At 59.3% G+C, this 113,717-nt stretch carries 102 protein-coding genes, 3 rRNA genes and 1 pseudogene (1 of these 106 running past the window's edge); 52 read left to right on the forward strand and 54 right to left on the reverse strand.

Annotated elements, in window-relative coordinates; translation table 11 throughout:
- Positions 1-97 precede the first annotated feature (97 nt).
- Positions 98-2,866 (reverse strand): DNA polymerase I, encoded by a 2,769-nt coding sequence (gene polA / locus PMA3_RS00005; protein ID WP_064675245.1) that lies wholly within the window; start codon positions 2,864-2,866, stop codon positions 98-100.
- A 74-nt stretch (positions 2,867-2,940) separates the two neighbouring features.
- Between polA and PMA3_RS00010 the strand changes: the two genes are divergently transcribed.
- Both PMA3_RS00010 and PMA3_RS00015 read left to right on the forward strand, forming a co-directional pair.
- The gene (locus tag PMA3_RS00010) at positions 2,941-3,228 is read left to right on the forward strand and encodes a DUF2782 domain-containing protein (RefSeq protein ID WP_064675246.1); all 288 of its coding nucleotides are present in this window, start codon (positions 2,941-2,943) and stop codon (positions 3,226-3,228) included.
- A gap of 59 nt (positions 3,229-3,287) precedes the next feature.
- Positions 3,288-4,238, forward strand: a complete 951-nt coding sequence (locus PMA3_RS00015; RefSeq protein WP_064675247.1) for a homoserine kinase — start codon at positions 3,288-3,290, stop codon at positions 4,236-4,238.
- Between the two features lie 116 nt (positions 4,239-4,354).
- Here PMA3_RS00015 and PMA3_RS00020 read toward each other — a convergent pair whose 3' ends face one another.
- A complete protein-coding gene (locus tag PMA3_RS00020; RefSeq protein WP_064680585.1) occupies positions 4,355-5,275 on the reverse strand; it encodes a zinc ABC transporter substrate-binding protein ZnuA in 921 nt (306 codons plus the stop codon).
- Between the two features lie 66 nt (positions 5,276-5,341).
- Here PMA3_RS00020 and PMA3_RS00025 point away from each other — a divergent pair, with 66 nt between their 5' ends.
- From PMA3_RS00025 to PMA3_RS00040, 4 genes are read left to right on the forward strand one after another with little or no spacing between them, the layout of a single operon-like run.
- Entirely contained in the window at positions 5,342-5,824 is a 483-nt protein-coding gene (locus PMA3_RS00025) for a Fur family transcriptional regulator (protein WP_064675248.1), read from the forward strand.
- Positions 5,824-6,609 carry a zinc ABC transporter ATP-binding protein ZnuC gene (znuC, locus tag PMA3_RS00030; protein ID WP_064675249.1) on the forward strand — a complete coding sequence of 262 codons (786 nt, stop codon included), beginning with the start codon at positions 5,824-5,826 and terminating at the stop codon, positions 6,607-6,609. The genes PMA3_RS00025 and znuC overlap by 1 nt, the downstream gene beginning before the upstream one ends.
- Positions 6,602-7,390: a zinc ABC transporter permease subunit ZnuB gene (gene znuB, locus PMA3_RS00035; RefSeq protein ID WP_064675250.1), complete on the forward strand. Its 789-nt coding sequence runs from the start codon at positions 6,602-6,604 to the stop codon at positions 7,388-7,390. The genes znuC and znuB overlap by 8 nt, the downstream gene beginning before the upstream one ends.
- 37 nt (positions 7,391-7,427) lie before the next feature.
- Positions 7,428-8,144, forward strand: a complete 717-nt coding sequence (locus tag PMA3_RS00040; RefSeq protein WP_064675251.1) for a PA5502 family lipoprotein — start codon at positions 7,428-7,430, stop codon at positions 8,142-8,144.
- 120 nt (positions 8,145-8,264) lie between these two features.
- Here the strand turns inward: PMA3_RS00040 and katE are convergent, their stop codons facing one another.
- A complete protein-coding gene (katE, locus tag PMA3_RS00045) occupies positions 8,265-10,406 on the reverse strand; it encodes a catalase HPII (protein WP_064675252.1) in 2,142 nt (713 codons plus the stop codon).
- Positions 10,407-10,676: 270 nt separating this feature from the next.
- On the opposite strand from katE, the gene PMA3_RS00050 reads away from it, so the two are divergent.
- From PMA3_RS00050 to PMA3_RS00060, 3 genes are all read left to right on the forward strand, one after another.
- On the forward strand, positions 10,677-11,684 hold the full coding sequence (locus PMA3_RS00050) for a methionine ABC transporter ATP-binding protein (protein WP_064675253.1): 1,008 nt from the start codon (positions 10,677-10,679) through the stop codon (positions 11,682-11,684).
- Positions 11,684-12,358, forward strand: a complete 675-nt coding sequence (locus PMA3_RS00055) for a methionine ABC transporter permease (protein ID WP_064675254.1) — start codon at positions 11,684-11,686, stop codon at positions 12,356-12,358. Before PMA3_RS00050 ends, PMA3_RS00055 begins: the two co-directional genes overlap by 1 nt.
- A gap of 75 nt (positions 12,359-12,433) precedes the next feature.
- A complete protein-coding gene (locus tag PMA3_RS00060; protein ID WP_064675255.1) occupies positions 12,434-13,207 on the forward strand; it encodes a MetQ/NlpA family ABC transporter substrate-binding protein in 774 nt (257 codons plus the stop codon).
- 152 nt (positions 13,208-13,359) lie between these two features.
- On the opposite strand, the gene PMA3_RS00065 is transcribed toward PMA3_RS00060, so the two are convergent.
- From PMA3_RS00065 to PMA3_RS00085, 5 genes are read right to left on the reverse strand one after another with little or no spacing between them, the layout of a single operon-like run.
- On the reverse strand, positions 13,360-13,995 hold the full coding sequence (locus PMA3_RS00065; RefSeq protein WP_064675256.1) for an SCO family protein: 636 nt from the start codon (positions 13,993-13,995) through the stop codon (positions 13,360-13,362).
- Complete coding sequence (gene cyoE / locus PMA3_RS00070) at positions 13,992-14,891, reverse strand: heme o synthase (protein WP_064675257.1); 900 nt, start codon at positions 14,889-14,891, stop codon at positions 13,992-13,994. The genes PMA3_RS00065 and cyoE overlap by 4 nt, the downstream gene beginning before the upstream one ends.
- Complete coding sequence (locus PMA3_RS00075; protein ID WP_064675258.1) at positions 14,879-15,958, reverse strand: COX15/CtaA family protein; 1,080 nt, start codon at positions 15,956-15,958, stop codon at positions 14,879-14,881. The genes cyoE and PMA3_RS00075 overlap by 13 nt, the downstream gene beginning before the upstream one ends.
- Before the next feature lie 10 nt (positions 15,959-15,968).
- Positions 15,969-16,562, reverse strand: a complete 594-nt coding sequence (locus tag PMA3_RS00080; RefSeq protein ID WP_064675259.1) for a hypothetical protein — start codon at positions 16,560-16,562, stop codon at positions 15,969-15,971.
- Complete coding sequence (locus tag PMA3_RS00085; RefSeq protein WP_064675260.1) at positions 16,528-17,268, reverse strand: SURF1 family protein; 741 nt, start codon at positions 17,266-17,268, stop codon at positions 16,528-16,530. The genes PMA3_RS00080 and PMA3_RS00085 overlap by 35 nt, the downstream gene beginning before the upstream one ends.
- Before the next feature lie 70 nt (positions 17,269-17,338).
- Between PMA3_RS00085 and PMA3_RS00090 the strand changes: the two genes are divergently transcribed.
- The gene (locus PMA3_RS00090; protein ID WP_008152470.1) at positions 17,339-17,542 is read left to right on the forward strand and encodes a twin transmembrane helix small protein; all 204 of its coding nucleotides are present in this window, start codon (positions 17,339-17,341) and stop codon (positions 17,540-17,542) included.
- A 20-nt stretch (positions 17,543-17,562) separates the two neighbouring features.
- Here the strand turns inward: PMA3_RS00090 and PMA3_RS00095 are convergent, their stop codons facing one another.
- The 4 genes from PMA3_RS00095 to coxB all read right to left on the reverse strand — a co-directional run bounded on the left by PMA3_RS00095 (position 17,563) and on the right by coxB (position 21,965).
- On the reverse strand, positions 17,563-18,450 hold the full coding sequence (locus tag PMA3_RS00095) for a cytochrome c oxidase subunit 3 (protein ID WP_064675261.1): 888 nt from the start codon (positions 18,448-18,450) through the stop codon (positions 17,563-17,565).
- Between the two features lie 25 nt (positions 18,451-18,475).
- Complete coding sequence (locus PMA3_RS00100; RefSeq protein ID WP_064675262.1) at positions 18,476-19,027, reverse strand: cytochrome c oxidase assembly protein; 552 nt, start codon at positions 19,025-19,027, stop codon at positions 18,476-18,478.
- A 138-nt stretch (positions 19,028-19,165) separates the two neighbouring features.
- A complete protein-coding gene (gene ctaD / locus PMA3_RS00105) occupies positions 19,166-20,755 on the reverse strand; it encodes a cytochrome c oxidase subunit I (protein WP_064675263.1) in 1,590 nt (529 codons plus the stop codon).
- A gap of 82 nt (positions 20,756-20,837) precedes the next feature.
- The gene (gene coxB / locus PMA3_RS00110) at positions 20,838-21,965 is read right to left on the reverse strand and encodes a cytochrome c oxidase subunit II (protein ID WP_064675264.1); all 1,128 of its coding nucleotides are present in this window, start codon (positions 21,963-21,965) and stop codon (positions 20,838-20,840) included.
- A 371-nt stretch (positions 21,966-22,336) separates the two neighbouring features.
- On the opposite strand from coxB, the gene PMA3_RS00115 reads away from it, so the two are divergent.
- The gene (locus PMA3_RS00115) at positions 22,337-22,987 is read left to right on the forward strand and encodes a hypothetical protein (RefSeq protein ID WP_064675265.1); all 651 of its coding nucleotides are present in this window, start codon (positions 22,337-22,339) and stop codon (positions 22,985-22,987) included.
- Between the two features lie 142 nt (positions 22,988-23,129).
- Here the strand turns inward: PMA3_RS00115 and PMA3_RS00120 are convergent, their stop codons facing one another.
- The 3 genes from PMA3_RS00120 to PMA3_RS00130 form a co-directional block, all read right to left on the reverse strand.
- Positions 23,130-24,656, reverse strand: coding sequence for a SulP family inorganic anion transporter (locus PMA3_RS00120; RefSeq protein WP_064675266.1), 1,527 nt, complete (start codon positions 24,654-24,656; stop codon positions 23,130-23,132).
- An 84-nt stretch (positions 24,657-24,740) separates the two neighbouring features.
- Entirely contained in the window at positions 24,741-25,472 is a 732-nt protein-coding gene (locus PMA3_RS00125) for a carbonic anhydrase (RefSeq protein ID WP_064675267.1), read from the reverse strand.
- A 246-nt stretch (positions 25,473-25,718) separates the two neighbouring features.
- A complete protein-coding gene (locus tag PMA3_RS00130; RefSeq protein ID WP_064675268.1) occupies positions 25,719-26,777 on the reverse strand; it encodes a PA0069 family radical SAM protein in 1,059 nt (352 codons plus the stop codon).
- Positions 26,778-27,006: 229 nt separating this feature from the next.
- Here PMA3_RS00130 and PMA3_RS00135 point away from each other — a divergent pair, with 229 nt between their 5' ends.
- Positions 27,007-27,309 carry a hypothetical protein gene (locus tag PMA3_RS00135; RefSeq protein WP_064675269.1) on the forward strand — a complete coding sequence of 101 codons (303 nt, stop codon included), beginning with the start codon at positions 27,007-27,009 and terminating at the stop codon, positions 27,307-27,309.
- A gap of 123 nt (positions 27,310-27,432) precedes the next feature.
- Here PMA3_RS00135 and PMA3_RS00140 read toward each other — a convergent pair whose 3' ends face one another.
- The 3 genes from PMA3_RS00140 to prlC form a co-directional block, all read right to left on the reverse strand.
- Complete coding sequence (locus PMA3_RS00140; protein WP_064675270.1) at positions 27,433-29,484, reverse strand: M3 family metallopeptidase; 2,052 nt, start codon at positions 29,482-29,484, stop codon at positions 27,433-27,435.
- A 117-nt stretch (positions 29,485-29,601) separates the two neighbouring features.
- Positions 29,602-29,889 carry a YheV family putative zinc ribbon protein gene (locus tag PMA3_RS00145; RefSeq protein WP_064675271.1) on the reverse strand — a complete coding sequence of 96 codons (288 nt, stop codon included), beginning with the start codon at positions 29,887-29,889 and terminating at the stop codon, positions 29,602-29,604.
- Positions 29,886-31,964 (reverse strand): oligopeptidase A, encoded by a 2,079-nt coding sequence (prlC, locus tag PMA3_RS00150; protein ID WP_167355110.1) that lies wholly within the window; start codon positions 31,962-31,964, stop codon positions 29,886-29,888. The genes PMA3_RS00145 and prlC overlap by 4 nt, the downstream gene beginning before the upstream one ends.
- Positions 31,965-32,026: 62 nt before the next feature.
- Here prlC and PMA3_RS00155 point away from each other — a divergent pair, with 62 nt between their 5' ends.
- A complete protein-coding gene (locus tag PMA3_RS00155) occupies positions 32,027-32,572 on the forward strand; it encodes a gamma carbonic anhydrase family protein (protein ID WP_064675272.1) in 546 nt (181 codons plus the stop codon).
- Between the two features lie 44 nt (positions 32,573-32,616).
- Positions 32,617-33,267 (forward strand): HAD family hydrolase, encoded by a 651-nt coding sequence (locus tag PMA3_RS00160; RefSeq protein ID WP_064675273.1) that lies wholly within the window; start codon positions 32,617-32,619, stop codon positions 33,265-33,267.
- Between the two features lie 141 nt (positions 33,268-33,408).
- Here PMA3_RS00160 and PMA3_RS00165 read toward each other — a convergent pair whose 3' ends face one another.
- Positions 33,409-34,485, reverse strand: a complete 1,077-nt coding sequence (locus PMA3_RS00165; RefSeq protein WP_064675274.1) for an aminopeptidase — start codon at positions 34,483-34,485, stop codon at positions 33,409-33,411.
- Positions 34,486-34,544: 59 nt separating this feature from the next.
- Between PMA3_RS00165 and PMA3_RS00170 the strand changes: the two genes are divergently transcribed.
- Positions 34,545-34,967 (forward strand): PA0061/PA0062 family lipoprotein, encoded by a 423-nt coding sequence (locus PMA3_RS00170; protein ID WP_064675275.1) that lies wholly within the window; start codon positions 34,545-34,547, stop codon positions 34,965-34,967.
- A 40-nt stretch (positions 34,968-35,007) separates the two neighbouring features.
- Entirely contained in the window at positions 35,008-35,433 is a 426-nt protein-coding gene (locus PMA3_RS00175) for a PA0061/PA0062 family lipoprotein (protein WP_064675276.1), read from the forward strand.
- Positions 35,434-35,439: 6 nt separating this feature from the next.
- Here the strand turns inward: PMA3_RS00175 and PMA3_RS00180 are convergent, their stop codons facing one another.
- Both PMA3_RS00180 and PMA3_RS00185 read right to left on the reverse strand, forming a co-directional pair.
- Positions 35,440-35,673: a DUF1161 domain-containing protein gene (locus PMA3_RS00180; protein ID WP_064675277.1), complete on the reverse strand. Its 234-nt coding sequence runs from the start codon at positions 35,671-35,673 to the stop codon at positions 35,440-35,442.
- A gap of 186 nt (positions 35,674-35,859) precedes the next feature.
- A complete protein-coding gene (locus tag PMA3_RS00185; protein WP_064675278.1) occupies positions 35,860-36,291 on the reverse strand; it encodes an OsmC family protein in 432 nt (143 codons plus the stop codon).
- A gap of 241 nt (positions 36,292-36,532) precedes the next feature.
- On the opposite strand from PMA3_RS00185, the gene PMA3_RS00190 reads away from it, so the two are divergent.
- Positions 36,533-37,534 carry an LLM class flavin-dependent oxidoreductase gene (locus PMA3_RS00190; RefSeq protein ID WP_064675279.1) on the forward strand — a complete coding sequence of 334 codons (1,002 nt, stop codon included), beginning with the start codon at positions 36,533-36,535 and terminating at the stop codon, positions 37,532-37,534.
- A gap of 69 nt (positions 37,535-37,603) precedes the next feature.
- On the opposite strand, the gene PMA3_RS00195 is transcribed toward PMA3_RS00190, so the two are convergent.
- Together PMA3_RS00195 and PMA3_RS00200 are read right to left on the reverse strand one after the other, a co-directional pair.
- Entirely contained in the window at positions 37,604-37,825 is a 222-nt protein-coding gene (locus PMA3_RS00195; RefSeq protein WP_064675280.1) for a DUF1161 domain-containing protein, read from the reverse strand.
- Between the two features lie 123 nt (positions 37,826-37,948).
- Positions 37,949-38,164, reverse strand: a complete 216-nt coding sequence (locus PMA3_RS00200; RefSeq protein WP_064675281.1) for a dodecin — start codon at positions 38,162-38,164, stop codon at positions 37,949-37,951.
- A gap of 153 nt (positions 38,165-38,317) precedes the next feature.
- Here PMA3_RS00200 and PMA3_RS00205 point away from each other — a divergent pair, with 153 nt between their 5' ends.
- Entirely contained in the window at positions 38,318-38,644 is a 327-nt protein-coding gene (locus PMA3_RS00205; RefSeq protein ID WP_064675282.1) for an ElaB/YgaM/YqjD family protein, read from the forward strand.
- Here the strand turns inward: PMA3_RS00205 and PMA3_RS00210 are convergent.
- The gene (locus PMA3_RS00210; protein ID WP_064675283.1) at positions 38,617-39,534 is read right to left on the reverse strand and encodes a LysR family transcriptional regulator; all 918 of its coding nucleotides are present in this window, start codon (positions 39,532-39,534) and stop codon (positions 38,617-38,619) included. The genes PMA3_RS00205 and PMA3_RS00210 overlap by 28 nt on opposite strands.
- Positions 39,535-39,646: 112 nt before the next feature.
- Here PMA3_RS00210 and trpB point away from each other — a divergent pair, with 112 nt between their 5' ends.
- Together trpB and trpA are read left to right on the forward strand one after the other, a co-directional pair.
- Entirely contained in the window at positions 39,647-40,882 is a 1,236-nt protein-coding gene (gene trpB / locus PMA3_RS00215) for a tryptophan synthase subunit beta (RefSeq protein ID WP_064675284.1), read from the forward strand.
- Positions 40,882-41,694, forward strand: coding sequence for a tryptophan synthase subunit alpha (gene trpA / locus PMA3_RS00220; protein ID WP_064675285.1), 813 nt, complete (start codon positions 40,882-40,884; stop codon positions 41,692-41,694). The genes trpB and trpA overlap by 1 nt, the downstream gene beginning before the upstream one ends.
- A 21-nt stretch (positions 41,695-41,715) precedes the next feature.
- Here the strand turns inward: trpA and PMA3_RS00225 are convergent, their stop codons facing one another.
- The 10 genes from PMA3_RS00225 to PMA3_RS00270 form a co-directional block, all read right to left on the reverse strand.
- Positions 41,716-43,674: a DUF7844 domain-containing protein gene (locus tag PMA3_RS00225; RefSeq protein ID WP_064675286.1), complete on the reverse strand. Its 1,959-nt coding sequence runs from the start codon at positions 43,672-43,674 to the stop codon at positions 41,716-41,718.
- Positions 43,674-43,994, reverse strand: a complete 321-nt coding sequence (locus tag PMA3_RS00230; protein ID WP_064675287.1) for a DUF2388 domain-containing protein — start codon at positions 43,992-43,994, stop codon at positions 43,674-43,676. The genes PMA3_RS00225 and PMA3_RS00230 overlap by 1 nt, the downstream gene beginning before the upstream one ends.
- A 25-nt stretch (positions 43,995-44,019) precedes the next feature.
- Positions 44,020-44,337 (reverse strand): DUF2388 domain-containing protein, encoded by a 318-nt coding sequence (locus PMA3_RS00235; protein WP_064675288.1) that lies wholly within the window; start codon positions 44,335-44,337, stop codon positions 44,020-44,022.
- Between the two features lie 107 nt (positions 44,338-44,444).
- On the reverse strand, positions 44,445-44,762 hold the full coding sequence (locus PMA3_RS00240; RefSeq protein ID WP_064675289.1) for a DUF2388 domain-containing protein: 318 nt from the start codon (positions 44,760-44,762) through the stop codon (positions 44,445-44,447).
- A gap of 298 nt (positions 44,763-45,060) precedes the next feature.
- Positions 45,061-45,276 carry a DUF1127 domain-containing protein gene (locus PMA3_RS00245; RefSeq protein ID WP_064675290.1) on the reverse strand — a complete coding sequence of 72 codons (216 nt, stop codon included), beginning with the start codon at positions 45,274-45,276 and terminating at the stop codon, positions 45,061-45,063.
- Positions 45,277-45,596: 320 nt separating this feature from the next.
- A complete protein-coding gene (locus tag PMA3_RS00250) occupies positions 45,597-47,090 on the reverse strand; it encodes an acetyl-CoA hydrolase/transferase family protein (RefSeq protein WP_064675291.1) in 1,494 nt (497 codons plus the stop codon).
- Positions 47,091-47,270: 180 nt separating this feature from the next.
- Entirely contained in the window at positions 47,271-48,707 is a 1,437-nt protein-coding gene (locus PMA3_RS00255; RefSeq protein WP_064675292.1) for an NAD(P)(+) transhydrogenase (Re/Si-specific) subunit beta, read from the reverse strand.
- Positions 48,707-49,030, reverse strand: a complete 324-nt coding sequence (locus tag PMA3_RS00260) for an NAD(P) transhydrogenase subunit alpha part 2 (RefSeq protein ID WP_003187010.1) — start codon at positions 49,028-49,030, stop codon at positions 48,707-48,709. Before PMA3_RS00260 ends, PMA3_RS00255 begins: the two co-directional genes overlap by 1 nt.
- A gap of 15 nt (positions 49,031-49,045) precedes the next feature.
- Positions 49,046-50,167, reverse strand: coding sequence for a Re/Si-specific NAD(P)(+) transhydrogenase subunit alpha (locus PMA3_RS00265; RefSeq protein WP_064675293.1), 1,122 nt, complete (start codon positions 50,165-50,167; stop codon positions 49,046-49,048).
- A 435-nt stretch (positions 50,168-50,602) separates the two neighbouring features.
- Positions 50,603-51,502, reverse strand: coding sequence for a LysR family transcriptional regulator (locus PMA3_RS00270; RefSeq protein ID WP_064675294.1), 900 nt, complete (start codon positions 51,500-51,502; stop codon positions 50,603-50,605).
- A gap of 157 nt (positions 51,503-51,659) precedes the next feature.
- Between PMA3_RS00270 and PMA3_RS00275 the strand changes: the two genes are divergently transcribed.
- From PMA3_RS00275 to rrf, 5 genes are all read left to right on the forward strand, one after another.
- Positions 51,660-52,841 carry an acyl-CoA dehydrogenase gene (locus tag PMA3_RS00275; RefSeq protein WP_064675295.1) on the forward strand — a complete coding sequence of 394 codons (1,182 nt, stop codon included), beginning with the start codon at positions 51,660-51,662 and terminating at the stop codon, positions 52,839-52,841.
- Between the two features lie 11 nt (positions 52,842-52,852).
- Entirely contained in the window at positions 52,853-54,073 is a 1,221-nt protein-coding gene (locus PMA3_RS00280) for a CaiB/BaiF CoA transferase family protein (RefSeq protein WP_064675296.1), read from the forward strand.
- Between the two features lie 641 nt (positions 54,074-54,714).
- Positions 54,715-56,253: ribosomal RNA gene (locus PMA3_RS00285) — 16S ribosomal RNA — on the forward strand.
- A 314-nt stretch (positions 56,254-56,567) separates the two neighbouring features.
- Positions 56,568-59,459, forward strand: a 23S ribosomal RNA gene (locus tag PMA3_RS00290).
- Between the two features lie 152 nt (positions 59,460-59,611).
- A 5S ribosomal RNA gene (gene rrf / locus PMA3_RS00295) occupies positions 59,612-59,727 on the forward strand.
- Together the 16S, 23S and 5S rRNA genes form the textbook arrangement of a ribosomal RNA operon.
- A 124-nt stretch (positions 59,728-59,851) precedes the next feature.
- Here rrf and PMA3_RS00300 read toward each other — a convergent pair.
- From PMA3_RS00300 to PMA3_RS00325, 6 genes are all read right to left on the reverse strand, one after another.
- Positions 59,852-60,859, reverse strand: a complete 1,008-nt coding sequence (locus PMA3_RS00300; protein ID WP_064675297.1) for a FecR domain-containing protein — start codon at positions 60,857-60,859, stop codon at positions 59,852-59,854.
- Positions 60,860-61,107: 248 nt separating this feature from the next.
- Complete coding sequence (locus PMA3_RS00305; RefSeq protein ID WP_064675298.1) at positions 61,108-61,575, reverse strand: SRPBCC family protein; 468 nt, start codon at positions 61,573-61,575, stop codon at positions 61,108-61,110.
- 28 nt (positions 61,576-61,603) lie between these two features.
- Entirely contained in the window at positions 61,604-65,023 is a 3,420-nt protein-coding gene (locus tag PMA3_RS00310; protein WP_064675299.1) for an amino acid adenylation domain-containing protein, read from the reverse strand.
- 13 nt (positions 65,024-65,036) lie between these two features.
- Positions 65,037-65,966: a diiron oxygenase gene (locus PMA3_RS00315; protein ID WP_064675300.1), complete on the reverse strand. Its 930-nt coding sequence runs from the start codon at positions 65,964-65,966 to the stop codon at positions 65,037-65,039.
- Positions 65,963-66,745 (reverse strand): DUF3050 domain-containing protein, encoded by a 783-nt coding sequence (locus tag PMA3_RS00320; RefSeq protein WP_064675301.1) that lies wholly within the window; start codon positions 66,743-66,745, stop codon positions 65,963-65,965. The genes PMA3_RS00315 and PMA3_RS00320 overlap by 4 nt, the downstream gene beginning before the upstream one ends.
- A gap of 657 nt (positions 66,746-67,402) precedes the next feature.
- Positions 67,403-68,113, reverse strand: a complete 711-nt coding sequence (locus PMA3_RS00325) for a GntR family transcriptional regulator (RefSeq protein WP_064675302.1) — start codon at positions 68,111-68,113, stop codon at positions 67,403-67,405.
- Between the two features lie 141 nt (positions 68,114-68,254).
- Between PMA3_RS00325 and PMA3_RS00330 the strand changes: the two are divergent.
- Positions 68,255-68,434 (forward strand): annotated as a pseudogene (locus tag PMA3_RS00330) (hypothetical protein); the annotation flags it as partial.
- A 429-nt stretch (positions 68,435-68,863) separates the two neighbouring features.
- Positions 68,864-69,139 (forward strand): DUF6124 family protein, encoded by a 276-nt coding sequence (locus PMA3_RS00335; protein WP_064675304.1) that lies wholly within the window; start codon positions 68,864-68,866, stop codon positions 69,137-69,139.
- 116 nt (positions 69,140-69,255) lie between these two features.
- Here PMA3_RS00335 and bcsC read toward each other — a convergent pair whose 3' ends face one another.
- The 9 genes from bcsC to bcsE all read right to left on the reverse strand — a co-directional run bounded on the left by bcsC (position 69,256) and on the right by bcsE (position 83,174).
- Positions 69,256-72,756 carry a cellulose synthase complex outer membrane protein BcsC gene (gene bcsC, locus PMA3_RS00340; protein WP_420848590.1) on the reverse strand — a complete coding sequence of 1,167 codons (3,501 nt, stop codon included), beginning with the start codon at positions 72,754-72,756 and terminating at the stop codon, positions 69,256-69,258.
- Between the two features lie 62 nt (positions 72,757-72,818).
- Complete coding sequence (bcsZ, locus tag PMA3_RS00345; RefSeq protein WP_064675305.1) at positions 72,819-73,955, reverse strand: cellulose synthase complex periplasmic endoglucanase BcsZ; 1,137 nt, start codon at positions 73,953-73,955, stop codon at positions 72,819-72,821.
- Positions 73,945-76,263, reverse strand: a complete 2,319-nt coding sequence (bcsB, locus tag PMA3_RS00350; RefSeq protein ID WP_064675306.1) for a cellulose biosynthesis cyclic di-GMP-binding regulatory protein BcsB — start codon at positions 76,261-76,263, stop codon at positions 73,945-73,947. The genes bcsZ and bcsB overlap by 11 nt, the downstream gene beginning before the upstream one ends.
- Positions 76,260-78,851 (reverse strand): UDP-forming cellulose synthase catalytic subunit, encoded by a 2,592-nt coding sequence (gene bcsA, locus PMA3_RS00355; protein WP_064675307.1) that lies wholly within the window; start codon positions 78,849-78,851, stop codon positions 76,260-76,262. The genes bcsB and bcsA overlap by 4 nt, the downstream gene beginning before the upstream one ends.
- A complete protein-coding gene (gene bcsQ / locus PMA3_RS00360) occupies positions 78,848-79,567 on the reverse strand; it encodes a cellulose biosynthesis protein BcsQ (RefSeq protein WP_064675308.1) in 720 nt (239 codons plus the stop codon). Before bcsQ ends, bcsA begins: the two co-directional genes overlap by 4 nt.
- Complete coding sequence (bcsR, locus tag PMA3_RS00365; protein ID WP_064675309.1) at positions 79,564-79,827, reverse strand: cellulose biosynthesis protein BcsR; 264 nt, start codon at positions 79,825-79,827, stop codon at positions 79,564-79,566. Before bcsR ends, bcsQ begins: the two co-directional genes overlap by 4 nt.
- Complete coding sequence (bcsG, locus tag PMA3_RS00370) at positions 79,797-81,428, reverse strand: cellulose biosynthesis protein BcsG (protein WP_064675310.1); 1,632 nt, start codon at positions 81,426-81,428, stop codon at positions 79,797-79,799. The genes bcsR and bcsG overlap by 31 nt, the downstream gene beginning before the upstream one ends.
- Positions 81,415-81,633 carry a cellulose biosynthesis protein BcsF gene (bcsF, locus tag PMA3_RS00375; protein ID WP_064675311.1) on the reverse strand — a complete coding sequence of 73 codons (219 nt, stop codon included), beginning with the start codon at positions 81,631-81,633 and terminating at the stop codon, positions 81,415-81,417. The genes bcsG and bcsF overlap by 14 nt, the downstream gene beginning before the upstream one ends.
- Complete coding sequence (bcsE, locus tag PMA3_RS00380; RefSeq protein ID WP_064675312.1) at positions 81,630-83,174, reverse strand: cellulose biosynthesis protein BcsE; 1,545 nt, start codon at positions 83,172-83,174, stop codon at positions 81,630-81,632. Before bcsE ends, bcsF begins: the two co-directional genes overlap by 4 nt.
- Before the next feature lie 702 nt (positions 83,175-83,876).
- Between bcsE and PMA3_RS00385 the strand changes: the two genes are divergently transcribed.
- From PMA3_RS00385 to PMA3_RS00400, 4 genes are read left to right on the forward strand one after another with little or no spacing between them, the layout of a single operon-like run.
- Complete coding sequence (locus PMA3_RS00385; protein WP_064675313.1) at positions 83,877-84,773, forward strand: TauD/TfdA dioxygenase family protein; 897 nt, start codon at positions 83,877-83,879, stop codon at positions 84,771-84,773.
- 17 nt (positions 84,774-84,790) lie between these two features.
- Positions 84,791-85,816: an ABC transporter substrate-binding protein gene (locus PMA3_RS00390; protein ID WP_064675314.1), complete on the forward strand. Its 1,026-nt coding sequence runs from the start codon at positions 84,791-84,793 to the stop codon at positions 85,814-85,816.
- 5 nt (positions 85,817-85,821) lie between these two features.
- Positions 85,822-86,682: an ABC transporter ATP-binding protein gene (locus tag PMA3_RS00395; RefSeq protein WP_064675315.1), complete on the forward strand. Its 861-nt coding sequence runs from the start codon at positions 85,822-85,824 to the stop codon at positions 86,680-86,682.
- A 20-nt stretch (positions 86,683-86,702) separates the two neighbouring features.
- Positions 86,703-87,569 (forward strand): ABC transporter permease, encoded by an 867-nt coding sequence (locus tag PMA3_RS00400; RefSeq protein WP_064675316.1) that lies wholly within the window; start codon positions 86,703-86,705, stop codon positions 87,567-87,569.
- A gap of 24 nt (positions 87,570-87,593) precedes the next feature.
- Here the strand turns inward: PMA3_RS00400 and PMA3_RS33470 are convergent, their stop codons facing one another.
- The 3 genes from PMA3_RS33470 to PMA3_RS00410 form a co-directional block, all read right to left on the reverse strand.
- Positions 87,594-88,637 (reverse strand): RHS repeat-associated core domain-containing protein, encoded by a 1,044-nt coding sequence (locus PMA3_RS33470; protein WP_082930236.1) that lies wholly within the window; start codon positions 88,635-88,637, stop codon positions 87,594-87,596.
- Positions 88,638-88,849: 212 nt separating this feature from the next.
- Positions 88,850-89,608, reverse strand: a complete 759-nt coding sequence (locus PMA3_RS00405) for a slipin family protein (RefSeq protein WP_064675317.1) — start codon at positions 89,606-89,608, stop codon at positions 88,850-88,852.
- Between the two features lie 2 nt (positions 89,609-89,610).
- Positions 89,611-90,141, reverse strand: coding sequence for an NfeD family protein (locus tag PMA3_RS00410; protein ID WP_064675318.1), 531 nt, complete (start codon positions 90,139-90,141; stop codon positions 89,611-89,613).
- Positions 90,142-90,404: 263 nt separating this feature from the next.
- On the opposite strand from PMA3_RS00410, the gene PMA3_RS00415 reads away from it, so the two are divergent.
- The 15 genes from PMA3_RS00415 to pgaD all read left to right on the forward strand — a co-directional run bounded on the left by PMA3_RS00415 (position 90,405) and on the right by pgaD (position 106,182).
- On the forward strand, positions 90,405-90,866 hold the full coding sequence (locus PMA3_RS00415; RefSeq protein WP_064675319.1) for an aminoacyl-tRNA deacylase: 462 nt from the start codon (positions 90,405-90,407) through the stop codon (positions 90,864-90,866).
- 119 nt (positions 90,867-90,985) lie between these two features.
- The gene (locus tag PMA3_RS00420; RefSeq protein WP_064675320.1) at positions 90,986-91,231 is read left to right on the forward strand and encodes a DUF2789 domain-containing protein; all 246 of its coding nucleotides are present in this window, start codon (positions 90,986-90,988) and stop codon (positions 91,229-91,231) included.
- Positions 91,232-91,310: 79 nt separating this feature from the next.
- Positions 91,311-91,556, forward strand: a complete 246-nt coding sequence (locus PMA3_RS00425; RefSeq protein WP_064680588.1) for a type II toxin-antitoxin system Phd/YefM family antitoxin — start codon at positions 91,311-91,313, stop codon at positions 91,554-91,556.
- Positions 91,546-91,827, forward strand: coding sequence for a type II toxin-antitoxin system RelE family toxin (locus tag PMA3_RS30375; protein ID WP_082930237.1), 282 nt, complete (start codon positions 91,546-91,548; stop codon positions 91,825-91,827). Before PMA3_RS00425 ends, PMA3_RS30375 begins: the two co-directional genes overlap by 11 nt.
- A 139-nt stretch (positions 91,828-91,966) precedes the next feature.
- Positions 91,967-92,395 (forward strand): MarR family winged helix-turn-helix transcriptional regulator, encoded by a 429-nt coding sequence (locus PMA3_RS00430; protein WP_064680589.1) that lies wholly within the window; start codon positions 91,967-91,969, stop codon positions 92,393-92,395.
- Positions 92,392-94,464: an FUSC family protein gene (locus tag PMA3_RS00435; RefSeq protein ID WP_064675321.1), complete on the forward strand. Its 2,073-nt coding sequence runs from the start codon at positions 92,392-92,394 to the stop codon at positions 94,462-94,464. The genes PMA3_RS00430 and PMA3_RS00435 overlap by 4 nt, the downstream gene beginning before the upstream one ends.
- Positions 94,461-94,670, forward strand: coding sequence for a DUF1656 domain-containing protein (locus tag PMA3_RS00440; RefSeq protein WP_064675322.1), 210 nt, complete (start codon positions 94,461-94,463; stop codon positions 94,668-94,670). The genes PMA3_RS00435 and PMA3_RS00440 overlap by 4 nt, the downstream gene beginning before the upstream one ends.
- A complete protein-coding gene (locus PMA3_RS00445) occupies positions 94,667-95,554 on the forward strand; it encodes an efflux RND transporter periplasmic adaptor subunit (protein WP_064675323.1) in 888 nt (295 codons plus the stop codon). The genes PMA3_RS00440 and PMA3_RS00445 overlap by 4 nt, the downstream gene beginning before the upstream one ends.
- On the forward strand, positions 95,551-96,999 hold the full coding sequence (locus PMA3_RS00450; protein WP_064675324.1) for an efflux transporter outer membrane subunit: 1,449 nt from the start codon (positions 95,551-95,553) through the stop codon (positions 96,997-96,999). Before PMA3_RS00445 ends, PMA3_RS00450 begins: the two co-directional genes overlap by 4 nt.
- Before the next feature lie 82 nt (positions 97,000-97,081).
- Positions 97,082-97,717: a hypothetical protein gene (locus PMA3_RS00455; protein WP_064675325.1), complete on the forward strand. Its 636-nt coding sequence runs from the start codon at positions 97,082-97,084 to the stop codon at positions 97,715-97,717.
- Between the two features lie 327 nt (positions 97,718-98,044).
- Positions 98,045-99,550, forward strand: coding sequence for a YdgA family protein (locus PMA3_RS00460; protein WP_064675326.1), 1,506 nt, complete (start codon positions 98,045-98,047; stop codon positions 99,548-99,550).
- 260 nt (positions 99,551-99,810) lie between these two features.
- Positions 99,811-102,291, forward strand: a complete 2,481-nt coding sequence (gene pgaA, locus PMA3_RS00465) for a poly-beta-1,6 N-acetyl-D-glucosamine export porin PgaA (RefSeq protein ID WP_064675327.1) — start codon at positions 99,811-99,813, stop codon at positions 102,289-102,291.
- A gap of 12 nt (positions 102,292-102,303) precedes the next feature.
- Positions 102,304-104,304 carry a poly-beta-1,6-N-acetyl-D-glucosamine N-deacetylase PgaB gene (gene pgaB, locus PMA3_RS00470; protein WP_064675328.1) on the forward strand — a complete coding sequence of 667 codons (2,001 nt, stop codon included), beginning with the start codon at positions 102,304-102,306 and terminating at the stop codon, positions 104,302-104,304.
- A 1-nt stretch (position 104,305) separates the two neighbouring features.
- Positions 104,306-105,661: a poly-beta-1,6-N-acetyl-D-glucosamine synthase gene (pgaC, locus tag PMA3_RS00475; protein ID WP_064675329.1), complete on the forward strand. Its 1,356-nt coding sequence runs from the start codon at positions 104,306-104,308 to the stop codon at positions 105,659-105,661.
- Positions 105,658-106,182 carry a poly-beta-1,6-N-acetyl-D-glucosamine biosynthesis protein PgaD gene (pgaD, locus tag PMA3_RS00480; protein ID WP_064675330.1) on the forward strand — a complete coding sequence of 175 codons (525 nt, stop codon included), beginning with the start codon at positions 105,658-105,660 and terminating at the stop codon, positions 106,180-106,182. The genes pgaC and pgaD overlap by 4 nt, the downstream gene beginning before the upstream one ends.
- Positions 106,183-106,288: 106 nt before the next feature.
- Here pgaD and PMA3_RS00485 read toward each other — a convergent pair whose 3' ends face one another.
- Positions 106,289-107,818 (reverse strand): FAD-dependent oxidoreductase, encoded by a 1,530-nt coding sequence (locus PMA3_RS00485; RefSeq protein ID WP_064675331.1) that lies wholly within the window; start codon positions 107,816-107,818, stop codon positions 106,289-106,291.
- Positions 107,819-107,957: 139 nt separating this feature from the next.
- On the opposite strand from PMA3_RS00485, the gene PMA3_RS00490 reads away from it, so the two are divergent.
- The 5 genes from PMA3_RS00490 to PMA3_RS00510 all read left to right on the forward strand — a co-directional run bounded on the left by PMA3_RS00490 (position 107,958) and on the right by PMA3_RS00510 (position 111,831).
- Positions 107,958-108,518 carry a YbhB/YbcL family Raf kinase inhibitor-like protein gene (locus PMA3_RS00490; RefSeq protein WP_064675332.1) on the forward strand — a complete coding sequence of 187 codons (561 nt, stop codon included), beginning with the start codon at positions 107,958-107,960 and terminating at the stop codon, positions 108,516-108,518.
- An 88-nt stretch (positions 108,519-108,606) separates the two neighbouring features.
- Positions 108,607-110,316 carry a vWA domain-containing protein gene (locus tag PMA3_RS00495; RefSeq protein ID WP_064675333.1) on the forward strand — a complete coding sequence of 570 codons (1,710 nt, stop codon included), beginning with the start codon at positions 108,607-108,609 and terminating at the stop codon, positions 110,314-110,316.
- A gap of 17 nt (positions 110,317-110,333) precedes the next feature.
- Positions 110,334-110,915 carry an RNA polymerase sigma factor gene (locus PMA3_RS00500; RefSeq protein WP_064675334.1) on the forward strand — a complete coding sequence of 194 codons (582 nt, stop codon included), beginning with the start codon at positions 110,334-110,336 and terminating at the stop codon, positions 110,913-110,915.
- Positions 110,912-111,541, forward strand: coding sequence for a hypothetical protein (locus tag PMA3_RS00505; protein ID WP_064675335.1), 630 nt, complete (start codon positions 110,912-110,914; stop codon positions 111,539-111,541). The genes PMA3_RS00500 and PMA3_RS00505 overlap by 4 nt, the downstream gene beginning before the upstream one ends.
- A 20-nt stretch (positions 111,542-111,561) precedes the next feature.
- Positions 111,562-111,831 (forward strand): hypothetical protein, encoded by a 270-nt coding sequence (locus PMA3_RS00510; RefSeq protein WP_237140678.1) that lies wholly within the window; start codon positions 111,562-111,564, stop codon positions 111,829-111,831.
- Positions 111,832-112,116: 285 nt separating this feature from the next.
- Here the strand turns inward: PMA3_RS00510 and PMA3_RS00515 are convergent, their stop codons facing one another.
- The gene (locus tag PMA3_RS00515; RefSeq protein ID WP_064675337.1) at positions 112,117-112,410 is read right to left on the reverse strand and encodes a DUF3077 domain-containing protein; all 294 of its coding nucleotides are present in this window, start codon (positions 112,408-112,410) and stop codon (positions 112,117-112,119) included.
- Between the two features lie 665 nt (positions 112,411-113,075).
- Between PMA3_RS00515 and PMA3_RS00520 the strand changes: the two genes are divergently transcribed.
- Positions 113,076-113,717 carry the 5' portion of a response regulator gene (locus PMA3_RS00520; RefSeq protein WP_064675338.1) on the forward strand. It continues 351 nt past the right edge of the window, so 642 of the gene's 993 nt are visible here — the first part of the coding sequence; the start codon lies at positions 113,076-113,078; the stop codon falls past the right edge of the window.

Raw genomic sequence — 113,717 nt, forward strand, 5'->3', positions numbered from 1 at the left:
CGCGATGGTCGTTAACGAAAACGCATGCTTACTGGCTAAACGCGGCGCTCTTGACTCCATCGCGAGCAAGCTCGCTCCTACAGAAGAAAGCGGCGCTCTAGTGCGCCTCATCCCAGTTATTGCCTACCCCCACCTCGACCAGCAGCGGCACATCCAGTTGCGCGGCCCCGCTCATGTGCACGCGAATTTCCTCACGCACCTGGTCGACCAGGTCTTCGCGCACTTCAAGCACCAATTCATCGTGCACCTGCAGGATGACTTTGGCGTCGAGGCCTGAGGAGGTCAGCCAGTTATCCACGGCGACCATGGCTTTCTTGATGATGTCCGCCGCAGTGCCTTGCATCGGGGCGTTGATCGCCGTGCGTTCGGCACCTTTGCGCAGGGCCGGGTTTTTCGCGTTGATTTCCGGCAGGTACAGGCGACGACCGAAGATGGTTTCGACGAAGCCTTGCTCGGCGGCCTGGGCGCGGGTGCGCTCCATGTACTCCAGCACGCCGGGATAACGGGTGAAGTACCGGTCGATATAAGCCTGGGACTGCTTGCGATCGACGCCGATCTGCTTGGCCAGGCCAAAGGCGCTCATGCCGTAGATCAAACCGAAGTTGATCGCCTTGGCGCTACGCCGCTGGTCGGTGGTGACCGCCTCCAGTTCGACCCCGAAGACTTCCGCTGCCGTGGCCTTGTGCACGTCCAGGTCATTGCGGAAGGCATACAGCAAGCCTTCATCCTTGGCCAGGTGAGCCATGATCCGCAGTTCGATCTGCGAATAGTCCGCGGCCAACAGTTTGTAGCCTTTTGGCGCGACGAACGCCTGACGAATCCGCCGGCCTTCGGCGGTACGGATCGGAATGTTCTGCAGGTTCGGATCGATCGACGACAAGCGTCCGGTGGCGGCAACGGCTTGCTGATAAGACGTATGGATGCGCCCGGTGCGAGCGTTGATCTGCTCTGGCAAACGGTCGGTGTAGGTGCTTTTGAGTTTGCTCAGCGAGCGGTATTGCATCAGCACCTTGGGCAGCGGGTAGTCCTGTTCGGCCAACTCGGCCAACACCGCTTCGGCCGTCGAGGCCTGGCCCTTGGCGGTTTTGCTGAGAATAGGCAAACCGAGCTTTTCGTAAAGGATCACGCCCAGTTGTTTTGGCGAGCCGAGGTTGAATTCTTCACCGGCGATGGCAAAGGCTTCCCGCTCCAGGGCAACCAGTTTCTCGCCCAGCTCGACGCTCTGGATGCCCAGCAGGTTGGCGTCCACGAGCGCACCCTGGCGTTCGATACGGGCCAGTACCGGCATCAGTGGCATCTCTATTTCGTTCAGCACTTTGCCCAGGCTTGGCGTGGCGGCGAGTTTTTCCTGCAAGGCCAGGTGCAGGCGGAAGGTGACATCGGCGTCTTCGGCGGCATAGGGGCCCGCCAGCTCGAGGGAGATCTGGTCGAAGGTCAGCTGTTTGACGCCTTTGCCCGCAATCTCGTGAATGTCGGTCTTGCTTTGGCCCAGATACTTGAGCGCCAGGCTGTCCATGTCGTGACGGGTGGCCGTCGAGTCGAGTACGTAAGATTCGAGCATGGTGTCGTAGGCAATACCCTGAACAATAATCCCGTTGCTCTGGTCGCCACCGATGGCGCAATTGGCCAGGATGTTGGTTTCGAACTTGGCGTGCTGACCGACTTTCAGCTGGTTCGGGTTCTCCAGCAGCGGCTTCAGCGCCAGCAGCACCGTGTCGCGATCCAGTTGTTCCGGCACGCCCATGTAGGAATGGGTCAGCGGAATGTAGGCCGCTTCGTTGGCCGCGACGGAAAACGACAGGCCCACCAGTTGCGAATGTTGGGCGTCGCTGCCATTGGTCTCGGTGACGAAAGCGATCAGCGGTGCCTTGGCGAGCTTGTCCAGCCAGGCCTCGAAGCGCTTTTGATCAAGGATGGTTTCGTACTTCGCTTCGACGGTGCCCGGCTGCTCGTCGACGACCTCGACAATGTCCTGGCCCGAGCGCTTGGCGTCGCGCTGGTTCTCATCGAACCAGCTCTTGAATTCCAGCAGGGTGTAGAGTTCGGCCAGTTTGTCGTGGTCCGGCTTGCCCATTTTCAAGTCGTCCAGGCCGACATCCAGTGGCACATCGATCTTGATCGTCGCCAACCGGTAGGAGAGAAATGCCATCTCCTTGTGCTCTTCGAGCTTGGCCGGCAGGGTCTTGGCCCCGCGAATCGGCAGGGTCGGCACGATATCGAGCTGCGCGTAGAGCTCGGTCAGGCCGCCGTTCACGCCGACCAGCAGGCCGGATGCGGTTTTAGGGCCGATGCCCGGAACGCCCGGAATGTTGTCGGACGAATCGCCCATCAGCGCCAGGTAATCGATGATCTGCTCGGGAGCGACGCCGAATTTCTCCTTCACGCCCTCCACGTCCAGCGCGCTACCGGTCATGGTATTGACCAAGGTAATGTGCCCGTCGACCAGTTGCGCCATGTCCTTGTCACCGGTGGAGATCACCACCGGGCGGTTGGCGGCGGCACTGCTGCGGGCCAGGGTGCCGATCACGTCGTCCGCTTCGACGTTGTCCACGCACAGCAACGGGAAGCCCAGGGCCTTGACGCTGGCGTGCAATGGCTCGATCTGGACACGCATGTCATCGGGCATGCTCGGACGGTTGGCCTTGTATTCGGCGAACATTTCGTCGCGAAATGTCCCGCCCTTGGCGTCGAACACCACGGCAAACGGACTGTCCGGGTACTGCTTGCGCAGGCTCTTGAGCATGTTCAACACGCCTTTGACCGCACCGGTCGGCAGGCCTTTGGACGTGGTGAGCGGTGGCAGGGCGTGAAACGCGCGGTACAGGTAAGAAGAACCGTCCACCAGGACGAGGGGGGCTTGGCTCATGAGCAGGATCAACCTTTTCGGCGGGTCCGGCGCTAGAATAGCGGGACCGTTGACGACAAAGGGACAAGGTTATCATGCGCACACTAAATCGCTTGCTGTTGGCTGGCTTGTTTGCAGTCACCCCATTGACCGTCATGGCGGCGGACGACGCGCCCTCTGCAGACCCGGATGTAACAATCCGCACTGAAGGTGACAAGACCATTCAGGAATATCGGCAAAATGGCTTTTTGTATGCCATCAAGGTGACCCCGAAAGGCGGTAAACCGTATTTTCTGGTACGCGCTGATGGCTCGGACGGTAACTTCATCCGCTCGGACCAGCCGGATATGCTGATTCCGTCGTGGAAAATATTCGAGTGGTAAGCCGCTCCTAACTTAAATCGGCGCCGGCAGTCGCGGCGCCCGTACTGGCAGTTTTAACCATGTCTGTGTTTACCCCGCTGGCTCGGCCCGAGCTGGAAACCTTTCTCGCCCCATACGGGCTCGGCCGCCTGCTTGATTTTCAGGGGATTGCCGCCGGTAGCGAAAATACCAATTTCTTTATCAGCCTGGAGCAGGGCGAATTTGTCCTGACCCTGGTGGAGCGTGGTCCGGTCCAGGAGATGCCGTTCTTCATCGAGCTGCTCGACGTGCTGCACGACGCCGATCTGCCGGTGCCTTATGCACTGCGCACCACCGACGGCGTCGCGCTGCGCGAACTGGCCGGCAAACCTGCGCTGTTGCAGCCACGTCTGGCGGGCAAGCACATCAAGGACGCCAACGCGCAGCATTGTGCTCAGGTCGGGGAGCTGCTGGCTCATCTGCACCTGGCGACCCAGGCCAACATGATCAAGCGCAAGACCGATCGCGGCCTGGACTGGATGCAGGAGGAGGGCACGCAGTTGCTGTCGCATCTGAATGCCGGACAGAGCGATCTGTTGCAGCGGGCGCTGGACGAAATCAATCAGCAGAAAACGAAAATTCTGGCCCTGCCGCGCGCCAACATCCACGCCGACCTGTTCCGCGACAACGCGATGTTCGAAGGCACGCACCTGACCGGGTTGATCGACTTCTACAACGCTTGCTCGGGGCCGATGCTCTACGACGTGGCGATTGCCTTGAACGACTGGTGTTCGGACGAGAACGGGAAGATCGACGGGCCGCGGGCGCGGGCGTTGCTGGGCGCTTATGCGGCGTTACGGCCGTTCACCGCTGCAGAAGCCGAGCTGTGGCCGACCATGCTGCGGGTGGCGTGTGTGCGGTTCTGGTTGTCGCGGTTGATCGCGGCCGAGTCGTTTGCCGGGCAGGATGTGTTGATTCACGATCCGATGGAGTTTGAGCTGCGGTTGGCGCAGCGGCAGAAAGTCAGCACGCCGCTACCTTTCGCCCTATAAAAGCATCGCGGGCAAGCCCGCTCCCACAGGTTTTGTGTTGGTCACACTATTGGCGAACGACACGAACTCTGTGGGAGCGGGCTTGCCCGCGAATGGGGCCGACACGATTTTTCGGGTTACAACGACTCCAGACACCCCGCCAGATCATTCCCCAACTTCTCCAGCACCTGCTCATACCCCTGAGCGGTCGCTGGCGTGTAACCGCCCAGTGCATCCAGCTCCGCCAGTTTCACCGGCAAGCCGGCCACCAGGGTTTCCGCCAGCCGCGGACGCAGCGGCGGCTCGCTGAACACGCAAGTCTTGCCGACTTCCTGCAACCGCGTGCGCATCGCCGCGACGTGTTGGGCGCCAGGCTGTACTTCGGCGGCGACGCTGAACACGCCGGCATGCTTGAGGCCATAGGCGTCTTCGAAGTAATCGAAGGCTTCGTGGAACACGAAATAAGGTTTGCCCTCAATCCCGGCCAGACGTTTCTTCAAACGCAGATCCAGCGCATCCAGACGTTCATCGAAAGTCTTGAGGTTGCTCTGGTAGCGGGCCGCATTGGCCGGATCGACAGCACTGAGGTCGGTAGCCATTTTCGTCGCGATTACGCGAGCATTTATCGGCGATAACCACAGATGCGCATCCAGGCTGCCCGGACGGTGATCGTGATCATGCTCGTCGGCTTCTTCAGTGCGTGAGTGGTTATCTTCGGCGAAATGGCGCAGTTTCAGGCCAGGTAATTGTTGTACGGCGACACTGGGAAGCGTACGGCCATTAAGCACCCGAGGCAGGAAACCTTCCATGCTCGGCCCGATCCAGTACAGCAGATCCACCGATTGCACCTTCCGCACGTCGGATGGGCGCAAGGCATAGTTATGCGGCGAGGCACCGGGTGGCAACAGGACTTCGGGAATGGCTACGCCGTCCTGCACCGCCGCGGCGATCAGCTGCAGGGGCTTGATGCTGGTGAGGACTTTGACTTCAGCCTGGGCTGGACCGATCAGCAGAAAAGTTGCGATAAATGCGACAAAGATAGAAAAAAGTCGGGACACGATGACCACTCGAAGAGGCGAGAACGGGTAACATAATAACGTCTCTCACAAACCTCGTCGCCGCTCATGCCTAAAACACCGATCGCCAGCCGTCCCCACGACCACTCTCACTGCGTTCATAGCGCACTGTCTGAGGCCGATGCCCTGTGCACGCGTCAGGGTCTGCGCCTGACCGCCTTGCGTCGGCGGGTGCTGGAACTGGTCTGGCAAAGCCACAAGCCATTGGGCGCCTACGACATACTCGCGGTGCTCAGCGAGCAGGATGGCCGCCGCGCCGCGCCGCCGACGGTGTACCGCGCGCTGGATTTCCTGCTGGAAAACGGCCTCGTCCACCGCATTTCCTCGTTGAACTCTTTCGTCGGTTGCAACCACCCGGGACATGCTCACCAGGGTCAGTTTCTGATCTGCCGCGCATGCCATGCCGCTATCGAGCTCGAACAGACGTCCATCAGTGACGCGATCATCGGCAGCGCCAAAGAGGTCGGATTCGTCGTCGAAGGCCAGACCGTGGAAGTGGTCGGCCTCTGCTCGGGTTGCCAGGGGGCTTGATGAGCAACGCGCTGATCCGCCTCGAACAGGTTGCAGTCACCTTCGCCGGGCAAAACGTGCTGGATAACATCGAGCTGAGCGTCGAGCCGGGGCAGATCGTGACCTTGATCGGTCCCAATGGCGCGGGCAAGACCACCTTGGTGCGCGCTGTGCTTGGCCTGCTGAAACCGGACAGCGGCAGCGTCTGGCGCAAGCCGAAACTGCGGGTCGGCTACATGCCGCAAAAACTGCACGTCGATCCGACACTGCCGCTTTCCGTGCTGCGCTTCTTGCGTCTGGTGCCGGGCGTCGATCGCGCCCGAGCCCTGGCAGCGCTCAAGGAAGTCGGCGCCGAGCAGGTGATCGACAGCCCGGTGCAAAGTGTTTCCGGCGGTGAAATGCAACGCGTGCTGCTGGCCCGGGCATTGCTGCGGGAGCCGGAACTGTTAGTGCTCGATGAGCCGGTACAAGGTGTGGACGTGGCCGGTCAAGCCGAACTCTATAGCCTGATCACCCGATTGCGCGACCGTCACGGTTGCGGGGTGTTGATGGTGTCCCATGACTTGCACCTGGTGATGAGCACCACCGACCAGGTGGTCTGCCTGAATCGTCACGTCTGCTGCTCCGGGCATCCCGAGCAGGTCAGCGGCGACCCGGCTTTTGTCGAACTGTTCGGCAAGAACGCGCAAAGCCTGGCGATTTACCACCACCATCACGACCACGCCCATGACCTGCATGGTTCGGTGGTCAACGCGACCCCGGCGGCCCCTACCCACGTTCACGGAGATAGCTGCAAGCATGGCTGATTTTCTGCTCTACGCCCTGCTTGCAGGTCTGGCTCTGGCACTGGTTGCAGGTCCGTTGGGATCGTTCGTGGTCTGGCGGCGCATGGCCTATTTCGGCGACACCTTGTCCCATGCCGCACTGCTCGGCGTGGCGCTGGGCTTTTTGCTGGATGTCAGCCCGACTGTCGCGGTCACCGTAGGCTGTCTACTCTTGGCCGTGTTGTTGGTGACCTTGCAACAGCGCCAGCCGTTGGCGTCCGACACGCTGTTGGGAATTCTCGCACCCAGCACCCTCTCTCTGGGCCTGGTGGTACTAAGCTTCATGCATGAAGTGCGGATCGACCTGATGGCCTATCTGTTCGGCGACCTGCTGGCGATCAGTCCAACCGACCTGGCCTGGATACTCGGCGGCAGTGCGGGGGTGCTGGCCTTGCTGGTGACGTTGTGGCGGCCAATGTTGGCGATCACAGTCCATGAAGAGCTGGCCAAGGTGGAAGGTTTGCCGGTCGCGGCGTTGCGCCTGGTCCTGATGCTGTTGATCGCGGTAGTCATCGCAGTGGCGATGAAGATCGTCGGGGTATTGCTGATCACTTCGCTGCTGATCATTCCGGCGGCTGCGGCGCAGCGTCACGCCCGGTCACCGGAGCAGATGGCACTGGGCGCGAGCCTGCTGGGCATGCTCGCGGTCTGTGGCGGGCTGGCGTTGTCGTGGTTCAAGGACACCCCGGCGGGTCCATCGATTGTGGTGGCGGCTGCCGCACTGTTTCTGCTGAGTTTTGTCCTGCCCCGTCGAGGGGTGTAGACTTGCTCGTTTTTTGCGCAAATAGAGAGTCGCAGGAATGAAGCCGTTCGCCTCCCGTTATCTGCTCCTTGTCGCATTTTCCGTGCTGCTGGGCGCTTGCCAAAGCACGCCACCGGCGGCCACCGAGCCCGCCGATGCACGGGCAACGGCCATTGCACAGCTGGAACAAAGCCTCGCCAGTAGCGAATTGGCCACTGCGGAAGGGCAGCTGGCAGCCCTGCAGGCCGAGTCGCCCAACGATCAGTCCCTTGAGCAATATCAGCGGCAACTCGCCGAAGCCTATCTGCGCCGTAGCCAGATCGTGCTGCAAAAAGGTGATGTAAATGCTGCCGCCACTGCGCTGAGCCGCGCCCGGGCATTGATGCCCAAGGCTCCCGCGCTGACCGGCGGAGTGAACAACGCGATCGTCAATGCCCGTAAAGCCGAGCTGGACAGGGCTGAAGCGGCGCTCATGGCGGCCGAAGCCAAGCCGCAGGCCAAAGTGATCGACCCGACCGCCGAAAGCACCACGGTGGCGTTGAACCTGACGGATATGGCCAAGCTTCGCCGGCAACTGGACGCTATCGCCGCCGATGTGGTGAATTATCAGTGTGACGTGAGCATTCAGGCGCCGCGCACCCAGGATTATCCTTGGTTGGCCACCTTGCTGACCAAGCGGGTGAAGAAGCTGGATTCGGAGTTTGATTTGAACCTGGAAAAGCAGATTTTGCGCAATATTCCGGCGCAGATGGTTTTGAGTCCGCGTAAGCCTTAAAAGCTTCGCGGGCAAGCCTCGCTCCTACAAGGGCAGTGTCGTTCGCGGATCATATGAACGACACAAAATCTGTAGGAGCGAGGCTTGCCCGCGAAGGCGTCCTCCCTATCGATACAAAACCTAAGCCGGAACCCCCTTGGCCTTAGGCTCCCGATCCCACACCCGATGCTGCCCGATCGCGGCAAAAAACGGCTTGGTCAACTTGGCGGCATCCTTCTCCACGATCAACCCTGCATCAACCTCCAGCTTCAACACATCCAGCAACTGCCTGGCCTCGCCATGCAACGCAATCGCCTTCAAGTGTTTGTATGCCTCAAGCAGGTAATGCAGCGCCACGCCATCAGTGCTCAACGCCTTGATCGACGCCGCGCCTCCGGGCACGAATACCGCATCGAAGGCGATGGATGGCAAGCCTTCCATCGACGCATCCACGGGCAGTGCTTTGCCATCGGCGGTTGTTACCGGCGCCGAGGTTGGGCCGAGCAGTTTTGCGTGCGCGCCTTCAGCCTTCAACGCCGCTTTCATTGCATCAATCGCCGCACCGTCGACACCATTGGCCGCCAGAATCGCGACTTTGCGCGTCTTGATATCGCCCGGTAGCAAGTTCGCCTGGCTCAGGGCCGGTGAGCGATCCAGGGAGATTTTCGGTACATCGACCGTTCCGGCTTTCGGCGCTGGCAGGCCGAGGTTCTGCGCAACGCGCCCGGCCAGCTCCAGATCGATGTTGGCGAGGATCTCATTCACCTCCCGCGCGCGGATGTGCTCACGCTCGACCTTGCCCAGCTCAAAACTGTAAGCGGCGATGATGTGCTCTTGCTCGTGCTTGCTCATGCTGTGGAAGAACAACCGCGCCTGGGAGAAGTGGTCGCCGAACGACTCGCTGCGCTGGCGGATCTTGTTCGCATCGATGCGCTCGGGATGGGTCTCGAAGCCACCATTTTGTGCGGCGGGCGGAGTTTCTTTCGGCCAGCCGCCGTCAATGGAGTTCGGCTCGTAGGAGGCACGGCCCTTGTCGATGGTGGTGCGGTGTTGCGCGTCCCGCTGGCCATTGTGGAATGGCGCGACCGGACGGTTGATCGGAATCTCGTGAAAGTTCGGCCCACCGAGTCGGCTGATCTGCGTGTCGGTGTAGGAAAACAGTCGCCCTTGCAGCAGTGGATCGTTGGAGAAGTCGATCCCCGGCACGATATGCCCAGGGCAGAACGCGACCTGCTCGGTCTCGGCAAAGAAGTTGTCCGGGTTGCGGTTGAGCACCATCTTGCCCAGCGGGGTAATCGGCACGGTTTCTTCGGGAATGATTTTGGTCGGGTCGAGCAGGTCGAAATCGAAGCTGTGTTCGTTTTCCTCTTCGACTATCTGCACGCCCAGTTCCCATTCCGGGTAATCGCCCATCTCGATCGACTCCCACAGATCGCGACGGTGGTAGTCGGTATCTTTGCCGGCGAGCTTCTGCGCTTCATCCCAGACCAGCGAGCAGGTCCCGGCGGAAGGGCGCCAGTGGAATTTGACGAAACGGGATTTACCTTCGGCGTTGATCATGCGGAAAGTGTGCACGCCGAACCCCTGCATGCTGCGCAGGCTCTTGGGAATCGCCCGATCGGACATGGCCCACATCACCATGTGCGCCGATTCAGGTACCAGCGATACGAAGTCCCAGAAGGTGTCGTGAGCCGAACCGCCGGTGGGAATCTCGTTGTGGGGCTCGGGTTTCACCGCGTGCACGAAATCAGGGAACTTGATGGCATCCTGAATGAAGAACACCGGCATGTTATTGCCCACCAGGTCGAAGTTGCCTTCGTCGGTGAAGAACTTCACGGCGAAACCGCGTACGTCGCGCACGGTATCGCCCGACCCGCGAGGGCCCTGCACCGTGGAAAAGCGCACGAACACCGGGGTCTGTTTGGCGGGGTCTTGCAGGAAGCCGGCCTTGGTCAGCACGGAGTGGTTTTCGTATGACTGAAAGTAACCGTGGGCACCGGTCCCGCGGGCATGCACGATGCGCTCGGGAATGCGCTCATGGTCAAAATGCGTGATCTTTTCACGCATGATGAAGTCTTCCAGCAACGATGGCCCGCGATCGCCGACCTTCAACGTATTCTGGTTGTCCGAGACCTTCACGCCCTGATTGGTGCGCAGGGCCTGTTCAGTGGCATCGGAGCGGAATTTTTCCAGGCTTTCGAGCTTGGCATTGGTGTTGCCGCGGTCCAGGGTATCGGTCCCGGCCAGTGCGCTTTTGGGGGCGGCAGGCTTTTTCGTGCTCATCAGTCGTAAACTCCTCGTTTCGATTCCCGTCCGTCTTAGCCAGGACTCTTGGGCGATATCCCCAGGCACGGCACCCGGGGCGTTTTCGAGTTGCCTAATTAGTGACTGGTGACATTTTTAGCCGTTCCTTTTTTCTGACCTTTGATCGCGTTATTGCCAAATGACAGGTTGAATGCGAAATAAATGCTAAGAACCTCTATACGGACAGGCTAAAATGCGCGCCCGGCTATCCGCTGATCCTTTTCTAACGCGCCCCACAAGGTTCGCTACGTGATCGAGTTTCAAAACGTCCACAAAACCTACCGCGTCGCCGGTAAGGATATTCCCGCCCTGCACCCGACCAGTCTGACGATTGAAAACGGTCAGGTATTCGGCCTGATCGGCCATTCCGGTGCGGGAAAAAGTACCCTGCTGCGCCTGATCAATCGCCTGGAAAACGCCAGCGGCGGCAAGATCTTTGTCGATGGCGAAGAAGTCACCGCGCTTGATGCCAACAGCCTGCGGCGCTTCCGTCAGCAGGTCGGGATGATTTTCCAGCACTTCAACCTGCTCGCGTCCAAGACCGTGGCCGACAACGTCGCGCTGCCGCTGACGCTGGCCGGTGAACTGTCCCGCACCGAGATCGATCGGCGTGTGGCCGAGTTGCTGGCACGGGTCGGACTTTCCGACCATGCCAAAAAGTACCCGGCGCAATTGTCCGGTGGCCAGAAACAGCGAGTCGGTATCGCCCGTGCCTTGGCAACCAAGCCGAAAATCCTGTTGTGCGACGAGGCGACCAGCGCTCTTGATCCGCAGACCACCGCATCGGTCCTGCAATTGCTGGCCGAGATCAATCGTGAGCTAAAGCTGACCATCGTCCTGATCACTCACGAAATGGACGTGATCCGCCGTGTCTGTGACCAGGTGGCAGTCATGGACGCCGGGGTGATTGTCGAGCAAGGCTCGGTGGCCGAGGTGTTCCTGCATCCCAAGCACCCGACGACCAAACGCTTTGTGCAAGAAGACGAGCAGATCGATGAAAGTGAACAGCGCGATGACTTCGCTCACGTACCGGGTCGCATCGTGCGCCTGACCTTCCAGGGCGAAGCGACCTACGCGCCGTTGCTCGGGACTGTCGCCCGTGAAACCGGGGTCGACTACAGCATCCTGGCCGGTCGAATCGACCGCATCAAAGACGTTCCCTACGGGCAGTTGACCCTGGCCGTGACCGGCGGCGACATGGAAGCGGCGTTCGCCCACTTCACCGCAGCCGACGTCCACATGGAGGTCCTGCGCTGATGGAAGTCCTGACAAGTTTCTTCGTCAATATCGACTGGTTCGAAATCTGGCTGGCCACCGGCGATACCCTGCTGATGCTCTTCGGTTCGCTGTTGTTCACTGTGCTGCTGGGCTTGCCGCTGGGTGTATTGCTGTTCCTTTGCAGCCCGCGTCAGCTGCTGGAAGCCAAAGGCGTCTATGCGATGTTGTCGCTGGTGGTGAACATCCTGCGTTCGCTGCCGTTCATCATTCTGTTGATCGTGATGATTCCGTTCACGGTATTGATCACCGGCACTTCGCTGGGGGTCGCCGGTGCGATTCCACCGCTGGTGGTGGGCGCCACGCCATTCTTTGCGCGACTGGTGGAAACCGCCTTGCGTGAAGTGGATCGCGGCATCATCGAGGCGACCCAGGCGATGGGCGCGACGACGCGGCAGATCATCACCAATGCCTTGTTGCCGGAGGCTCGCCCGGGCATCTTTGCCGCGATTACTGTGACTGCCATTACCCTGGTGTCCTACACGGCGATGGCCGGTGTGGTTGGCGCGGGCGGTCTGGGTGACCTGGCGATCCGCTTCGGCTACCAGCGTTTCCAGACCGATGTGATGGTGGTGACCGTGGTGTTGCTGCTGGTGCTGGTACAAGTGCTGCAAACCGTTGGCGACAAATTGGTTGTCCACTTTTCTCGTAAATGACTTTTTAATTAAATGCATGAGCCGGCCATTCGCTGGCAGGCGCCGAAGACAGGCGCCTCACATGGAGTTAGCTGAATGAAAAAACTACTCGTCGCATTCGCTGCCGTTGCAGCCTTTTCCGCCCACGCAGCCGACACCTTGACCGTTGCTGCCACCCCGGTCCCGCACGCGGAAATCCTCGAATTCGTCAAACCGGCCCTGGCCAAGGAAGGCGTGGACCTGAGGGTCAAGGTCTTCACCGACTACATCCAGCCGAACGTGCAGGTGGCCGAAAAGCGTCTGGACGCCAACTTCTTCCAGCACCAGCCGTACCTCGATGAGTTCAACAAGGCCAAGACCACCAATCTGGTGGCCGTGACCGGCGTACACCTGGAACCGCTGGGCGCTTACTCCAGCAAGTACAAGACGCTGGCGGAACTGCCGGGCGGTGCCAACGTAGTGATCCCGAACGATGCCACCAACGGCGGCCGTGCGCTGTTGCTGCTGGCGAAGGCCGGCCTGATCAAGTTGAAGGATTCGAACAATATCCTGTCGACCGTGAAAGACATCACCGAGAATTCCAAGGACCTGAAATTCCGCGAACTGGAAGCCGCGACCATCCCCCGCGTGCTGACACAGGTCGACCTGGCGCTGATCAACACCAACTACGCGCTGGAAGCCAAGCTCGATCCGGCCAAGGATGCGCTGGTCATCGAAGGCAGCGATTCGCCATACGTGAACATCCTCGTGTCCCGTCCGGATGACAAGGACAGTGCTGCCATGCAGAAACTGGTGACTGCACTGCACAGCCCGGAAGTGAAGGCGTTCATTCTCGAGAAGTACAAAGGCGCGGTAGTGCCGGCGTTCTGATCCGACGCTTTAACAAAAAAATGGGGCGCATTGAATGCGCCCCATTTTTTTATGCCTGAAACACCGCCCCTGTAGGAGCCCGGCTTGCCGGCGAAGGCGATCTTCCGGACGCCTTCGCCGGCAACCGGGCTCCTGCAGGGATCGTGTCGTGATTATTTGCGGTTTAGCATCACCGGCAACTGCGCAACCAATTTCACATTATTCAGCGGCGCCCGAATAAACCCACGCTGCGTCCCGTCCGGCCCGATCACCGCCAGGTTGCCACTATGATCAACCGTGTAATTCGGTTTGCTGGTGTCCGCCGGGATGAACGGGATGCTCACCGCATTGGCCAGTTTCTGAATGTCTTCCACCGAAGACGCCGTCAGCCCTATGAATTGAGGATCGAAGTAGCCCAGGTACTGCTTGAGTTGCTTGGGGGTATCGCGGTTCGGGTCGACGCTGACCAGCACAATCTGCAGCTTGTCCACCGCCTCGGGTGGCAGTTCGCTTTTGATCTGGCGTAGCTGGGCGAGGGTGGTCGGGCAGATGTCCGGGCAGAAGGTATAGCCGAAGAACAGTAGCGACCATTTGCCCTTCAACTCGTTGACCGTGACCGGCTTGCCGTCCTGATCGGTCATCGTCACATCCGGCAGGTTGCGGCTCTGCGGCAGCAAGATGATCCCGGCGTCGATCAACGCGGTCGGATCACCCTGGCCTTTGCCTGACAGGACTTTGTTGATGGTCAGGCCCAGGACCAGCGCGATCAGGGCGACGAGGATGAAGACGGTTTTCTGGGTTCGAGTCATAGGTTCAACAGTAGGTAGTGGTCTACGAGCAGCGCGATGAACAGCAGGAACAAGTAATAGATAGAGTACTTGAAGGTGTTGATCGCCGCGTGCGGCCGAGTGCCACGGTACAGCACCACGGCCCATTGCAGAAACCTCGCGCCCAGGCCGAGTGCGCAAACCAGGTAGAGAATGCCGCTCATGTGGATCACATACGGCATCAGGCTCACGGCCAGCAGCGCAAACGTATAGAGCAGGATGTGAACCTTGGTGTAGTGCTCGCCGTGGGTCACCGGCAGCATCGGAATGTCGGCCTTGGCGTATTCTTCTTTGCGGTGAATGGCCAGGGCCCAGAAGTGCGGCGGGGTCCAGGCGAAGATGATCAGCACCAGCAACAAGGGTTCGGCGCTGACATGCCCGGTGGCGGCGGTCCAGCCAAGCAGTGGAGGGGCGGCGCCGGCCAGTCCGCCAATGACGATGTTTTGCGGCGTCGCACGTTTAAGGAAACCGGTGTAGACCACGGCGTAACCCAGCAGTGACGCGAGGGTGAGCCACGCGGTCAATGGGTTGGTGAAGGCCAGCAAAATGGCTTGGCCGAGCACCGCAAGCACCAGGGCGAACGTCAGTGCAGCAGCCGGCGACACCCGGCCCTCGGCCAATGGCCGTTTGTGCGTGCGCGCCATGACCGCATCGATCCGGCGATCCACCACATGGTTGACCGCCGCCGCACCGCCGGCGCACAGGGCGATCCCCAGGTTGCCGAACACCAGCACTGTCCATGGCACCCCGGCGCGGGTCGCGAGGAACATGCCGACCAGCGAGGTGATCAGCATCAGCACCACCACTTTCGGCTTGGTCAGCTCCAGATAGTCGCGCCAGATTGCCTGGCGGTGACGTTCGCCGATCAGAGTCGCCATGGCATCTCTCCTTTTATTGTTATGGGCCCGGCCGAAGTTTTACGCGGGCTGAAGCGCCAGCGTGCAGGGGGTTGCTGCTTGACCCGAACCAGACGGGTCCGCGCGTGATAATTGACCAATACCAGTGTCAGCAAGAGTGCCGCGCCGCCGGCGTTGTGGGCGACCGCCACCGGCAGTGGCAGGTGAAACAGCACGTTGCTGATACCGAGGGTGATTTGTGCGGCGAGGGCGGTCAGCACCAGCCCGGCCAGGCGCGTCATGCCGACGTGTTTCAGTTGCCACGCCAGGCCGAGCAACACCAGGGTTACCAGCAGGGCACCGATACGGTGAGTCAGGTGAATCGCGGTGCGGGCGTCGCTATCCAGTTGTCCGCCGAGGTAGTTCGGGCCGATGTGCTGGGTCAGATGAAAGCCGTTGGCAAAGTCGGCCGGCGGCAACCATTGCCCGTGGCATGTCGGAAAGTCGATACAGGCTACCGCCGCGTAGTTGGAACTGACCCACCCGCCAAGGGCGATCTGCCCGATGACCAGCAGCAACCCGGCGGTCGCCCAGTGCTGCAATCGACGCGGTACCGTCAGTGCTGGCAATACGCCGGACAGGCGCAAAGTCAGCAGAAACAACAGGCTCAAGGTCGCAAAGCCGCCGAGCAAGTGCCCGGTCACCACTTGCGGCCAGAGCTTGAGCGTCACCGTCCACATACCGAATGCCGCTTGGGCGATTACCACGGCCAACAGAAACAGCGGCAACTTCACCGGTTGTCCCGGCTGGCGCCGATGCACCCAGGCACGGCCGGCCAAGACCGAGATCAACAGCCCGAGAGTGCCGGCGAAGTAGCGATGGACCATCTCGTTCCAACCCTTGCGGGCTTCGACGGGCGCGTCAGGAAAGTTCAGCTCGGCATGGGCCAGTTGGGCTTCGCTGTTCGGCACGCTGATAAAGCCATAACAACCCGGCCAGTCCGGACAGCCAAGGCCGGCGTGGGTCAGGCGGGTGTAGGCGCCGAGCAACACCACAATCAGTGCCAGCAAGGTGGCAAACAGCGCGAGGCGAAATCCAGGTTTGGCCATGACGATGCCCTTATCCGATGTTCGACAGTTTCAGCAGATGGCGCAGGTCGTTGAGCAGGTCCTTGCCTTTGACCGTCGGTTCATAGCGCAGCACCAGGTTGCCGTGAGGGTCGATGATCCACAGCTGAGGAACGGTTGAGTCCCCGGTCGTCTTGCTGAAGGTCGTCAGGTCCATGGGGTAACGTTGCAGTTGGGGGTACTCGCGCGTCAGCCTGGCGTCGTAATCGCTGTTCAGCGGTTGCGCCGCGGCCAGGGCGTGACTGGCGCGCCCGGCATCACGGCCGAGGCCGATCTGGACTTGCCGCGCCAGATACACCAGCTGCTGGCAATCGACCGAACACTCCTTGGGGGCCGTGACCAGCAACTGCCAGCGGTCCTCCTGCGCTTGCACACCAATGTCCCCGCGGGTCTGGCCGTTGCCGATCAATTCGCCGTGATAACTGCGGCCTTCCGGCACCCAGAACTGAAATTTGTACATGCCGGTGGCAAGGATCATCGGGCCGATCACCCCCAGCAGGATCAGCAACAACTGCAAGCGACCCTTGCGCCGACTCGGCGGGCTTTTCGCCTCAGACATGTTGGGTGGATTCATGGCCGCTCCCATGGTGTTTCTCCTTTGCGTTGTGCCAGCCGAGGTAGAGATAAAGGCCGAACAGGGCGATCGACATCGCGAACCACTGCACGGCATAAGCCAGGTGTTTTTCCGGTCCCATGGCCACTACCGGCCAATTGGCCTGGTAAGCCGCGGGGCCGCTTTCTGCGCGTAATTCGTAGGCGAAGCCGTCGCGGTCCAGCGCGGTCCAGAGCCTGGCCGGTTCGACGGCGGTCACCAGCTGTGGCCAGGTCGTGGCGTTCGGGTCGGCGTGCAGCTGAAAAGTGGCGCCGGGGGAGACGTAGACCCAGGCGTCGAGACTCAATGCCTGTTTGGGTGTGGTGAATTGCGGCGGGGTGCGTCGGTCCGGCCATGGCAGCCAGCCGCGATTGACCAGCAGCCACAGTCCGGTCGCCTGATCCTGAAAGGGTTGCAGCAACTCGACGCCGACCTTGCCGTCGCGCTGGCGGTTATCCAGCAGCAGGCTGTGCGCGGCATCGAATTGGCCGTGCAGGCGAACGCGACGGAAGGCCGGATCCTGGGTGTGTTGCAACCCGGTACTGGCCATCGGTTCGGCGACCCGGCGTTCGGCATAGGTTTGCAGCAGCGCGCTTTTCTCCGCGCCCCGGCTCAACTGCCAGAACCCGAGTGAAACCAGCATGGGCAGCAACAACGCGACCACCAGGGTCGGCACGATGCCCGGCCGGAAGCGCTTCATGGCATCGCCAAAAAGTCATGCGTCGCGATAGCTATACTCAAGTGCATCGCCTTACCCCCGGAGTTCCACCATGCTCAAAGCAGCCATCGTCCTGATGCTGATTGCCACGGTTGTCAGCCTGTTCAGCGGCCTGTTTTTTCTGGTCAAGGACGACAGCAGTTCGAACCGCCTCGTCATTGCCTTGAGTGTCCGTGTCGCTCTGGCCGCCATCACCGTCGGCTTGATTGCCTGGGGTTTCTTCAGCGGCCAATTGGTCTCCCACGTTCCGTGGTAGGTGTAGGAGCAAGCTTGCTCCTACAGCACATAGACGAACACGAACAGCCCGATCCATACCACGTCCACGAAGTGCCAATACCAACTCGCCGCCTCGAAGCCAAACTGGTGCTCGTTGTCGAAATGCCCCCGCATGATCCGCATCAGCATCACAAACAGGATGATGGTGCCGATGGTCACGTGGGCGCCGTGGAAACCGGTGAGCATGAAAAAGGTCGCGCCGTAGATGCCCGAACCCAGGGTCAGCCCCAATTCGTGGTAGGCATGGATGTATTCTTCGGCCTGGAATCCGAGAAATGCACAACCAAGCAACACCGTGATCGCCAGCCAGATTTTCAGCGCGCCGCGATGGCCCTTTTTCAAGGCGTGGTGGGCGATGGTCACGGTGACGCTGGAGCTCACCAGCAGTACGGTATTGAGCAGCGGCAGGCCCCAGGGGCTGATCACGTCCTTGGGTGCCGGGAAAAGTTTGGGGTCAGGGTTATTCAGCAACGGCCAGGTAAATTCGAACGCCGGCCACAGCATGTGGGCGATGCCTTTGACGCCTTCACCGCCCAGCGCCGGGCCAGTGACGTTGCGCACATAAAATAATGCCCCGAAGAACGCAATGAAGAACATCACCTCCGAGAAGATGAACCAGCTCATGCCCCAGCGAAACGAGCGATCCATCTGCGGGCTGTACAACCCTTGGCGACTTTCCTTGATCACTGTCCCGAACCAGCCGAACAACATGTAAGCCAGCAACAGGCTCCCGACGAAAAAGATCAGCGGGCCATGGGAGTCCGGCCGCGCGGCTTTCAGGTCGTTGAACCAGGTGGCCAGGCCGAACACCGTGACAAACATGCCGACCGTGGCGATGATCGGCCATTTGCTCTGGGCCGGAACGTAATAATGCTCATGAGTTGCCATTTATTGTTCTCCTTATCGGGCACGCTCAGCCGCCAGTATTTACAGCCACCGGTGGATGTCGGGCGGTGATGTCGAACAGCGTGTAGGACAGCGTGAGGTGCTTCACATCCTTGGGCATGTCGCGATCAACGATGAACCGTACCGGCATCTCGATCCGTTGACCGGGCTGCAGCACTTGCTGGGTAAAGCAGAAGCATTCGGTCTTGTGGAAGTACGCCGCCGCGCTGCTGGGCGCGATGCTCGGGACTGCCTGGGCGCTCATCGGGCGGTCGGTAGGATTGTGGGCGATGAAGATCATCTCGTTCACCGCCCCCGGGTTGGCTGTCAGCTCGTCACTCTTGGGATAGAAGTCCCACGACATGTCGGCGGAGTTGGTCGACAGGAACTGCACGCGCACTTGCCGCGAAGTGTCGACCGTTTGCGAGCCCTCGTATTGGCCCGCGGTCTTGCCATTGATGCCGAACGCCTGGCACATCACGTCGTAGATCGGCACCAGGGCAAAGCCGAAGACAAACATCGCCACCACCACGAGCAGCAGGCGCGTGACCAGCTTTTTCATCGAAATCGAATCAGCCATGGCTTCCAACCTCTACGCCAACCCCTGTAGGAGCGAGCTTGCTCGCGATAAACCTGAGAACGCTGCGGGGCATCAGGTTCCCAGCGTTATCGTTGACGACCATCGCGAGCAAGCTCGCTCCTACTAGGGTGGGCGTGTTCATTTCACTTCCGGCGGCGTGGTGAACGTGTGATACGGCGCCGGTGACGGAATGCTCCACTCCAGGCCCTCGGCCCCATCCCACGGTTTGGCCGGTGCTGGCTCCCCGCCGCGAATGGTCTTGATCACAATGAACAGGAAGAAAATCTGCGTGGCACCGAACATGAACGCACCGATCGACGACACCATGTTGAAGTCGGCAAATTGCAGGTTGTAGTCCGGAATCCGCCGTGGCATCCCCGCCAGTCCCACGAAGTGCATCGGGAAGAAGGCCATGTTCATGCCGATGAACGACAGCCAGAAGTGCAGCTTGCCGAGGGTTTCGTCGTACATGTGGCCGGTCCATTTCGGCAGCCAGTAGTAGGCCGAGGCGAAGATCCCGAAGATCGCTCCCGGCACCAGCACGTAGTGGAAGTGCGCGACCACGAAGTAGGTGTCCTGGTACTGGAAGTCGGCCGGGGCGATGGCCAGCATCAGGCCGGAGAAGCCGCCGATGGAGAACAGGATCACAAACGCTACCGCGAACAGCATCGGCGTCTCGAAGGTCAGCGAGCCTTGCCACATGGTGCTCGCCCAGTTGAATACCTTGACCCCTGTCGGCACCGCGATCAGCAGCGTGGCGTACATGAAGAACAACTCGCCCACCAGCGGAATGCCGACCACGAACATGTGGTGCGCCCAGACGATGAACGACAGGAACGCAATACTGGCGGTGGCGTAGACCATCGAGGTGTAGCCGAACAGCGGCTTGCGCGAGAAGGCCGGAATGATCGAGCTCACCGCCCCGAAGGCCGGCAGGATCATGATGTACACCTCGGGGTGGCCGAAGAACCAGAACACGTGCTGGAACAGCACCGGATCACCACCACCGGCCGCACTGAAGAAGCTGGTGCCGAAATGGATGTCCATCAGCATCATCGTCACGCACCCGGCCAGCACCGGCATCACCGCAATCAGCAGGAAGGCGGTGATCAGCCAGGTCCAGACGAACAGCGGCATTTTCATCAACGTCATGCCGGGGGCGCGCAGGTTGAGGATGGTCGCGATCACGTTGATCGCGCCCATGATCGAACTGATCCCCATCAAGTGGATGGCGAAGATGAAAAAGGTCACGCTTTCCGGTGCATAGGTCGTCGACAGCGGGGCGTAGAACGTCCAGCCGAAGTTCGGCCCGCCGCCGGGCGTGAACAGAGTCGACACCAACAGGATGAAGGCTGCCGGCAATAGCCAGAAGCTGAAGTTGTTCATCCGCGGCAAGGCCATGTCCGGCGCACCGATCATCAACGGGATCATCCAGTTGGCGAGACCGACGAACGCCGGCATCACCGCACCGAATACCATCACCAGACCATGCATGGTGGTCATCTGGTTGAAGAATTCCGGCTGGACGATTTGCAGTCCCGGCTGGAACAGCTCTGCGCGGATTACCATCGCGAACGAACCGCCGAGCAAGAACATGGAGAACGCAAACCACAGGTACAGCGTGCCGATATCCTTGTGGTTGGTGGTCAGCACCCAGCGCATCAGGCCTTTGGCGGGGCCATGGGCATGGTCGGTGGCATGACCGTGGTCATCGATTACGGCGCTCATGGCCTGTCTCCTGCAAACAGATGGGCTGGGCAGGCCGGGGCGCGATGCCCCGACCGGTTCCTGGGATGCGCAATAGACCGGGTCATTTGCTTTCCGCCTGTTTCAGCTCCAGCACTTCTTTTGGCGTGACCATGTCGCCCTTGTTGTTGCCCCAGGCGTTACGTTCATAGGTCACGACCGCCGCGATATCGACCTCCGAGAGCTGCTTGCCGAACGCTGCCATGGACGTGCCGGGCTTGCCGTGGAAGACAATGCTCAGGTGATCCTTGATCGGTCCGGTGGCGATTTTCGAGCCTTTGAGCGCCGGGAACATCGGCGGCAGGCCCTGGCCTTCAGCCTGGTGACAGGCCACGCAAGTGGTGTGATAGACCTTGTCGCCGCGCTCTTTGAGCTCATCGAGGGTCCATTCCTTGCTGGTCAGCTCTTTGAGTTGTGCCGCTTCAGCCTTGCGTTCACCCAGCCATTTTTCGTAATCGGCCTTTTCCTTGACCTCGACCACGATCGGCATGAAGCCATGGTCCTTGCCGCACAGCTCCGCGCACTGGCCGCGGTAGAGGCCGGGCTTCTCGACCCGGGTCCAGGCTTCGTTGACGAACCCCGGAATCGCATCGCGCTTGACCGCGAAGGCCGGCACCCACCAGGAGTGGATGACGTCGGCAGAGGTCACGAGAAAGCGCACCTTGGCGCCGATCGGCAGCACCAGGGGCTTGTCGACTTCAAGCAGGTAATGCTCGCCCTTGGCTTCCTTGTTGTGAATCTGATCGGCGGGCGTGGCCAGGTTGCTGAAGAACTCGACGTCCTGGCCCAGGTATTTGTAGTGCCACTTCCACTGATAGCCCGTGACCTGGATATCGATATCCGGCTCGCTGGCGTCGTACATCTTGATCAGGGTTGCGGTCGCTGGAATCGCCATGGCCACCAGGATCAGGAAGGGCACGATGGTCCAGAGGATTTCGACGGTGGTGCTTTCATGAAATTTTGCGGCCACCTGCCCGGTCGAGCGGCGGTGGAGAATCATCGACCAGAACATGGCCCCGAAGACGATGATGCCGATCACTACACAAATCCAGAAAATGGTCATGTGCAGGTCAAATACTGCGTGACTGATATCAGTCGCTCCAGGCGCCATATTCACAGTCCATGCGGCGTGTGCCGGACTGAAAATCGACCACAACAGGAGGCCCATCCAGACGTGTGGATGTCGCATCATTGCGGGTTCCCCTTATCGTTCTTTTTATCCCGCCGGCTTTCACCTGCGGCAAGGGAGCGGCTTTTTCAGACTACGAACTTGAATTGCCAAGCCTTGCTGCGTGTGCAGTCGGGCGTCATCAGCTAACTCCATTCCAACCCGAGTATAGACAGCGACTGCCACCTCGCAACGTGATGGCGTAAATCGAGTGAAACAGCTGGGACTTGCGTTCCAGGGTACGAATGGAGAAGGATGCAGACGAGTGGTCACACTTCGATATAACGGAGGTGTCTCAAGGATGAAACATTTATGACAAATGCGTCTTAGCATTTTTCATACGGCAGCTAAGTTATGTCTTCCCTATTTCATTGACTTTGTTTCCTGGAGTTTTCATGAACACCGCCGCATTGCGCGAGCAGATCCAAAAAGCCCAACAACACGAAGCCGAAACCGGCCTGCTGACTCGTCAGCTGGAAACCCAACTGCCACACCTTCACTCCGCCATCCAATTGCCGGAGGTCGACGCCAAAGGCGTGATGACGCGTTTTGTGGCCGCGTATATCGAGCAAGTACCGGACCTGCTGGATGCAGCCAATGAAGTCGCCAGGGAAGCGGGCATCGAATCACAGATCAAACCGGTGCTGAAAATCGCCGAGCAGTTCTTCCTCCAGCCCCCGGCGATCATGGCCGGTCACGTCGGTCTGGACAGCCTGCTGGACGAAGCCTATCTGGCGCACCGCCTGGTCGAAGAGGTCAATGACCTGTACATCAAGCATTTTGGTCAGCCACTGATCCCATTGGACATGACTGTTGCCAACCTGATTGCTCATCATCTGATCGGTGAGGAATTTGCCAACCAACTGGATGAGGCGGTGCATCACGCCGTCGATGAGATGCTCAACGAGGAGAGTTTCGCGCTGGAGTCGGTGGAAGCCTACCGCGAGAAACTCAACAGCCCGGACACCGGTGCGGCGTGGAAACGCTGGCCATGCCTGTCGCGTCAGCTGGGTGTGGGCCTGGAGCTGGATCAACCCGCAGCTTAAAGCCACCTGTAGGAGCAGCCGGTCGACGCTCGATTGCTCGCGATGGTCGTTAACGATAACGCGTGTTTACTGACTAAACGCGGCGCTCTTGAATCCATCGCGAGCAATCGAGCGTCGACCGGCTGCTCCTACAAACAGCGATCTATGCAGCTGAACCTACACCGGACGTGGTACGCAACCGCCCCTCCAGCCTGCGCTTCAACCCCCGCGCCTCGATCAGCAGTTTCGAGCCCTTGGCCGCGTTGGCCCGTCCCCATTCCTCAAGCAACTCCAGGCACGAGTGATCGATGTAGCTCAGGTTATTGAGCGGCACATGCACCGTCGCACCCGCGGGAATGGTCCCCAGCACCTGAGTCAGCGCCGGCACCTTGAGAAAGGTCGCAGCCCCCGTCAATCGCAATTCCATTTCGCCGTCCCTGGGCAGGTCGATCAGGCTGATTTTCAGGCGTGATGCCTTCCAGGCAAGCTTGGCCAGGGTCAGGCCGAAACCGATCAGCACGCCGGTCAGCAAATCGGTGAAGATGATTGCCAAGGCAGTCGCCGCGTAGGTGAACATCGGCATCCGGCCATAGCGACCGAGGCCACGAAATGCCTTGAGATCGACCAGTTTAAAACCGGTGTACACCAGAACCCCGGCCAGACTCGCCACCGGGATGCTTTGCAGCACGCTCGACAGCAGCAGCACGAAGGCCAGCAACCACAGGCCGTGGAATATCGCTGAATAACGCGTGGTGGCGCCGGCTTGAACGTTGGCCGAGCTGCGCACGATCACACCGGTCATCGGCAGCGCCCCGAGCAGACCGCAGAGCATGTTGCCGACACCCTGTGCCGAGAGTTCGCGGTCGAAGTCCGAACGCTGTCCACTGTGCATGCGGTCCACTGCTGCGGCCGAAAGCAGGGTTTCGGCGCTGGCGATGAAGGCCACCGCAAATGCGGCGATCAGCACCGTGGGATCCGCCAGGTTGAGCAGGTCCGCGGGTTTCAACCAGTCGATGGCTTCTGCCAGGTTGGCAGGGACTTCAACGCGTTTGACCTGCAGTGCGAGTACCAAGCTGGCGACTGTTGCAAGGCCGACTCCGAGCAAGGCACCGGGAACGAAGCGCAGGGAATGCGGGCGGAATTTTTCCCACAGGTACATCACGGCAATAGTTGCCAGGCCGAGTATCCCCGCCTGCCATCCAACCGATGGTAAAGCCTGGGCCACAGCGGCTGGAAAGGCTGCAAGGTTATCCAGCCCGGAAGGTTTGGGAACGGCGTCGAGCATCACATGAACCTGTGACAATACGATCAGCACGCCAATCCCGGCGAGCATGCCATACACCACCGCTGGCGCCGTCACCCGAAACCAGCAGCCCAGTTTCAAACGCCCGGCCACCAGTTGCAGAAAGCCTGCCAGCAGCAGAATCGGCCCGAGCATGTCGATGCCATGCTGGCGCACCAGTTCGAACACCAGAACGGCCAAACCTGCCGCCGGACCGCTGACTTGCAAGGGAGATCCGGCAAGCCAGCCCACCACCAGCCCACCGATGATGCCGGTGATCAGACCTTTGGCGGGCGGTAGCCCCGAAGCAATGGCGATACCCATGCACAAGGGTAAAGCGACGAGAAACACGACCACCGAAGCCAACAGCTCCCGTGGCAGAACAGCTTTTAGTTGCGCAGCACGCATGGTGATTCTCCTGAAGTTTTTTTCAGGCATGGCAAAGCCAGGCTGCTCGATCGGCAGCCTCGGCTAAACCACACTTAGGAGGATTTAGAAGCGCGCTTTGGGCGTCGCCACGGGAATTGGATGACTGCCATCGAGCGGCAGGAAACAACCCTGGTCGGCGTCGTAAGCCTTGATTTCACTGGTTTCGATGCTGTAGACCCAGCCATGGATAAACAGCTGACCGTTGGCCATGCGCGAGGCCACCGACGGGTGAGTGCGCAAATGCTGCAGCTGAGCGATCACATTCTCTTCGGTGAGAACGTGCATGCTTTCGCTTTCGTCAGCGCAGTGGCAGTTTTCCTGGACCATGGTTTTCGCCACTTCGGCGTGGCGCAACCAGGCTTTGACCGTCGGCATTTTTTCCAGGCTTTGCGGGTTGAGCACCGCCCGCATGGCGCCGCAGTCGGAGTGTCCGCAAATGATGATGTGCTGCACGCCGAGGGCCAGTACCGCGTATTCGATCGCCGTGGAAACACCGCCGTTCATTTGCCCGTACGGCGGAACCACATTGCCGACGTTACGGGTCACGAACAGATCGCCAGGGGCGCTTTGGGTGATCAGCTCGGGAACGATGCGCGAATCGGCGCAGGCGATGAACATCGCTCTGGGGCTCTGGGCCGTGGCGAGTTTCTTGAAAAGTTCTTCCTGCTGTGGAAAAACCTCGTGATGAAAATGCAAAAAGCCGTCAACGATATGCTGCAGCGCTGCATCGGCGGTTTCCGCCTCCGGTTGGGCCGAAGCCGACGCAGCCAACGGCTGTTTATCCTTGTCACTCATGATTCATCCTCTTTGGCGGAGTCAGTCAGGGAATCTTCCCGTGTTATCCGATGTGAAGCCAGTGGCTGTTTAAAAAACATCCAGGTCGAAGCTCTCGACCCGTCAGTCACTCGATGAACAAGGTAGCTGCCGAAACTTAATTGAAACTGAATGAAACGCTCTAGTACGTGTGTTCCAGGTCACAAAAAACGTGACCAGCATAAATGTGATACCTGTCTCCTCTACTCAACCATAGGTCAATTGTCCTCAAATCAATGACATCTGGCGTCCTGGCGGACAGAAGGCCGCGCAATCCAGATCGAAACCTTCCCGTCTGTTGAGCCCCAGGCGTTTGATGGTTTTGGCGAAGCGTTGCGCCAGCAGGTCGGCAAACGGACCTTCGCCGCGCATGCGGCTGCCGAACCGACTGTCGTAGAGTTCGCCGCCACGACTCTGGCGGATCAGGCTCAATACATGAGCGGCACGCTGAGGATAATGGGCCGCCAGCCATTCTTCGAACAGCGGCGCCACTTCCAGGGGCAGGCGCAACATCATGTAGGCCGCACTTTGTGCGCCGGCACCGTGGGCTTCGGCAAGCAGGCTTTCGAGTTCGCTGTCGTTGATCATCGGAATCATCGGCGAGCACAGCACACCCACCGGAACTCCCGCTTCACGCATCACCCGGATGGCTCGCAATCGGGCCTTGGGCGCCGCCGCGCGGGGTTCGAGGATGCGTTTAAGCTCGTCGTCCAGGGTGGTCAGGCTGATCATCACGGCCACCAGTCGTTGCTCGGCGAGCTTGGCCAGCAGGTCCAGATCGCGCAGGATCAGCGAACCTTTGGTGATGATGGTGACCGGGTGACGGTAACGCAGCAGTACTTCAAGGGTTTTGCGCGTGATCTTGTGTTCACGCTCGATGGGCTGATAAGGATCGGTGTTGGAGCCCAGGTTGATCGGCGCACATTGGTAGCCGCGCCTGGAAAGTTGTTCCTCCAACACATCCGCGGCGTTGGTCTTGGCGATCAGCTTTGTTTCGAAATCCAGCCCCGGCGACATGTCCCAATAGGCATGACTGGGCCGTGCGTAACAGTAAATGCAACCGTGCTCGCACCCGCGATAGGGATTGATCGAGCGATCGAAGGGCAAATCCGGCGAGTTGTTGCGGGTGATGATGGTTTTCGCCGTCTCGATCCGCACCTCGGTGCCTTGAGTGACGGGTGCTTCCTGATACCAGCCATCATCCTCAGCCACCGAGCGATTTGGGGCAAAGCGATTGTGAGGGTTGGTGGCGGTGCCCCGACCGCGAGGAGGTAGAGAAGTAGCCATCAATGGGTTCCCGTGCTGTATGCACATACAGTATAGGAGCTTGAAGGGCGCCGCCAGTGCCGTTCGGCATCTGGGTGGGTTCATGTCGGTCATTTATTCTTGTTAAGTTAATTCAGAAAGCTTCATGCAACGATGAGCAACATTTTGTCCGTGGCGTTATTTTAAAATTCATCAGTACCATTACTTCACACGGCGTGGCCGTGAATTCATTATTAAAAGGATTTAATTAATGTCGAACTACAATCAACGTGGCATATTTCTTCAACTCTTGCGTCCCTCGGTCGTGAGCCCGCGAGAAATCAGGGTCTCCATGCAGTTTGCTCTAAAAGAAGAGGGTTACGACCCATCCACGCGGGAGGCAACTTATTCTTTGCTCGACTCCCGCACTCGCGAGGCCGTATCGAATGATGGCGGCGTGACCTTCACTATGAAAACGACGCATGATGTGGACGGTGATGGTGATATCGACGCCCAGGACAAAGCCGTTCTGATAGCACTGGCGAAAGCTTATTCGAAGATAATCAATCCATGATTGTGAGTGAGTGTATCTGACACGCTGGGTGGATTCTTGTAACTGCGTACATAAAAAAGGCACGATAGTTTCGGCCTTTTTTCAGTGGGCTCAAGTCGGCTAACATTGAGTGAAGCCCGGTGTTTAGCGGACAGCAGTTTGGTGTCTGTTGACAGTTGCAGGAAAAAAATCGAGTGGCAATGGCTGTTTCAGAAAGGCTTCAATAGACTGCAGGAGTGATTGTGATCCTCCCGGGGCTAACACTGTTTCGCGGAACTCCTTGCCTGTCGATGCGTCAAACACCCATTCTTGCTGAAAGCGTTTGAACGCTTCGCTGGCCAGTACGCCTGACCATTTATAGGCGTAAACCGAAGCTTCGTATCCTGTTACCAGATAATCGAAACTGTTGGCGAACCGGCACCAGGCCGGAATATTCAGGTGTGGGACTTCTCGTTGCACGGCGTCAAACACTTGCTGAACAGTTCGCCCATCACTCTGAGCCAGATGCAATTCAAAATCGAACAGCGCACTCATCAACAGTTGTCCGGTTGGCCAGCTGCCATAAGCGTTGATCGAGGTGAGTGCGGTGTCAACTTGCGCTTCGGTCAAACGATGGCCCGTCTGATGATGACCCGATAGCCACAACAGGAATTCCCGCGACGAACACCAGAGTTCAAATACTTGCCCGGCAAACTCCGCCGAGTCGCGACCCAACTCGGAAATACCCGACAGGGTGTGATGAGGCGAGCGTGTCAGTACATGTTGCAGACAATGACCAAACTCATGCAGGAGTACGCGCAAGTCTTTATGGTCCAGCAGGCATGGTTGATCCGCGGTGCCTTGGGGGAAGTTTCCATGGAGCACGGCGATCGGCAGCGGCACGCGCCCTTCGGCGTTTCTGCGGCGATTACGAAGAGTGGAGGTCCCGGCGAAGTCCGATGTCTCGGTGCGGCGGTAGGGATCGACATAGATATACCCGATCACTCGGCCTTGTTCACCGATTTCAAACAAGCGAACGCTGTCGTGCCAGCGCTCGAAGACCTCTTGCTCGTTGATCCTGATGCTGAACATGCGCTCTGAAAACGAACAGACCTTGCGCAAGGTTCCTTCCAGGGGGAAAAAATTGCGCAGGTTTTTAAGTGTTGAGCCATATTTATGTTCCCGTAATTTCGCCACAAGAAACTCGTGATCCCAGGGTTGTACCTGCAAGATGCCTTGTGTGATTGCAAAGTCCTTGATTGACCGGGTTTCCTGTTCGAATGCGGGTGTTGCGAGCGCTATTTGCCGGAGCAGGAACTGTTTAACCTGATCAGTCGACTCAGCCATGCGGTCCATCAAGATGAATTGGGCGTAATTCTCATATCCGAGTAGTCGGGCTTTTTGATGACGCTTGGCCAACAGTTGTTGCAGCAGCGGCGCATTGTCGAATTGGTTGGCGTTTGGTCCTTGATCGGAAGCGCGTGTGGTGTAGGCGAAAAAATACGCCTCGCGCAGTGCTCGATCTTCGGCGTAGGTCATGACCTGATTGTAGGTGGCCTCGTCCAGCTGGAGACGCCAGCCATCGTGGCCCGCCTGTTGCGCGCTGAGGGCCATACGGTCCTGGATGTCCGGCGATAATCCGTTGAGCTGTTTGACGTCATCGATGCGTTTGCTCCAACTGAGGTTCGCCAATTGCAACTGAGTCAGGAACACACCCTCGAGTGCTTCCATATCGGAATCAAGAAGTGCGAGTTCCTGCTGTTGCGCGTCGGCCAACTTGATTCCTGAACGACGAAACTTACGAAGAATCTTATTCAGGACTGTTTTACGGGACGGATCGAACAGTTCGGATGCGGGACTTTGCGCCAGCGCCTGATAGCCACGAAACAATGCGACATTGCTCATTTTTTCAGTGGTGTACTGCGCACTGATGTCCTCGCACGTTGCCACTGCTTCGAGCCAGGCATCGCCGTGGCGCTTCACAGTACCCAGGATTCGGATGACACCCATGGCTTCATCCAGGCGCGCATCGGTTTCGTCGACTGCCAGTACCAGGTCGTCCCAATTAGGGTGGGCGGATTGCGAAGCAATGATGGCGCAGAGGGTCAGACGATTGTCGGCAACGATCTTCTCGATGGCGGGAAGCAGATGTTCGAGGCGGACGGTCGACCAAGGGGGCAGGCTCCACTGCTGCAAAAGCGGGTTGGTGCTGGGCATGGCTTTTTCCTTTCAAGACGGCTGTTTGGTCAGGTCAGCCTAAAAAGGAAGCGCGTGTAGAAGGTGGTAAATAGATACCACCTTCCAGTCTGTTCAGGACTGGAAGGTGGTTTTGACTCAATGCTGTTCGTCCGGCTTTTTCTTCAGCTTGGGGTTGGGGAAGAACTGCACGGCCTGAACCTTGGCGTCCGGCACCTTCAGCGCCGAGATGTTGACCCGGGTGCCCAACTCCTTGGGCACCGACAGACCCTGTTCATTTAGCGTGTCGGAATAACCGCAGCCCACGCACTCGCGATGCGGGACCTGGTCTTCGTTCCACATCATCAACTTGTCCGGCTCGCTGCACGCCGGGCAGACCGCACCGGCGATAAAGCGTTTTTTCGTGATCACAGGACCCTCACTCATGCGGCCGCGACCTCAGTCAGGCCGCTATGGCGCAAGAGTGCGTCAATCGACGGTGGCCGTCCGCGGAAATCGACGAACAGCACCATCGGCTCCTGGGAACCGCCGCGTGCCAGGATCGCCTCGCGGAAGGCGCGACCGGTGTCTGCGTTGAGCACGCCGTCTTCTTCGAATTTCGAGAAGGCATCGGCCGAGAGCACTTCAGCCCATTTGTAGCTGTAATAGCCTGCCGCGTAACCCCCGGCGAAGATATGCGCAAAGCTGTTGGGGAAACGGTTGTAGGCCGGCGGACGCATGACCGAGACCTCGTCGCGCACGCCTTCGAGCACTTGCAGTACGCTACGGCCGTCGCCGTGGGTGGCATGCAGTTCGAAGTCGAACAACGAGAATTCCAGCTGGCGAACCATCATCAGGCCGGACTGGAAGTTCTTCGCTGCGAGCATTTTTTCCAGCAGGTCCTGAGGCAGCGGCTCGCCGGTTTCGTAATGACCTGAGATCAGCGCCAGACCTTCCGGCTCCCAGCACCAGTTCTCCATGAACTGGCTTGGCAGCTCGACTGCATCCCAGGCTACGCCGTTGATGCCGGATACGCCGGCATGCTCGACGCGGGTCAGCAGGTGATGCAGGCCGTGACCGAATTCGTGGAACAGCGTAGTCACTTCATCGTGGGTCAGCAGGGCTGGCTTGCCGCTGTCGGCCGGGGTGAAGTTGCACACCAGATTGGCCACCGGGCTCTGCAGTACACCGTGGGCGGTGCGGCGATGATCACGGGCGCCGTCCATCCAGGCCCCGCCGCGCTTGTTGGCGCGGGCGTAGAGGTCAAAGAAGAAGCGACCGACGTGCTGGCCGTTTTCCTTGATTTCAAACAGGCGAACATCCGGATGCCAGGTGTCGAAGCCTTTCTGCTCGGCGATTTCAATGCCATACAGCCGCTGGACGATGGCGAACAGACCGCTCAACACCTTGTCGATCGGGAAGTAGGCGCGAAGGGCTTCCTGAGCGACGCTGTAGCGCTGCTCGCGGAGTTTTTCGCCGTAGAAACCGCTGTCCCAGCTTTGCAGGTCCGGGCAGCCTTGTTCGGCGGCATAGGCTTTGAGCTGTTCCAGATCCTGGGCGGCGAACGGCTTGCTGCGCTTGGCCAGATCGCGCAGGAAACTGATGACCTGGTCGCTGGATTCGGCCATTTTAGTGGCCAGGCTCAGCTCCGAGAAGCTGGCGAAACCCAGGAGCCTGGCCAGTTCCTGACGCAGATCGAGGATTTCTTCCATGACCGGGCCGTTATCGTTCTGACCGGCATTCGGGCCTTGGTCCGACGCTCGGGTGCAGTAGGCCGCGTAGACTTCTTCGCGCAGGCTGCGGTCCTGGGCGTAGGTCATGACAGCGTAGTAGCTCGGGAATTCCAGGGTGATCAGCCAGCCATCCAGGTCTTTGGCCTTGGCCGCGGCGGCCATTTGGGTCTTGGCCGAATCGGTCAGGCCGGCGAGGGTACCTTCGTCAGTGACGTGCCTGGTCCAGGCTTGGGTGGCGTCGAGCAACTGGTTGGAGAAGCGGCTGCCGAGCTCCGACAATTTGCTCTGCACTTCGGCGTAACGCTTTTGCTCGGCTTCAGGCAGGTCGATACCCGACAGACGGAAGTCACGCAGGGAGTGTTCCAGGATCGTTTTCTGCGCCACGTCGAAGTTGGCGGCTTCCGGGCTGTTGGCAAGGGCTTCGAAGGCTTCGAACAGCTCGCGATTCTGGCCCAGCTCGGTAGAGTAGGCGCTCAACGCGGGCAGGCAGGACTCGTAGGCTTCACGCAATTGGGCGCTGTTGCACACGGCGTTCAGGTGGCTGACCGGGCTCCAGGCTGCGCCGAGGCGATCGTTGAGTTCGTCCATTGCCAGCACCAGGCCGGCCCAGGTCGGTTGTTTGCCCTCGGTTTTGAGGATCTCGATAATGGCGGCGCGGTTGTCAGCCAGGATCTGTTCAATGGCCGGCTGCACGTGCTCGGCACGGATCGCCGAGAACGGCGGCAGGTCGTAGGACTGCAAAAGAGGGTTGTTCACGCTCACGGTTGGCACCTTGGCTGGAAGAAACATAGCCCCATCTTAATTACAATCGACGTCGACCGCAGCTATCAGCAAAAGAGAGAGAGCCTATCGTGACCCTTCGCAAGTATCAGAATCACACGCCGCTGCTTGGCAAAGGCGCTTTTGTCGACCGTTCGGCGGTGGTGATCGGCGACGTTGAAATCGGCGAAGACAGCTCGGTCTGGCCGCTGACGGTGATCCGTGGCGACATGCATCGCATCCGTGTGGGGGCGCGTACCAGTGTTCAGGACGGCTGTGTACTGCACATCACCCATGCCGGCCCGTTCAATCCTGCCGGTTTCCCGTTGCTGATCGGCGAGGACGTAACCATCGCTCACAAAGTCATGCTCCACGGTTGCACCGTGGGTAGCCGGGTCCTGATCGGCATGGGCAGCATCGTCATGGATGGCGCGGTGGTGGAAGATGACGTGATCATCGGCGCCGGCAGTCTGGTACCGCCCGGCAAGCGCCTGGAAAGCGGTTTCCTCTACGTGGGCAGCCCGGTAAAACAGATCCGTACGCTGACCGACAAGGAAAAAGCCTTCTTTACCTACAGCGCGGCGAATTACGTAAAGCTCAAGGACCTGCATCTGGCCGAAGGCTACGACCAGATCTAAGTTCCTATCAACGGAAAGCGTCCGGCCATTGCTCAGGAATTTTCATGCATTACCAAACCGTTTTATTCGACCTCGATGGCACCCTGACCGATCCGCGCGAGGGCATTACCCGTTCGATCCAGTTTGCCCTGAGCAAATTGGGGGTCGATGAACCCGATCTGACCAAACTCGAACACTTTATCGGCCCGCCATTGTTGCAGGCGTTCATGCAGTTCTACGACTTCGACGAGCCCAAGGCCTGGGAAGCGGTGAACTTCTACCGCGAACGCTTCAAGGTCACCGGCCTTTACGAGAACCGCGTCTTCGACGGCGTCACGCCGTTGCTGGAAACCCTCGGCGGGCAAGGGCGCCAGCTGTACATCGCAACCTCCAAACCCTGGATCTTCGCCAGGGAAATCGCCCGGCACTTCGACTTCGCCAAGCACTTCAAGGTGATCTACGGCAGCGAACTGGACGGGACCCGTACCAATAAAGTCGAGCTGATCGCTCATCTGCTGGCCGAAGAAGGCCTGGACCCTGGCAACACCTTGATGATTGGCGATCGTAAACACGACCTGATCGGTGCGCGGAGCAATGGGCTGGATGCCGCGGCGGTGGGTTATGGTTTTGGTAGCCGGGAAGAGCTGAGTGCAGAAGCGCCGGCCTATCACTTTGAAACGCTGGCTGAGTTGCATCAGGCGTTTTTGCAGCGCTAGTTAAATTGCCTTCGTCGGAACGCCGCCCGGACCAAGCCCGCTCCCACAGGTCTGAGTCGTATGCAAATTATGTGAACGACCGAAATCCTGTGGGAGCGAGACCGGCTCGCCGGCGAAGAGGCCGGTTCAGCCACTGAAGCTTTATGATTTAGCCAAAACCTCCAACGCCGCCTTGCGCTGTTCAACCGGCAGAGCCCCCAGCTTCTCGGCCGCGGCATAAAACTTCACCCAATCCCCGCCCACCTGCCGGAACAACACCGCAAACGCCTGCACCCGTTCGTCATACAACCCAAATGGTAACAACCGGGCATTGTTCATTGGCGCATTGATCCAGGCATCGTAGCGATGGTCCCCAGCCCATTGGGTGTCGCGCAGCAGTCGATAATCACCGCGCAAGCGCTCGAACGTTGCCGCCTTGCGATGACGCATCTGATCGGCGGGTAGCGGCAGGGCATACAGCCATTCGAGTTGCCTGCGGGTATCCAGAATCAACTCAAGGAATTGCTCGCGTCGCTGCACCTGTACGCCGTCTTCCGGCGCCAGGCCAAGGAATGCGCGCCATTGGCGAGTGCCTTCCTGTTCGACGAAAGAGGCAAAAGACTCGTTGAACTCGGTGTCGTCCTTCACATACAAGCGCTGATGCGCCAGTTCGTGAAAGATCAATGTCGCCAGCCGCTCGTCGCCCCAACCCATCATTGAGCTGATGATCGGATCGTTGAACCAGCCGAGCGTCGAATAGGCCTCGACACCGCCGATCGACACGTCCATACCTTGCAATCGTTGCAAGGCAGCCTCACCACGGGCTGCACTCTGGCTGTAGTAACCGCGATAGGCGACACATCCGGCAATGGGGAAGCAATGGTTCTGCGGCGTCAGGGAAAACTCCGGCGTGGCAAATACATTCCAGACGACGAACGGCCGGCCAATGTCGGCATAAAGACGATAGCTCTGATTGTCCGGCAGGTGCAGATGGTGGCTGGCGAATGTTCTGGCCTTCTGTGATTGAGTCAGTCGCGCACGCAATTGCTGATCGCGACCGGGATCCGCAATCACGCTGGAAATCGGCTCCCGCGCCCGCAGCAGTTGCAGCTGACCACTGACCAATTGGCCGTAATAGCTGACGCTGGCGCAACCGTTGAGCAACAAAAACAACACGCCCGGAAACAAAATGCGTAAAACGCGATCAAGTAACCCAAGGCTTGGAAGCGGCCTGTTCAAAATGAATCATCCCTGGAGAGTCTGCCCGCAAGACTATCCCGCCTGACTGGAGCTCCGCTATGCGCACGTTGATGCTGACAGGAAGCCTGTTGTTGCTGACAGGTTGTGCCGGATTCGGCTTACCTCGACATGATCCGGCCCAAGCGTGGATCGACCTGGATTCGCAACAAGAAGATACAGCGCTGCAAGCGCTGGAAGTCGATGACAAAACCGCAACCGACAAGCGCTACTTCGAGGTGCATCCCGGTAGCCATGAGCTGACGGTGCGTTATCAGTTCCCGGTTCAGCCAACCAACATCGGTCCCGACGCCGAGCCGCTGTGGCGTGACTGTCTGTTGAACGTGAAATTCAAGGATTTCAACGCTGGCCAGCGGTATCAGCTGCAAGCGGGGAATATCGGTTTCCGGCCGTGGGCAAAGCTCTATGATCAACAGCGAAAAGTGATTGGCCAAGGGACACCGGCTGGCTGCCAAAGCACCTGATCGGCGGTATGCTGAAGGACCCCATCCATGGGAATTCATCATGCGCAGGTCAATGTTATTACTGGCTGCAAGTGTCGTTGCCGGCTGCCAGAGCCCATTGCCGGCGGTCAATCCGCAGATGGCCTGGGTCGAGTTTTCTACACCCTTCCCCAACGACAAGTTGTTGATGGCCGAACGATTGGATAATCAACGATTGCGCGACGGGCGTTTTTTCCAGGTTACCCCCGGCAGCCATGAGCTGATTGTTCGATTCGACTTTGAAGTGCCTGGAGGGGGAGGAGGCTTGAGTATGATGAGCGGTCCCGCGGAACGGTTGTGTTACCTGACCATCCGTTACGATCATTTCGAAGCCGGCCAGCGTTATGTGCTGCAAGGCCGTTCGATCGCCTTCACTCCCGGTGCTCGCCTGTACAACGCCAAGCGTGAAATCGTCGCTGAAGACCGAGAGTCCTATTGCCTCATGTGAGGTGAATCAGCGGTCGTTCTTCTGGTAGATGATTTTCTTTGTGCCGCCTGCGCACGAGCCAACGACCATGTTCTGATCGTGCACTTCATCGTTGGTGACAATTTCCAGGGTGTAGGACGAGACGTTATTGGCCTGGATTTTGGCCTCGATCTCGGCCTTGAGTTCTTCACACGATTTCGGTGCCGCGAGGGCCGATGTGGCCAGCGCACTGCAGATAATCGCCAAGGCAAAACGTTTCATGGTTGAAGCTCCTTTGAGGCAGCGCGCACGTGCATGCGTTTTTGCTGCTGTCATTTATTCGACCACAGTTTGATCAGTCAAGTCTGTTGTAGCCCAAAAAAGATCGCAGCCTTCGGGAGCTCCCACAGGTTCACTCAACCCTGCAGGAGCTGCCGAAAGCTGCGATCTTTATGGTGCAATGGAGATCTAGCTGACCAGCGTCGCATCCAGGCTGATCTTCGCATTCAGCACCTTGGACACCGGGCAGCCTTCTTTGGCCTTGTTGCTCAATTCCTCGAACTGCGCCTGGGTCGCTCCCGGGATTTTCGCCTTGAGGATCAGTTTCACCGCCGTGATCGCAAAGCCACCTTCCACCTGGTCCAGCGTGACCTCGGCATTGGTATCGATGCTGTCAGCCTTGAGACCGGCGTCGCCGAGAATCATTGAAAACGCCATGGAAAAACAGCCCGCGTGTGCCGCACCGATCAGCTCTTCCGGGTTGGTGCCCTTGCCGCCTTCGAAACGCGCCTTGAAGCCGTAGGGTGCTTCTCTGAGTACACCGGTTTCCGTGGAAATCGAGCCGATGCCGGTTTTCAGATCACCTTCCCAATGAGCCGATGCTTTCTTCGTGATAGCCATGTCTGCCTCCTCAAGATCCGGCGCGAATCGTCGCGCCTTCGTGGTTTTCGGTTGCTAGGGTTCTGAGGATAGACGGTGGTGCAAAGTTCATCGCATTCTTATTGATGCCTCATTTTGCAGGAATTTCGCCTGTGCTATTGAAACTCGGGTATATGCCCTCATTGCATGAAGCACGCTTATGGATTCGGCAGGTTTTCGTTTGTAAGAAAAAACCTGCGTCCTCAATTGGAGAAGCAGGCTTATGAAACGACTGTCCGATATCAAGTTCTCGACCCTCGATCTGGTGCCCGTACGAGAGAACGGCAGTGCGGCCCAGTCGCTGCGCAATTCCCTGGACCTGGCGCAGCACGTCGAAAGGTTCGGCTACAACCGCTTCTGGGTCGCCGAGCACCACAATATGGATGGCATCGCCAGTTCAGCGACTTCGGTACTGCTGGGTTATCTGGCCGGCGGCACTTCGACCATTCGCGTCGGTTCGGGCGGGGTGATGTTGCCCAACCACGCGCCTCTGGTGATCGCCGAGCAGTTCGGCACGCTTGAAAGTCTGTACCCGGGCCGGATCGATCTGGGCCTGGGCCGCGCGCCCGGCTCCGATCAAATGACGGCCCGCGCATTGCGCCGTGAGCGCTCCGGAAGCGCCGACGAGTTTCCTGAAGACGTGACCGAACTGATGCGCTACCTCGGCCCCCGCACCCCGGACCAGCGAATTATCGCGATGCCGGGCACCGGCACCAACGTCCCGGTCTGGTTACTGGGTTCGAGTCTGTTCAGTGCCCAGCTGGCCGGTGAGCGCGGTTTGCCCTACGCCTTCGCTTCCCATTTCGCACCGCGCTTCATGCACGAGGCGATTCGCGTCTATCGCAACCACTTCAAGCCTTCCGCGGTTTTGGACAAGCCCTACGTGATGCTCGGCGTGCCCCTGGTTGCCGCCGACACCGACGAACAGGCCGACTATCTGGCGACTTCGGTCTACCAGCGGATTCTCGCGTTGATGCGTGGCCAGAGTCTGGTGCAACGGCCGCCGGTGAAAACCATGGACGGTCTGTGGCTGCCGCATGAGAAGGAAGCGGTCGGAGATTTCCTCGGCCTGGCCATGGTCGGCAGCCCGCAGAAGATCCGCGCCAAACTGGAGGTGCTGATCGAGCAGACCCAGGCGGACGAGCTGATTTTTACCTGTGACCTCTACGAACATGCCGATCGGGTGCATTCCTATGAGCTGTTGGCGCAGGTCATGAAGGGCTGACGCTCGAGCTGCGCCTACAAAAAAGCCGACGTCATTGCGTCGGCTTTTCTATTTTTCGTGGGCATCAGCCTATCTCTTGTAGACAATTTCCTTGGTACCCTTCTCACAAGTGCCGACGACTTTCCCGTCACCACCAGTTCCTTTATCGACGATCTCCAGCGAATAACCAGCAACACCCTTGGCATCAAGTTTTGCGGCGATCTCGGCCTTCAGCTCTTCGCACGACTTGCCTTGAGCAAAGGCCGTACTCGCAAGGGTTAGCAAACCTACCGCTATAATAAATTTCTTCATCTATCGCATTCTCTGGTCGGATCAATAGGGGGCATCCGGCTATCAGCTGGATGTTCTTGTGTAGCGTATTGCCAATCCCTATGGCACTCGGCCAGCGAGCCAGTTCAGAAGACTAGCCCAAACTCAGCTGCTCGCAATCCGGAACCCCACCTTGAGCGTCACCTGGAAATGGGCAGCCTTACCGTCCTTGATGTGCCCGCGGGTTTCGGTCACCTCGAACCATTCCATGTACTTGAGGCTTTTATTGGCTTCGGCCAAGGCGTTGTTGATGGCGTCTTCGATGCTGCTGGCGGATGAGCCGACCAGCTCGACTTTCTTGTAGGTGTGATGATCTGTCATGGCGTTCTCCTCAGGGTTTGATTACAGCCTAGCAGTGATTTTCTTATTACTTCTGTCGACTAATCCGACGTTGAAGTTCAGATTTACTGCACTTTCTCGAACCGCTGAAGTCCCAACCAACACACGCAACTCAACCAATGCAGGAGAGCCACCATGGCCACCACTTCTTTACGTAAAGCCTCATTGCAAAGCATGGAAGCCGAGATCGAGAGTTTGCTCAAGTCTCTGGAAAGCCTTAAGGACGACGCCTCGGACGAGTCGCGTAAAACCCTTAAAGTGTTGAAAACAAACGCCGAAAACGCACTGAAGCATTCGCGCCATCTGCTCAGCGACGCGTACGAAGAAGTCAAAGTCAAAACCCGCGAAACCGGGATTGCCACGCGGGACTACGCCCAGGAACACCCTTGGACTACAGCGGGTGTGGCTGTGGGTGCGCTGGGCTTGCTCGCTGCTTATCTGCTGTTCAAGCGCGGCGAATGATCGGGTTGGCGCAGTTCGTTCTTTAGCCACTGCGCCAACTGCCGGGCGCGCCCGTCCGCGGCGCGCTTGGGTAGCCACAACGCCAGTTGCGCCGGGGTTTCGCTGAAACCCCAGGGCGCGACCAGGCGGCCGGCCTTCAAGTCCTCGGCCACCAGCGGTTCAGGGGCAATCGCCACGCCCAGCCCCGCCACGGCCGCTTCCAGCAAGTAATACAGATGTTCGAACCCCTGACCTGATTTAAGTGCTCTGGCGTCGATTCCATTTTGTTGCGCCCAGCTAGGCCATGCTTGTGGGCGAGAGGTGGTGTGCAGTAGTGGCTCGTCCAGCAGCGCTGTGGCCGGTGCTTCTCGCAATCTTTCATAGCCGGCAAATAGCGGGCTCATTACCGGGCCAATCCGCTCGCTCGCCAATTCGTAGACCTGCATGTCCGCCGGCCAAGGTGGTTCGGCAAACACCAGCAGGGCATCGAGCCCCGGCCGACGAGGATCGAGATCGCCTTCTCCGGCCGATAGATGCAAGCGCAAGTCCGGCAGGTCTGAATTCAGTCTTCCCAGGCGCGGAATGAACCAGCGTGCCAGCAAGCTGCCTGAGCAACCGAGGACAAACGGCGCGTCGGCGGAGCTTTGGGTCAGCTCTGCGCAAACTGTACGCAAACGCTCGAACGCTTCAGCGCTGGCATCTCGCAATCGAATCCCGGCATCTGTGAGTTTAAGGCCGCGTCCTTCCTTGACGAAAAGGCTCACCCCCAGGTGCTCTTCGAGGACCTTGAGTTGACGGCTGACCGCGCCATGGGTGACGTGCAACTGTCCGGCGGCCTGGCTGACGCTGTTCAGGCGGGCCGTGGCTTCGAAAGCGCGGAGCGCGTTCAGCGGGGGAAGGTCATGGCTCATGGGATCTGTGAGTTTTCCTGACAGGTTATGGCAATCTTATCGGTTTTCAGCCCGAGGCGTCAGGGGTAGAGTTAAGTCCATTGTCATCTCACGCATTCAACTGGAGCGACCCATGACCCAGACTAATCTGCGCAACGGCCCCGACGCCAACGGCCTGTTTGGCGCGTTCGGTGGCCGTTACGTCGCTGAAACCCTGATGCCTTTGATTCTCGAGCTGGCCCGCGAATACGAAGCGGCCAAGGAAGATCCTGCATTCAAAGAGGAATTGGCCTACTTTCAGCGCGACTATGTCGGTCGTCCAAGCCCGCTTTATTTCGCCGAGCGGCTGACCGAGTTCTGCGGCGGCGCGAAGATTTACCTGAAGCGCGAAGAGCTGAACCACACCGGCGCGCACAAGATCAACAACTGCATCGGCCAGATCCTGCTGGCGCGGCGCATGGGCAAGAAACGCATCATCGCCGAAACCGGTGCCGGCATGCACGGTGTGGCGACGGCCACCGTTGCCGCGCGTTTCGGCCTCGATTGCGTGATCTACATGGGCACCACCGACATCGAACGTCAGCAGGCCAACGTGTTTCGCATGAAGCTGTTGGGCGCCGAAGTGATCCCGGTGGTGGCCGGGACTGGCACCCTCAAGGATGCGATGAACGAAGCGTTGCGTGACTGGGTCACCAACGTCGACAGCACCTTCTACCTGATCGGCACCGTGGCCGGTCCGCATCCTTACCCGGCGATGGTTCGCGACTTCCAGGCCGTCATCGGCAAGGAAACCCGTGACCAGATGCAAGCCCAGGAAGGCCGCCTGCCGGACAGCCTGGTGGCGTGCATCGGCGGTGGGTCCAATGCCATGGGCCTGTTCCATCCGTTCCTCGACGACAAAAGCGTCGACATCATTGGCGTTGAAGCCGCCGGTCACGGCATCGAAACCGGCAAGCACGCCGCCAGCCTCAACGGTGGCGTGCCGGGTGTACTCCACGGTAACCGGACGTTCCTGTTGCAGGACGACGATGGCCAGATCATCGACGCTCACTCGATTTCCGCCGGCCTAGACTATCCAGGCATCGGCCCGGAACACGCCTGGTTGCATGACATCGGCCGCGTTCAGTACACCTCGGTAACCGACGACGAAGCCCTCGACGCGTTCCACAAATGCTGCCGCCTGGAAGGGATCATCCCTGCACTGGAAAGCGCCCATGCCCTGGCCGAAGTGTTCAAGCGCGCTCCGACCTTGCCGAAAGATCACCTGATGGTGGTCAACCTGTCCGGTCGTGGCGACAAAGACATGCAGACCGTGATGCACCACATGGAACACTCTCAAAAAGAGCAGTCCAAGCAGGAGAAACACTGATGAGCCGCCTGCAAACGCGTTTTGCCGAACTCAAGGAACAGAACCGTGCCGCCCTGGTGACTTTTGTTACCGCTGGTGACCCGAGCTACGACACGTCCCTGGCGATCCTCAAAGGCTTGCCCGGTGCTGGCGCCGACGTGATCGAGTTGGGCATGCCTTTCACTGACCCGATGGCCGATGGCCCGGCGATCCAGCTGGCCAACATTCGTGCCTTGGGTGCCAAGCAAAACCTGGCGAAAACCCTGCAGATGGTTCGCGAGTTCCGCGAAGGCAATACCGAGACACCGCTGGTGCTGATGGGTTACTTCAACCCGATTCACATGTACGGCGTGCCGCGCTTTATTGCCGATGCCAAAGAAGCCGGTGTGGATGGGCTGATCGTGGTCGACTTGCCGCCCGAGCATAACGGCGAACTGTGCGACCCGGCCCAGGTTGCCGGCCTGGACTTCATCCGTCTGACCACGCCGACCACCGATGATGTACGTCTGCCGACCGTTTTGAACGGCAGTTCCGGCTTCGTTTATTACGTCTCTGTTGCCGGTGTGACCGGTGCGGGCGCGGCAACGCTGGAACACGTCGAGGAAGCGGTCGCCCGCTTGCGTCGCCACACCGATCTGCCAATCAGCATCGGTTTCGGCATCCGTACACCGGAGCAAGCGGCTGCCATCGCTCGCCTGGCGGATGGTGTGGTGGTGGGGTCGGCGTTGATCGATCACATCGCCAATGCCTCGACGCCGGCCCAGGCGGTCGACGGTGTGTTGAGCCTGTGCGCGGCGCTGGCCGACGGGGTACGAAAAGCCCGCGTCAGCTGAAGCCTGCGAGATCTTTCGCTTTCAGGGTAACTCCAGCCCGCCCGCGGCTTTGTGCAACTTTCTCAAATGTTCGCCAACCTGCTTCAGGTTGGCTTCATTGGCGGCCATCTCGGCCGCCCGGCTCGGTTCGAGCAGCGCCCTCACTTCCTTGTCCAGATCGCCGGTCAGCGCTTGAAGCTGTTTCTGCCGCAGGCTGCTTTCCGATTCCAGGCGTTGCCATTCATTCGGCTGCGGCAAGCCATAACCACCGGTACCGAGCAACTCCGCCGGACGGCTGAGAAAGCCACTGTTGGCGAGAATCTGCTGCAAGGTCGCGTTGGCCTTGTCCATGCCGCCGTTCTTCAATTCACGAGCGCCCAGATAGCGTTGTTTCACTTCGTCCTGGGCCAGTACCAACTGTTGGCGAAAGGCGGCCTGCTCCAATAACAGCAATGCCGCACTGGTGCGCAAGTCGGCCCGGTCAATCCATTGCCGGCGTTCGTCGGCTTTCAATGCCAACCAGTCTTCAACCTTTTCCTGCTTGATCGGCAGGTGCTTCTTCAGCACTTCGAACATCGCTTGATAACGATCGCGGAAGGAGTCGAAGCGATAACCCAGGCGCAGCGCTTCGCGGGGATCGTCCAGCACGCTGGTATCGGCCAGTCCGCGACCCTTGAGCACTTCCAGCAAGCCGTTGGGCATGATGCTGTCCAGCCCGACCAGCTGCGAATTGTTGGTGCCGCTGCGCAACAGTTTCAGGCCTTCTACCGCACAGTTATTGGACAGGAAGAAATAGTTGCCATCGTAGCTCCAGTGCATCTCGGCGGCGTGTTGCACCACGTTCTCGATTTCGTTGCGCGACAGGTTCAGCGGCACCGAGGCCAGGCTGCGCAATTCGGTCTTGGTGTATTCATCGATCACCTGAGCCAGCGGCAGGACAAACAGGCGTGACGGGTATTTACCCACCAGGCCGTCCCAGCTCGATAGCTGTACATCACCGACAAAGGCGCGGTAGGACAGCACCAGATGCTGATCCAGATCCAGCCGGCAATCCGGCCCGCGTGGCCGACCGGGTGCGCAGATCACCAGGCGCAACATGCTGTGGCCCCAGCGGCTGACCCAATTCTGATTGGCTTCGGCCAGCAGATAGTCGACGGCGTACACCCGTTCCGGGTCGACCTGGCCCAGCGGTTGTTTGGCGAAGTCGTTACCCGCGTTGAGAAACGCAAAGGATTTGCCGCAGGTGTCTTTGGCGGCGGGCGCCCAGCCGAAATGTTCCTGGTAATAGCGGTACAGCGCAGGACGGCGACAAGCGTAGCTCGGGTCGAGGAGGAAATACTCCATGTTGACCGCGACGAACTCCTTGGGGCTGCTGGTCTCGTAGATGTCCGGGCTGCGGGCAATTTGTCGATTGTACTGTTCGCGCTCGCCACGGCGGCCGACGTACTGCGGCCAGCCGGCAAGGTCGAGCAGGCGTGGGTCGTCGCTGAGGGTAAAGCGTCGATCGGCCTGGCCGCGACATTCGTCGGGCATGCCGATCAGCCCCGAGCTGCTGTTACGTCGGGTGCAGCGCTGAATCAGCGTGCGTTCGGCGTCGGGCCACAGGCGCGCGCGATCATAGATATGAGTGATTTCGTGCAACACCGTGGCGAGCATTTCCCGGCGCACGGTCCCGTGGGGGCGATAGGTTTTCTTTGTCGCCGCGCTGCCATCGGTGAGGCTGGCGAGCAGGTTGCGATTCAAGTCGAGTTCGGACACCAGGGATGCCTGGCCGTAGGCATCGCCTGGCATCTTATCGGTCCAGCCGACGTCGATTGTGCGGTCGAGTTGCTCGATGAAGCGCGGCGGCAATGCCTGCATGGCCTCATCGAGCAGCGCCTGACTCGCCTGCTGCTGTGCGGGGCTCAGACCCTGGGTCTTGAGCTGTAAATGCAGCCCAGCCTGGGCCGTGTTGCCTAGAAGCAACAAGACCCCGGCCATCAGCCAGGCGACAGGCGACATCACAGTGCGAGGATGGCTTCGGCGAGCACTTGGTCGCTGGCGTCCCGGGCTTCCGGCACGCGCGTGCGCAATGTGTCGAAGGCAGCTTCCAGGTGCGCACCGCGAATTTCACCTTCGCTGGCAACGAAGCTGGCGGCATCGTCGTGGGCTTCGCGGATGATTTTCGAATCGCGAATGGATGTGGTGGTGTCGGATGTGAAATCAATGGTGCGCCGGGAGGCATCGATGATGATGTTACTGGTGGCGACCAGGGTGTGCGCCTGTGTCACATCGGCCAGCAACAACAGGCCAAGGGCAGCAGCAATCAGGGGGCTACGCATGGAACGACTCCGCAGATAAGGATAACTATTGGACGAGAATTGCCTGCGCCAGTTCAAGGTCGCTTGCAGTAAGTTTTGGCTGGGCACTGCGCAGATAGTCCAGGGCCGCCTCCAACTGCGCGCCACGCAGTTCGCCGTCACTGGCAACGAACGCCGCAGCGTCATCCTGAGCGGCAAGTAGCAGCTTACGGTCGAAGGGGGCGGCGGACACCATGGTGGTGGCGTAGCCGGTGGCGACGATGCCTTGTGTCGACAGGTTGAAGGCGTCGTAGGCCTGGGCCGAACCCACCCAGCAGGCTGTCGCGAAAAACGGAGTGATCAACAGATTTGAAAGAAAACGCATGAGACTCGATAGCTGAAAGCGAGTCTCAAGGCTAGCGCAACGCCCGGTCTAGAGCCAGCCTTGAAACATTGGGACACTACGGGGGTGCCCCAAGTGAACGGCGTCGCTTAGATCGTCAGGATGGCCTGGGCCAGCTGCGCATCCGTGGCGCTCAATTGAGGTGCCTGTTGGCGAATGTGGTCGAGGGCGCTTTCCAGTTTCACACCACGGATGGCGCCTTCACTGGCGACGAAGCTGGCAGCGTCATCGCGGGCAGCACGCACGATCTTGTCGTCGCGGAAGGAAGAAGTGACATCGGAGGTCGCATCGGACGTGGCCTTGAGTGCGCCGACGACGGCATCGGTGGTCACGATGAAGCTGGTGGCGTGGGCATTGGCTGCCACGGCAAGCAGGGCGGCAGCGCTGAGCAAGCGAAGACGGGACATGATGTAACTCCTTGGGAAACCGATTGGTAGATGGCGCAGTGTCTGAAGGTCAGACGCCTGTGGTACCGCGTTCGCCACGTTCTGGTTGAATATTAGGCCGGTCGGCAGGGTTTAGAACAGCCCATATAGAAGAAACACAGAGGTGTACTGGTGAAAATTAACAAATACTAAATTGTACTGGTATGGCTTTTCAGGGCCCTGAAACGACAAAACCCGTCGAGGTTTCCCACGACGGGTCTTGTTTATTCAATTCGGGTTGCTGGCGGTGGACCCTGCAGGTCAGAGCCAGCGACGCTACTTAGCGCCAGAACGGCTTGCTCAGCTCTTCGTAGCGTTGTGCTTCGCTAATCCCGGCGTCAGCCAGCAGACGCGAATCCAGACGAGCCAGTTGGTGGCGGCTGGAGATGCGGCGCTGCCACAACATCAGATTGGCGAGAACGCGCAGAGGCATGGAAGCCTGGGTTTTTGCAGCGGTGTCTTCGAAGAACAGTTCGGAACTGAGTGTACGTTCCATGGTAAGCATCCTTCCGCTCGTGGCGGGATTAGGTAGTGGTTTAACTGATGCCAATGATCCTCTTGTTTGGCTAGTCCCTGTAGATACAGTTCACCTGTATTGTGAGGGACCAGTTAACTGTTAATAGGGGGTGTACTGGTCGAAAACGAGGCAACTGTACCTATCTGCACTAATACGGTGCATTTTTGCGCTTTTAGTACGGAATGGCAGGAAAAAGCAGTAGGATAAGACCGGTACAGCAGTACAGTTTTAAACATATTTCTGCTTGGCAATAGCAGGCTGACGAAACTGTAGTTGCGTCAGCCGCTATCTGTATTTCATCAGACGGCAAGCATGCGCCCGGTTTCCTCGAGGTTGATGTGCCAGCTCAGTGCATCGCGCAGGATATGCGGGGTGTGGCCACCCAATGCGCAGGCGGCGGTGAAGTAGTCATCCAGGGCCTGGCGATAGTCCGGGTGCACGCAGTTGTCGATGATGACGCGCGCTCGCTCCCGTGGCGCCAGGCCACGCAGGTCGGCCAGGCCGACCTCGGTGACGAGGATGTCCACATCATGCTCGGTGTGGTCGACGTGGCTGACCATGGGCACCACGCTGGAGATCGCGCCGCCCTTGGCGATCGACTTGGTGACAAAGATTGCCAGGTGCGCGTTGCGCGCGAAGTCGCCCGAGCCGCCGATTCCGTTCATCATCCGCGTGCCGCAGACATGGGTGGAGTTGACGTTGCCGTACAGGTCGAATTCCAGTGCGGTGTTGACACCGATGATGCCGAGCCTGCGTACCACTTCCGGGTGGTTGGAGATTTCCTGAGGGCGCAGGACCAGTTTGTCCTTGTAGCGCTCCAGGTTGCCGAAAACGTCGGTATTGCGACGCGCCGACAAGGTGATCGAACTACCCGACGCAAAGCTCAGCTTGCCGGCATCGATCAGGTCGAAGGTCGAGTCTTGCAGCACTTCGGAGTACATGGTGAGGTCTTCGAAGGGCGAATCGATCAGGCCGCACATCACCGAGTTGGCGATGGTGCCGATTCCGGCTTGCAACGGGCCAAGCTTGTTGGTCATGCGTCCGGCTGCCACTTCCTGCTTGAAGAAGTCGATCAGATGGTCGGCGATGGCTTGGGTGTCTACGTCAGGCGGCAACACGGTGGAAGGCGAGTCGGACTGATTGGTGATCACGATGGCAACGATCTTTTCCGCCGGAATAGGGATGGCGGTACTGCCAATCCGGTCGTCAACCTTCACCAGCGGGATTGGCGTGCGAGTCGGGCGATAGGTTGGAATATAGATGTCGTGCAGACCTTCCAGATTCGGGTTGTGCGCCAGATTGATCTCAACGATGACCTGTTTGGCGAAAATCGCAAAGCTGGCCGAGTTGCCGACCGAAGTGGTCGGCACGATGTGGCCCTGCTCGGTGATGGCCACGGCCTCGATCACCGCGATGTCCGGCAGCTTGAGCTGCTGATTGCGCAGCGACTCCACGGTTTCCGACAGATGCTGGTCGATGAACATCACTTCGCCGGCGTTAATCGCCTTGCGCAGCGTGCTGTCGACCTGGAATGGCATGCGTCGCGACAGGACGCCGGCTTCGGTGAGCTGTTTGTCCAAGTCGTTGCCCAGGCTAGCGCCGGTCATCAACGTGATTTTCAGCGGGGTGGTTTTGGCGCGCTCGGCCAATGCGTGGGGCACGGCCTTGGCTTCGCCGGCGCGAGTGAACCCACTCATGCCGACGGTCATGCCGTCCTCAATCAGAGCGGCGGCGTCAGCGGCGCTCATCACTTTATCCAACAACGAAGGCATGCGAATACGATCACGGTACATGGAGGTTTATCTCGGGCAACGAAAGCAAGGTGTGCAGTCTAGTGATTTGAAAAAAATCCGTCCCGCTACCATGGTCGAATGCAGAGCCCCGATTTAGAGCCTTTGGTCGGTTTTTAGCGGGCAATAAAAAACCCCAGCCTACTAAAGGCTGAGGTTTTGGGTATTGCGTTGGAGCAGGTTTTACTCGACGGCTTTTACCATGTCTTCGATGACTTTCTTGGCATCGCCGAAGACCATCATGGTCTTGTCGAGGTAGAACAGTTCATTGTCCAGGCCGGCATAGCCGCTGGCCATCGAGCGCTTGTTGACGATGACGGTCTTGGCTTTGTAGGCCTCGAGGATCGGCATGCCGGCAATCGGCGATTTCGGATCGTTCTTCGCCGCCGGGTTGACCACGTCGTTGGCGCCAAGCACCAGCACCACGTCTGTCTGACCGAACTCGGAGTTGATGTCTTCCATCTCGAACACTTGCTCGTAAGGTACTTCGGCCTCGGCCAGCAGGACGTTCATGTGTCCAGGCATCCGCCCAGCGACCGGGTGGATCGCAAACTTCACAGTGACACCACGGTGAGTCAACTTCTCCGCCAGTTCCATCAGCGAGTGCTGGGCACGTGCCACCGCCAGGCCATAGCCCGGCACGATGATCACGGTGTCGGCGTTGGTCAGCAGGAACGCGGCGTCATCGGACGAGCCGGACTTCACCGGACGAGCTTCCTTGGCGCCAGCGGGGCCTGCGGTTTCCGTTGCACCGCCGAAACCGCCGAGCAGTACGTTGAAGAACGAGCGGTTCATCGCTTTGCACATGATGTACGAGAGGATTGCACCGGAAGAGCCCACCAACGACCCGGCGATGATCAGCATCGAGTTGTTCAGCGAGAAGCCGATACCCGCTGCTGCCCAACCGGAATAGCTGTTGAGCATCGACACCACCACCGGCATATCGGCACCGCCGATCGGGATGATGATCAGCACGCCCATCACGAAGGCCAGGGCCAGCATCAGGGCGAAGGCGCCAAGGTTGCCGGTCAGCATGAAAGTGATGCCCAGGCCGAGCGTCGCAAGGCCCAACACCAGGTTCAACTTGTGTTGACCACTGAACTGTACCGGTGCGCCCTGGAATAGACGGAACTTGTACTTGCCCGACAGCTTGCCAAAGGCAATTACCGAACCGGAGAAGGTGATGGCACCAATCGCGGCGCCAAGGAACAGCTCCATGCGGTTACCGGCCGGAATCGAATCACCTAGCTGTTTGACGATGCCCAGAGACTGCGGCTCGACCACCGCCGCAATGGCGATGAACACTGCGGCCAGACCGATCATGCTGTGCATGAAGGCGACCAGTTCCGGCATCTTGGTCATTTCAACGCGTTTGGCCATGATCGAACCGGCCGTGCCGCCGACCAGCAGGCCGACGATGACATAGCCGATCCCGGCGGTGGCCAGCTCTGCGCCGAGCTTATAGATGAGGCCCACGGTGGTCAGGATGGCCAGCGCCATGCCAAGCATGCCGAACAGGTTGCCGCGCCGCGACGTGGTCGGGTGCGACAGGCCTTTGAGGGCCTGGATAAAACAGATCGACGCGATCAAGTAGAGCGTCGTGACGAGATTCATGCTCATTACTTAGGCGCCTCTTCTTTTACTGCTTTTGGGGCTTTTTTCTTGAACATCTCAAGCATCCTGCGGGTAACCAGGAAGCCACCAAATACGTTCACCGCTGCCAGAGCTACCGCCAGGGTGCCCATGGTCTTGCCCAGAGGTGTGACGGTCAACGCGGCGGCCAGCATGGCGCCGACGATCACGATCGCCGAGATCGCGTTGGTTACCGCCATCAAAGGCGTGTGCAGTGCAGGTGTAACGTTCCAGACCACGTGATAACCGACATAAATCGCCAGCACGAAGATGATCAGGTTGTAGATACCGGGGGAGATAAGCTCTTCCATCGTCTGAATCCCTGCTTAGGCGTTTTTGCGGATGACTTGGCCGTCGCGGCACATCAGGCACGCGGCGACGATGTCGTCTTCGAGGTTGATCTCGAACTGGCCTTCTTTGTTGAAGACCAGCTTCAGGAAGTCCAGCAGGTTGCGCGCGTACAGGGCCGAAGCGTCTGCCGCGACTGCGCCGGCCAGGTTGGTCGGGCCGCAAATAATCACGCCATTCTCGACCACGACCTGGTCAGCCACGGTCAGCGGGCAGTTGCCGCCCTGGGCTGCCGCGAGGTCGATGACCACCGAGCCCGGCTTCATCTGCGCCACGGTTTCCGCGCTTAACAACGTCGGTGCCTTGCGGCCCGGGATCAGTGCCGTGGTGATGACAATGTCAGCCTGTTTCGCGCGTTCGTGCACGGCCAGGGCCTGACGTTGCATCCAGCTGGCGGGCATTGGTCGCGCGTAACCGCCGACACCGACGGCGCATTCGCGCTCTTCATCGGTCTCGTAAGGCACGTCGACGAACTTGGCGCCAAGGGATTCGATCTGCTCTTTTACCGCAGGACGCACGTCCGACGCTTCGATCACTGCACCCAGGCGTTTGGCCGTGGCAATGGCCTGCAAGCCCGCCACGCCGGCCCCCAGAATCAGCACGCGCGCCGCTTTCACGGTACCCGCAGCGGTCATCAGCATCGGCATGAAGCGCGGATAGTGGTGAGCCGCCAACAGCACGGCTTTATAGCCGGCGATGTTGGCCTGGGACGACAGCACGTCCAGACTCTGAGCGCGGGAGGTGCGTGGTGCAGCCTCCAGTGCGAAAGCGGTGATGCCGCATTCAGCCAGCTTGGCAATGGTTTCATTGCTGAACGGGTTGAGCATGCCCACCACAACGGTGCCGCTCTTGATCAGAGCGAGTTCGCTGTCGCTGGGGGCGACCACCTTGAGGATCAGCTCAGCCCCAAACGCATCGTTGGCGCTGCCAATGGTTGCGCCTGCCGCTTCATAAGCACTGTCGACAACACTGGCTTTAATGCCGGCGCCGCTTTGCACAGTGACCTTATGACCCTGGCCGATCAGTTTCTTGATGGTTTCCGGGGTTGCAGCAACCCGTGTTTCACCCGTCTGGGTTTCGAGAGGAACACCAATGTGCACGTCAAATCTCCTGCGTGATCTTATTGAGTAAACCCATGCACTTCGGATGGTGCGGCTGGGGCGGCCGATCAGCACGGTCCCGCCAAACAAGGGCGGGGCGCGGCATTTTGCAGGCGAACTTTGTGCCCATCAAGGGATTATGACGGGTGACGGAAAATTAACTACAAGTCACCCCGTGACCGAATGTCGCAACCCCCCTGGTCAATCCCTTGCAGGCCGTGCCTTGCAAGGATCTAACTGAAAAATGAGTTATTTTCACATCGGTAAGGTGAATGGGGCGTTATTGCCGGGTAATGGAGGCTCAAGGCCAGGTTTTCAGGCGCTTCTGGGACGTTTGTACCCCTTCGCTATACAGTCTGCGAATATGCGACAAATACTTATATCTGTAGGGTTTTCATTTTGCTGACTACGAAGTCAACTAATCGGGCCGGGCCTTTATCCTTCTAGGCTGTAGCTGTGTGCCTGATTAACCAGCCAGTCGCGAAAAGCCCTTAAAGAGGCCGATTCGACCTTTCGCTCCGGAATCATCAGGTAATAAGCCTTGATGCTCGCCAGTGCCTGAGGGTTGGCGATCACCAGGCGCTTCTCCGCCAGCTCTCGCTGAATCAGGAACGGCGGGATCAACGCAATCCCCATATCGTGCATGGCCGCTTGGGCAAGCATGGAGAATAGCTCGTAACGCGGTCCTGTCATGTCCCGCGGGACATTAAGGTTCTGCGAGTTGAACCACTGGCGCCAGGCATAGGGGCGAGTGGTCTGCTGCAGCAGGGGCAGGTCGGCGATTGCGCTGGGCGTCAGGTGGGTCTTTTTCCCCAGCAGGCCGGGGCTGCACACGGGCATCGGATTTTCGCCCATCAACCTGTGGGACTCGGTACCCGACCAGTCCGCGTCGCCAAAATAGATCGCCGCATCGAAGTCGGTATCGGCAAACAGGAAGGGTCGCGTTCGATTGGTGAGGTTGACCGTCACTTCCGGGTGTTGTTGCTGGAAGTCCTTGAGTCTTGGCAGCAGCCATTGAGTGCCGAAGGTCGGGACCACGGCCAATTCGATCACATTGGTGCCCTGCTGACCCATCACTGACAAGGTATCGCGCTCAACCGCATCAAGCTGTGTGGCTACCCGTCGGCTATAGGAAAGGCCCGCTTCCGTCAGCTTGACCCCGCGGCGCGAGCGGCGGAACAGTTCGACGCTCAGGAACTCTTCCAGGCTGGCGATCTGCCGGCAAATGGCGCCTTGAGTCAGCGAAAGCTCCTGAGCGGCCTTGGTAAAGCTTTCGTGGCGCGCTGCTGCCTCAAAGCTGATCAGGGCAGTCGTGCTGGGTATCTTCCTTCGCATGTACGGCAACCTCACTAATACAGCGCATAAAAGCGCTTATGCGACCTTTCGGAGTGAGAAATTAGCACAACAGTATGCAAAATCCTCGTTTGCCGTGACGCCGAAGCCGGCCTAGGATCAATCCACGTTATTTGACCCGATTAGAGAGGACGCACTCATGGGCGGTAAAGCTAGCTTCAACTGGATCGATCCCCTGCTGCTGGATCAACAGCTCACCGAAGAAGAGCGCATGATCCGCGATACCGCCGAGCAATTCGCTCAGCAGAAACTCGCGCCGCGCGTTCTCGAAGCTTTCCGCCATGAAAAGACCGATCCGGCGATCTTTCGCGAGATGGGCGAAGTGGGCCTGTTGGGCGCGACCATCCCTGAGCAGTACGGTGGCAGCGGCCTGAACTATGTCAGCTACGGCCTGATCGCCCGTGAAGTCGAGCGTGTCGACTCCGGCTATCGCTCTATGATGAGCGTGCAGTCCTCCTTGGTGATGGTGCCGATCAATGAGTTCGGTACTGAAGCACAAAAGCAGAAGTACTTGCCGAAACTGGCCACGGGCGAATGGATCGGTTGCTTCGGCCTGACCGAGCCTGACCATGGTTCCGATCCGGGCTCGATGATTACTCGTGCGCGCAAAGTGGAAGGCGGCTACAGCCTGACCGGCAGCAAGATGTGGATCACCAACAGCCCGATCGCCGATGTATTCGTGGTCTGGGGCAAAGACGACGCCGGCGATATCCGTGGCTTCGTACTGGAGAAGGGCTGGAAAGGCTTGAGCACCCCGGCGATTCACGGCAAGGTCGGCCTGCGTGCATCCATCACCGGCGAGATCGTCATGGATAACGTGTTTGTCCCTGAAGAGAACATCTTCCCGGATGTCCGTGGTTTGAAAGGTCCTTTTACCTGCCTCAACTCGGCACGTTACGGTATTGCCTGGGGTGCGCTGGGCGCGGCGGAGTTCTGCTGGCACACGGCTCGCCAATACACGCTGGATCGCAAGCAGTTCGGTCGACCATTGGCCGCCACTCAGTTGATCCAGAAAAAACTGGCCGACATGCAGACCGAAATTACCATGGCGCTGCAAGGCTGCCTGCGCCTGGGTCGTATGAAGGACGAAGGCACGGCTGCGGTCGAGATCACCTCGATGATGAAGCGCAACTCTTGCGGCAAGTCCCTGGACATTGCGCGCATGGCGCGCGACATGCTGGGCGGCAACGGCATCTCCGATGAGTTCGGCGTTGCTCGTCACCTGGTCAACCTGGAAGTGGTGAATACCTATGAAGGTACGCACGACGTCCACGCGCTGATCCTCGGTCGGGCGCAGACCGGCCTCCAGGCGTTCTATTAAGGAGAACGTCCATGGGCGCGCTATCGCATCTACGAGTACTGGATTTATCGCGGGTGCTGGCCGGGCCTTGGGCCGGGCAGATCCTTGCTGACCTTGGCGCTGACGTGATCAAGGTCGAGCGGCCGGGCAATGGTGACGACACGCGTGCCTGGGGGCCTCCTTTCCTGAAAGACGCCTATGGCGAGAACACCAGCGAAGCGGCCTATTACCTGTCGGCGAATCGCAACAAGCAGTCGGTTACCATCGACTTCACGCGCCCGGAGGGGCAAAAACTGGTGCGTGAGCTGGCGGCCAGGTCGGACATCCTGATCGAAAACTTCAAGGTGGGAGGTCTGGCGGCGTATGGGCTGGACTATGAATCGCTCAAGGCAATCAATCCGAACCTGATCTATTGCTCGATCACCGGGTTTGGCCAGACGGGGCCTTACGCCAAGCGCGCGGGTTATGACTTCATGATCCAGGGGCTGGGCGGGCTGATGAGCCTGACCGGGCGACCTGAAGGCGAGGAAGGGGCTGGGCCGGTGAAAGTCGGGGTGGCGCTGACCGACATCCTGACCGGCCTCTACTCGACAGTTGCGATCCTGGCGGCACTGGCTCACCGCGATCAAGACGGTGGCGGTCAGCACATCGATATGGCGCTGCTGGATGTCCAGGTGGCGTGTCTGGCGAATCAGGCGATGAATTACCTGACGACAGGCAATGCTCCGAAACGCCTGGGTAATGCTCATCCGAACATCGTGCCTTATCAGGACTTTCCTACGGCGGATGGCGACTTCATCCTCACCGTGGGTAATGACGGGCAGTTCCGCAAGTTTGCCGAAGTGGCGGGGCAGCCGCAGTGGGCGGATGATCCGCGCTTTGCGACGAACAAGATGCGGGTGGCTAACCGTGCGGAGTTGATTCCGCTCATCCGTCAGGCAACGGTTTTCAAAACGACGACCGAGTGGGTGCTGCAACTGGAGCAGGCGGGCGTGCCGTGTGGGCCGATCAATGATCTGGCGCAGATGTTTGCCGATCCTCAGGTCAAGGCGCGTGGCCTGGCGATCGAGTTACCTCATGCGCTGGCCGGGAGGGTGCCGCAGGTGGCGAGTCCGATCCGGTTGTCCGAGACGCCTGTGGAGTATCGCCATGCGCCTCCTTTATTGGGCGAGCACACGCTGGAGGTGCTGCAGCGGGTGTTGGGTCTGGATGCCGATGCGGTAGCTGCCTTAAAAGAAGCCGGAGTGCTTTGAGGGCGCCTCCTATATAGAAGGCGCGGTTTTCCTTTCTCCAGCCGGTCGGGGCGGCCGTTTTCCAGCCTTCGACAAGTTATTGATAGCAGAACGGAATTAACGCTTGACGGCAGATTCTGGAAGTCTATAATTCGCCCCACTTCCGGCGCAGTCGAAACGGAAAACTCCTTGGTAAACAAAGAGTTACGCAGTTTTCGACAGCGAGTTGCTTCAGGTCATCGAAGCCCAGAAGGAGTTGATAGGGTAGTGTTGTTTGGCTCTGTTGACGGTTCGATCTTCTCGGTCGAAAGCGGAGAAAAAGAGGTGTTGACAGCAGCGACTAACGCTGTAGAATTCGCCTCCCGCTGACGAGAGATCGGAAGCGCCAAGTGGTTGAAGTTACAAAGGAAACTTTGAAAACTTCTGAAAATAACCGCTTGACAGCAGCAGAGGAAAGCGTAGAATGCGCGCCTCGGTTGAGACGAAAGATCTTAACCAACCGCTCTTTAACAACTGAATCAAGCAATTCGTGTGGGTGCTTGTGGAGTCAGACTGATAGTCAACAAGATTATCAGCATCACAAGTTACTCCGCGAGAAATCAAAGATGTAACCAACGATTGCTGAGCCAAGTTTAGGGTTTCTTAAAAACCCAAAGATGTTTGAACTGAAGAGTTTGATCATGGCTCAGATTGAACGCTGGCGGCAGGCCTAACACATGCAAGTCGAGCGGCAGCACGGGTACTTGTACCTGGTGGCGAGCGGCGGACGGGTGAGTAATGCCTAGGAATCTGCCTGGTAGTGGGGGATAACGCTCGGAAACGGACGCTAATACCGCATACGTCCTACGGGAGAAAGCAGGGGACCTTCGGGCCTTGCGCTATCAGATGAGCCTAGGTCGGATTAGCTAGTTGGTGAGGTAATGGCTCACCAAGGCGACGATCCGTAACTGGTCTGAGAGGATGATCAGTCACACTGGAACTGAGACACGGTCCAGACTCCTACGGGAGGCAGCAGTGGGGAATATTGGACAATGGGCGAAAGCCTGATCCAGCCATGCCGCGTGTGTGAAGAAGGTCTTCGGATTGTAAAGCACTTTAAGTTGGGAGGAAGGGCAGTTACCTAATACGTATCTGTTTTGACGTTACCGACAGAATAAGCACCGGCTAACTCTGTGCCAGCAGCCGCGGTAATACAGAGGGTGCAAGCGTTAATCGGAATTACTGGGCGTAAAGCGCGCGTAGGTGGTTTGTTAAGTTGGATGTGAAATCCCCGGGCTCAACCTGGGAACTGCATTCAAAACTGACAAGCTAGAGTATGGTAGAGGGTGGTGGAATTTCCTGTGTAGCGGTGAAATGCGTAGATATAGGAAGGAACACCAGTGGCGAAGGCGACCACCTGGACTGATACTGACACTGAGGTGCGAAAGCGTGGGGAGCAAACAGGATTAGATACCCTGGTAGTCCACGCCGTAAACGATGTCAACTAGCCGTTGGGAGCCTTGAGCTCTTAGTGGCGCAGCTAACGCATTAAGTTGACCGCCTGGGGAGTACGGCCGCAAGGTTAAAACTCAAATGAATTGACGGGGGCCCGCACAAGCGGTGGAGCATGTGGTTTAATTCGAAGCAACGCGAAGAACCTTACCAGGCCTTGACATCCAATGAACTTTCCAGAGATGGATTGGTGCCTTCGGGAACATTGAGACAGGTGCTGCATGGCTGTCGTCAGCTCGTGTCGTGAGATGTTGGGTTAAGTCCCGTAACGAGCGCAACCCTTGTCCTTAGTTACCAGCACGTAATGGTGGGCACTCTAAGGAGACTGCCGGTGACAAACCGGAGGAAGGTGGGGATGACGTCAAGTCATCATGGCCCTTACGGCCTGGGCTACACACGTGCTACAATGGTCGGTACAGAGGGTTGCCAAGCCGCGAGGTGGAGCTAATCCCAGAAAACCGATCGTAGTCCGGATCGCAGTCTGCAACTCGACTGCGTGAAGTCGGAATCGCTAGTAATCGCGAATCAGAATGTCGCGGTGAATACGTTCCCGGGCCTTGTACACACCGCCCGTCACACCATGGGAGTGGGTTGCACCAGAAGTAGCTAGTCTAACCTTCGGGAGGACGGTTACCACGGTGTGATTCATGACTGGGGTGAAGTCGTAACAAGGTAGCCGTAGGGGAACCTGCGGCTGGATCACCTCCTTAATCGACGACATCAGCTGCTCCATAAGTTCCCACACGAATTGCTTGATTCACTGTAGAGGCGAGAGGCATCCATAAGGTTGTCTTCCTCGTTAGAGTTTAAAATGAATATTCGTAGATGAATATTGATTTCTAGTCTTTGATTAGATCGTTCTTTAAAAATTTGGGTATGTGATAGAAAGATAGACTGAACAACACTTTCACTGGTGTTGGATCAGGCTAAGGTAAAATTTGTGAGTAGCTCTTAATTGAGCAATGCATGCGAATTTTCGGCGAATGTCGTCTTCACAGTATAACCAGATTGCTTGGGGTTATATGGTCAAGTGAAGAAGCGCATACGGTGGATGCCTTGGCAGTCAGAGGCGATGAAAGACGTGGTAGCCTGCGAAAAGCTTCGGGGAGTCGGCAAACAGACTTTGATCCGGAGATGTCTGAATGGGGGAACCCACCTAACATAAGTTAGGTATCTTAAGCTGAATACATAGGCTTAAGAAGCGAACCAGGGGAACTGAAACATCTAAGTACCCTGAGGAAAAGAAATCAACCGAGATTCCCTTAGTAGTGGCGAGCGAACGGGGACTAGCCCTTAAGTGGCTTTGAGATTAGCGGAACGCTCTGGAAAGTGCGGCCATAGTGGGTGATAGCCCTGTACGCGAAAATCTCTTAGTCATGAAATCGAGTAGGACGGAGCACGAGAAACTTTGTCTGAATATGGGGGGACCATCCTCCAAGGCTAAATACTACTGACTGACCGATAGTGAACTAGTACCGTGAGGGAAAGGCGAAAAGAACCCCGGAGAGGGGAGTGAAATAGATCCTGAAACCGTATGCGTACAAGCAGTGGGAGCCTACTTTGTTAGGTGACTGCGTACCTTTTGTATAATGGGTCAGCGACTTATTTTCAGTGGCGAGCTTAACCGAATAGGGGAGGCGTAGCGAAAGCGAGTCTTAATAGGGCGTCTAGTCGCTGGGAATAGACCCGAAACCGGGCGATCTATCCATGGGCAGGTTGAAGGTTGGGTAACACTAACTGGAGGACCGAACCGACTACCGTTGAAAAGTTAGCGGATGACCTGTGGATCGGAGTGAAAGGCTAATCAAGCTCGGAGATAGCTGGTTCTCCTCGAAAGCTATTTAGGTAGCGCCTCATGTATCACTGTAGGGGGTAGAGCACTGTTTCGGCTAGGGGGTCATCCCGACTTACCAAACCGATGCAAACTCCGAATACCTACAAGTGCCGAGCATGGGAGACACACGGCGGGTGCTAACGTCCGTCGTGAAAAGGGAAACAACCCAGACCGTCAGCTAAGGTCCCAAAGTTATGGTTAAGTGGGAAACGATGTGGGAAGGCTTAGACAGCTAGGAGGTTGGCTTAGAAGCAGCCACCCTTTAAAGAAAGCGTAATAGCTCACTAGTCGAGTCGGCCTGCGCGGAAGATGTAACGGGGCTCAAACCATACACCGAAGCTACGGGTATCACTTAGGTGATGCGGTAGAGGAGCGTTCTGTAAGCCTGTGAAGGTGAGTTGAGAAGCTTGCTGGAGGTATCAGAAGTGCGAATGCTGACATGAGTAACGACAATGGGTGTGAAAAACACCCACGCCGAAAGACCAAGGTTTCCTGCGCAACGTTAATCGACGCAGGGTTAGTCGGTCCCTAAGGCGAGGCTGAAAAGCGTAGTCGATGGAAAACAGGTTAATATTCCTGTACTTCTGGTTATTGCGATGGAGGGACGGAGAAGGCTAGGCCAGCTTGGCGTTGGTTGTCCAAGTTTAAGGTGGTAGGCTGGAATCTTAGGTAAATCCGGGATTCTAAGGCCGAGAGCTGATGACGAGTGTTCTTTTAGAACACGAAGTGGTTGATGCCATGCTTCCAAGAAAAGCTTCTAAGCTTCAGGTAACCAGGAACCGTACCCCAAACCGACACAGGTGGTTGGGTAGAGAATACCAAGGCGCTTGAGAGAACTCGGGTGAAGGAACTAGGCAAAATGGCACCGTAACTTCGGGAGAAGGTGCGCCGGTGAGGGTGAAGCATTTACTGCGTAAGCCCATGCCGGTCGAAGATACCAGGCCGCTGCGACTGTTTATTAAAAACACAGCACTCTGCAAACACGAAAGTGGACGTATAGGGTGTGACGCCTGCCCGGTGCCGGAAGGTTAATTGATGGGGTTAGCTAACGCGAAGCTCTTGATCGAAGCCCCGGTAAACGGCGGCCGTAACTATAACGGTCCTAAGGTAGCGAAATTCCTTGTCGGGTAAGTTCCGACCTGCACGAATGGCGTAACGATGGCGGCGCTGTCTCCACCCGAGACTCAGTGAAATTGAAATCGCTGTGAAGATGCAGTGTATCCGCGGCTAGACGGAAAGACCCCGTGAACCTTTACTATAGCTTTGCACTGGACTTTGAATTTGCTTGTGTAGGATAGGTGGGAGGCTTTGAAGCGTGGACGCCAGTTCGCGTGGAGCCAACCTTGAAATACCACCCTGGCAACTTTGAGGTTCTAACTCAGGTCCGTTATCCGGATCGAGGACAGTGTATGGTGGGTAGTTTGACTGGGGCGGTCTCCTCCTAAAGAGTAACGGAGGAGTACGAAGGTGCGCTCAGACCGGTCGGAAATCGGTCGTAGAGTATAAAGGCAAAAGCGCGCTTGACTGCGAGACAGACACGTCGAGCAGGTACGAAAGTAGGTCTTAGTGATCCGGTGGTTCTGTATGGAAGGGCCATCGCTCAACGGATAAAAGGTACTCCGGGGATAACAGGCTGATACCGCCCAAGAGTTCATATCGACGGCGGTGTTTGGCACCTCGATGTCGGCTCATCACATCCTGGGGCTGAAGCCGGTCCCAAGGGTATGGCTGTTCGCCATTTAAAGTGGTACGCGAGCTGGGTTTAGAACGTCGTGAGACAGTTCGGTCCCTATCTGCCGTGGACGTTTGAGATTTGAGAGGGGCTGCTCCTAGTACGAGAGGACCGGAGTGGACGAACCTCTGGTGTTCCGGTTGTCACGCCAGTGGCATTGCCGGGTAGCTATGTTCGGAATAGATAACCGCTGAAAGCATCTAAGCGGGAAACTAGCCTCAAGATGAGATCTCACTGGGACCTTGAGTCCCCTGAAGGGCCGTCGAAGACTACGACGTTGATAGGTTGGGTGTGTAAGCGCTGTGAGGCGTTGAGCTAACCAATACTAATTGCCCGTGAGGCTTGACCATATAACACCCAAGCAATTTGCTTGCTCGTAAGAGCACCAGATTGCGGTGTGTGAAGACGCAATGAACCGAAAGTTCGCCAGCAACACACAAATCTATTACATACCCAATTTGCTGAAGCGAGGCCATCAGGTCACGACTCAGTACCCGAATTTCTTGACGACCATAGAGCATTGGAACCACCTGATCCCATCCCGAACTCAGCAGTGAAACGATGCATCGCCGATGGTAGTGTGGGGTTTCCCCATGTGAGAGTAGGTCATCGTCAAGATTGAATTCCAGAACCCCTGTCTGCTAGCGCAGACAGGGGTTTTGTTTTTGTCCGCTGTTTATGCAGGAACGAGCCACCCGCTGCGCCACCCGATATGGACTCCCGTCCCCACCAGAAAACCAGTTCAGGCCTTTCGCTCCAGTGTCACCCACCAGCGAGTGCGATAGCGCAGTTGCACGGGCAGGGTTTGCGGCAGTATGGCCAGCAGCTTGTCGGTGTCTTCAAGATGGAAAACCCCGGTCAGGCGCAAGTCGGCAATGTCCGCCGAGCACTTCAGATAACCGTGCCGGTAGCGTGCGACTTCATCGAGGAAATCCTCCAGGCGCATGTTTCGGGTCACGATCAGGCCGTCGACCCAGGCGCCGACATCCATGTTCAGCGGCGGCACCGGCTTCGCCTGGCGGTGATCGATCAAACAACTTTGCCCGGCGCTCAGACGAATCGGTTTGCCGTCAGCAGCCAGCGGCGAAAGAATCGCGACGATGCCACTGGTGACACTGAGTCGAGTGCAGTCGGCTTCCTGGCGCAGGATGTAACGCGCCCCCACCCCTTCATACACGCCATGGCGACTGTGCACCCGTAACGGTCGATCAAATGAAGAGCCTTCGTCGATTCCGCCACAGGTCACGATGATTTCGCCGCGAGTCAGTTTGATCAGCCGCTGCTGCGCGGTGTAATCCAGATCCACCGCACTGGCAGTGTTGAGCTCCAGGCGTGTGCCGTCAGGTAGCTGGAAGCCGCGTCGCTCCCCGGTGGCGGTGGCAAAGTCGGCGGTCCATTGTTGCCAGCCCACTGCATCCTTGCCCAGCCAGGCGGCAGAGCCCATCAGCAGCGCACCCGACAGTAGCTTCAGTGCCTGGCGTCTGCCCAGTCTCTGAGCGCTATTTTCCAACGTATTGAGCGCGACCTGCGCACCCGGTACCGCCCGTGGATTACCGCTCAGTTCGGCATGCAGGGATTGCACTCGTTGCCAGGCCAGTTCGTGCTCATGGTGTTCTGCCCGCCAGCTATCGCATTGTTGGCGCAGCCCGGGATTGGCTGCGTTGTTGCGCAGCCGCAGTAACCAATTGATGGCTTGCTGGACTATCTGCTGATGCGGCTCGCCGCGGGGATTGAACACTGAACGATCCATCGGAGCCCGAACGTCACAAATGATAATTAGTCGCAGTGTCATCAAGGGCTGGGGAATTTGCAACTGCTGCTGGACGGAACGTCAGTGAAACCGCGTTATCATTCTTCGTCGGAACGCCGCCCGGAGCAGGCTCGCTCCCACACTGGATCTACGGCGAACACAGCATGTGTGCACGACGCATATCAAATGTGGGAGCGAGACCGGCTTGCCAGCGAAAAAGGTGGTCCAGTCACCACTGAATGAAAGCCCTACACAAACAGCTTCAACACATTGTTCATCGCATCATCGGCAAACCCCTGCACGAACGCGTTGAATTCCGGCAAGGCTTGGCCACCGCCCTGCGCCGGTTCGGCAATGATGGTCCAGGTCGCCCGCGACTTGTTCGCCCCGAGCGCTTCTACACTCATCGCCGCCCACAACTGGGCCACGCCCAAGGTGTTGTAGATCGTGGTCCAGGTCATGCTCCGTGCCTGCTCATCCCGGGAATTGAGTTGTTCGACCACCAGATTGCCGTCCCTGAAGAATTTCTTGCGCAGGGATGACACGCCTTCGCCGGTCATCTCGATGTGCGACAGCGCCGGAATGAAGCGATCGAAGCCGGCAAAGTCGCCGACCACCGCCCAGACCTGGGCGGCATCGGCCGGTACTTCCACCGACGCCACGACAGCGTCGCCTTCAGGGTTTTTGATCAGGGTATCGGGTTGCAGAGTGCTCATGGTATTGCTCCGTTCTGGTTGAGATGAATCAGATGAAATTGATTTCTTTGAGGTAGTCGCAGCCGCGACGCAGCAGCGCCGGGGATTTTTCCGGGTAGTGCGTGCCCATCTGGCGCACGCCAGCGTGGGCGTTGTCGTGGCCGATCATCGAGATATCGCCGATGTCTTCTTCGAAGCCGTTGAGGTAGAAACCGAGTACGCCGAACAGCGCGTTGTCGCTATTGACCCGGCCCAGTTGCTGCTGCCAGTCGGCGACGCTGGTCATCGAAAACTCCCGGCCGGCCTCACGAAACGAAGCGACGTAGGCGTCCCAGCTCAAGGGTTCGGGGTTGTGCAGGTTGAACACGGCTTTGTCGGGCTGATAACGGCTGGCGTGGAAGGCAATGAAGCGAGCCAGGAAATCCACCGGCATCAGGTCGAAGTTCAGCGCGAACTCCGGTACCTGACCGAGCTGGATCGACCCCTTGAGCATCAGCATCAATCGGTTCTTGTGCGGCTGGCAGACGCCCGTAAGGCTGTTGAAGCTGATATTGCCGGGGCGATACAGATTGACCCGCACCCCACGCTCGCGAGCCCGTTCGAGGATGCGTTCAGCGACCCATTTCGACAGGTTATAGCCGTTCTTGATGTAGATCGGCGGGGTCTGTGCGGCCGGCAACTCAAGGACCCGGCCATCGGCGGAAAGGGTGCTGGAAGCTGAAAGCGTCGAGACAAAGTTGAAGATCTTTTTGCTGCGCCCTTCGCACAAACGCAGGCATTCGAAAATCGGTTCGACGTTGTCCCGCGCCAATGACTCGTAATCGAGAACGTGATTGACGTTGGCGGCGTTATGCACCAATGCACCGTATTCCCGGTCCAGTCGCTCATGGACATCCGCGGCTAACCCCAGATCGGGACGGGTAATATCCGCCGGATAAACCCGCACCCGGCTCAGGTCCAGATGCTCCAGACGGTTCTCCCGCAAGGCCTGGGCAAAACGTTCGGCCGCCGAGTGCCCGCCACCCTCTCGCACCAGGCAGGCGACCTCGCTGGCGCCCCACGCCAGCAGTGCCTCGACGATGTGCACACCGACAAAACTGTTGGCACCGGTGACGATCACCTTGTGTACATCGCCCATGGCGCTCACCGGCAAGGGCCGCACGTCCAGCTCGCGGGAGGCGTCGGCCATGGCCTGTTCGCTCAATACTTCTTCGGTGCCGGAGCCACGAACCAGCGTCGCCAGCTTGCTGATGGTCGGCAGTTCGATGAAGCGGTTGATCGAAATGCTGCGGCCGAATTCTTCACGCAAGCGCAGGAGCATGCGCGACAACAGGATCGAGTGGCCGCCCAGGTTGAAGAAGCTTTCGTCGGTGGAAATATCGCTGGCCGGCAACTCCAGCAACTCGGCCCAGATCGTCAATAACAAGGCTTCATCGGCACTGGCAGGCAAGCGCCGTGAGTGGCTCCCGGTGATGCTGACAGGCAGTTGCAGCAGTGCCTGGCGATCGACCTTGCCGTTGCTGGCGAACGGCATGCAGGCCAGTTCGGTCCAGGCGTTGGGCTGCATGTAATCTGGCAGGCACTCAATGGCGTGTGCTTTCAGCGCTTCACGAGCAGCGTCGGGCTGATCTTCCTGAGGCTGCGCAAGAAAGGCCAGGATGCGCCGCTGGCTGTCGATGACCACCGCCACCTGGCGGTATAGCCGACTGTCGCGCAGGCAGCGTTCGATCTCTTCCGGCTCGACCCTGAACCCCCGGATTTTCACCTGGTTGTCCCGGCGCCCGCACAGCTCGATACCTGCGCTGGTCCACTTGGCCATGTCGCCGGTGCGGTAGGCGCGCAGGCGCTCACCATTGGCCAGGCGCAGGTTCAGATAACGTTCGGCGGTCTGCTGCGGGTTGTTCAAATAACCCAGGCACACCCCCGGACCGACGATGTACAACTCGCCTGTGGTCTGTTCAGCCACCGGTTGCAGATTTTCATCGAGAATCAGCACCTGGCTGTTCGCAATCGGCGCGCCGAGGGTGCGATTGCTGTCGCCGCTGCGCAGTTGTCGCGCGGTGATCAGTACCGTGGCTTCGGTCGGGCCATAGAGGTTGTAGAGCTTGCCCTGGCGGGTCAGTTGCTCGATGACCCAGGGCTCGCAGACATCGCCGCCGGTCATGACATGATCCAGGCACTGCAATTGATCCAGCGGCAGGATGCTCAACAGCGCGGGCGGCAAAAAGGCGTGGCTCAGTCGTTGATGGCGGATCAGTTCCACCAGTTGCAACGGGTCGCGACGTTGATCGTCGCCGGGCACGATCAGCTCGGCGCCCTGCAGCAGGGTCGGGAAGATATCGATCAGCGACGAGTCGAAACCCAGCGACGAAAACTGCAACACCCGGCTCTGCTCGGTCAGTTGCACGTAGTCGGCGTACCACGCGCTGAAGTGCGCGAGATTGGCCTGGCTGAGCAATATGCCTTTGGGATGGCCGGTGGTGCCCGAGGTGTAGAGCGCCATGCAGGGCGCATCGAGATCGGGTCGCTGGTGCATCAAGGGTTGATCGAAACCTGCATCATCGATGTCGATGCGGCTGAGATCCAGACCGGGCATTTCGGCCGCGAGCGGATGTTGCCCATCATGCAGCAGCAACACCGCCCCGGCATTTGACAGGATGTACTGCTGGCGTTGCAGCGGATGGCTGGGCTCGAGTGGGAGATACACCGCGCCGCTGCCGAGAATCGCCAGAATCCCCGCATACAGTGCGCTGCATTTTGCCAGGCAAATCCCGATCACCACGGGTGCCGCGTGCTGATCGACCAAGGGTTGCAAACGCTGCGCAATAGCGCAGCTCAGGGCATGCAGTTCGCGATAACTCATGGAAGTACCGGCGACGTTCAGCGCCGGTCGCTCGGCGGACTGAATGAAACGTTGCTCAAGGCGCTCGATCACAGGTATTCGTGCCAGTTGCAGCAGCCTGGGTTCTGCAGTGGTATTGAGCCGATGGACGAAGGCCAGGCTTTCCAGAAACAGCAGATTCGCCACCTGTTCACAAGAGGCGCAGGTTGCGGGCGGGGCGAGCAGAAAATACTCGGCATCCCGGGAGTAACGGCTGATCAAGAGCGCCACGTGGTCCACCAGCTCTGCCACGGCTCGCACACGCAACGCCTGGCCGTTACCCGAAGGCTCATCGGCAATCGGCACGCGGCTCAGCAGTGTCGAGCCGTACAGGCACAGCAGGTCCAGCGGCGGCAGGCCTGAGGTTCCCGGCGTGCCGACGCCCAGTTGCAGGGTCACTCGCGGCACGTCGCCAAAGGAATCACCGGGCAGGCTGGTATCGTCGATCAGCAAATCGACGTGCCCTGGGGGCGGCTGCTCATCGAGGGACGTCAGCCGCCTCGGCGCATGACCCTGTTGTTCGAGTTCCTGCGCCAGGTCGATCAAGGCCTGGCTGCGTCCAATGAGCAGAATGTCGAGACGTCTCATGATGTGCTCCTCATTAAGCCAGGTAGTCGCCCAGGGCGTCTTGCACGCACGGCGAGTCGAGCAGTGAACTGCTGCGAAAAAACCGCACGATGTTGGCGACCAGGGGGTGATGGCGATTGATCGGGAAGGCCAGCCCCGAGACTTCGCTGTTGAGGGCGCGGCGTGCGACATCGCTGATCGGCAAGGACTCGATCAGCCGCAAGTCAAACGACTTCTGAATGTCGTTTGTCAGGTAATGGCTGATGAACACCGGCAGGATGTGCGCGATGCATCGACGGTCGTCTTCGCATGCGGTGTGCCAGTAAATGCGTACCAGCCGCGTCCAGAAGCCGGAGTGGCGACCCTCGTCGAGCAAATGATCGGCCATCAGGCCCTTGATCGACTGCTTGATCGTATCGTCCTTGGCGAACGCCGCGACATCCCCGGTGACGGTGTTCTCGGCGATGGCCACACAGATCAGTTCCACGGCGCTGCGCAGGTGTTGCGGTGCGAGTGCGACGGCCACTGGAATTGCCCGACTCAGTTCAATTTCACAAGGCAACCCGATCGGCGTGATGCCGGTCATGGCGATGGTCTGCTGCATGAAATCCATGGCCACCAGTGCGTGGTAGTCCTCGTCCACCACCACCGTCATGGCGTCGTAACGGCAGGCGAACGGGAAGGCCAGCGGGAAACGGTTTTTCGCGATGCTGCGGGCGGTCTTGTCGACGATCTCGGTTTCGAAGATCACCACGTCGTTGATGAATTTGTAGAGCGTCTGCACCAAGGCAAAATCGCGCTGCCCGGGGCATTCGCGCAGGAAGGTTTCGCTCAGCACCAGCGGCTGTCGGCTCAAGGGATAGATCAGCTTGTCGTCATTCTCCAGCACTCGGCGTGGGCGGGTGCGGATGGTGGCGCGGCTCTCCCAGGCGTCGGCGAAGGATTGGTAGTCGGCGGCGTTCATGCATTCACCTCGGCCGCTGCTTCGCTTACGTTCATGCTCAGGCGCAGGCCATCCCACAAGGCGATTCGGCTTTCCACGGCAGCGATGGCACTGGCATAGACCTCTTCTTCACGCTGCGGATCGCCATTGACCAGCCGCACGAGGAGGTTTGCTGCCGCCGGGCCATGCTCCTCGGCATCGACTTCGATGTGCCGCTGCAGGTAATAACGAAAGGTCGGTGCTTGCTCGCTCCCGATCCCCCAATCGTCGAGAATGCGCTGGAACATCTGCGGGATCACGCTCTCGCGACCGTGCAGAAAGGCCGCGGCGACACAATGGCCCGGCGCGTGCAAGGCGGTGTGCAGGGTATGCCGCACGAACTGCGCGGCCGCCGGATCGACCTCCACACTTCGCAACGCCACGTCATGGCTGACCCCCTCCCGTTGCAGCGCCACGAAGCGTTCCACCGCGGCCGTACTTGCACCGACCTCGCGCATGGCATCCAGATACAACTCGAAGTGGCTGTAATGACCCCGCGCCGGACGGTCATCGGACTCTTCACCCAACACTATCTCGTTGATCAGGCGCGCAGCCTGAGGATCTCGTGGTGGTAGCCAGGGTAGTTGAACGCAGGTCAGTTCCTGTTGCAGGCGCTTGGTGAGCGACATGAAATCCCACACTGCAAATACATGGGATTCCATGAAGCGTCGAAGTGCCGAGAGTGAATGTATTTCAGCAAAGATCGGGTGTGCGCCAAGTTCTGCTTTCTTGAGATTAAGACGGTCTGTTATCGATGTCATGGGCGAGCCTGTAAGTGGTGTAATCAATAAGTAACCGACACCTGAAGTTTTACTGGCGAGCGAACGCCTCAAACTAATTGATGCCGGTTGGGTGTCTGTAATTCTTCTGGTTGAGGCCTGCCGGCCAATGTTCAATGGCGGCGGGGAAAAATTAATACATAAATAAAGTTCTAGGCAAGATATTTCGATACTATTTTAAAGTTTAACTTTCTTGGGCGTGATAAGTTCCAATAAGACTTCTTGATAAAGTTTTATTTAGGCGTAGTTGCTCCTTCCGGCTTATATAAGTCAGAATCGAAACAGAGAGTGAATGCCTCACTCGAAGCAACTTTCTAATTTAAAGCGTCAAGATGATCTGAGGGGTGGAAGTGGGCCGGGAATGCCACTGATTCTTCCTTTCCCGTGACAAGACTCCTTCCGTTGGTTCCTGGTGCGAGGACTGCTTCGCTACGTGCGGCGCGTCACCCGTTCATTTATTCGTCGGCAGCCCAAGAGTGAGCGTAATTGAAGGCGGCCGCCATCACCGACGCATAAATGCAGTCGGTGCAATGATCGGGCAGGAAGGGGGTGGATCGAAGACGAGACTGTGCAGGGCGGGATAATCGCGGCAAGCGAAGACAAGCAATCCGGTTTGCCTGCTCAAGCCCGCCGCTGGAGTTACTTCGTGGTTTTGCGGTTCTTTGCCTCAGGGCTGTCGAGGTAACGCGTGATGACCACGACCGCGCGATTGAGGTGTTGTTCGAGCATCTTCACAGAGCGTTCAACGTCGCGGTCTTCCACGGCCCGTAACATCGCCCGGTGATCTTCCTGGGACAGTTTGCCCAGGCCCATGGCTTCCAGGTTGAAGCGAAGGAAGCGTTCTTCCTCGTTCAGGCCGTCTTCCACCAGCTTCAACAGCCGCCGGTTCGGTGCCTTGCTGTACAGCGACATATGGAATAGACGGTTGAGCCGACCGATTTCGGTGTAGTCATGTTGCGTTTCCAATTCATCGATGTAGCGGGCGGCCTGTTGAAAATCCTCGCTGGTCAGCAACGGAATCGACAAGCGCAGTGCTTCGGATTCCAGGAGGATCCGTAGCGCGTAAGTTTCAACGGCATCGCCCTGAACCAGCGGCGCGACCACCGCACCTTTGTGAGCGATCACGTTGAGCAGCGATTGGGCTTCGAGCTGGCGCAAGGCTTCGCGAACCGGCATGCGGCTGACGCCGAACAGGTCGGCCAGGTCTTGCTGGCGAAGGGCAGTGCCGCAAGGGATGCGACCGTCGAGTATGGCGGCACGCAGGGTCTCTTCGATCACCGAGCGGGCCAGATGAGCGGGAATCGGCCCACTGACCTTGATGCTGCTGAGAGGGTTGGGCTTCTGTGTCACTACAACGCACCCTGATTGATTGAGATAAATATTGGATCCAAATGACAGTAGTATGGTTGTACAGGATGTCAAACTATGTAGAAGGACTGTATCAATAGTTTAGCGCGTCGCCAGTGATCTCAGCGTGCCATTGTCGTTTCAATGATCAGCCGTCGGGCGCAGGCATTATACGGACCGCTGGGTGAGGGTGAGCAACGCATTGATGCCTGGCAGCGGTTGTTGGCCACGCAAAAACAGATCAGCGAGCCGGAACCGCTCGACGTGGTCAACCAGTTTTTCAACAGAAAACTGCAGTACGAAGAGGACATCGACCTGGTGCACGCGCTCAAGTCCTGTCGGGATATTCTGTGTTGTCGCCAGTCAGTCCGCGAAGGCGTCAGTAGAGACAACATCCAGGCTGGCGTAAGAATCATCTGACGGGGGACAGCAGCGTCGGAGATTTCCTTCAAATTGTGGCGGTGTTGGTGAACTTGTCCCGGCCGGGACTCAGGCCTAGTCTGGCTTTGTCACTGAATAATCGGTGACACGGACGTGCAAGTCCGGTTAAAAGACGACGCGCAACGTCATTGGTTACTTGACGGGCATACTCATGCTCGCAATGCCTGTTTTATGGCGGTTGTGCGCGGGAGATCTTTCTTTCGAGAATTATCTGCCGGGGTCCGTCTGCCCGGTCTTGCACACTCGCGCACAGCTGCCACCCCATTCGCGTGCAAGCGAACGGTAGTAGAACCACTCAGATGGAGATTTACCATGTTCAAAGTAACTCCCAATCCGCCTGCTCCCCGCAAAGACCTTCTCTTCACCGTATCCCCTGACGTTCACATCGAAGCGCTCCTGGCCAACGCCTCCGAAGACCTGCTCTCGATCAGCTCCATCGCCGCCGACCTCGCCGACGATGTGGAAGGCTCGCGCCGTTCTGTAGCCCTGGCGCTCAGTCGCATGTCCGATGGGGTTTATTTGTTGGTGGAACGAGTGCTGGATCACCTTGAATCGCCGGAAACCAGGCAGTCTCAAGTAAAGGTTTAACTGGGTAAGCCCTGCGGTGAATCGAGAATCGCCTTCGCGAGCAAGCTCGCTCCCGAAGGCGTCAGCGCGGGCAGCATAGGCCAATCGTTGGCTGTGCATGGAGTGATCAAAAAGGGTCAGCGCATGTCCGCGTATGGAGTGACCGGCTCTATGGGCATCGGCAGGTTGCCTTGCCATTCATCGAAGGTGTACCGCAGATACAGCAGGGCGCGGCTGGGGGCATAACCTTCGCTGTGTTGGTAAGTGATGCCCGTACCAAACACCAGATTATTGGACAACCTGCGCTCGACCAGGGCTTGCAGGCGGATGCCTATACCATTGCTGCTGCTGTCCTCCTTGGTCAGGGTGGGGTTGCTGTCAGTCGCGAATCCCGCGCCGTTGAGCCGCTCCTGCAGACTGCCGACCGGTTCGTGTGGATAAAGATCGCTGTCGCTGGTTTTCGAATAGGACCAACCGACGGAGCTTTCCAGCGTTGCCGACCAGTTGGCATTACGCCAGGCGTAGTTCAGCGGCACCCCGATTGAATAATACTGCTGCGGGCTGTAGTAACCGCCTTGCCCCAGTGTGTATTCACTCAGGTCCTTGTCGTACCCCCAGTACATCAGGGTCAAGCCGGTACGCATCCGTTCATCGGCGTTGTCGACGAGCCGGTAGTAATAGCCGCCCATGGCCGAGAGGCGCTGATTGTCCTCCACATTTTTGCCAAGTAACCGGTGTGCACCCAGGCTGGCCCAGACGCCATCGACACCACCTTCGTCATGGCTGAGGCTCAAGGTCAGGCCATTGCTGGTGACACCTCCCCAGCGAATGCCGGTCAGTGGGTCGACGGCGCCGGCATAGGACACCACCGAGTTGCTCATCGGCCGTCGCGAAGCGGTCAGGGTCCAGCCCACGCTTTGCCAGTCACTGCTGTAACTGACGCCACCCAGCCAGTTGCCGATTTCGAAGCCTTGCGGGGTGTGACCTAGATCGAAGGCCCAGGCGGCGTTCTTCCAGCCGACAGCAAGGCCGGGGCCGCTGGTGCTTAGCGACGTGCTGGGGCAGCCGCCGGTTACCAGCGCACAGGTACCGAATGCCTCTTGATGCCGGCCATTGTCATCGGTATCGAAGCGAGTCGCTTGCAGGTCGACCTGTTCTGCCTGGACAAAGCCCTGGCCTTCGGCAAACGGTGCATCGATGCGCAGAATCGTGGTTTGCGTGGTGAGGTCGGAAATACCCGGAGCAGTGTTGTCAGTGCGCCAGGCAAAATCCTGATAGAGGTTCACACTCGGATTTTGCTGTTGGTACAGCTCATCGACATCAGCGCGCAGGCTGCGCAGCATCCAGTCATCACCGTCGTTGGCGCGGCTGGCTTCGGTCATCGCGACGTTGTCGCGCGGGGTGGACGGTACTGATGGGGTCAAGCCGGCAGCCGCCATGCTGCGGGCATAGTTATCCAGGGCTTGTTGTGGGTTGTTCTTGGCCATCAGCCGTGCGGCGTCGCGGTAGATCAGCGGATCGGTCTGGGGGGTTTGCAGCAGTTGGGCATACAGGGCGTTGGCCTTGCCCGGTTCACCGACCGAGGCCCAGGCATTGGCCACGCGCCGTTGCCAGCCTGGCGTCGGGGCGACAGGGGGTGTGAGCTGACCCAGCGCTTCCCGGGCTTGAGGCTGGCGAGCAGTAGCGATCCAGGTCTCGATCAGCCCCAGTTGCGCCTCGGAATCCTGCGGTTGTTGCTTGAGCACCAGGCGGTAGTAATGCTGCGCCTGTGGGTAGTCTTCACGCTGGAAAGCCCAGTCGGCCAACGTCGACAGGTCATCGACGGTTGGCTTGCGAAGCAGCAGGGCAATGGCTTCGGGCTCGTGGCCGGCATCGCGCAACTTCTCCGCTTGTGCCAGCAACTGTCGACGTTCGATCCGCGTGGCCAGGTCGCGCATGTTGTCGGTCCAGCCGGCCTTGGGAATGTGTCCCAGGCTGGCGAGTACTTCGCGGTCGCGATTTTCCGTGGACAGGTACAAGGCGTGGGCGTAGCGGGCCTCGGGGTTCTGGCCCTGACGCGATAACAGCTGGCGGAACGCATCGTCGGCGTCGGCCGGTTTGCCCAAGGCGAGCTCGGCTCCCGCCAGGCGGTAAGCAAGCCAAGGGTTATCCGGGTCCAGTACGCGCATCTGTTTGAGCAAGGGCACCAGTTGCGCCCAGTCCGAGCGCGCTGTCGCCGCATCAGCCTTCAGGCTCAGGCGCTCAAGCTGGATGCTCTGACGCAGGCCGGCGAATTCGGCCTGCTTGCCGGTGGGCAGCGTATCGAGAAATGCTTCGGCCTTCTCGCTCGACTGCGCCTGGTACAGACGAACCAGCCTTCGCACAGCGCTGGCACTGTCCGGCTCCAGCTTGCGTACCTGCAATAGCAGCGCTTCGGCAGCGATATCGTCCGACTCGGCGATAGCGACGTCACTCAGACCAATCAAGGCGTCGGTATTGCCCGGGTCGAGCGTACGGGCTTGCGTGAACGCAACACGGGCTGCCGGCAAGTTTCTCGCCTCCAGCGCCAGTGTCCCTTTTTGCAACAGGCTCCAGAGCCGAGACGCTTGTTGAAGATCGCGCCATTTGGTGATGTAGAAGGTGTCTTGCTCAAGGCTCAGCGCGCGGCTGACGGCCTCGTTGGCGGCGGCGTATTTGCTTTGGCGCATCAGCGAGACGCCCAAGGCACCGTGCAGGCTTGGATCTTGCGGGTACGCCTTGAGTGCACGACGCAACAGGGCTTCGGCGCCAACGGGATCGGCATCGTTTTCAAGCATGGCCTTGGCCTTGCTGCCGGCCAACCAGGCGGGATCGGCAAGCAGCCGACGCTGTTCGGCCAGCTGCCTGGTGGCTTCCTTCGCTAATGGCGAATAGGGGTAATAGCCCGTGAATGCCTGCCAGGTCTTGGCCGTTTCGGGGCTGACCGGCAGCCTGACCAGATAGTTGTATTCAGTTTCTGCCGCGCCGGCGCTTGCCAGCGGATCCGCAGCCAATTGGTGCAGCACCGCCAAGGCTTCGTCATCCCGATCCTCGGCGAACAACAGCCCGACCAGCATCTGTCGCAGGCTGGCGCTGCCCGGGTAGTTGTTGTCCAGGTTGCGCGCCGCAGCGATCGCCGGCTGCCGTTGTCCGGGCAGTCGACTGCGGATACTCCAGTACTCCACGGCTGAGGCAAGGTCGGGTGGTTCATCGCCGAACAGCTGTTCGTATGCTGCGGTGGCTTCGTCGAAGCGGCCGGCCGCCGCCAGCAAGCGCGCCTGCTGCAAGTCCCTGACACCGCTGGCGCTCTGCAGTTTGACCAGTGCCAAGGCTTGGCGCAGCTCAGGTGAGCCGGGGGCCTGCTGGCGCAGGCGGGTCAGCAATTGCTCAATCCACTGCGCGTTCATGGCCGGGTCCTGCCGGGCAGGATCGGCGCGCAATGCCTGGCGGATCTTGCCGACCAGCACCTGTGGGTGATTGGGCGCGATCAGTTCCAGGCGCGCCAGAGAGTCATTGATGAGCTCTTCACGGAACATTGCCTCGCCAACACGCATCTGCTGCAGCAACCATTGCTGTTGCGCCTGTTGCGAGCCTGGGGCTTGCGCCGCCAATGCCGAAGAACACAGGTAAAGGCTGGACAAAAGCGTGCCGCACGTCAGAAGTGATCTGAGCGTAGATATTTTCACCGCCGTTTTTCGCAGGACTAGCCTTTGCATGAACCCTTCCAATTTGGCACCAGCCGTCCGTCTTTATCGAATCGGTAACGTTGTTCGTCCCAGCCTTGGCCGAACATCAGCAGCGAATGGTTGTAATAGGCATTGGCTAGTTCAGGCGCCTGCTGCACACGTTCTCGCTGAACGGCAGCCGCTGCGCTGGCGCCACTGGCGGACAGCAGTGGCAGCATCGCCGCGGAAAAACCGACAGGCCCGGTTCCGGTAGCGCTGCCGCTGACACTGTCCACATGCTCGGGCACATAGCCCAATCGAGCGGTTGCCTCGAGCATCGGTTTGAAATGCGCCAGCAGTTGCGTGCGACCGGGAGCGTCCTTGGCCAACATGCCCAGCCACAGGTACACACGGATGGCGTCATAGCTGCCGTCCGCACCCTTGGCGTCCGGGCTCCAGCGCTGCTCGGTCTGCCACATCAGCCAATCGGGGGCGAAGCCTTTGGGCGAGGTTTCAATCAGCATGCGCCGGGTGTTGTCCGCCAGCTCTGCCCAGACTGGCGCCTCGCTGGAAAACCGCGCGAGCAGGTGCAGTGGCAGGTAGCTTGGATTCAAGCGCACGCCCTCGGCGGACTGGAAGCCCACGTCGCCCGGCAGCAGCATCAGCCCCAGGCCAGGCAGTTTGTGCAGGGTTTGCGCGGCGCTGCGCCAAAGCAGATTGCGACCCTGAATTTCGAGCTCCGGGCGCTGCCACAGGCGTGCGGCTTCCAGCAGGCTGTAGGCGATCCACAAATCAGCGTCGCTGGCATTGTTGCTGTCCAGCACCTGCCACTGTCCGTGCTGGGACTTGCCCCATTTCCAGGCCGGCAAATTTCGGTCCAGGTCGCCTGCGGCCAGGTTGTTGCGGGTCCAGGCCAGCAGCCGGTCGAAGGACTTGCGATCGTTGGCGACCAGGGCGAAAAACAGTCCGTAGCTCTGGCCTTCCGAGGTGCTGATGCGCTGCTCGGTAGAGCCGTCGATGACACGCCCGTCCGCGCTGATCATCGCTTGTTTATAGCGTTCCCAGGCGGGCCACGGACAATTGTTCGCCACCGCCGCGTGGGCTGGCAGCAGCGCAAGCGCGACAGCCAGCGCCAGGCCCGGCAATGCACCAGGTGCTGCGGGCTTACTCTTCATAAGCCAGACGACGACGCGCCGCCCACTGCAGGACTCGCCAGACCAGGAAGGCGGTCAACAACACGCCGGTTGCGGCCATGAAGGCCAGCAGGATCGGGTGGTCCGACAGCTTGAACCAGAGCATCAACCACCATGGCAGATGGCCGACATAGTACGGTTCACCCACCATTTGGCTGCTCACACCACTGCTGCGGATCAGCACCACGGAACCTGAGACGGCGTCCATCTTGCCGCTGTCGGCGAGGGTCTCGCGCAGCAACTGGTAGTCGCTGTCCTGGGTGGCCAGCAGCGCAACGATGCTGCGCTGTTCATGGAAGGGTGACTTCATTCCGACCATGGCCGCGATCGGGCCTTTGGCGGACACCTCGACCCGGCTGGCGGCCAGGTTACGCTCGTCGGCGTATTGCCATTGCTGCGCTGTCGTGCGACCGGGTTGGGTGTTGCTGGCCTGCAGCAACCAATCGCGGGAGCGGTCGAGCAGCAGGTTCAAGTCGCGGTTTTCACGCACGTCCGGCGCCAATGTGCCGAGTACCAGCAAATCGGCATCGAGTTTGGCCGCATCGCTCCAGTTATCGCTGACATGCAGACCGAAGGCCGGCAGGCCGGAGCGTGCGGCAATACCCGCCACCGCCTCCAGGTAAGTACTCAGTTGAATGGCCGACGGTTGTGGTGACAGCAACACCATGGTTTCCGACAGGTCCGCCATGCGGCTGTAAGGGAATCCACTGCGGGCGAAGGTCTTGAGGTCAGGCATCGCAATGTAGTGGTGATAACCGGACATATCGATGCTGGACTGGTCGTCGATCACGGCCTGGGTATCGACCGGCAGCGAGCTCTGGCAGCGGTCGCGCTGAGAACTGCTGGCGGTGCTGGCAAAGCTGAAGTTGAAGCTGAGGGTGTTGCGGTCACCGATTTTCAGGGCCGGCACCGACAGGCGCTCGCTGGTGTTCGCCGATTCGCTGGAGAGCACCGCCAGGCGCAACTCATCCAGGCGGCTGTTGCTGTTGCCCGGAAGTGGCAGGCTGGTGATGAATTGGTTGTTCAGGCTGATGTTCAGCCGTGAACCATCATTGGTCGCTGCTGGTGGTGTATAGCGGTACTTGGTCTGCAGGGGAATCCCCTGGTTACGCCAGACGAACAGGTCCGGCGGCAGGTTGATGTCGACGTTGATCGGCAGCGGCTGTACACCGCTGACGCGCAATTGCTCGGGGTATTTGACCAGCTCGGCGAAGCGCACCGCGCGATCGGTGCGCATCCAGTTTGGCGCGTCGTAAGGTTTGCGCGGCAGAATCCGCTGGACCTCGTCGACGGTCACTCGTGAACCGCGAAACAGGTCGCCCCCCAACGCCAGTGCCTTCACCGCGGTAATCAGGTCGGCTTCGTTACGGCCCATGACCAGCAGTACTTTGCTGTAGCTGTTGGCGGGGTTATCGATGATCTGCACCACCGGTGCATCCACTGCCGGGAATGTCTTCAGATCGGCGAGCATGGCGGGGCGATGATCGTTGGTGGCGAAGACGATCGAAGGCAGGGCCTTGTCCTTTGCTGTAACGCCAGGCAAGTGATCGAACGCTACCGGGAATCGGGTCCCGCGCCAGCCGGCCTGGCTGCCGAAATACGATGCGAGGATGCCGGCCGCACGCTGCTCCTCCAGGGTCGGGTTCGCGGCGAAGACCATGTTCAACACCGGGCTCTGGTAGTCCCGTGCGTCGAAAAAGGGCAACGGGAACCAGGCCAGATCATTCTCCGCGCTGAGCGCCTGCTCGGTAACCGAAATATGGCTGACCCGGCTGACGTTGACCCACAAGGCGCTGTTGGACGGTTCTTCACAGATGTCGGTGTAGTGCCCGACAAACTCCAGCCGTACACGGTTGAAGTCACTGATCAGGCGAGGGTCGAGCGCCACCTGGCGAGTGACCTTTTTGCCCAGTTGGTCTTTCTCGATCGGCAGCACATTCATCAGCACATCGTTGAGGTAGATGCGCAGGTGGGACAAGGTCGGGATCAGGGCGGGGGACGGGGTGTATTCCAGTTGCAGTTTCGCATCGCTGGCGATGCGGTCGCGGCGCATGGTGAATTCGATCTGATCGGTGTTGTTCGTGCCCAGCAACAGAGTGTCAGCCGGGCGCCCCAGCTGCGCGAAACTGCGCTGCACATCCCAGCTCGGCATGACCGGGACGGCGACAGCGGCCTCCAGTACGGGGACGGTAGCCGCGGGAGGCTGAACCTTCAAGGTCTGCGCCTGGGCACAGCCAACGGCCAGCAACACCAGGCCTGCCAACAAGGATTTTTGCAAATAGCGGCTCATGATGCGCTCACCGGACGAGAAGAAAGAGAAGAGACGGCCTTCGGAAAGCGCGGTACATAGCTGATCACCCATGCGCCCAGGCGCACGAATGGCGAGGCCAGCTTGCGGATCCATGCAGGCAGGTATTCGAAGAGGCGGTAATAGCCCATCATGCCGAGCTTGAGCACATCGATGAAGCTGCGCAGCGGCCGGTCCTGGATGAAGTCTTCATTCCAGTTCAGCCAGGCATCGGCACGGGCGAAGGTGCACTGCACGTAATCGATTTTTTGCTCGGCGGGCAGGTCCTGCAGGCTCACACCGACAAAATTCTTGTGGCTGCGGCTGACGAAGCAAGGGAACAGAAACTCCCGCTGGCCGCGCTGCATCAGCAGCGACACGCGGCTACCGACCGCCAGCGACATCGATACTTCAAGCTCGATACCCGCCCCGCCGTCGGAGTAGTCCACCAGCATGCCGGGATAGAAATGGCCGTTCTCCAGCCGGATGGCAACCGGCAGACGCGCCTGGACCCGGTGCGTTTCCCGGACCTGGCGAACTTCTGCAGCGATGGCCACCGCGGCGCCGACGATCAGCAGGTTGTAGATCACCCACAGGCTGCTCACCAGGGTGGTGCCGATCTCGTTGGCCGGGCCGTAGATCAGGCGCCACACCGCGAAACCCAGGCCCACTACGTTGAGCAGTGCGAGCACCAGGTAAGGCTGCGCGATGCCCCAGTCGAACTGGTTCTCGGTCATCAGGCCGCCTTTGGCAGTGACGTTGAACTTGCCTTTTTTCGGATTGAACAAGGCGACGGTGGTCGGGCGGGCGATGTACCAGGCCAGCACCGTTTCATAGACTTCGCCCCAGAACGTCAGGCGATGTTCGCCCTGCATGCGGGAGTTGGTCAGGCTGGCATGCAGCATGTGCGGAATCACGTACAGTACGATCATCAGCGCCGGGGCGTAAATGATGTAGGCATGCAGCAACAGAAAGGCCAGGGGCGCCGTGAGGAACACCAGGCGCGGCAAGCCTGCCAGGAAGTGCAACATGGCGTTGGCGTAGCAGATCCGCTGGAATATCGTCAGGCCCTTGCCCAGCAACGGGTTGTCGGTACGGAAAATCTGCGCCATGCCGCGCGCCCAGCGAATGCGTTGGCCAATATGCGCGGAGAGGCTTTCGGTCGCGAGTCCGGCGGCCTGCGGAATTCGCACGTAGGCCGAGTTCCAGCCCCGGCGGTGCAGGCGCAACGCGGTGTGCGCATCTTCAGTCACGGTCTCGACGGCAAAGCCGCCGATGTCGTCTATCGCCGAGCGCCGCAATACCGCGCAGGAGCCGCAGAAAAACGCGGCGTTCCACATGTCGTTGCCGTCCTGCACCAGGCCGTAGAACAGCTCACCCTCGTTCGGCCGCTGGCGGAAGGTGCCGAGGTTGCGCTCGAACGGGTCCGGCGACAGGAAGTGGTGCGGTGTCTGCACCAATGCCAGTTTTGGATCGCGCAGGAACCAACCAACGGTCAGCTGCAGGAAGGAGCGGACCGGTACATGGTCGCAGTCGAAAATGGCCACCAGCTCGCCGTCGAGCTTGAGCAATGCCTGGTTCAGGTTGCCGGCCTTGGCGTGCTTGTTGTCCGAACGCGTGATGTAGTTGACCCCGGCCTCGGCAGCGAACAGGCGAAACTCCTCGCGCTTGCCGTCGTCGAGAATCGAGATGCGCAACTTGTCATGGGGCCAGTCGATACCCAGTGCTGCGTATACGGTGCCACGCACAATCGACAAGTCTTCGTTGTAGGTCGGGATCAACAAATCGACTGTTGGCCACAGGCGGGTATCGGCCGGCAACTGCGCCGGGAGGCGCTGCAAGGGCCAGCACGTCTGGATATAGCCCAGCAGCAGTACCAGCCAGGAATAGGTTTCGGCAATCAGCAACAAGACGCCGAAGGCCAGGTCCATCGGGGCCGCCCAGTTCAGCGTCGCGGTATAGCGCCACCACAGGTAGCGGCAGGAAACGATGATCGACAATACAATCAGCAGCAAGGTCGGGAACCGCCCGGGAACCCTGCGAACCACCATGGCCACGGCCCAGAGCAAGAACACGAACATCAATTGCGAACCGTAGCCGAACGGCTCGGTGATGCACACGACCACCAGGACCAGGCCGACAGCCGCGCAGCAATAGTTCAGCCAGTGCTGCTGGCGAGGGCTGAGGGTCTGCCACCATTTCTTGCATGAATGGAGCGTTTTGCTGTCATTCGCCTGCTGCGGCAACCCATTGAGAAATCGGGCCGCGCGCTCCCACAGCCGCAGGTTGGACTGCCCCAGACCCTGAACCCATTGCGGCTTGCTTCTGCGGCGACGCTCGGGCAGCGGCCTGGCCACCAACAGCCACAGGCTCTGCAGGGCGATGCGTAGCGGATCGCCCGCATTCGGCGCTTTGTTGGCCACGTGCGGGTACCAGCGTTGGCGCTGCGCCAACAGCGTCTGCCAGACGGGCGACTCAAGTCGCAGGAACACCCAGGCCAGCGCGGTCAGCGTCGCCAGCAAGAACGCCGTCGGCGGGTAACAGTCGTACCGTCGGCGTAAATGCATGTAGGGGAAGATCCGCGCGATCATTGCGCCTCCCGGCGTCGGGTCAGGCACCAGGTCGCCAGGCTGAGGGCATCCTGGGCAGACAGGCTGGCGGGTGCGTACTGGCCGACCGGCTGCTTGAACGCCAGGGCTTCGCGCATGGCTTCGTCGCTGTGCACGGTAAAGGGCAGGAGACGAGAGGCCAAATGCGTGCGCCAGATCAGTAACAAGTCGCGCTGCAACAGGCTACCGGGCTCATAACGGTTGACCAGCAGTGGCGCCGTCCCGCCTTCCTGCAGCATCAGGACATGGCAGGCGGCGTCGGCTTCGGTCACGCGGATCGGGAACAGGCACGGGCCGATCATTGCGTGCCCCTGCAGCCGTTGCGGCAAATCGAACAACACCCAATCATAGTGCGCTGCCAGGCTTGCCTGACGTCGCGCCCACAGAATCGGGTCGTCCAGCAGTTGTTGTTCGACACGCATGGACTCTTGCCAGGACAGGACGCCATAAGGCAAAAGGGCAAGCGTGGGCGCCAGGCTCCAGGCCTGGGCGTGCCAATCGTCGCCATCGAGCATGGCGCGCGCCCAGCCGGTTTTCTCGCTGGCGACCAGATTGAAGTGCAGGCGCAGCAGGTTTTCCGGGCACATATCAATCATCAGCACCCGCTCCCCAAGCGTGTGCAGCGCGTAGCCGACAGCCGCCAGCACCGAGCTGGTCCCCACGCCGCCGCGTACGCCACGCAGGCTCAACGCTGTCACTTCAGCGCTCCGAATTTACGCTGCCGGATCGGCTGCGCCACCGGCAATGGCGGCTCCGTCGGCGCAAGTGCGGGAAAGCCGAACTCTTCCAGCAGCGGCCAGCGGCGCAGGGCACGGCGCAGTTCCAGTTGCGCCGAAATATCGACGTATTCAAGCTCGGGCAGCTTCAGCTCGACCTTCAGGCGGGCGATGTCATCGGCCCGCTCGGTGCGTGACAGTGCCTGGTTTTTTACTGAAATCTTTGGGGGTAAGGCAGCCATGTACCCTTCTCCTTGATTCGAACATAAGGCTTGCCGGCGTAGTCGACGACGACCGTCCCGGCGTTTTCCGATACCGCCGGCGTTTCTGGCAGATTGGCAAGCAGGGTCTGCCAGTCCGGGCCCTGGCCGTCAGGCGGAGCGGGCGACGCATACAACCGTGCGATGATTTCCGAGAGGGCCAGGTAGCTGCTCGGCTGGGTCACATGGACGGGGCCACTGCGCGGGTTCTTGCCCATGCCTACCAGCTTGATGCCCACGGGGACGTGGGTAATCGATGGGCTCGGGATCTCGCGCATGCCCGGAATCTGCATACGGTCGCCATGCAGGGCCGCACCGTGTTCCGGCACGATCACCACCGCCACCCGGCGTCCACTCTTCTCCAATTCCTTGAGGAAGACATTCAGGTCCTCCAGCAGGGTTTGCGCCCGCGGCTTGTAGTCGGCACTTCGCGTGCCGCCGTCGGCGGTCAGGGCCCGGTTGCCGTCATGCAAGGTAGTGGAGTTGTAGAACAGCGCCACGCGTGCACTGTCTTGGCTTTCACGATGCTCCCACCACTTGTCCAGCACATCCCGGTCGCGCCAGATCGGCGAGCCATCGAACGCGACCAGTGTGCGCTGCAAATCGGCGGTGCTGACTGCCGGCGCCGGCAGGGACCCTTGTGCGCGGACTTCATCGATGAAACCTTCAAACTGACCGGTGTGATTGAGCATGACTTCGTTCTCGAAGCCCAGCTTGCGCAGATCGTCCATCAACAGGCATTGCTCGGGGGCCACCGCGTACAGCTTGCTGTGCGATGTCTGGCCGCAACTGGCGCGCAACAGACGAATAGCCGCCGGACCGCTGTAGGCGGTCGCGGAGTTGAAGTTGTCGAACACCACATCCATCTGTGCCAGCAGGGCGTTGTCGCGCAGGCCGATAGTCTCCAGGTCATCCCAGGCCAGTGAGCAGATATTGATCAGTAACAGGTCGAACGGCTGGGCAGTGGCATCTGCCGGCTTGAACTCGACATGCCGTGCGGCCTCGGTGTCATAGAATTTTTGCAGGTAGGCTTCCAGCGTCTTGCTGTCCGGTTCGCCTGCCGTGGTGGCCTGCACGGGCGTGGCCGACTGTGCCAGCGATTGCACGGGCACATGCAAGGTCGACAGGCTGCTGACGCTCAGCCAGGCAAAGGCGGCCAGTGTAAAGGTGGTGAGGCGCAGCCATTGGTGGATGAAAAAGTACGCGACCACAATCAGCATCAGCGCGCCGCACAGGTTCCAGTCAATGAAGCGTCCAGCCAGCTCCAGCAGGTACTCCGGCGTGAAATTCAATACCCCGGGCTGGTCGAGCAAGCGACTGAAGGGCGGCAGCCAAGTGTCCTGATAGAGCAGCGCCACGCCCACCGGAACGGCAATCAGCGTGCGCAGTGTGGCCAGATGGCGCTGACGCAACGGAATCAGCAGCACGGCGGCGAAGACCAGGTTGGGCAACACCTGCAGGTTCAGGTAACCGCCCCACATCAAGGCCAGCTTGATCAAAAAATACAGATTCCAGCGCCCGAGTCCCGGCCAGGTCCACGGGTTTTGCCGGACGGGCAGGTCGAGTTTTTCAAACTGACTCATCGATATCACTCGCAGCAGGCGCTTGAGGTGCTTGAGGTGCTTGAGGCGCGCGCCGACGCACGCCACAGGGCTTCAAATAACGGGGCGACAGGTGTCGTCGGAACCAACGCAGGGCGCGTTGTTCAACAGCACGCAGCAGCAAAACCAGGGCCAGGGTCATCAGGCAACTGGCCGCGATGACTTGCAGCAGTTGGAAATACATCATGGGCACGGTTCCGACAGAGGCAGGCTGATGCGTTGCGGGATGTAGCCGGCACGGGCAATCGCCTGGACCAGGTTGTCCGTTACTTGCTCGCTGGCCATGCGGTGCGCTTCGGATAGATGGGGCGCGTCGAGAAAGGCCTGGCGTGTCAGGTCATCGACTGTCGACAGCGGGGTGATCACGCTGAAAATATCGCGCCACGGCAAACGGCAGATATTGCCCAGTGCAGGCTCCAGTCCATCGGTCCGGCAGGCGAACAGAAACAGATAGAAGTACCCGTCGAGCACGCAGGCGATGTCGCCGAAACGGCGCAAGGTGATCTGGTTCAGGTATTGGTCGATGTCCAGGTCGCCGCGCGGACGTAACCGCAGCAGTTGGTGGGTGACCTCGCCCGATGCGCTGCCGTAGATCTGGTCCAGCGTAGTGATGAACGCCAAGGGGGCCAGCAAGCCACGTTGGGCAGGAGGACGGAGGCGATCGAACAGCATTTCGACATTGGCCACTTGGCGATGCCGCCAGGTCTGCCCCTGAACGCTGTCCACCAGGCTCAGGAAGTGCGCCAGCGGCGTCTTGAACGGCACGATCAGGTTGGCGCCACAGGCCAGCAACAGGCGTTCGTCGCGATAGCGCAGGCACGGCTCCATTTCACGCACGATGATCTTCAACGCAACACCGCATCGCTCGCGCAACGCGTGAAGACGGCGGGCCAGCAGTTCAACTTCCTGGTTGCTCTCCAACGCCATGATCACACTGGCCGCCCGCGCACGAGTGGCCTGGTCCAGCAAGTCGTCGCGATGTTCGAACAATCGCCATTGCTCGGAAAGCGGCGGTGCACCTTCGAGGACCGAGCGCTGGGTCAAGTAAATGCGCTGATCGTCAGTCCGTGTCTGCGGCGGGCTGGATAGTTGGGTGACGCTCAAGCCGAAAACCTCATTTTCCAATACAAGGTCGAATGCCTGAGCGGCGCATACACCCATCTCGCTGTGCCAGAAGTTCAGCTGGTAGCAAATGCCTCCGTCGCGTCGATAAAGCTGGGCAAGCCCGGAAATGTCTTCATTGAGTGCCAACAGCCGCTCGTGCAGCGCAGGCGCCTGGCCGTGGCATAGCACCAGTAAGGTGCAAGCCCGTTCATTGAGCCATTGACGCATGCCCTCAATCCAATGTCGCAGCTGGCCGCCGGAGAAGTTTTCAACATGGCTGGCAGCGAGCATCAACACCAGGTAACTGCCTTGGCGAATGTTGATACGGGAGAGATCACTCGCAAATGCATTGAAGGCCGCACGAATGGCGGCGTCATCAGGCACCGAAAACATTCTCAGCGCACCGGGTCCGGCATCGCTGGCCATTGAGTCGACCACGGTGGCCGGGTCCTGGCCGCAGCAGGTCAAAGTCGCCGCATGGGTTTGCTGCAGCGCCGACAAAAACTGACGGGCAATAAGGTTCGCATCGGCCGGCTGATCCAGCGCGACCCAATACAGACCTGCCTCTCGCAGGCATATTTGCTCATCCTGCAGATGCCGGATGGCCAACGTGACTTGACTCAAAACCTGCTACTCCCCTGATCCTTGATGCTTAGGACGCGCCGGGCTGGCTGGCGGCCGTGCGAGCCTGACTGCAAGAAACCATCCAACGTCCGCGCACAGCCGCACGCTTCGCTAGCGGGCAGCAGAGAGTTCACGATTGGGTAAAGCGTCTGAATATTGGCGAGATCTGTCGCGTAAATTATTTGTGCGTCAGGAAGTCGACGATTCCTGCCTGCCAGGATGTGAGTTTTTTCTTAGCTCTATTCGACCTAAAACACACGGCAGTTATTGTGATGAGGAATGGGCGCGCAATGTGTGATATCAGATTGGGGGTGTCAATAATTTGAACGGTAGCGCAAGTTTTTTTCCGACGAGCGGTAGGCTTGTCCGACGGACTGTCATGAAAATGACGCCATTTTTGCTGTTTGTTTGGCGCCTTTGCACCTGGAACGCCTTTGAGAGCACGCTAAATCTTCTGCGACACGCAATGTGTTTCTTTCATGAAACACTAAAAATGAAACAGCGTTGCGTCCGCTAAAGGCGATCGACAGAAATATCCATATTCCTTATTGATATTTAAAATAGATCTATTATTCCTATATCTTGCAATTCTGCGTACCTGCCGACCAATCGGCGCGCCGCACGAAAATGAATGACCACGGTAAACCCGTGGATTTCTGATCGTTGCGCGCACCTAGTCGCGCACTGCGTGGGAGTGAATATATGTCTTTGGCCTCTGTTTCCCTGGCTGCCTGTGAAAGTGCAGCGCAACTCTTCGAGGTACGTCCATTTGCCGGCGCCGTCGGCGCCGAAATCATCGGCCTCGATCTATCCCGCCCAATCAACGATCAGGACTTCGCCCGCATCCACCGGGCGCACCTGGATCATCACGTGGTGGTGTTCCGGGACCAACGCATCACCCCCGAACAGCAAATCGCCTTCAGCCGGCGATTCGGTGTGTTGCAGATCCACGTGCTCAAACAGTTCCTGCTGGCCGGGCACCCGGAAATTCTCATCGTCTCCAATATCATTGAAAACGGCCAGTCCATCGGTCTCGGTGATGCCGGCAAGTTCTGGCACTCCGACCTTTCCTATAAAGAATTGCCAAGCCTGGGCTCAATGCTGCATGCCCAGGAACTGCCTGGCGAAGGCGGCGACACCTTGTTCGCCGACATGCACAAGGCCTGGGACAACTTGCCCGAGGCTCTGCGCAACGTCGTCGAAGGTCGCTCGGCCGCGCACTCCTACACGGCGCGCTACAGCGAGAGCAAATTCGAAGGCAACTGGCGTCCGACCTTGACTCCGGAGCAGCTGGCTCAGGTCGCGGAAGTGGTGCACCCGATCGTGCGCACCCACCCGGAGAACGGTCGCAAGGCGTTATTCGTCAGCGAAGGTTTCACCACCCGCATCGTCGGTTTACCTGAAGACGAGAGCCAGCAGCTGCTCGCCGAGCTCTACGCCCATAGCGTGCTGCCGCAAAACATCTACCGCCATCAATGGCAGGCCCACGACCTGGTGTTCTGGGACAACCGCTCACTGATCCACCTTGCCGCCGGCTGCCCCAGCCATCTGCGCCGCAAGCTGTATCGCACCACCATCCAGGGCGACGCGCCTTTCTGATTTGTCGGAGAATTCCCATGTCCAAACGCCTTTCATTTGCACCCTTGGCTGCGGCCATCGGCCTGGGTTTCAGCCTGATCGCCGGCAGCCTGGTCGCGCCGACCGTGGCCCGGGGCGAAGGTGAAATCCGCATCGCCGAACAGTTCGGCATTGTTTACCTGTTGCTCAATGTAGTGCGCGATCAGAACCTGATCGAGAAATACGGCAAGCAGGAAGGCCTCGACATCAAGGTCGACTGGACCCAGCTCTCCGGTGGCGCGGCGGTCAACGATGCATTGCTCTCCGGTTCCATCGACATTGCCGGTGCTGGCGTCGGTCCGTTGCTGACCATCTGGGATCGCACCCACGGCAAGCAGAACGTCAAGGCCGTAGCCTCTCTGGGCAACTTCCCCTACTACCTGGTGAGCAACAATCCCAAGGTCAAGACCATTGCCGACTTCACCGAGAAGGATCGCATCGCGGTGCCGGCGGTGGGCGTCTCGGTGCAGTCGCGGTTCCTGCAATACGCGGCTGCCAAGCAGTGGGGCGACAAGGAATTCAATCGCCTCGACAAGTACACCATCGCCGTTCCGCACCCCGACGCCACGGCGGCGCTGATCGCTGGCGGCACCGAATTGAGCGGGCACTTTTCCAATCCGCCGTTCCAGGATCAGGCGCTGACCAATCCCAACGTGCATGTGGTGCTGAACACTTACGACTTGCTCGGCCCGAACTCGCCGACGGTGCTGTTCGCCACAGAGAAATTCCGCAACGAGAACCCGAAGACCTACAAGGCTTTCGTCGAGGCGCTGACCGAAGCGGCGCAGTTTGCCCAGAACGATAAAGGTGCGGCGGCCGATACTTATATCCGCGTCACCAAGGCAAAAATCGACCGTGCTGCGCTGTTGAAGATCATCGACAATCCGCAGTTCGAGTTCAGCGTCACACCGAAAAATACCTATCCGTTGGCCGAGTTCCTCTTCCGTGTCGGCGCGATTAAAAACAAACCTGACTCGTGGAAGGACTACTTCTTCCAGGATGCCAAGCCGTTGCAAGGGAGCTGATCGAGATGAACGCCCCTTTGCAAGGCCACACGGTCAGCAACCCGATCGCGGCAGCGCAGGCGCTGTTGTCGGTCGACAAGGTCAGCCTTGAATATCGCACGCCACAACGGGTGGTTCGGGCGACTCATCAGGTCAGTTTCGACATCGATCCGGCGGACCGTTTTGTGCTGCTCGGTCCATCCGGTTGCGGCAAGTCGACGTTGCTCAAGGCCGTCGCCGGATTCATCCAGCCTTGCGAGGGCGAGATTCGGCTGCAAGGGCAAACCGTCACTGCGCCGGGACCGGACCGGATCGTGGTGTTCCAGGAGTTCGATCAACTGCCGCCGTGGAAAACCGTCAAACAGAACGTGATGTTTCCGCTGCTGGCGTCGAAAACCCTTAAGCGCCAGGAGGCCGAAGAACGGGCGCTGCACTATCTGGAGAAGGTCGGGCTGGCGGCGTTTGCCGATGCCTATCCGCATACCCTTTCCGGTGGGATGAAGGCGCGGGTGGCCATTGCCCGAGCCTTGGCGATGCAGCCGAAAATCCTCCTGATGGACGAACCCTTCGCGGCCCTCGATGCGTTGACCCGGCGCAAAATGCAGGAAGAGTTGCTGCTGCTCTGGGAGGAAGTGCGTTTCACGTTGCTGTTCGTCACTCATTCCATCGAAGAAGCGCTGGTGGTGGGCAATCGGATTTTGCTGCTGTCGCCCCATCCGGGTCGCGTGCGGGCCGAAGTCCACAGCCATCAATACGATTTGCACAGCCTTGGCGGCGTGGAGTTCCAAGCGTCCGCGCGGCGCATTCATCGCTTGTTGTTCGATGAAGGCCAGTCACCGGACACCGAGCGCGAGCTGGATTTTTCCGACATCCGCATCGCTTATTGAGCCATTGAGAGGAGTGCCCGATGAGCCAGTTATCATCTGAACGACAAGCATTCGAAACCGTTTTGCAGCCCCTGACGAGCGTGCCGCTGGAGCGTGAATTGCCGCTTGGCCAGCGCCTGTGGCAACAAGGTTGGCTGCGCAAAAGCCTGATCCTGATTTTGCTGGCGGTGCTGTGGGAAGTGGTTGCCCGGATTCAGGACAACGACCTGCTGCTACCAAGTTTCCTGCAGACTTCCAGCGCACTGTATGACGGCCTGCTCAGCGGCGAGTTGCTGGGCAAGGTGTGGATTTCCCTGGTGGTGTTGCTCAAGGGCTACCTGATCGGCATCGTGCTGGCGTTTGCCTTGACGACCTTGGCAGTGTCGACGCAGTTCGGTCGCGACCTGCTGAGTACGCTGACCTCGATGTTCAACCCCCTGCCGGCGATTGCGCTGTTGCCGTTGGCGCTACTGTGGTTTGGCCTGGGGCAGAACAGCTTGATTTTCGTGCTGGTGCATTCGGTGCTCTGGGCGTTGGCGCTGAACACCTATGCCGGGTTCCTCGGCGTCTCGGAAACCCTGCGCATGGCCGGGCGTAACTATGGCCTCAAGGGGATGCGTTTTGTGCTGTTCATCCTGATCCCGGCAGCGCTGCCATCGATCCTGGCCGGGCTGAAAATCGGTTGGGCCTTCGCCTGGCGCACGCTGATCGCCGCGGAATTGGTGTTCGGTGCGACCAGTGGCAAGGGCGGGTTGGGCTGGTATATTTTTCAGAATCGTAATGAGTTGTATACCGACAAGGTGTTTGCAGGGTTGGCGGTGGTGATTTTGATTGGGTTGCTGGTGGAGAATCTGGTGTTTGATACGTTGGAACGGGTGACGGTAAAGCGGTGGGGGATGTTGCGTTAAGTCTGGCCCCCTTCGGTTTCTTTACTAACCCCCTCTTATCAAAGCCATTGCCGCATAAGTTGGATTCTGATCCCTCCCTGCTAAGGGTGGGTCGCCGCTGGGGTTGCGTGAGCGCGGAGGAGTCGAGTCCCGGCTGGACGGGGGAGTCGGAGATGGGATTCGAGGCCGCGGTAGAGGTGGCGGTGGTGGGGCTGGCGGAAGTTGTCGATGCTCCATGCGAGGTGGATGAAATTTATAGTAGCGGCCGTCCGGGTCAGCGACTCTGTTCACCACGAAGGACCTGCCCCGCTGCGAACTTGAAAAAGTGTCTGCATTCGAAAGAGCCATTGCTTCATTGTAAGAAGGAGGTGGATCGTAAGAAGGTGGCAGTGAGTTGCTCCTGGTTATTCGCTGAGTGGAATAGCTTGTGCGTGACGAACCTGAGCCTGAGTTTCTAAACCCGCCGGCGTCAGCGAAGCCAGCGAACAATACTCCGGGCCCTGTCAGCGCTGGTCTGGCTGCAGAGCCAACATCTTGGTAAACACTGGTTATTCTAGAATCAACGGGGGGCGGGCGCACCGGTCTATTGTTTGCTATGTTAACTAGTAGTCCCTGAGCTCCCCTGGCTAATCCATTCCCTCCCCCCGAAACATTAAATCCCGGGTCTCCCGAAAAAAATCTCTTAACACTAAAAGCGAAATCGATCACTTTATTGAAAAGTGTTACGTGTCCAGTGGGATCGGACCAATTAATCGGATCCCCTGCACAGTACATATACGGATTCAACTCGCCCCGCCCAAACGGACTCCAACTGTCCGTACTATGAAAACGCATCAATCGCGGGTTGTAAGCGCGGTAGCCGTTCCCTAGTAAATACCACCCCGTCTTAGCCTCGTGCAGTTCGCCATTGAAACCTAGTTGTGACGCGACGTCCTCTTGGGCGGACTGATGCCCATAGGCGGAATAAGCCCGGTAATTGGTGTCGTTACCAACTACTTCGACAAGCACTGAGTTTTTGTTGTCTGTCGCCAGCAACACAGTGCGTTGTGTGTGCAATTTCTTTTGATCAATCGAATTGATTGGGGGCATGGAGCAGCCTTCGTAGGTGAGTTAGCGAAGTGAGTTCCGTCCTTTGTTTTTACGCGCTCGCATCAGGATTGAGAACTATCAGAACTGCTAGGGTCCAGTACCGAACCCTTCAAGGCTGAACGCCGACCCCTGTAATTGGATGGACTCGCCCAAGCCGAGGCGTCAATGCGCCACGGTGGCAGTCTAAACAGCCATCGACAGCGAGGGCGACTTCACTCCTTCGACGACAAATCCGCCATCCCCTTGAGCAATTCGATCGGTAGCGGAAAGACGATGGTCGAGCTCTTGTCGCCGGCGATCGAACTCAGCGTCTGCATATACCGCAGCTGCATGGCACCCGGCTGACGGCCCAGCATTTCGGCGGCCTGCATCAGTTTTTCCGACGCCTGCAGTTCGCCTTCGGCATGGATCACTTTGGCCCGACGTTCCCGTTCGGCTTCGGCCTGCTTGGCAATTGCGCGCACCATCGATTCATTGAGGTCCACGTGCTTGATCTCGACGTTGGCCACCTTGATGCCCCAGGCGTCGGTCTGGGCGTCGAGCACTTGCTGGATATCAACGTTCAAGCGCTCCCGTTCGGCCAGCAGTTCATCCAGTTCGTGTTTACCGAGCACCGCTCGTAACGTGGTCTGGGCCAGTTGGCTGGTGGCCATGAGGAAATCTTCGACCTGGATGATCGCTTTTTGCGGATCGAGCACGCGGAAATACAACACCGCATTGACCTTGACCGAGACGTTGTCGCGGGTGATGACGTCTTGGGGCGGCACGTCGAGGACCACGGTGCGCAAATCGACGCGAACCATTTGCTGGACCACCGGAATCAGCAGGATCAGGCCGGGGCCCTTGACCTGCCAGAAGCGCCCGAGCTGGAACACCACGCCGCGCTCGTATTCGCGCAGGATACGAAAGGTCGACCCGGCCAGTGCAATCAGCAATAGAAGCAGCGCGGCAAAACCCAGTTGCAGGCCCATGGTTATTCTCCACCCGGCGCCGCGTCAGCCGCGGCCACTTCCAGCAGTAATCCCTTGCGTGCCATCACCCGGACCCGTTGCCCGGGTTGCAGCGGCGTGGCGCTCAGCACCTGCCACCTCTCTCCCTGCAGGTGCACCCAGCCGTTATAGGCATTGCCGGCCAGCGACATCACCGGCGTCACGCTGCCAACCAGCCCCGCATCGCCACTGACGTTGTGGCGTGGCCTGGTCTTCAGGGCGCGGATCAGCAGGAAGATCAGCAGCAGGGCACTGATTAGTCCCAGGCCAATCATCAACGGCACCGGCACCTCGGTATTCGTCAGGATCACCGCCCCGATCACGAACATCACAATGCCGCCCAACCCGATCACGCCGTAATTGGGCAGCGCCGCCTCGGCAATCAGAAACGCGATGCCAAAGGTGATCAGCCAGATCCCGATGGGGTTGGGTGCCAGCAAGACAATCGTGTCGGCGGCGAAGACCGATCCGCTCAAGGCCAACAGCAGCGCAGCAGCACAACGACGAATGTTCACTTTGACCCTCCCTGTAGGAGCGAGCTTGCTTCGGGCGGCGTTCCGACGATGAACCTGAGAGCGCCATGCTGATTCAGGCAGCCCGCGTCAGCTCATCCATACAGTTTAGTTTAGCTACGAATTGTACAAATTCTGACCAGTTGTTGACCTCGCCCGGCGGGCAGATTTCCCTCTTGATTGCACCAGCGGGCCTAGACTTTCAGTACAGAGAAAAGTGTTAACCATCGTCCTCCAGACACTGTCTGCGGACACCGAGGTGCATCATGCGTATGGCAAGAACCGTGCAGAAAAGCCTGGAAAAGGCTCACTGCGAATATGACATCGTCACCCACCCACACTCGGCCAGCAGCCTTGAAACGGCGCGGGTCGCGGGCATTCCTGCCGAGCGGGTGGCCAAGTCGGTCATCCTCGACGATCACCATGGTCATTACCTGATGGCCGTGCTCCCCGCCAGCCGTCACCTGGACCTGAGCAAAGTTCGCAGCAGTGGCGAATGGCAGGTTTCACGGGAAAGCAATCTGCCGCACCTGTTTGATGACTGCGAACGCGGTGCCGTCCCCGCCCTGGGTGAGGCCTATGGGCTCGATGTGGTGATCGATCCGCTGCTGACCCGGCAGAAAGATATTTATCTGGAAGCCGGCAACCACACCAACCTGCTGCACATGAACATGCCGGAGTTCCTGAAAATGGTGCCCCATGCCGAAGTGCGGGAGTTGAGCAGTTGAGTGTTGCAGCGTCCGTTGTATCGCCATCGCGGGCAAGCCTCGCTCCTGCAGGCGTCATAAATACCCTGTAGGAGCGAGCTTGCTCGCGAATAATATTTCCGTCACCCAGGAGCCCGGACATGCAATCCCCAACCCACAGCCTCCCCTCGCTGTTCAAACAACTCGGCCTGCCTGATGACGCCGAAAGCATCGATAAATTCATCGCCACACATTCACCGCTCAAACCGGAATTGCACCTGGCGGATGCGTTTTTCTGGAGCCCGAGCCAGGCGGAGCTCTTGCGGGAAGAGATTCTGGATGACGCGGATTGGGCGGAGGTGGTGGACCAGTTGGATGTGCTGCTGAGGAAGGGGCGGGGGGTATGAATTTGACAGAAGGTATTTTTTTCGATTGTCCGATGTCAAAAAAAAGACCAAAATTACGACCTTATTTGAGGTCTTAATTATGCAAAATGTATTGGCCGACATGGCCGTCAGTGTGACGGAGCTGAAGAAGAACCCCTCTGCAGTCCTGAGCGGTGCCCTAGGTGGACCCGTGGCGGTACTGAATCACAATCGAGTCATGGGATACATGGTACCCGCGGATGTTTTCGAGCGCATGGTGGAGCGACTTGATGACCTTGAACTGGCAGAAATCATTCGTTCGCGTCGTCATGAAACGCCGATTCCGGTAACACTGGATGACTTATAAGCTCGAATTCCTGCCATCGGCTCATAAAGAGTGGAACAAATTGGGGCACACAGTACGTGATCAATTCAAAAAGAAACTGACGCAGAGATTGGAACTACCTCGTGTCCCCTCAGACGCGCTGCATGGCATGCCTGAATGCTACAAAATAAAGCTGAAGTCTTCTGGATACCGACTTGTCTACGAGGTTATTGATGAGCGTGTAGTCGTTTCTGTCGTGGCGGTTGGTAAGCGCGAACGTAGCGATGTTTATGAAAATGCCAAGAAACGTTGAACACCTCCGACCGTAAACTCTTCGGTCTCACCAAATTGTTACAAAACTTGACCGACTTTTGCGAAAAATGCCATATTGATAGTTAGCAAACTAACAGTGTGTGTTGTCCTTCGTGCCGAAAAACCTCGACGCTCTCCAGATGAACATCAGCAGCTCCATGGTGCTGGCCGCCCGGCATTGGCGCAAGATCTGCCAGACCACGCTGATCAACTATGGGATCTCCGAAGCCTGCGCCGTCCCGCTGTTGATGATCGGGCGTCTGGGCGAGGGCGTGCGGCAGGTCACAGTGGCCCAGGCGGCGGGAATGGAAAGTCCCTCGCTGGTGCGTCTTCTGGATCAGCTGTGCCAGGACGGTTACGTCTGCCGCACCGCAGACGTTCATGACCGGCGCGCCAAATGCCTGAGCCTGACCGCGACCGGTCGGGAATTGGTGCAGGCCGTTGAAATAGAACTGGTGCGCTTGCGTCACGAGGTGCTCGAGGGCATCGCGCAAAGTGATCTGGAAGCAGCGCTGCGGGTTCTCAGGGCTTTTGAATTGGCCAATCATTCACCGGTGGTCAATCCTTGAGCGGTTTTTTTACCGGCATGCCCTCGGCGCGGGACTGGTTCTACGGGGTGCGCACGTTCGCGGCATCGATGATTGCGTTGTACATCGCCATGCTCATGCAAATGCCCCGTCCCTATTGGGCGATGGCCACTGTCTATATCGTTTCCAGTCCGTTTGTGGGCCCGACCAGTTCCAAGGCGTTGTACCGCGCTGTCGGCACCCTGCTCGGTGCCGCGGCCGCGGTTTTTTTCGTGCCGATGTTTGTCCAGAGTCCGTATGTGTTGGTGGTGGTCATTGCACTGTGGACCGGGACGCTGCTGTTTTTGTCGCTGCACCTGCGCACCGCCAACAGTTACGCCCTGATGCTGGCGGGTTATACCTTGCCGCTGATCGCCTTGCCGGTGGTGGATAACCCGCTGGCGGTGTGGGACGTGGCTGAAGCGCGGACTGAAGAAATCTTCCTCGGTATCGCCGTGGCGGCGGTGGTGGGTGCGATGTTCTGGCCTCGGCGGCTGGCGCCGGTGTTCAACGACTCGGTGAGCAAATGGTTTGCCGATGCCTCGACCTATAGCCTGCGATTCCTCAGCCGCAATGTGCAGCCGGACGAAGTCAGCGCGCTACGCGGATCGATGGTCGCGACATTCAATACCCTCGAAATGATGATCGGCCAGCTACCCCATGAAGGCGCGCGGCCGCAAACCGTGCGCGACACCAAGGAATTGCGCGGGCGCATGATTCACCTCTTGCCGGTGATCGACGCGCTCGACGACGCGCTCTACGCCCTCGAACGACGTACGCCGGAGCTTGTGGCCAGGTTCGCGCCGCTGCTGACGGCAACCACCGAATGGCTGGAGCACAAAAATGCCGATCCCGAATCCTGGCAGGCACTGAAAAACCAGCTCGACGCCCTGCAACCGTCCGCCGAAGCCTTGGACGATCGCAAGCAACTGCTGTTTTCCAACGCCCTGTACCGCCTCGGCGAATGGATCGATGTGTGGCAGGACTGCCGCAGCCTGCAATACGCCATCCAGTGCGAAAGCCAGGACAGCTGGCGCGCGGTGTACCGGCACTGGCGGCTCGGGCGGTTGTCGCCATTTCTCGACCGTGGGCTGATGCTGTATTCGGCGGCGTCTACGGTTACCGCGATCATCGTCGCCTCGGTGCTGTGGATTCTGCTCGGCTGGACTGACGGCGGCGCTGCGGTGATTCTGGCGGCGGTGGCGTGCAGCTTCTTTGCCTCGATGGACGATCCGGCACCGCAGATCTACCGGTTCTTTTTCTGGACGGCGATGTCGGTGCTGTTCGCCAGCCTTTACCTGTTCCTGATCCTGCCGAACCTGCATGACTTCCCGATGCTGGTGCTGGCCTTCGCCGTACCCTTCATCTGCATCGGCACCCTGACGGTCAAGCCGCAGTTCTACCTGGGCATGCTGCTGACCCTGGTCAACACCTCGTCCTTCATCAGCATTCAGGGGGCCTACGACGCGGACTTCCTCAGCTTCGCCAATTCCAATCTGGCCGGCCCCGTGGGCTTGCTGTTCGCTTTTGTCTGGACCCTGGTCGCGCGGCCGTTCGGTGCGGAACTGGCAGCCAAACGCCTGACCCGTTTCAGTTGGCGCGACATTGTCAGCCTCACCGAGCCGGCCTCGTTGGCCGAACATCGGCAGTTGGGCGTGCAGATCCTCGATCGCCTGATGCAGCATTTGCCGCGGCTGGCCATGACCGGCCAGGACACCGGCATCGCGCTGCGGGAGGTGCGCGTGGCACTGAACCTGCTCGACTTGCTCGCTTACACGCCGCGTGTGTCCGGCGTGCCGCAAGCGCTGCTGCACCAGGTGGTGGCCGAAGTCGGCGAGTACTTCAAGGCGTGCCTGAAGGCGGGCGAACGCTTGCCAGCGCCAAGCCCGTTGCTGATGACCCTCGACCGCACCCGTCGCGCCCTCGACAGTGAGTGCGATGACGGCGCCCGCCTGCATTTGCTGCATGCCCTGAGCGGCTTGCGCCTGGCCTTGTTGCCGGGTGTGGAGTTCGTCGGCACAGGCGAACGTGAAGAACCGCTGCCCCATGGCATCGATGGAGCGCCTTTATGATCGGTGACCTGGATATCAGCGGGGTCTTCCTGCCGACGCTGCTGGTGCTGATGGGTATTACGTACATGTTGTTCCTGTTGGTGCACGGGTTGCTGACGCGTCTGCACTTTTACCGTCTGGTCTGGCACCGGGCATTGTTCAACGTGGCTCTCTACGCTTTGCTCCTCGGCGCCGTGGACTCACTCAGTCGATACCTGATGACATGAAAAAACCGTTTTTGACCATCGGTCGCGTGGTTCTGACCCTGCTGATCGTGACCTTCGCCGTTGTCGTGGTCTGGCGCATGGTGATGTATTACATGTTCGCCCCCTGGACCCGGGACGGGCACATTCGTGCCGATATCGTGCAGATCGCCCCGGATGTCTCCGGTCTGATCCAGCAGGTGGATGTACACGATAACCAGTGGGTGAAACGTGGCCAGGTGCTGTTCAGCATTGACCAGGACCGTTTCAAACTGGCTCTGCGCCAGGCGAAGGCGGCGGTTGCCGACCGTAAGGAGACCCTGGCCCAGGCGCAACGGGAAGCCAGACGCAACCGTGGCCTTGGTAATCTGGTACCGGGCGAACAACTCGAGGAAAGCCAGTCCCGGGTAGCCCGTGCCGAGGTGGCGCTGATGGAAGCCCAGGTCGCAGTGGACAGTGCCCAGCTCAACCTCGACCGCTCGACCATCCGCAGCCCGGTGGATGGCTACGTCAATGACCGTGCGCCGCGCCATCAGGAATTCGTCACCGCCGGACGCCCGGTGTTGTCGGTGGTGGACAGCAATTCCTTTCACATCGACGGCTATTTCGAAGAGACCAAGCTCGATGGCATCCATGTCGGTCAGCGCGTCGACATTCGGGTGGTCGGTGACCGTGCACGCCTGCGCGGGCACGTCGAAAGTATCGTTGCCGGCATCGAAGACCGCGACCGCAGCAGCGGCAGCAACCTGTTGCCCAACGTCAACCCGGCGTTCAGCTGGGTGCGGCTGGCCCAGCGGATTCCGGTGCGGATCGCCTTCGACGAGGTGCCGGCGGACTTCCGCATGATTGCCGGCCGCACGGCCACGGTGTCGATCATGGACGATCAAACCCGGGAGACTGCGCAATGAGCAGGGTTCCGGGTTTGGCTATTGCTGGATTAGGCCTGTTGCTGTCGGCCTGCCAGGTGGTCGGACCGGATTATCATCTGCCGGATGAAGCCGCCGTGCACCGTGAAGATCTGCAGGGCGAGTTGGCAGCGGACGGCAGAAATGTTGTCTCGGCGCCGGTGCCCCGCGATTGGTGGCGCCTGTATCAGGATCCACGCCTTGATCAGCTGGTGCAGCAGGCCATGGCGTCCAATACCGACTTGCGGGTGGCGGCGGCGAACCTGTCCCGGGCCCGCGCGCAGGTCGACGAAGCCCAGGCGGCCGGTGGCTGGAGCGGTGGCGTGAAACTGGGTGCCCAGCGCTTGCAGGAATCCGGCGAAGCGTTCTTGCTGCCGGAGAAAGTGCCGGTGGCCAACGTCGGCGACATCGGCATTACCACCTCGTATCAGTTCGACCTGTTCGGTACCTTGCAGCGCGGGATCGAAGCGGCCAAGGCCAATGCCGATGCAACCCAGGCGGCCGCGGATACGGCCCGCATCACCCTGGTGGCCGACGTCGTCCGGGCTTACACCCAGGTCTGCGCGGCCAACGAAGAACAGGAAATCGCCCAGCACTCCCTCGACCTCCAGGCCCAGGGCACCACGCTGATCCAGCGTTTACGGGACGCCGGGCGTGGCGATGAAACCCAGGTCACCCGCTCGCAAACCCAATTCAAGTCGTTGCGCGCCGAGATGCCGCGCTATGAAGCGGCGCGCCAGGCTGGACTGTTCCGCTTGTCGATGCTGCTGGCTAAACCGGTCGACCAATTGCCGGCCGGCACCAGTCACTGCGCCGAATTGCCAAAGATTGCCCAATTGTTGCCGGTCGGCGACGGTGCAACCTTGCTCAAGCGCCGCCCCGACGTGCGGCAGGCCGAGCGCCGACTGGCTGCCGCGACGGCCGGCATCGGAATCGCCACCGGCGAGTTATACCCGGACATCAGCATCGGCGCATCCGTCGGTACCGTCGGCATCCTGGAGAACCTTGGCAAACCGGCGACCAATCGCTGGGGCTTCGGCCCATTGCTGACCTGGACCGTGCCATCCAACGGCTCCCGGGCGCGCATCCGTGAGGCTGAAGCGACGACCCAGGGCGCGCTGGCGCATTTCGACGGCGTGGTGCTCAATGCCATCCGCGAAACCCAGACCGGCCTGGCCCAGTACTCCGCCTTGCTGCAGCGCCGCGATGCCTTGGCGGATGCAGAGCAGTCGGCGCAACTGGCTGCGGACCAGACCCATCGCTTCTTCACCGCCGGTCGCGCCTCGTTCCTGGCCGATCTGCAAGCTACGCGCACTTATACCGACGTACGGGCACAACTGGCCGCAGCCAACACCCAGGTTGCCGTGAGCCAGATCGATTTGTTCCTGGCGTTGGGCGGTGGCTGGGAAAGCGGACGAACGCAAGCCTCCAACCCCGGCAAACCCTGAGGCCGTTGCTATGCTTTGACTTGATGAGATCGCTCGGTGAGCTCATCGATCCAGGCACGCGTTGGTCATGGGGATACCAATAATGAAAAACCCTTATGCTCCCGGCTTCTGGTGCGCTATTGCAGCTCTGGTGCTGCTCTCGGCCACTTATTTCTACGGCATCATGCTGGCCCACCAGATCGACACGGCACTGATTTTCCTCGACAGCGCCGCCGCGCTGATTGCCGTGATGGCTATCGTGGTGGTGGCTGTGGCGTCGGTCCAGGGGCAGCGCATCAAAAAAAGGCAATGCGAACGAGGCAAGACCCTGGTGCTGATATGGGACACCAAGGTGGCTTTGCGTCGCGTCGAAACGGTGTTTGACCGATATTTCTGGGGCAGCTACTGGCAACCCGGGCGCACGTTCCAGGAGGTGATGGGCGAACTCACCGGCACACCGCTGGAAAAAAGCCTCGAAACGTTGAAAAAGCAATGCCTGGAGCTGGACAAGCAGATCGCCGAAGACGGGCGACACTGGCTCAATAACGCCCGTGAACTCTCCGATGTCGCCACCGCCATGGCCCGGGAACGCTATCAACTGGACTTCTGCGACCCGCGCGCGGAAGTGACGGGCGGGGCGGTGATCAATCGGGATTTTGAAGTGCTGGTTTATACCTGGACGGCTCGGCTCAAGAGCTTTGATCATCAGCTGGATGAGATTGAGGTTCAGTATTCCTGAATGATGTTGCCTGTACCGATGCCATCGCTGTAGGAGCGAGGCTTGCCCGCGAAGGCGTCAGTTCGGGCAACATCAATTCAAGTTTTGGCGAACATGAGATCGGCTTCGCGGGCAAGCCTCGCTCCTTCAGCGATGGCGATCTCATGACCGCCGAAACTCTCACCCCCCACGCGCGGTCCATAGACACTCTTTAACCTTTAAACATTGGGTCGCCCGGTGCGCCTGATGCTAATCTGCATTCCACTTTTCAGCGGAGTCGAGCCGTAACCCGTCAGGGTTCAGGGAAGACGACCACACCTTCAACAACGGACATTGACTGGGTCATTCATGAATAAATCAGCAGGCGTGCTTCTGGGAATTGTCGTCGCCATCGGTGTCATCAGTGCCGGCGGTGCCTGGTACACCGGTACCAAGCTCGAAGGCGTGCTCAACACCTCGATCGCCGACGCCAACAAGGAATTGCAGGCCGCGCTGGTGGGTTCCAACGGCACGGCGTCCCTGGAGCTGGTGTCGCTGGAGCGCAATGTATTCAGCAGCACCGCGCACTATCGCCTCAAGGGCGAAGGCGAGACGTTCGGCGAAGCACCGGTAGAACTGCTGTTCGTCGATCACATCGAGCATGGTCCGCTGCCGTTTTCGCGCCTGGTGTCGCTCAAGTGGCTGCCGGTCATGGCCACCAGTCACTACGAGCTGGAAAGAACCCCGACCACCGAAAAATGGTTTATTGCCGCCAAAGACAAGTCCCCGGCCACGGGCATCGTCAACATCGGCTACGACAATTCCACCAATGGCACCCTGCAACTGGTGCCGCTGGACGTGGCCCTGGATGACAAATCCAACCTGAAGTTTTCCGGCCTCAATCTCGACCTCGCTGCCAGCGCCCAGGCGCAGAAGGTCAAGGCCAACGGCTACATGGACAGCCTGACGCTGACTACAGTGGCGCAAGACCAGACGCCAGTGAAGGTTGAACTGAACGGCCTGACGTTGGCCAGCAACCTGCAAAAGAGCACCTACGGCTACTATTTCGGCGAGAACACCCTTGAGCTGACCGACAGCAAAACCACCTTCGGTGCCAGGCAGTCGATACTGGGTTTCAAGAAATTTGAAATGAAGAACAAGACCGAGGAAACGGGCACCAGCGCTTCAGGGCGGGCCGATTACAAGGTTGGCGAGGTGTCCTTCAACGGCAAGACTGTCGGCTCTGCGCAGATGGCCATGAGCCTGAAGAACCTCGACATTCCGGCGACCTTGTCGCTGGTGCAGATTTACCAGACCAAACTGCAACCGTACGAGAAAGCCGCCGCCGAGGCCGCTGCCGCCGGCGAACCCGTGCCAGAGCTGGTCCTGACCCCGGCCGAAGAGGCCCAGGTCAAAGCCGGCCTGGAGAAATTGCTGGCCGCCGGCCCTCAGGTTGCTCTGGAGAATCTGTCGTTCCACACCACCAACGGTGAAAGCCGCGCCAATCTGGTGCTCGACCTGACCAAACCCAAATCCATGGACTTGCCACCGGATCAATTGACCCGGCAACTGATCGCCCTGCTGGACTTCAATCTGCAGGTGTCCAAGCCGATGCTCGTTGATTTGCTTAGCGTCCAGGGGCAAATCGACGGTCAGACCGACGCCAAGCTGATTGCCGACCAGGCCACCGCTACCGCCGACATGTTTGGCAGCATGGCGGTCGGTAGCCAGCTCGCAAAACTCGAAGGCAGTAGCATCGTCACCAAACTGCACTACGCTAACAATCAGGTGGAGTTCAACGGCCAGAAAATGACGGTCGAAGAATTTGCCGGCTTCGTGATGAGCAAGCTTGGGGGGGCTGGAAACATCCAGTAAAACCGGGGCTTACACACCGCACGCCCGGCCTCTGCTCCAAGCAGATGTCGGGCGTTTTGCTGTCTGGTATTTAAGACGGGACGATGGCCGATGCCTGCAGTTTCACGAATCTGAACAAATATTGTGTTCCCAATTACCCAGCGAGCTCGCATGCAAGACTGCCCTCAATAAAGTTTGGCTGGGTCACCTGGACCAGCTTTCCGATACGAAAGGGCAAAAAGGGCGTTGCGGCCCGGCTGGCCATGTAAGGATGCTGACGAATGCCGAGTATTGTTGCCCCTTTTGTTCAACGTGGTATGCGACCGCTGTTTCGCGTCGCGTTGTGCAGCCAGTTGATCTGGCCGATGTTAGCGTTTGCCTATACCCCTTACGACGAAATGGTGCTTGATGCCCGAGCCGGTCACTACACGCCCGCGTTAACCGCGTTGCGTCAGGTGCCGCCGGGCCAAGCCACCACCAGTCAGATCAGCGACCACTTGCAGATCGCCAGTTGGGCCGGCCTGGACGCCGAAGTGATCAAGGTCTATGAAACCCAGGGACGCGCCCTGGATCTGCCCATTGCGGCCTTGACCGCGACTGCACGGGCTTACCGCAACCAGAAGCGGTGGGACGATGCGAGCCGGGTCTACAACAAAGCCCTGGCCATCGAACCGGACAACCAGGAGTTGAAACTGGGACTGGCATTGACCCAGGCCGACTCCAGCAAGCCCGACCAAGCGGTGACGAGTGCCAGAGCGCTGGTGGCGGCTCAACCCAATGACGTCTCCCGTCGGATGGCCCTGGGCTACGCCTTGAATCGTGCCGGCAAACAATACGATTCGCTGTTCGAATACGATCAGGCCTTTGTCCGTTCCGGTAACGATCCACAAGTCGCCAGGGAGTATGTGGGGGCGATGCAACGTGCTCACCTGCCGGAACCGGCCTTGCGCCTGGCCCGCCAGCGGCCGGGTTTGATCGATCCGGTCACGATACGTCACCTCGAAGGTGACTTGGCCGCAGAACGTGTGCGGCTGGCTGAAATGCCTACCCGCAGCGAATCGGAGCGTTATGTGATCGCTGATCGGGCCCTGGCCGATTACGACAAATTGATTTCCACCTGGTCTTCGGATCCCCAGGCTCACGATGACGTCATCCGCTGGCGTATTGACCGCATGGGTGCCCTCAAGGCCCGTTCGCGCACCGCCGAGGTCATCAGCGAACACCACAAGCTGCAGGCCGAAGGTGTGGAAGTGCCGACCTACGCCCAGCGTTGGGTCGCTGCGTCCTACCTGGACCAGCGCGAACCGGAAATCGCCACCGACATGTATCGCGAGATCCTGCTCAAGCCGGATGCCGACCCTTCCAACCGTTTGCTGGACACCACCGCGCTTTACTACGCCTTGCTCGAAAGTGGCGAAGCCGCCGAGGCGCGTACAGTCGCCGAGGAGCTGGCCAAAACCCAGAAACCACGGGTCGAGCTCAAGGGCTTGCCTGGAGGTAACCCCAACGACGAATGGATGGACGCGCAGCAACTCGCGGCCCAGGCCGGGACCTACAGTTCCGATCTGCCCCATGGCGAGGAGCGTCTGCAGGCCTTGGTCGAACAGGCGCCGGGCAACGTGAGCTTGCGTGTGGCTCAGGCCGACCTGTACCTGGCGCGGGGCTGGCCGCGGCTTGCCGAGAGCAAGCTCAAGGAAGCCGAGGCCATGGCTCCGCGAGACGTCAACCTGGAAATCGCCCAGGGCCACACCGCCACGGATCTGCAGGAATGGCGCCAGGTGGATGCCCTGACCGACGACGTGGTCGCGCGTTCCCCCGACAATCGTCAGGTCCAGCGCCTGCAACGTCAGCGCGAAGTCCATGACATGTTCGAGCTGCGTGTAGAAGCGTTCGGCGGCAAGACTTATGGCGGCGATGACGACAACGTCGGCGCGGTCAACGGCAGTAAAGATTTCGGCATCGAAACCGTCCTGTACAGCCCGCCCATCGGTGAAGACTGGCGTGTGTTCGCCGGCGCCGGTTATGCCGAAGGCGACTTCCAGGAAGGCACCGGTACCCATGACTTCCAGCGCGTCGGGCTCGAACGCCGGACCCGCGACTTGACCCTGGAGGCGGAAATCTCCAACCACTCCTATGGCTTCGGTTCCAAACAGGGCGCGCGTCTGGCGTTCGCCCATGACATCAACGATTACTGGCAGTACGGCGCCAGCCTGGAATACTTCGCCGCGGCGACGCCGTTGCGGGCCTTGAACAGCGACATCACGGCCAATGGCGGCAGCGGTTTCATTCGCTGGCGGGCCAATGAAAGTCGCGAGTGGAAATTCGCGCTCAGCCCGTCTCACTTCAGCGACGGCAACGACCGCGTCGAAGCCTTGCTCACCGGCCGCGAAGGCATCTACACCGCACCGAATGTGCAAGTCGACCTGGGATTGGAAGTCGGCGCCAGCCACAACTCCTTGTCTGAAGACGTACCGTATTACAATCCAAAGTCCGATCTCAGCGTCCTGCCGATGGTCAGCGTCAACCACATGCTCTACCAGCGCTATGAAACCCGCTGGAGTCAGCAGTTCCAGGCCGGCGCAGGTACTTACACCCAGAAATATCATTCCACCGGAGGCATGGCGCTGTTGGGCTATGGCCAGCGTTACAGCTGGAACGACGTGGTGGAGGTCGGCGGTATGTTAAGCGCAATCAACCGGCCATATGACGGAGAGCGGGAAACCGATCTGCGTCTGATGGTCGATCTTACTTTCCGCTTCTAGAGGGGTTTGAAAATGGCCTTGATGTCGCGTTTCTTCCTCCTGCTGGGAGTGCTGATGATCAGCGCATGCGCCCAGCAAGCTCCGGCGTTTGCGCCGCCGACCGAAAGGCCGGGGGTGGCCAACGAAGCCCCGTGGCCGAAAAATCATGTACTGGGCATCGCCTATCACGATGTCGATGACAAGGACCCGGACCAGGCGGTGGTGGCCGTGCGCACCGAACGCCTGATCGAGCAGCTGGCCTGGTTGCGGGAGAACGGCTACCAGCCGGTCTCCGTCGACCAGGTCCTGTCGGCACGCAAAAAAGGAGGCCCAGACCTGCCTCCCAAAGCGGTCATGCTCAGTTTCGACGACGGTTATTCGAGTTTCTATACCCGGGTGATGCCGGTGCTGCGCGCCTATAAATGGCCTGCATTGCTGGCGCCGGTCGGCACCTGGGTCGACACCCCGCTGGACAAACCGGTGGATTTCGCCGGCACGCCGCGCAAGCGCTCGGAATTCCTGACTTGGGATCAGGTAAGGGAGGTTTCCCAGTCCGGACTGGTGGAAATCGCTGCGCACACCGATGCCAATCACAAGGGCATCCTGGCTAACCCCCAGGGCAACCTGGAGCCGGCCGCCACGACCCGGCGTTACGATCCAGTCGCCAAACGCTATGAAACCGAAGCCGAGTTCCAGGCCCGTCAACGCGTGGATATCTTGGCGATCTCGGAGAAGATCCGCAAAGTTACGGGTAAAAAGCCGCGAGTCTGGGTCTGGCCGTACGGCGCGGCGAGCGGCACCACGCTGCAAATCGTCGATGATCAGGACTATGAGATGGCCTTGACCCTGGAAGACGGGCTCGACACTCTGGATACCCTGATGAACAGCCCGCGCTACCTTGTTTCTGCTGACCCGGAAGGTGCGCGCTTCGCCAACAGCGTCGTCTCGGTGCAGTCGTTGAACGCAATGCGCGTCGTGCACGTAGACCTGGATAACGTTTACGACCCGGACCCGGCCCAGCAGGAAAGAAACCTGGGTAAACTGATCCAGCGCATGTCCGACATGGGCGCCAACACGGTGTTCCTGCAAGCCTTCGCCGATCCGAAGGGTGATGGCCTGGTGCGTTCGCTGTACTTCCCCAACCGTCACCTGCCGATGGCCGCCGACATATTTGACCGCGTGGCCTGGCAGTTGCGAACCCGTGCCCATGTCAAAGTTTACGCCTGGATGCCAGTGCTGAGCTTTGCCCTGGATTCGAAGCTGCCGCGAGTGACGCGCTGGGACCCGGAAACCGGCACGACGGCGGTCGATCCGAACCAGTACAAACGCTTGTCGCCTTTCGATCCGAACGTACGGCGCATCATTGGTGAAATCTACGAAGACCTGGCGCGCATGTCATCGGTGCACGGCATTCTGTTTCACGACGATGCATTGCTGTCGGACTTCGAAGACGCAGGCCCCGACGCCCTCAAGGTCTACGCCGCCAACGGTCTGCCCGGCTCGATTACCGCGCTGCGCGCCGATCCTGCCGTGCTGCAGCGCTGGACGCGTTTCAAGAGCCGCTACCTGATCGATTTCACCAAGGAGCTGACCGCCAAGGTCCGCGCCGTTCGTGGCCCACAGCTGACTACGGCGCGCAACATTTTCGCCGAGCCGATGCTCAATCCCGAGAGTGAAACCTGGTACGCACAGAATCTGGATGACTTCCTCGGCACTTACGACTGGACGGCGCCAATGGCCATGCCGTTGATGGAAAAACAGTCTTATGAAGACTCCGCAGCCTGGCTCGAGAAACTGGTCGCCACGGTCAAGGCTCGCCCCGGCGCGCTCGATCGCACCGTGTTCGAACTGCAGGCGCGGGACTGGACGAAACAGGACCAGGCCGACATCGAAGGCGAACAATTGGCCGAGTGGATGCGAGTTCTGCAGCGTCAGGGCGTGACCAGTTTTGGCTACTACCCCGACAACTTCCTCGACAACCTGCCCGACCTGAAATCCGTGCGGCCGGCCCTCTCCAACAAGTGGAATCCATAACATGCTGGATAGACTTCTGGCTCTACTCGTTCTGGCGATCGTCCTCGGGATTCCCCTTGGACTGATCTTTCTACTCACTGGCCAGTTTCTGATGGACTTCGTGTTCTTCTATCCGCTGTTCATGTCAGGACTGTGGATCGCCGGGGGACTCTATTTCTGGCTACATTGGGAGCGGCACTGGCCGTGGAACGAAGACACCTTGCCGCCACCGTTGGCTGGCGAGCCGCTGATTTCGATCCTCATCCCTTGCTTCAACGAAGGCGACAACGTCAGGGAAACCATCCATGCGGCGTTGTCCCAGCAGTATCCGAACATCGAGGTCATCGCCATCAACGATGGCTCGAAGGACGACACCGGTGCCATCCTCGACGCCTTGGCCGTGCAAGATCCGCGTTTGCGGGTGCTGCACCTGGCGGAGAACCAGGGCAAGGCTGTAGCCCTGCGCATGGGCGCCATTGCAGCGCGTAGCGAGTACCTGGTGTGCATCGACGGTGATGCGCTGCTGGCACCTCATACCGCGGCTTATCTGGTCGCGCCGTTGCTCGAAAACCCGCGCCTCGGCGCAGTGACCGGCAACCCGCGGATCCGTACCCGTTCGACCCTGGTCGGCCGGGTGCAGGTTGGCGAGTTCTCCTCGATCATCGGTCTGATCAAACGTACCCAGCGCGTCTTCGGGCGGATCTTTACCGTCTCCGGCGTGGTCGTCGCTTTCCGTCGCACGGCCCTGCACCGGGTCGGCTACTGGAGCACGGACATGATCACCGAAGACATCGATATCAGCTGGAAGCTGCAACTGGATCACTGGAGCATTTTCTACGAGCCCCGTGCACTGTGCTGGATCCTGATGCCGGAAACCCTGGGTGGCCTGTGGAAACAGCGTCTGCGTTGGGCCCAGGGCGGTGCAGAAGTGCTGTTCAAGAACATTCGTGGCATCTGGCAGTACCGTCATCGTTATCTCTGGCCGTTGCTGTTCGAATACTGCCTGTCCACCGGCTGGGCGTTCACCTTCCTGCTGTCGATAATTCTATGGCTGGTGGGTCTGTATATCGCGTTGCCGGAAGTCATCTCGGTGCCCCGTATGTGGCCACCGGCGTTTACCGGCTTGCTGCTGGCAGTGGTCTGCCTGGCGCAGTTCGGGGTCAGCCTGCTGATCGATCGCCGCTACGAAAAAGGTTTGGGCAAGACGATGTTCTGGGTGATCTGGTACCCGCTGGTGTTCTGGTTGGTCAGTCTGCTCACCACACTGGTCAGTTTTCCCAAAGTGCTGTTCCGTTTACGTCAGAAACGTGCGCGCTGGGTCAGTCCAGATCGCGGCATTCGGCCGCCAGGTGCCGATGAAGAGGAGATCGCCAAATGAAAATCATCACAACCCGGCAGCGGCCAGTGCTTATCGTGGTCGATACCTTGTTCACCGTCCTGGCCTGGGCCGGATTCCTGTATTTATTGTTCTTGGGGATCTGGCCATTGATCGGACCCCACGAAGGTGCCCGATTCAGCGGTCCAGCGTTCGACGCCCTTGGCACCCTGCAGGTTTATTTATGGGTGGCGGTATTCAACGCCTTGGTGCTGATCGGTTGGGCACGTTATCAACAACGTAAAAGCAAAAGCTTCGCCCAGCGTCGTATGCCGGCCCCGGTCATCGACGATCAGGCGTTGAGCAAAAGCTTCAAGCTGACCCGCGAACGGCTGCACAAACTGCGCAGCCCGGGTTCGATGACCATTCACAATGATCACGATGGCGACATCTCCCACGTGGTGAGCCACTTCTTCACGATCGATCCCCGGCAGCCGCTCTCGCTGCATCCTCTGGAGAATCCAAAAGTGGTCCGTCGTCCGACCGACGATGACGAAGGCAAAGAGCCGGTGAACCGCGCCTGAGCCTGACATGTTCGGCCCGGGTAGGAGCTGCTGCGCGCTGCGATCTCAAGATCAAAGACTGAAGATCGCAGCCCGCGGCAGCTCACCGGTTATGTGAAGCAGATGGTCAGCCTGCATCCCGAATCAAGCGCCACGCCTCGTCCACCGGCAGTGGTTGTTTCATCCTCTCAGCGAGCATCGCCATCGCCCGTTCTTCATCGCAGGCTACGGCGGCTGCCACCACCCCGTTCTTGCAGAACAGGCCGATAAAAGGCGGATGGTACGGGTCGCCCTTGAATTCGACCTCGTCCCACGCCTCGGCGTGTCCAAGGTAGTCGTAGTTCTTGCCGAAGTGCCAGGTCCAGAAAAACGGTACGTCCAGGTAATGCTCGTCGCCGCCGAGCATGTTCGCCGCCGCGATCCGCGCCTGTTGCTGTGCCAGGCGCCAATGCTCGATGCGCTGGGGCTGGCCATTGAGCGGGAAGGTCGCGATATCACCGGCGGCCCAGAGCCCATCGGTTACACGCATGCCACCGTCGACCCTCAGTGACTGATCTTTTTCCTTGGGCAGATCGGCAAAGGGGCCGGTGGCCGGGGTGACGCCAATGCCGACCAGCACCAGGTCTGCTGGCAGGCGTTGACCGTTGTCCAGTTTCACCGCTTCGACCTTGTCGGTGCCTTCAATCTGCGCGGCTTCGCCATCGGTGTGGAATACCACGCCGTGGGCCACATGCCGGGCACGAATGGCCTTGCCGACCGTGTCGCCGAATTGCTTGGCGAAGGGCACGGCGTGGCGGGCCAGAACGGTGACGTCCAGACCGTATTCGCGCAGGGCCGATGCAGACTCCAGGGCAATGAAGCTGTCGCCGATGATCACCGCCCGCTGGCCAGGTTTTGCAGAGGCCAGAATCCGCTGCGCCTGATCCTTCGAGCGCAGCACGAAGACCTGCGGCAAGTCGGCACCGGGCAGTTTCAGCGGGTTGGGCGTACCGCCGGTGGCGAGCAGGGCGGCGTCATACGTCAGCGACTGACCGTCTGCCAGTCGCAGGGTTTTATTCGCCGCATCCAGGCTGGCCACTTCACCCTTGATTCGCTCGATTCGCTGCTCGAGGTAGAAGTTTTCATTACGTAGCGGTGGGACTTCTTCCGGCGGCATCTCACCGGCGATCACGAATTTGCTCAGCACAGTGCGGTCGTAGCCGGCATCGGCTTCGCGGTCGATCAGCAGCACGCGACCGCCAAAGCCTTTTTCGCGCAGCGCAGCCGCAGCCGCCGTGCCCGCGGCACCGGCGCCGACGATCACGAACGTGCGCTCATCGTCAGCCGGCGGTGTGCTGCCAGCAGGCAGTGGCCGGTCGTCGACCCAGACTTCGTCATCGCGCAATTCAAGGGGGTAGCGCTTGAGGCTGTCCAGAGACGGCGGTTCACACAGCGCACCGTCTTCGATCCGGTACGCGGCTTTGTGCCAAGGGCAGATCAGCCGCCCATCGCACAGCGCACCCTCAGCCAGCGGCGCTCCGGCGTGGGGGCATTCACCCTGATAGGCGCGCAATTGATCGCCGACTCGCAGCAGGACGATTTTAGTGTCCGCGATCCGGACTTCCAGGCCACGGTTCACGGGCACATCGGCGAAACGGGCGACGCGGTGCAGGGCCATGATCGCTCTCCTGACGGACCTTTCAGGTAAGAGTCCGGGGGGGCTCCCGAGGTTCAGCCAATTCCCGCTGCCACGGCACGAACGGTCCGGCTATAGTTTGCACGCCGACCACGGCTCCACCCGCACAAGGTGCTTCGGTATGACTCGATTAACCTCCCTGAACCCTTGGCTGGCGGCCGTTGCAGTCGCCCTTTGCGTGCAGTTTCCGGCGCAGGCCCAAGAGCGCTTCACCCTCAGCATTCCCGGTGTTTCGGACAATCGCCTGTTCACCTCGGCAGCCGCCAGCGATGCGGCCGGTTGTGGCGGCAAGAACCAGTCCCCCGCACTGAGCTGGAACGCCGGCCCCCCGGGCACCTTGAGTTACGCCATCGTCATGCACGACCCGGACGGCCAGAAAGGCCTGGGTGTCGACCATTGGATTCACTATGGCATCAAGGCCACGACGCGCCAGATCCCGGCCGGCGTCGGCGCCAAATCCGCCCTCGAGGGCGTGGGCGGCAGCAACAGCAAAGGCACTACCGGTTACATGGGTCCCTGTCCGCCGGTCGGCGACAGCTCGCATCACTACATCATCCAGCTCTATGCCCTGGACCTTGCCCCAGACGCCTTACCCGCCGGCCTGAGCCGCGCGCAGTTGATGGAAAAGATCAAAGGCCATGTGTTGAAAAACAGCAGCGTGGTGCGGCGTTATCACCGCTGAAAATTTTTCATTTCGGTTTAACCCGAACCGGCCGGGCTGACCGTCTCAGAGGATGAATGGATCAATTTCCTCCCGAGGTCAGCCCACCATGTCCCTCCCTCTGCATTTCCTCCGCCCGACCGCCCAGGGTTTCACCGTCGGGTTGTTGCTGGCCTTGGCTGGTTGCGGTGTTTCGTCCAAACCTGAATCCGCCTCGGTGTCGCCACCGGCTCAAGGTGCGCTGAAGACAGAGGCATTGGTGCATAGCGAGGAGGCGGTTCTGGCGGACGCCACGATGGCCAAGCGCAGCACGCGTCCGGCACCGATGGCGGGTTATGCGCCGATGTCTGAATCGGCTCCGGCTGGTTATCGGGACGAGCAGCGTGAACAGTATCACGCGCTGGCCGACAACCCGATTCATAGCGTGACCGAATCGCCGGTATCGACGTTCAGCGCCGATGTCGACACCGGCGCCTATGCCAACGTCCGCCGGCTGCTGAATCAAGGACGCTTACCGCCCGAAGGCGCGGTGCGCCTGGAGGAAATGGTCAATTACTTTCCCTACGATTACGCATTGCCTACCGACGACTCACCCTTCGGTGTGACCACTGAACTGGCGCCGTCACCGTGGAACCCGCATACCCGACTGCTGCGCATCGGCATCAAGGCGTCGGACCGCGCAGTGGCCGAACTGGCGCCGGCAAACCTGGTGTTTCTGGTGGACGTGTCCGGCTCGATGGATCGTCGCGAAGGTTTGCCGCTGGTCAAAAGCACCCTGAAACTGCTGGTCGATCAGTTACGCGAGCAGGATCGGGTGTCATTGGTGGTCTACGCCGGCGATTCGCGCGTGGTCCTGGAACCGACTTCCGGACGGGAAAAAGCGAAAATTCGTACAGCCATCGAGCAATTGACCGCAGGCGGCTCCACCGCCGGGGCGTCAGGGATCGAGCTGGCTTATCAAATGGCACAACAGGCGTTTACCCCCAAGGGCATCAACCGCATCCTGTTGGCCACCGATGGCGATTTCAATGTCGGCATCAGTGACTTCGACAGCCTCAAGCAAATGGCTGTGGATAAACGCAAGACCGGCGTTTCCCTGACCACCCTGGGGTTTGGTGTGGATAACTACAATGAACACCTGATGGAACAACTGGCCGATGCCGGCGACGGCAACTACGCCTACATCGACAACCTGCGCGAGGCGCGCAAGGTACTGGTGGACCAGCTGGGTTCGACCCTCGCCGTCGTGGCAAAAAACGTCAAACTACAAGTGGAGTTCAACCCGGCGCAGGTCAGCGAGTACCGGCTGTTGGGCTATGAGAACCGCGCCTTGAAACGTGAGGATTTCAGCAACGACAAAGTCGATGCGGGGGAAATCGGTGCAGGACATACCGTGACAGCGTTGTATGAAATTGTGCCCAAGGGTGAGAAGGGCTGGCTGGAGCCGTTGCGGTATGGCAAATCCGCGACCGATGTTTCCGTGAACACCGAGGAATTGGCGATGTTGCGCGTGCGTTATCAGTTGCCTGAGGGTGGGAATAGTCGCTTGATCGAGCGGCCCATTGTCGGTGGCTCGGAGACCAAAGCCAGTGATGACCTCCGTTTTGCGGCGGCCGTGGCCGCGTTTTCCCAGCAACTCAAGGACGGACGCTATACCGGTGATTTCAGCCTGAAGGACACCGAGGCGTTGGCTCGCGGTGCACGGGGTGATGATCGATTCGGTCTGCGCGCAGAGTTCGTGCAACTGGTGGCGTTGGCACAAAGCCTGCGAATCCCGACTGCCTCACATCAGCAATCCAATGACCAGCGGATAGAGTGAAAGAGGCCAGCGCTGACATGTCCGACCCTGCAACCAGCCCAGCCGCCGGCAGCGACGAATCGCTGCTGGCCCGCTATCGCTCCGGCGACGGTCCGGCGTTCGAGATCCTGTACGCCCGCCATCGCCAGGGGCTTTATCGCTTCCTGCTCGGCTTGAGCGGCAAATCCGAACTGGCCGAAGAGGTCTATCAGGAAACCTGGCTGAGCCTGATCCGCAGCAGCAGTCAGCCACAAGGTCGGGCGAATTTTCGTACCTGGCTCTACCAGATCGCCCGCAACCGCCTGATCGATCACTGGCGCAAACACGGTATCCGCAACCCCTTGCACGACAGCTACGACGAACAACTCCACGCCCTGAGCGACGAGGCGGCCGATCCCGCACAACTGCTGAGCCTGAGTCGCGATAACCAGCGACTCGAAGCCGCCCTGCAAAACCTGCCCGCCGACCAGCGCGAAGTATTCCTGCTACGCGCCCACGGCGAACTCGACCTGCCGCAGATCGCCGCCCTCACCGAAACACCGCTGGAAACCGTCAAGAGCCGCTTGCGCTACGCCCAGCAAAAACTGCGTCGGCTGCTGGCCGAGGAGGTACTGACATGACTGACGCCCGCAAGACACCGGAAGACCAGATGCTCGAGCACTACCGCGAGCATGCCGCCGGCGAACCACCGTCTCACCTCGATGCCTTCATCCTGGCGACCGCACAACGTGAAATCCCTGCGCGCAAGCCAGGCCTGTGGCAGCGCTGGGTTCAGGCCTGTCAGAAACCCCGTTGGCAGGTCGCGTTCGCTGGCCTCGTCGGCGTTGCGCTGATGCTGGCGTTGGTGCAGCGCACACCGGAGAAAGTACCGAGCTACGACTTCGCCCCAGCGCCAAAAATGTCCGTACCCGTCGCTAAAAAAGAAGCGGCACAAGCGCCACCGTCCGTTGCCCGCTCCCTGGCTGCACCGGCCGGCGCCATGTCCGCCCCCGCACCTGCGGCGCCAATGGCCGATTTTGCCGCCCCTGCGCAGAGCGAATCGATCGAGGCGGAAATGGCCGATGAAGCAAAGATCAGCAAACGTGCAGTAGCTCCGGCGAAAACACTGGATGAACAACTGCACGAGGTTCTGCGTCTGCAAGATGCCGGTCAGCGACAAGCCGCCGATGCGCTGTTGAACGCATTGCACAAGCGTTTCCCTGACGAAAACCTCACCGCCCGGATGAAGGAGTTACAGAAAAACTGAGGTACGCAGAGGTAGCCAATTTGGCATCCACACCTGAAAGCGCGCACTATCGACCCATAGCCGATGCGTTGGAGGATGCCGTGGCACAAAAAATCGACCGCATCGCCCAAATGCTCAATTGCCCGTTAAAGGGTGAGGAACTACGGCGAGCAGTGACTGAGAGTCGTAAGGAGTTTCTTCTGGCGAAGCAGGAAGAAGAGGCGCTTGAGGAAGACGTCCTGGATGAAGAGTTGATCGAGGACGAAGACGAAGATGATGAATACGACGAGTTCGACTGGACGACCGAATGAAAAGAACGCCTCGGCGCCAAACGCCAACCTATCGGGTGAACACCGCACCGTTGTAGGAGCAAGCTTGCTCGCGATGGACGTTAACGATAACGCGTTCTTTCTGAATAAACGCACCGCCCTTGAGTCCATCGTCGGAACGCCGCGGAGCAAGCTGCCGAAACGGTGTTCGCAGAGCTTCACGCACTCGTTAATGGCATTGAAGCGGAGTAACGCAGCACTTAGCTACTCTTTCAAATTGCAGATCCCAACAAAAACAGGACCTGCAATTTGAATGGTGGGCTGCCGCTATTCTGTGGCTTGTTCCTTCCGCGACGCTGGTACTTGCGTCAGCACTTTCACCACATCATCAACCAGCGCCTTACTCATCGCCGTCAAATAATGCGCAGCCCAAGCGTGACGATCACTTTCCCTGTCGTAGGCAGCGTCTTTGGACAGTGCTTGGGCGAGGAACAGAAAATCGGAAGCCATGCCTAACGCATCGCCAAGAGGCACACCGCGAGTGACGTGAAACACCGCCTGATCTGAGCAGTAGACGGCAGGCGTTAAGCCGATTGTTTTTAGCTCTGATGGATCGGTCATTTCCGACCTCCATTGATGGAGGCGCGGTGGGAGTGCGATTCAAGATCGCGCTGAAGGGTAAAACAAATTTCGGACGGATTTTTGTTGCGCATGGTCTAGCACCTTGACGAGGAACTGCCACTTTTTCGTTACCAAGCGAATGGGTGGCAGCTGTGCGCAGGTTGGTAAACCGGGAGTCAAGGAATCCGGCACGCCCGAAGACGTCCCACGCACAGCCGCCATAACTCAAAATTGCGGGCATAAAAAAACGCCTGCAAATCTGATGGGGGCGCTGTTGCGCTCAACTCTCGGGTTACCAAGCCCGGTCGCTGAATTGGCAGCGACGGCAAAAGGGTATCGCGCAGGTCGATCTCGTGCAACTTCGGATGTTGGGTGAGGGGTAACGGCGATTGTCAGAGTGCCAATGGTCGCGGGCTGCCCAAGAAACCACTGTCCCGTCCCGAATAATCTTTAGACCGTCTGACCTATTCGATATTGAGAACCTGGATCACTTCATCATTCGTGAGGCGCCGGGGTTGGCGGGTAAATAGTCACTGGCTCACCCTGCTGGACGTCGTTCTAAATTTATCCCTGTTTTAAAGATGGTCTTTGTAAGCTTATGGGGCATGATGGGCCGCAGTGCTTTTCCTGATATCCAACGCCGATGAGTGCCCTATCTTGTGTCAATGATTCCCCTATTGGTCTGTGACGACTCCAACATGGCCCGTAAGCAGGTGTTACGGGCACTGCCGGTGGACTGGCCGGTTTCGGTCACCGAGGCGGGTAATGGTCGCGAGGCAATGGAGGCGATACGCCGGGGTTTGGGGCAGGTGGTGCTGCTCGACCTGACCATGCCGGAGATGGATGGCTATCAGGTATTGAGCGCCTTGCGCGCCGAAGGATTGAAAGCGCAAGTCATCGTGATCTCCGGTGACATCCAGGAAGAAGCGGTGCGGCGCGTGCATGAGCTGGGCGCGCTGGCGTTTCTGAAAAAGCCTTTCGACGAAAACCTGCTGCGCCAGACACTCAGTCAGTTGGGGCTACTGACGAAACCCGGCCAGGCATCGTTGGGGAGTCGTCTGGCAGCGAACACGGTCATCAGTTTTCACGATGCGTTCCGTGAAACGGTCAACGTTGCCATCGGACGGGCGGCCGCGCTGATCGCCCAGGTGTTGGGCGTCTTTGTGCAGTTGCCGGTACCGAACGTGAACATCCTCGAAGTCGGCGAGTTGCACATGGCGCTGACCGATGCCAGCAACAGCAAGCAACTCACGGCCATCTGCCAGGGTTTTATCGGCAGTGGCATCGCCGGCGAAGCCCTGCTGATG

The organism is Pseudomonas silesiensis, assembly GCF_001661075.1.
In the GTDB taxonomy this organism is placed as follows: Bacteria; Pseudomonadota; Gammaproteobacteria; order Pseudomonadales; family Pseudomonadaceae; genus Aquipseudomonas; species Aquipseudomonas silesiensis.

What these genes read in the sequence shown, in the direction of transcription:
- PMA3_RS00490 (WP_064675332.1), top strand. Translation starts at nt 107,958, where the DNA reads ATGACTCGATTAACCTCCCTGAACCCTTGGCTGGCGGCCGTTGCAGTC.
- PMA3_RS00275 (WP_064675295.1), top strand. Translation starts at nt 51,660, where the DNA reads ATGGGCGGTAAAGCTAGCTTCAACTGGATCGATCCCCTGCTGCTGGAT.
- PMA3_RS00300 (WP_064675297.1), bottom strand. Translation starts at nt 60,859, where the DNA reads ATGGATCGTTCAGTGTTCAATCCCCGCGGCGAGCCGCATCAGCAGATA.
- PMA3_RS00025 (WP_064675248.1), top strand. Translation starts at nt 5,342, where the DNA reads ATGCCTAAAACACCGATCGCCAGCCGTCCCCACGACCACTCTCACTGC.
- PMA3_RS00415 (WP_064675319.1), top strand. Translation starts at nt 90,405, where the DNA reads ATGCGTATGGCAAGAACCGTGCAGAAAAGCCTGGAAAAGGCTCACTGC.
- cyoE (WP_064675257.1), bottom strand. Translation starts at nt 14,891, where the DNA reads ATGGCGACTCTGATCGGCGAACGTCACCGCCAGGCAATCTGGCGCGAC.
- PMA3_RS00500 (WP_064675334.1), top strand. Translation starts at nt 110,334, where the DNA reads ATGTCCGACCCTGCAACCAGCCCAGCCGCCGGCAGCGACGAATCGCTG.
- pgaC (WP_064675329.1), top strand. Translation starts at nt 104,306, where the DNA reads ATGCTGGATAGACTTCTGGCTCTACTCGTTCTGGCGATCGTCCTCGGG.
- PMA3_RS00200 (WP_064675281.1), bottom strand. Translation starts at nt 38,164, where the DNA reads ATGACAGATCATCACACCTACAAGAAAGTCGAGCTGGTCGGCTCATCC.
- PMA3_RS00515 (WP_064675337.1), bottom strand. Translation starts at nt 112,410, where the DNA reads ATGACCGATCCATCAGAGCTAAAAACAATCGGCTTAACGCCTGCCGTC.
- znuC (WP_064675249.1), top strand. Translation starts at nt 5,824, where the DNA reads ATGAGCAACGCGCTGATCCGCCTCGAACAGGTTGCAGTCACCTTCGCC.
- PMA3_RS00145 (WP_064675271.1), bottom strand. Translation starts at nt 29,889, where the DNA reads ATGAGTGAGGGTCCTGTGATCACGAAAAAACGCTTTATCGCCGGTGCG.
- bcsG (WP_064675310.1), bottom strand. Translation starts at nt 81,428, where the DNA reads ATGAGTCAGTTTGAAAAACTCGACCTGCCCGTCCGGCAAAACCCGTGG.
- PMA3_RS00405 (WP_064675317.1), bottom strand. Translation starts at nt 89,608, where the DNA reads ATGGGCCTGCAACTGGGTTTTGCCGCGCTGCTTCTATTGCTGATTGCA.
- pgaA (WP_064675327.1), top strand. Translation starts at nt 99,811, where the DNA reads ATGCCGAGTATTGTTGCCCCTTTTGTTCAACGTGGTATGCGACCGCTG.
- PMA3_RS00095 (WP_064675261.1), bottom strand. Translation starts at nt 18,450, where the DNA reads ATGGCAACTCATGAGCATTATTACGTTCCGGCCCAGAGCAAATGGCCG.
- polA (WP_064675245.1), bottom strand. Translation starts at nt 2,866, where the DNA reads ATGAGCCAAGCCCCCCTCGTCCTGGTGGACGGTTCTTCTTACCTGTAC.
- PMA3_RS00055 (WP_064675254.1), top strand. Translation starts at nt 11,684, where the DNA reads ATGGAAGTCCTGACAAGTTTCTTCGTCAATATCGACTGGTTCGAAATC.
- PMA3_RS00180 (WP_064675277.1), bottom strand. Translation starts at nt 35,673, where the DNA reads ATGAAACGTTTTGCCTTGGCGATTATCTGCAGTGCGCTGGCCACATCG.
- PMA3_RS00195 (WP_064675280.1), bottom strand. Translation starts at nt 37,825, where the DNA reads ATGAAGAAATTTATTATAGCGGTAGGTTTGCTAACCCTTGCGAGTACG.
- PMA3_RS00390 (WP_064675314.1), top strand. Translation starts at nt 84,791, where the DNA reads ATGTCCAAACGCCTTTCATTTGCACCCTTGGCTGCGGCCATCGGCCTG.
- PMA3_RS00485 (WP_064675331.1), bottom strand. Translation starts at nt 107,818, where the DNA reads ATGGCCCTGCACCGCGTCGCCCGTTTCGCCGATGTGCCCGTGAACCGT.
- PMA3_RS00385 (WP_064675313.1), top strand. Translation starts at nt 83,877, where the DNA reads ATGTCTTTGGCCTCTGTTTCCCTGGCTGCCTGTGAAAGTGCAGCGCAA.
- PMA3_RS00250 (WP_064675291.1), bottom strand. Translation starts at nt 47,090, where the DNA reads ATGTACCGTGATCGTATTCGCATGCCTTCGTTGTTGGATAAAGTGATG.
- PMA3_RS00040 (WP_064675251.1), top strand. Translation starts at nt 7,428, where the DNA reads ATGAAGCCGTTCGCCTCCCGTTATCTGCTCCTTGTCGCATTTTCCGTG.
- PMA3_RS00455 (WP_064675325.1), top strand. Translation starts at nt 97,082, where the DNA reads ATGAAAAACCCTTATGCTCCCGGCTTCTGGTGCGCTATTGCAGCTCTG.
- bcsB (WP_064675306.1), bottom strand. Translation starts at nt 76,263, where the DNA reads ATGAGCCGCTATTTGCAAAAATCCTTGTTGGCAGGCCTGGTGTTGCTG.
- bcsA (WP_064675307.1), bottom strand. Translation starts at nt 78,851, where the DNA reads ATGATCGCGCGGATCTTCCCCTACATGCATTTACGCCGACGGTACGAC.
- bcsZ (WP_064675305.1), bottom strand. Translation starts at nt 73,955, where the DNA reads ATGAAGAGTAAGCCCGCAGCACCTGGTGCATTGCCGGGCCTGGCGCTG.
- PMA3_RS00185 (WP_064675278.1), bottom strand. Translation starts at nt 36,291, where the DNA reads ATGGCTATCACGAAGAAAGCATCGGCTCATTGGGAAGGTGATCTGAAA.
- PMA3_RS33470 (WP_082930236.1), bottom strand. Translation starts at nt 88,637, where the DNA reads ATGCCCCCAATCAATTCGATTGATCAAAAGAAATTGCACACACAACGC.
- PMA3_RS00170 (WP_064675275.1), top strand. Translation starts at nt 34,545, where the DNA reads ATGCGCACGTTGATGCTGACAGGAAGCCTGTTGTTGCTGACAGGTTGT.
- PMA3_RS00440 (WP_064675322.1), top strand. Translation starts at nt 94,461, where the DNA reads ATGATCGGTGACCTGGATATCAGCGGGGTCTTCCTGCCGACGCTGCTG.
- PMA3_RS00100 (WP_064675262.1), bottom strand. Translation starts at nt 19,027, where the DNA reads ATGGCTGATTCGATTTCGATGAAAAAGCTGGTCACGCGCCTGCTGCTC.
- PMA3_RS00395 (WP_064675315.1), top strand. Translation starts at nt 85,822, where the DNA reads ATGAACGCCCCTTTGCAAGGCCACACGGTCAGCAACCCGATCGCGGCA.
- prlC (WP_167355110.1), bottom strand. Translation starts at nt 31,964, where the DNA reads ATGTTTCTTCCAGCCAAGGTGCCAACCGTGAGCGTGAACAACCCTCTT.
- PMA3_RS00495 (WP_064675333.1), top strand. Translation starts at nt 108,607, where the DNA reads ATGTCCCTCCCTCTGCATTTCCTCCGCCCGACCGCCCAGGGTTTCACC.
- PMA3_RS00240 (WP_064675289.1), bottom strand. Translation starts at nt 44,762, where the DNA reads ATGTCCCGTCTTCGCTTGCTCAGCGCTGCCGCCCTGCTTGCCGTGGCA.
- PMA3_RS00130 (WP_064675268.1), bottom strand. Translation starts at nt 26,777, where the DNA reads ATGGCTACTTCTCTACCTCCTCGCGGTCGGGGCACCGCCACCAACCCT.
- PMA3_RS00115 (WP_064675265.1), top strand. Translation starts at nt 22,337, where the DNA reads ATGAACACCGCCGCATTGCGCGAGCAGATCCAAAAAGCCCAACAACAC.
- PMA3_RS00505 (WP_064675335.1), top strand. Translation starts at nt 110,912, where the DNA reads ATGACTGACGCCCGCAAGACACCGGAAGACCAGATGCTCGAGCACTAC.
- PMA3_RS00065 (WP_064675256.1), bottom strand. Translation starts at nt 13,995, where the DNA reads ATGACTCGAACCCAGAAAACCGTCTTCATCCTCGTCGCCCTGATCGCG.
- PMA3_RS00315 (WP_064675300.1), bottom strand. Translation starts at nt 65,966, where the DNA reads ATGAACGCCGCCGACTACCAATCCTTCGCCGACGCCTGGGAGAGCCGC.
- PMA3_RS00310 (WP_064675299.1), bottom strand. Translation starts at nt 65,023, where the DNA reads ATGAGACGTCTCGACATTCTGCTCATTGGACGCAGCCAGGCCTTGATC.
- PMA3_RS00060 (WP_064675255.1), top strand. Translation starts at nt 12,434, where the DNA reads ATGAAAAAACTACTCGTCGCATTCGCTGCCGTTGCAGCCTTTTCCGCC.
- PMA3_RS00335 (WP_064675304.1), top strand. Translation starts at nt 68,864, where the DNA reads ATGTTCAAAGTAACTCCCAATCCGCCTGCTCCCCGCAAAGACCTTCTC.
- PMA3_RS00075 (WP_064675258.1), bottom strand. Translation starts at nt 15,958, where the DNA reads ATGGCCAAACCTGGATTTCGCCTCGCGCTGTTTGCCACCTTGCTGGCA.
- PMA3_RS00160 (WP_064675273.1), top strand. Translation starts at nt 32,617, where the DNA reads ATGCATTACCAAACCGTTTTATTCGACCTCGATGGCACCCTGACCGAT.
- PMA3_RS00080 (WP_064675259.1), bottom strand. Translation starts at nt 16,562, where the DNA reads ATGGGAGCGGCCATGAATCCACCCAACATGTCTGAGGCGAAAAGCCCG.
- PMA3_RS00460 (WP_064675326.1), top strand. Translation starts at nt 98,045, where the DNA reads ATGAATAAATCAGCAGGCGTGCTTCTGGGAATTGTCGTCGCCATCGGT.
- trpA (WP_064675285.1), top strand. Translation starts at nt 40,882, where the DNA reads ATGAGCCGCCTGCAAACGCGTTTTGCCGAACTCAAGGAACAGAACCGT.
- pgaB (WP_064675328.1), top strand. Translation starts at nt 102,304, where the DNA reads ATGGCCTTGATGTCGCGTTTCTTCCTCCTGCTGGGAGTGCTGATGATC.
- PMA3_RS00270 (WP_064675294.1), bottom strand. Translation starts at nt 51,502, where the DNA reads ATGCGAAGGAAGATACCCAGCACGACTGCCCTGATCAGCTTTGAGGCA.
- PMA3_RS00010 (WP_064675246.1), top strand. Translation starts at nt 2,941, where the DNA reads ATGCGCACACTAAATCGCTTGCTGTTGGCTGGCTTGTTTGCAGTCACC.
- PMA3_RS00225 (WP_064675286.1), bottom strand. Translation starts at nt 43,674, where the DNA reads ATGTCGCCTGTCGCCTGGCTGATGGCCGGGGTCTTGTTGCTTCTAGGC.
- znuB (WP_064675250.1), top strand. Translation starts at nt 6,602, where the DNA reads ATGGCTGATTTTCTGCTCTACGCCCTGCTTGCAGGTCTGGCTCTGGCA.
- PMA3_RS00430 (WP_064680589.1), top strand. Translation starts at nt 91,967, where the DNA reads ATGAACATCAGCAGCTCCATGGTGCTGGCCGCCCGGCATTGGCGCAAG.
- PMA3_RS00135 (WP_064675269.1), top strand. Translation starts at nt 27,007, where the DNA reads ATGTCGAACTACAATCAACGTGGCATATTTCTTCAACTCTTGCGTCCC.
- PMA3_RS00260 (WP_003187010.1), bottom strand. Translation starts at nt 49,030, where the DNA reads ATGGAAGAGCTTATCTCCCCCGGTATCTACAACCTGATCATCTTCGTG.
- PMA3_RS00280 (WP_064675296.1), top strand. Translation starts at nt 52,853, where the DNA reads ATGGGCGCGCTATCGCATCTACGAGTACTGGATTTATCGCGGGTGCTG.
- PMA3_RS00255 (WP_064675292.1), bottom strand. Translation starts at nt 48,707, where the DNA reads ATGAGCATGAATCTCGTCACGACGCTCTACTTGATCGCGTCGATCTGT.
- ctaD (WP_064675263.1), bottom strand. Translation starts at nt 20,755, where the DNA reads ATGAGCGCCGTAATCGATGACCACGGTCATGCCACCGACCATGCCCAT.
- coxB (WP_064675264.1), bottom strand. Translation starts at nt 21,965, where the DNA reads ATGATGCGACATCCACACGTCTGGATGGGCCTCCTGTTGTGGTCGATT.
- PMA3_RS00210 (WP_064675283.1), bottom strand. Translation starts at nt 39,534, where the DNA reads ATGAGCCATGACCTTCCCCCGCTGAACGCGCTCCGCGCTTTCGAAGCC.
- bcsF (WP_064675311.1), bottom strand. Translation starts at nt 81,633, where the DNA reads ATGATGTATTTCCAACTGCTGCAAGTCATCGCGGCCAGTTGCCTGATG.
- PMA3_RS00450 (WP_064675324.1), top strand. Translation starts at nt 95,551, where the DNA reads ATGAGCAGGGTTCCGGGTTTGGCTATTGCTGGATTAGGCCTGTTGCTG.
- PMA3_RS00090 (WP_008152470.1), top strand. Translation starts at nt 17,339, where the DNA reads ATGCTCAAAGCAGCCATCGTCCTGATGCTGATTGCCACGGTTGTCAGC.
- PMA3_RS00320 (WP_064675301.1), bottom strand. Translation starts at nt 66,745, where the DNA reads ATGACATCGATAACAGACCGTCTTAATCTCAAGAAAGCAGAACTTGGC.
- PMA3_RS00175 (WP_064675276.1), top strand. Translation starts at nt 35,008, where the DNA reads ATGCGCAGGTCAATGTTATTACTGGCTGCAAGTGTCGTTGCCGGCTGC.
- PMA3_RS00205 (WP_064675282.1), top strand. Translation starts at nt 38,318, where the DNA reads ATGGCCACCACTTCTTTACGTAAAGCCTCATTGCAAAGCATGGAAGCC.
- PMA3_RS00445 (WP_064675323.1), top strand. Translation starts at nt 94,667, where the DNA reads ATGAAAAAACCGTTTTTGACCATCGGTCGCGTGGTTCTGACCCTGCTG.
- trpB (WP_064675284.1), top strand. Translation starts at nt 39,647, where the DNA reads ATGACCCAGACTAATCTGCGCAACGGCCCCGACGCCAACGGCCTGTTT.
- PMA3_RS00305 (WP_064675298.1), bottom strand. Translation starts at nt 61,575, where the DNA reads ATGAGCACTCTGCAACCCGATACCCTGATCAAAAACCCTGAAGGCGAC.
- PMA3_RS00190 (WP_064675279.1), top strand. Translation starts at nt 36,533, where the DNA reads ATGAAACGACTGTCCGATATCAAGTTCTCGACCCTCGATCTGGTGCCC.
- PMA3_RS00245 (WP_064675290.1), bottom strand. Translation starts at nt 45,276, where the DNA reads ATGGAACGTACACTCAGTTCCGAACTGTTCTTCGAAGACACCGCTGCA.
- PMA3_RS00140 (WP_064675270.1), bottom strand. Translation starts at nt 29,484, where the DNA reads ATGCCCAGCACCAACCCGCTTTTGCAGCAGTGGAGCCTGCCCCCTTGG.
- katE (WP_064675252.1), bottom strand. Translation starts at nt 10,406, where the DNA reads ATGAGCACGAAAAAGCCTGCCGCCCCCAAAAGCGCACTGGCCGGGACC.
- PMA3_RS00015 (WP_064675247.1), top strand. Translation starts at nt 3,288, where the DNA reads ATGTCTGTGTTTACCCCGCTGGCTCGGCCCGAGCTGGAAACCTTTCTC.
- PMA3_RS00425 (WP_064680588.1), top strand. Translation starts at nt 91,311, where the DNA reads ATGCAAAATGTATTGGCCGACATGGCCGTCAGTGTGACGGAGCTGAAG.
- PMA3_RS00235 (WP_064675288.1), bottom strand. Translation starts at nt 44,337, where the DNA reads ATGCGTTTTCTTTCAAATCTGTTGATCACTCCGTTTTTCGCGACAGCC.
- PMA3_RS00420 (WP_064675320.1), top strand. Translation starts at nt 90,986, where the DNA reads ATGCAATCCCCAACCCACAGCCTCCCCTCGCTGTTCAAACAACTCGGC.
- PMA3_RS00120 (WP_064675266.1), bottom strand. Translation starts at nt 24,656, where the DNA reads ATGCGTGCTGCGCAACTAAAAGCTGTTCTGCCACGGGAGCTGTTGGCT.
- pgaD (WP_064675330.1), top strand. Translation starts at nt 105,658, where the DNA reads ATGAAAATCATCACAACCCGGCAGCGGCCAGTGCTTATCGTGGTCGAT.
- bcsR (WP_064675309.1), bottom strand. Translation starts at nt 79,827, where the DNA reads ATGGCTGCCTTACCCCCAAAGATTTCAGTAAAAAACCAGGCACTGTCA.
- PMA3_RS00230 (WP_064675287.1), bottom strand. Translation starts at nt 43,994, where the DNA reads ATGCGTAGCCCCCTGATTGCTGCTGCCCTTGGCCTGTTGTTGCTGGCC.
- PMA3_RS00400 (WP_064675316.1), top strand. Translation starts at nt 86,703, where the DNA reads ATGAGCCAGTTATCATCTGAACGACAAGCATTCGAAACCGTTTTGCAG.
- PMA3_RS00085 (WP_064675260.1), bottom strand. Translation starts at nt 17,268, where the DNA reads ATGAAGCGCTTCCGGCCGGGCATCGTGCCGACCCTGGTGGTCGCGTTG.
- PMA3_RS30375 (WP_082930237.1), top strand. Translation starts at nt 91,546, where the DNA reads ATGACTTATAAGCTCGAATTCCTGCCATCGGCTCATAAAGAGTGGAAC.
- PMA3_RS00125 (WP_064675267.1), bottom strand. Translation starts at nt 25,472, where the DNA reads ATGAGTGACAAGGATAAACAGCCGTTGGCTGCGTCGGCTTCGGCCCAA.